The sequence below is a fragment of the Stieleria maiorica genome (assembly GCF_008035925.1).
GTDB classification, from domain to species: Bacteria; Planctomycetota; Planctomycetia; order Pirellulales; family Pirellulaceae; genus Stieleria; species Stieleria maiorica.
This window is the reverse complement of record NZ_CP036264.1, coordinates 267,445-382,787: the sequence shown is the minus strand read 5'-3', so window position 1 is coordinate 382,787 and position 115,343 is coordinate 267,445. Positions and strand designations below refer to the sequence as shown.

Sequence of the window (115,343 nt, the reverse complement as noted above, 5' to 3'; positions counted from 1 at the left end):
ATCTGGCACAGCTGCGTCCGTAAAGACCAGCGGCGGACCGACGGTTGGATCGGACGCACCCTGGAACGCTTTACCAGCGCCGAAGGCGGTGATGTGCCCGCACTGCATCTCGGCGGACAGCAACAACCCTTTGCGCTTGCCTCGCAGTCGATCCGCGTGCCGACGGTCAAGGAACTGGACGAGTTCCAAATTCGTGGTTCGGATCCCGCGGCGCTTCGCCGGCTACTCGGCGGATCGCCATCGGTCGCAGCCGTTGAAGCATCCGATGACGATTTGCTGGGGTTCCTGCAATCGAGCACCCAGAACGCGATTTCGGCCAGCCGACGGGTGACCGAAGCGGCCCAAGGGTATCAAACCGAAATCGATTACCCCGAATCGCAACTCGGCCGACAAATGCGATTGGTCGCCCAGTTGATCAACGCGGGAATGAAGACGCGGGTCTACTATTTGCAGCTGGACGGCTTTGACACGCACGCTCAGCAAGACGCCACGCACGCGATCCTGCTGCGTCAGTGGAGTGATGCGGTGTCCGCATTGATCAACGACCTGACGGCCCAGGGGCATGGCGATCGCGTCTGTGTGATGACGTTCAGCGAGTTCGGTCGGCGGGTGGCCGAGAACGCCAGTGCGGGAACCGATCATGGCGCGGCCGGACCGATGTTCCTGTGCGGCGGCGGCTTGCACGCCGGCTTGATCGGCACCACCCCGCGGTTGGATGATCTGCAACAAGGCGACCTCAAACACACCGTCGATTTCCGCAGCGTCTATGCATCGGTCCTGAAGGACTGGCTGGGAACTGACCCCGATCCTGTTCTTGCCGGACACTACGACACGTTGCCGCTGTTTGCAGGTGCGTAGTACGCCGCCGCAGCGCATTTTTCGGGTAGTGGGCGAGGCGACGAGCCCATTCGTAATGCGAACTGCGAGGACTCCTCGCGTCGTCCACTACTGCTGACCCGAACAAAATAGCCAGAAGGTGGATCCCCGGCATTTTCCACGCTCGCATCGAGCAAGCTACGTCCCCCTCCCCACTGCCGTGCGCTACTGTGGCACAATATCCACCTGGCGGCTCAGGACAGTCCTACAGGGCGGTATGAAACAGGCGTGGAGGAATCGATGACGTCAACGGTCCAACAGCAGGACGCGTGGGTGGATGCCGAGCGGGATTACAAGCTGGGGCTCCGCGCCGGAAAACTCGTTTGCCAGAATCCCAAAGGCAAATCGCTCGCGTCGGTCCCCAAATGGCTCAAGGAAACCGAAACGGCCGAGTCGTTGTTGGCGCTGGCCGATTGGTTGGCCGAGCATGAATTGGACTGTTTGCACACGGTCGAACGATGGATGCTGCGTTCCTTGTCGATCCCACGCGCGGTGCTGACAGAGATTTGGGAGGATCCCGCATGGCGCGGCGGCATCGAAAACATGGTGATCGTGCCGGTGGCCGCGGGCGGAAAGTTTGACCTGGAGCGTGCCGGGTTGCTTCGCGAGGTCGACCCGAAACGCGGGCTGGGGGTGATCGACCTGGATGGCGAAACCCAGTGGTTCAAGAGCGATGCCTTTGCCGTGCCCCACCCGATCCTGATCGGCGATCTGGAAGAACTGCGTGAACTGGCCGGGGATCTGGGCATCCGACAATCGATCGACCAACTGTATCGCCCGATCTATCAGCCGACCGACGACCAGTTGGAACTGAATTCCATCAACGACTTTTCCGGCGGCCACTTCGAACAATTGAACTTTGCCACGTCCCACTGTCGTCGTTTGGGCTATCCCGTTCGCGGCGGCTACGCGACCTGCCGGGTTTGGGAGAACCACGCCCTGATCGAAGCCCGGTATTTCATCGGGGATGAGTACCCGGAATCGCCGACGTGGACCGGCGGATTGGTGTTCGTCGACGACAGCCAGAAACCTCAGCGAATCAGCTCGATCGGTCCGGTCACGTACAGCGAGGGCGTGCGGATGGCCTCGGAGATCTACGCCAAACGCAAAGTCGACTCGTCGGAGGAAGACGCATGAGCAAGACGACGAAAAAACGTCCCGCCAAATCGAAACGAGACACCGAGGCGCAATTGGTCGCCGGCGGCATGTTGCCGATCAAGGCCAAGGTCGACACCAAGACCAGCGAAAAGGTCGTCGCGCGAACCTACACCGGCACCGTCTTGGGTGACCGCAAAATCGTCCGCCTGGGTGCCGAACGTTTGGGGCCGGCCGAAGATCTGGCGATGGAGTTCTTGGGACTCGAACCCGCCGGTGAAAGCAAGCCGCTGGCGATTCAGGCTCGACGGGCACTCGGGTTCGCCAGTTGGGCGCTGATCACGCACCCGGAGAACGCGAAAGACGCTTTGGTGCTGGTCAAACGGATCAAGGCGGCGGCACGCAAAGCGAAATCGAAACCCGGTCATGCCTGGGATGCGTTTACGGAGATGGCGGAGGAGCTGAACCGATCGGTTCGTCATTTTTTGCCGCCGTTTTGGGAAGAAGCCGCGCGGATCTTTAAAGAGCTGGGCAATCAAACCTACGCCGGACGCGGACTCGGCAAAGCACTCGAAGCCGAACGGGTCCATGCCCTCGACGTGGACCGAGAACGTCGCCGCGACGCGGTGCTGGAGTTCGCTCTCAGCGGCTGTCTGTCCGGCAAAGCACTCGGCGAATACACCAAGGACCTGGAACAACAATTCGAACCCGACGAGGCCTTCGAAACGTTTCGCGATCTGCTGGTGCGGCGAACGCTCGGCGGCATGCCACCGATGGCCAATGCGGCAAAGGATCTGATCCGGTTGGCGAAACTGGCCGGAAAAGATCCCGATGCGGAAACCGATCGGTTGCTGGAAGAGATCATCTCTGCCCCGTCAATGTCGCGCGCCCCCCAACAGTTTTGGAAATCGGTCAGCAAGCGGATCGCCCACCTGGTCAAAGGGTCCGATTCGTTCGGGGTGTGGTTGCTGGTCCACACCAACTGCGAATCGAATTACTACTCGGAGTCCACGGCATGGAAGTGGATCGAGCAGTTGGAACAATGGAAGGTGTTGCCGCTGTTGTCGTTGCCGGCGGCCAAGTTCCCCGACGACGTCGACCTGCCCGGCGGACGTGCCGGTTGGTTCAGCCGCCTTGCGATGGCCAGCACGCCTCCGCCGAAACGTTTCTTCGAACTGCTCGAATCCGCCGCCGACGCGCTTCGTGAGGAAGGCGTTCCGCTGCGTTTGGGGAAATCACAGGGCTGGGCGTCGGTGCCGGCCGACGTGGATGTGATCGAAGCCTGTCTGGATTTAAAGATTCCACTCGCCGACATCGACCGGGGCGCCGGGATCGGGTTCGCCGGTTGGATGCAAGCCGACGTCGATCACCCGCGGCGCAATTCGTCGCTCGTGCACGTCTTGGACGATGAGCGGTTTTCGTCGCGTGTCCGCACGCTGATTCCGAAACTGATCTGCCGTGATCAGTCGTCACGGCGTCATGGGGATCAATACGGACATGGCGGCCGTCGATTTGATCAAGCCGCCGCGGGACACGACGCGTTGAAAGACATCTGGTGGCAATTCCTGGATTACAAATTGTCGATTTTGGAAACCGGCGGGCTGGCCGATTTTGAACTCACGTTGAACCAGATCCGCTCGGCCATCGGACGCAGCACGATCGAACAGTTCCCCGAGGTTCTGAAACGGTTAAAAAAACTCGACCTGGTCGGCACGCTCGAGCGGACCATCGTCGGCGGCATCTTGGACGAATACGGTTGGAAGCCGCTGGATGACGCGGACGATGAAAGCGAGTTGCCGATGATCCGCAGTCGTCGTCGCGACAAGTATTTCATCGAATCGTTCCCCACGCTGATCTTCGCCCGAGACGGAAAGATCGAAGAATTCGGCCCCGCCGGATACAAGGTGCGTGCCGAATACGCCTTCACCAAATCCACCGAACCCTACGCGATTCTGCCGGTCGGAGACGACACCGTCGTCGTCTATCAGGACACCTCCAACTACGAAGCGAAGATCTGTTGGCTGAGCGATCCCAAAGACGTCAAGAAGCTCGAAGGGAGCTACTGGTATTCGATCCCCGAGTATTGGATGCCGCTGCAGGACGGTGTCTTCTTTGGCAGCCGATTGCTGAAACCGGGTGACACAAAGCTGCCGACACGCAGCGACTGGCTGAGCGACGGCCAGCGTTGCTGGACCTTGAAGGTGGACCCGATGCAGTATCACGTCGACGGTGATTCGGGCGACGTGACCCACACGACGACGCTGCAAGAAATCGACCCGGTCACGGGAAAGAAAATACGCGAGAGTGTTCCCGACTGGTTTGAATCAGACCTCGCCGCAAGCACCACCGTTCGCTGGCCGCTGTGTTTTCTGATGCCGGCACCGCAGGGGCTGGAAGCATCGCCACTGGGCTGTGCCGACGGATTGCTCGGATGGAGCGTTCGAACGATGCGCGACGGCAGCACGATCGGCCGTGGCACCGACGGACGCACGTGCACGATGCAGCCGGATCCGCACGGTTTCGAAAACGCTTCGGTCCCGATCGCGATGATGGATAAACCGGAATCGGACAGCCACTGGATCATCACCGCCGAAGGAACCGTCATCGATGCCGCAACGGGAATCGGAATCGCGCTGTTGCAGGAAAAAGCCAATCGCTATCGGATCGGCCAGCCGATGAATCTGTCGCATCGGTTCTTTCACCACTACACCGTCCGCTCCAAACAGGCATCGGCCAAGCTGCGAAAGATTTCGACCAAGCAAGCCAAGGCGTTGCTCCAGGCCGGTCAGGCACAGCACCAAGCCAACCGCAAGAAGAAGGAGGAAGCCGAAGCGGATCCCAACCGAGATGCCGTCGCCCAAGCCGTCACCCAATGGTTGCCCGACGCGCCGCCGCGGCTGCGAAAAGGGCTGGGGAAAATCGTCAGCATCATGGCCGCCGAGCAGGCGTCGTTGGGAGCCTTTCTGGAACGGATCACCGCACCGCCGAAAGACAAAGCAACGCCGGCGGAATCAAAAGAAAAGCAGGACTCGGGCCCGACGGCGGACGGCGTGTCGGACCTGACCATCCGCTGGCCCGGCTCCAACCGCGAGGGGATCTACCGTTACGGCAACACCGCTGCCTCCAAAGCACACATCGAGGTCGTCACCAATTTTTTCGAAACCGGAAATCAACAAAAAATCCCCGCCGGCAATCCGGAGTGGATATCCGCGATCGACGATCCCTGCGCGGCGGCTTGGAAGTGGTTTTGGACACAATCGACCATCGGGGCCGATCACGAAACCACCCAACAAGCACCTGCAAAGACGCGTTTTTTGGGCAGCCTGGGACTCCGGGGACTCGCGTACCTGGCCCAGCGTGGCATCTTGGACTGGAAAGGCAAATTTGTTTATTACATCGCCAAGGGCTTCTCCGAAGCCGACGCCAAACGAGCGGAGAACAAACCCTACGCGCCCGACCGCGGCAAGTCGATTGCGTTCACTGACGGCAATCATCGTTACGTCGCCTACGCGTTCGGAGGCTACCATGCGGAAGAAATCCACGTGCTCGAATACATCGAATCCGGCAGCCCCAAGCCGCCCAAACCGTATTCGATTCTGGAGGCGATCCCGCTGCGGCGCACCTGGGGATCCAAGCAGGTCCAAGCATTCGTCGATGCGGTCGCCGGGCTCGAAACGCTGCCGTTGATCGAACCCGAATTGCTCTCCGCCGCCGCGGAACAACTGGGTGCTTCGCCCGTTCAAGTCGCCTTGGCGTGGATGGCCGATTTGCGGACCAGTCGTTACGGCCAAGAAAAACTGACGAAAGAGCTGCGATCGCACTACGGTTGGAAACTGAACGAGATCAAACAGGCGATCGCCGGACTGGACGGCGAGGGATTGCCGATGTCGTTGATGTCCGCGGGTTTGCTGGACGATCCGGCGGGCTCCATCGGCAGCGGCAAAAACGAAGCGTTTGAACGGATGGTCCAAGCCTGGAAAAAGCGACGCGAATCAACGGTGACGCTGCCACCGCAAGCCGCCGCGCCGCTGGAGCATGTCGGGTTCGGCTATCCGCGACTGGATCGCAAAGCGTTTTTGGGTTTGCTCTCGGACCCTCAGGGATCGGGCATCCTGGCGAAACGAAAAACCAGCTTTCAATACTCGACGCATTCGCAACGGCATCAGCAACACATCCTCGATGCGGACTACACACCCGAACCCCCGTTGGATTTGACGAAGGTCTTGCCCCAGCTTTTGGACGCGGTGGGATGGGTCAACTACGCGACGCCATTCGGCGACCCGGCGCGACGCAAGATCCCGGCGTTGATCCAAGCCACACGCGACTGGTTGGACGCCCCGGAGACGACATTGCCATTTGGTGCGACCTACACCACACGCGATTGGTACGGCGACAAAAAGATCGACGTCGAAGCGACGGTGGATCAGTTTTCAAAGGTGATCGCGCCCTGTGAGCGAAAGAAGCAAGGGCACTACGAATTTGACAGCGGTCTGATCGTCGGGGCGATCTACCCGCCCATCTGTCGGTTGCACTTCCGCACCTCCAAACTGCTCGGCAGCGATGACCTGGCGATGCTGGCCGCGGCTGGGAGAATAAGCTTTCACTACGAAGGCGATGGATCGGAGATCCTGGAGTTTGCCAGGTTCGTGCTTGAGATGCGTTCCGACATCGCCGATGAATTAATCGCTTGGAACCAAGGCGACGCACTTCCCGATGGGTCCTGGGAGCAGGCCCCGCTGGTCTCGGTGCCCGACTTGGTGGCACACGTTGCCAAGGAACAAGGGATCAGCGATGGCGCGGCGTGTTTGTACCTGCAGATCCTCGCCTTGCCCGATCCGACCTCCAAGAACGTTCAAGCGTGGAACGGCTGGAAGCCGGCGGCGTACAAGAAGTTTGCCGCGGAATTGGTCGAGAAAGAATTGGTGGTCAGCGCCAAACGCAGCCGCGCCGGCCGAGACATCTTTTTGCCCGGTGGGTGGGAAGCATTGAAGCTGCCCAATCTGCCGGTCGAAACGTGGAAGCTGTCCATGTACGGTCACGACGGCACGGATCGCTTGCGGGGCGGCAACGCGGCATTGTTGGTTTGCACGCGTCCGATCGCGTCACAGTTCCGGTTCGCCTACGCCCGCGTCACCTCCGGCGACGCGCCACGTTATGAAGAAACATTGCAAACGACATAGCGATTTGCCAAGGCCGGAGCGTAGCGAAACGCGTCAACGGCTCGTCAATTGATTCGGCGCACCGAAATCGACGTAATAATGCCAGCCCGACGCGTGAGCGAGGGGCGCCAACTGGCCCCTCGCTCACGCGTCGAGCTGGCAAACGAACCCCGATTCCGGAGCATCGACTGGCCATTGACGACTTCTGCGACTGCGACGTCTCCAAACGATAACTGTTCAGTGGCGCCACATTGAGACCGTTCCAAGCAGCACCATGGGCACTCCAACAACACATCACCCCATGCCAAAAAAGAAAGCCTCTTCCTCCGTCCCACCTCCGACGCGAAAAATCCAAGCCCCGCCGGCGGAAATCCGCTACGCGGCGGAATTAGCGGTGATGCGCGAAGCGGATACCAATCCCCGGCCGGACGGCTGGCTGCTCTCGCCGGCTTCGGTCGTCGATTTCATCTGTGGCACCGACGGTGAAAAAGTCGGCACCAAGAAATCGACGGCACTGGCGATCAGCGAAAAGTTTGTCGGCCCCCGAGACATCATCCAACGCTGTGTCGTGACGCTGGCCGGTGAACGCGGGCTGATGTTGGTCGGTGAACCCGGAACCGCCAAATCGATGCTGGGTGAATTGCTGGCCGTCGCGATCAGCGGCAGCGGCGCGTTGGCCGTCCAAGGCACCGCGGGGACGACCGAAGACCAGATCCGATACGGATGGAACTATGCGATGCTGCTCGACCGCGGCCCCCGGCCCGAAGCCCTCGTCCCCTCGCCGGTCATGCAGGCGATGCGGCAGGGCAAGATCGTCCGCTTTGAAGAAGTCACACGTTGTTTGCCCGAAGTCCAGGACGCGTTGATTTCGATCTTGAGCGAACGACGGATGATGGTGCCCGAACTGGGCGATGAAGATTCCAGCGTGTTCGCCGCGCCGGGGTTCTCGCTGATCGCGACGGCCAACCTCAGAGACCGCGGGGTGTCCGAAATGTCGGCGGCGTTGAAACGTCGGTTCAATTTCGAAACCATCGCGCCGATTTCTGATGCGGCCCGCGAATGTCAATTGGTCTCAACCCGCGCCGCAGCGCTGCTGCATGAATCGGGCAGCGACAAACCGATCGACCAGTCGTTGATCGAGTTACTGGTCACCGTCTTTCGTGACCTTCGCAGCGGTCGCACCGACGAAGGCTGGCAAGTCAATCGGCCCAGCACCGTGATGAGCACCGCCGAAGCGGTTGCGGTGGCGACCGCCATCATGCGCGAAAGCGCCTTTTTCCCCTCCGGATTCGATCCCGTCTCGCGGATGCCGGGACACCTGTTGGGCGTGGTGATGAAAGACGACGAAAAGGACCGCGAGCGACTGCTGGGATACTGGGACGGCCCCGTCCGGCGGCGCGCCAAGAACGGGGCACCGTTGTGGGAAAAGCTGAGCGTGATGCGCGGCGTTCTCGATGACACGTTGTAATCCACCGCTGTCATGAATTCTGCTACCGCCCCAACCGCTGATTCGACCACAGACCCAACCGCAGCGTGCAGCGAACTGCACGACTGCGCCGATCCCTTGCTGATCGGTGTCCGGCATCACAGCGCGATGCTCGCCCGCGCGATGCCGACACTGTTGGACCGGTTCGCGCCGGATGTGATCTTGATCGAGCTGCCTTCGGACCTTGCCGACTGGATGCCGTATATCGCGGACCCGCAAACACAAGCTCCGGTCGCAATTTCCGCGGTCGACCCCGACGGGGGCATGATGTTTTATCCGCTGGCCGATTTTTCTCCCGAGTTCACGGCGATCCGCTGGGCACATGCCAACGGTGTTCCCGTGCGTGCGTGTGACCTGTCGGTTTCTGCGAAAGCCAAGACGGCCGAGCAAGAACCGGTTCGGCCGATTCAACGGGCGGATCATCCGGTCGAGCAATCAACGAGCGTCTTGTCGCGATTGCAACGCCGGGTCGGCGCGGTGGATGTCGGCGACCTGTGGCAACGTTTGGTGGAATCGCCCGGTTGCGATGCAGATCCGGAGATCATCCGCCGCGCGGCGCTGACGTTCGGTTGGGCGGTTCGCGCGGATGATCATGAACCTTCGCCGCGCGATCTGCTTCGCGAAGCGGCCATGCGTCAAGCGATCCGGCAAAGCGATGGGAAAACGGTGGCGATCGTCGGCGCCTTCCATGGGCCGGCCTTGTTGCCGCGTGTGGTCGACGCGTTTGAAGATCGCGATCAAGCAGCGTTGGCGACGATTCAATCCGACGCGTCGTCGGTCGGTGTTTCGCTGATCCCTTATTCTTTCGAACAACTGGATGAACGCAGCGGCTATCCGGCCGGAATCTTGGATCCCGTCTGGCATCAACAGATGGTGCAATCGAGTTCCAATGCGCAGATGGAAGACGCCGCCGTTCAGCTTGCCACCGGCGTGTGCCGACGGCTGCGTGAATTTGGACACGTCGCCGGAACGCCCGATGCCGCCGAAGCGTTACGGATGATGCGTGATTTGGCGCGACTGCGCGGATTGGCCGTCGCCGGACGCGGCGAGTTTGTTGAATCGTTGCAAACCTGTTTGGTCCAAGGCGACGTGATGGGGCGTGGCCGCGCCGTCTCCGCGGCCGCCGGTGACGTGTTGATCGGAGACCGACGGGGCGTCGTCACGCCGGCGGCACCGCGTTGTGGTCTGGCCGTTTCGATCGATCAACTGCTGCGTCAGCTCGGATTGCCGGGACGCGATTCGGCGATCAAGACGAAGCCCCGTGTCGCGCGGGGGCGTTCTCAGCCGCCGCGATCGGAAAACGAAAAGGAGCTTCGGCTGGACGTGCTCCGCAGCCCCAAAGATCGCACCCGTGCGGTCGTGCTGCGGCGGATGGTTGCCGCGGGAATTCCTTATGCCGAGCGAGTCGACACGGTGGCACAGGGAAACCGCGAGAACTTGACCGAACGTTGGCGGGTCGAGTGGCAACAGACGACCGCTGCGACGATCGAAAGTGTCGCGCGATTCGGCGTCACGCTCGATCAGGTGACCGAAGAAGTCATTCGCCGGGCCGGCCGCCGTGCGGGCCCCGATGGAAACGCCAGCCCCGATGCTGACGACGAGGCCTCGCCGCAGCGGATCTTGCAGCAATTGCAGATGGCCAGCGAGTGTGGGCTGCAAACCCTGACCACCCAGGCCCTGCGCAAGCTGGACCAGACATTCTGTCAGACCGCCGGGATTTCGGAACTGATCGACGCCGTCACGTTGATGGTGCGGATCGCGGCAGCGCACTTACCGGGGCTGCCGCTGGATCCGGACGACGCCGCGCCGCCGATCGTTCCGGTGTATCCCTGGCCCGACCTGATGACGTCACCGGATCAATTGTTGCGGGCCTGCTTGGATCGACTGGAAGGTTTGCGTGGCAGTTCGGCGATCGCTGACGTCGCCTCCCTGGCGGATTTGATTCATTGGTTCAGGGGAGATCTGCACGCATTGGTTCGAAAGGATGTCTCGCGGCAGGGCGATGCGGAAGATCACGCAACAACCTTGGTGACGTGGTGCAAGCGAACGTTGCGGCGGGGCAGCGATCGGATGCGAGGTGCCGCCGCCGGTGCGTTGTGTGTGCTTGACCGAATGGACGCGGCAACGCTGGGGCAATTGTTGATCGGCTGGCTGGACGGCGCGGTTGATCGCGACGGAAGGAGTCGATTGCGAGACGGGCTGTCGGGCGCCGTTCAACTGTTGCTCTCGCCGATGCAGAACGATCCGCTGTGGCTGGATGGTTTTCAATCCGGATTGGTCAGCCTGTCGGACGCGGAGTTTTTGTCGCGTTTGCCAGCCTTACGCGGCGCCTTTGAACCGTTCTCGCCGGCCGACCGTCAGCGTCTGCTGGACCTGCGGTTGCAGGGACTCGATCAACGTGGATCGTCCATCGATCAAGCTTCCTGGGATGTCGGCGGCGAGGGTGACGCGATGACCCTGCACGTCGCCCGGCTGCGACAGGCCGATCTGGCCGCGGCTGCTGCCATCGCGGGTGCGTTTCCCGGCGTCGATCGCTTCCTGCATCACACCGACCAGCAGGTGAAGGGACAACCGGGTGCCGAGGTGGATCCTTCCGACGATCCGGCCGGCGCCAACGTGCCAAACGACTCGGCGGCGAACGACATCAACACGTCCGATCGTTGGCGAATGATTTTCGGACTACCGCCGGAAAGCCGAGCACGAAGTGCGACGGTCGCTGCCAAGTCGTTGGACCAGTTGTTCGGCACGGGGCGCGGCGAAGGTTCTCGCGGCGACCTGCAATCGCGACGTGGCAGCGGCGGCCAGGAGGCTCCACAGCCGACGACCGCTCAGTGGGCCGAGGATTTGGAGGCACTGTTCGGCGGTGACGTCTGTCAGGAAGTGCTCGGGCAGGCCGCCGCAGCGGGCGATGCCAACGTCGTCGGACACTTGGACGTCGAATCGGTCACGCCGTCGGTGGATCTGTTGCAGCAAGTCCTGTCGCTTGCCGGTGCGATGCCGGAATCGCGGATGACCCAACTTCGTCGGCTGGCTAAAAAGATCACCGACGACTTGGCGCGGGAGTTGGCCGTGAGGTTGCAAACGGCACTCAGCGGTCTGTCGACGCCGCGACCGACGCGACGGCGGTCGCGGCGATTGAACCTTTCGCGGACCATTCGAGCCAACTTGGCCAACGGCCGTCGCCGCCCCGATGGGCGCCGGACGATCGTTGCCAATCAATTGATCTTCAACGCCCCCGCGCGACGAGAATTGGATTGGCACGTGACGTTTGTCGTCGACGTTTCGGGGTCGATGTCCGCCTCGGTCGTCTACAGTGCCCTGGTCGCCGCGATCTTTGAGGCGTTGCCCGCCTTGTCGGTGCGGTTTCTCGCCTTCAGCACCGAGTTGATCGATTTGAGCGACCAGGTGGATGACCCGCTGGCGCTGTTGTTGGAAGTCGATGTCGGCGGCGGGACCGATATCGGGCTCGGGTTGCGTGCCGCCCGCGCGGGCATCAAGGTGCCGTCGCGTTCGATCGTCGTCTTGGTCACCGACTTTGAAGAAGGCGTTTCGATCCCCGGCATGTTGGCCGAAGTGCGGGCGCTGGTCGATTCGGGGGTACGTTGCATCGGATTGGCGTCGCTGGATGATTTCGGCCAGGCGCGGTTCCACCACGGACTGGCAACTCTGATGGCGTCGGCGGGAATGTCGGTCGCCGCGGTCAGTCCCGAAAAACTGGCGCAGTGGGTGGGGGATCAGATTCGTGGCAACGCCGCCGGAGGGTCGCTGGATGGATAACCCCGACCGACCGGAGGTTTGCCGGCAGGTACGGATTCGCGCCGAGTTGCTCGCGCAGTTGATCGACCAGGCGCCGGCGCGCATCCGCAAACGTTTGGACAGGGATCCGGCGCTCGCGCACGCGTGGACTTGGTCCGCCGAATCGACCGGGATCGCGATCCAGGCCGGTGATGAAACCGTGCGGCTGGACTTCGACACTGAAACGAAAACCGTTTCCCATATCGAACAACTTGGGTGTTCCTGTCTGCTGTCACCGAAGTGTTTTCATTTGCTGGCGTGTGCCAGTTGTCTGACGATCCAGACGGATGCGGCCGAAGCGGAAACCGCAACCGCCGATGCGGACGAACCGGATGCGGATGTGGCCGATGAAACACCCTTGATCGAGGTCACCGATGCGATGCGTGATGCGGCCGACCGCAGCATCAGTGCGATCGGGGGGATGCTCGACAGCGGCGCGCGACGCTGTGGCGTGGTGTTGCAGTCATCGCTGTTGCGCGCCGCCCATCAATGCCGCGCCGCCGGATTGATCCAATTGTCCGCCGCCTTGTTAAGTGTCGTCGAGGGCGTGGTTCGATTGAGGGCACAATCCGGCAACGCAGATGCCCCGCAGTTACAAAGCGATCTGGCACGCGCGATCGTCATTGCACAACGCATTTGCCGGCGACCTTCGGTTGAGATCGAAACAATCGGGCACGTGCGGCGACCGTTCGAACCGATCGGTCTTTCGCGGCTGGTGAGTCTGTTGGCCGAACCGATCGTGACGCGGTCGGGTTACGCAGGGGTTTGTGTCTCGCTGTTGGCCGACGACGACCGGATCTATCAGGTCAGTGACGTGCGCCCGGGTGAACCCGACTTGGCGTTGCAAGCCTATCGCGGCGGTCTGGAATTGGGCGGCACAACGGTTTCCGCGTTCGAGCTTTGCCGGTCCGGCGTCGACGTTCAAAACATGACCGCATCGCCGGATCGGCGACTTGGTCGCGGATCGAAAACGCGTTGGGCGCTGAGAAAGCAGACCGGGGATTTGCTGCAGGATTCGCCGCTCTGGAGGTCACGTTTCGGACAGCCAATCGCCGAACAGGTTGACCGGGCTTTCGCGGTGCAGGAGTCATCCGGGATGATCGCCGCGGCGGAGAGTGACTTGGTCGTGTTTCACTGCCAAGTACTTGGACGACAGGGTGACGCGGTGATGGTTCGGGCAGATGACACTGAGCGACCGTTGATGCTGCGGATCGCGTTGGACACCGATCAGGTGCCGTTTCGAGAGAATTTGTCGTTGATTGCCCGAAGTCCCGGGTTGGAACTGGTGGTCACCGGACGCGTCCGTCGGCATCAAGCCGGTTCGATCGACGCGTTGGCGATTCGGGCCGCGGGGTCTGGTGACGGTTCGAACGAAGGCCCGCGTCTTGCGTTGCCGGAAAGCTGGCAGAACGTTTGCCAACTGGGGCTGGATCGATTGGAACGTCACTTTTTTTCTGACACCGATCCGGATGACGAGACGTGCGAGCGACTTGTCGGGGACCGTCCCGGCGACCCTACGGAATCACGCGTCAACGGCGTCCCGGGGCTTGCGCGACAGCAACTGGCGCTGGTCCTGGGCGGTCGCGGCAGCGTGGCGTCACCGACCTCCGGCGGACATCGCAGAATGATTCGTACGATGAAACAGCAACTGCTGCCGACCGCAGCAAAGCTGGCCGACGCCGTGGCGACTGCGGCGGTCGCCACGAAAGGGGCAGGGACCGATTCAGTGCGGACGGACGCTTCGCCCGGTCTGTGCGAGTTGTTAGCCGCGACCGATCGATATCAGACGATTTTTCGTGGGGAGTACCATCGACAGGCGTGGCAAGATTGGTTGTCGTAAGGAGATGAGCAAAAAATGCCAGCGGGAAGCGTGACGGCCTGTGCAGATCTTAGGCGTGGAAGGAAGAAGGCAGAATGATGGGGGGCAGAATAATGGGGGCAAAACGATCGAGATGGGCATGTTGAGACTTGAACAATACAGCCAATCGGCCGAGGGGATCACGTACTCCTATTCCAACGCGCCATTCAGCGCGTTGTTGATCGTCGCAGGGCTGGTGTTGATGATCGTGATCGCGGTCCACCGGACGCGGCGGGGAACGTGGTCGAGAGCGGAGCGGGAAAAGATCGCCATCGAGTTTGGCGTGCCCTTCGTCTGTATCGCCGTGGTAGTGTCGCTGTCCTACGAACGCCAGGACCTTGTCGGGCGGTACGATTCACCAGATCTGATCCGCAGCGATCGCTGGGTGTTCCGGTTGTGGAACCCGAAAGTCTCCCACATCGCGGTCGAGGACGTTCGGGCGGTCCGAATCGATAGCGTGGACTGGCGAAACACGCGAAACGGCAGCCCCGACGGTCCGGTACGAACGACCTACTTCATCCGCCTGGATGTCGCCGGAGAGCGTGTGCGGTTGCTGGTCGGCCGTTCAAGGGATCGCAAACGCACCGAAGCGGTCGCCGAGCAGCTTGACCAATTCCTTCAGTCGCATCCCGATCAGAAGCACAAAAGGGACGGGGGTGAATGGCACGGGCTTAGTGAGCCGACGGCGCTAGCCGCGGGCCTTGGATTGCCCTTCGAGACGCGTAAGGCCCGAGGCTCTTGTAAGGCCCGAGGCTCTTGTAAGGCCCGAGGCTAGCGCCTACGGCTGAGTTTGTGATCGAAGATGTCGGGTGACCTGTCGGCCGTGGCCGAGGGTGCCGACGAAGCGGCCCTCGCGGACCGAGACTTGGCCGCGACAGGTGACCACTTCGGGGCGGCCGACGATTTCAAAGCCTTCGAATCCGTCGTAGTCGGTGTCCATCGTATGAGTCGCCGCCGAGATCGTGCCGCGATACTCGGGATCCCAAATCACCAAGTCGGCGTCGCACCCCGGTTGGATACTGCCTTTGCGCGGGAACATCCCGAACTGCTTTGCCGCGGCGGTGGACAGAAGTTCGACAAAGCGGTGCAGGTCGATGCGGCCGGACGCGACGCCATGGGTGTACAACAGCGTGGGACGATGTTCGACCGACGGGATACCGTTGGGGATCTTGGTGAAGTCGGATTCGGGCGGCTTGCCCATCTCTTTTTGGCCGGCAAAGTCGAACGGCGCGTGGTCGGTTGCCACCGTCGAAATCAATCCGGCCCGCAGCGCGTTCCACAGATAGGCCTGGTGATCGCGATCGCGAATCGGTGGGCTCATCACATACTTGGCGCCTTCAAAGTCCGGTCGTTCGGCGTAGGTTTTGTCCAGCACCAGGTAGGGAATCACCGTTTCGATGGCGACGTCGACGCCCTGTGTTTGAAACTTTAACGCGGCTTCGACGGCGTCCCGGCAGGAGGTGTGGACGATGTACCCGGACGCACCGGTCATTTTCAAGAACGTACAAAAGTGATGCACGCCCTCGGCTTCGACCGAGACCGGCCGCGACGGTTCGTGGAATTCCGGACCGACCTTGCCGGCGGCGACCAGGGCAGACTGAAGCTGGGCGACCAAGTCGGCGTTTTCGCAATGGGCCGTGACCACGACGCCCAGTTCCCTTGCCAAGCGACACGTTTGATAGAGTTCTTCGTCGTTGACACCGAAGGCGCCCTTGTAGGCCAAGAACACCTTGAACGACGTGATGCCATCGTCAACGATCCGGCGCAACAGCGGCGCCGTGCTTTCGTCGAACCGAGTGACGCCCATGTGGAACGAATAATCACACGCCGAAATCCCTTCGGCCTTGCTCTTCCACAACTGATACGCCTCCCAAGGGTCGTCCTCACGTGCCGGACAACACATTTCGATCAGCGTCGTCGTGCCGCCGACCAGGGCGGCGCGGCTGCCGGAATCATAGGTGTCCTTGGCATAGGTTCCCATGAACGGCAAATAGATGTGCACGTGGGGATCAATGAATCCCGGAAACACGTACTTGCCGTTGGCGTCAATCAGTTCGACATCCCCGGCCTCGGCCGGATCGATCCGCGGGGCGATGCGGTCAATCGTTTCCCCCGTGACCAAGATGTCAGCGACAAAGCGCTGATCGGGCGTGATGATCGTGCCGTTTTGGATCAGAAGCGACATGGTGCGAAAGGCTGTTGCATGGAGGGAAGACCTGACGACGACGAATCCTTCGATTCGCTTCGATCAGTGTACCCGCCCGAGCGACGCGCGAAAGCGTCGGTGAGGCGTTCGCGGATTGTTGTACGACGTCCTTTCTAGGTCGTCGTGCGGAGCCCCACGTGCGACGGCCCGGAAGGGCCATCGTACGTTTAGAAAAGATGCGTGCGACGGCCCGGAAGGGCTGTCGTCCTTGGGAGGCACTAATTTGCGACGTCTTCGTCGGCCAGATCGTCCTCGTCCTCTTCGGCCGCTTGCTCTTCGGCCAGCGCCATCCGGCGTCGGGCATCGCGAAGCAACACGTAGCCCTCTTGTCCGAACACGCCGGCGAGGACCAGGAACGCGCCCACCAAACCGAATTTGATAGTCGCCGACCAGGTGACGAAGATGAACGCGGCGATCCCCATGGTGGCAAAGCCGAGGGCCAGTCCCAATTTGAAAGCGGCTTTCATTTGGGTGTCACGGGCCTGGAGACGGATGCTGCGTGCGACCGCGTTGCGCGCCGATTGGTTGGCCAGTTCACGCATCGCCGACAGATTTCGCGACAATTCGGGTGCTTGGGATCGCGGCACCAGCGGGACCGAGTCGGCGATCGTCGGTTCGGGCGGTGACGGTTCGTCCTGTTCCAAGTCGACACTGTCGCTGTCGACGGCGACCGAATCCTTCGGGTCGATTTCGCCGACCGGTACGCTTGGCGTCGCGGGGGCCGAGGCTTGTTTTGACGATCCGTCGCCCTGGACGCGCTGCAACAACCGGCTCATGTAAGCTTCGATCGAGTCGTCTTCGGGCGCGTCGTCGGCGGCGACCACGGTGTCGTTTCCGGCCACCAGAGCGGTTTGTGAAACGATGTCTTGTTCGGACGCATCGGCAGACACACCATCGTCATCAGCATGATCGCTGACGAAGTCGTCTTGCTCGTGGTCGGCCACGTCGGTTGCTGACGCTTCGTTGTGGTCCGGCGACGCGAAATTCCAGGCCTCGAATTCCTGGCCGGAATCGTCTCCGGAGAATTCGATTTCGCTGTCCATCACGAAGGTCGCCTGATGTCCATCTTCGCCCACGTCCTCGGCTGACGCAGCGGCCGAGTCGTCGCCCTGTTGGTCATGGGGCAGCTCCTCATCGAACTGTTCGACGAGCGATTGTTCGTCGCCGGCCTGGTCATCGGCCCGTTGGTTATCGGCCCATTGTTCAGCAGAAACCGGTTGGTCGAGTGGCTCCTGTGGGGCGTCGTCGTCGCCGGCGAGGTCGCGAATCAGCATGGCCGCCAGACTGCCCGCGGGCGGGTCAGACACTTCAGCTTCCGGGTCAGACACTTCAGCTTCCGGGTCAGACACTTCAGCTTCCGGGTCAGAGGCGTCAGCATCCGGTTCTGACGTGTCGGCCGTGAGGCCTTCGGAGACGGGGTGCTGATCTTCGTGCCATCTTTCTGCCGCGTCCTCTTCAAGATTCAGCGGTTCGTCGGTGTCCAACGGTTGATCGGCCGCTGGTTCGGACGGGCCGTTCCACTGAAGCGTCGACTCGTACTCTTCCGCCTCGCAGTGTTGATCGTCGCTGGCGGTTTCCCCCTCGGTCGCCCAGCCTTGCGGCTCGTGATCTTCCGATCGCGACGCAGCGAGATCTTGAGAATCCACGTCGTCGGTCGCGTCTTCCTGCGCCACTTCGCCGATCGTGCTGACTTCTTCGTCGGACCTGCCGACTTCGCCGCCGGGCATGTAGGCGGACCAATCCAGTGGCGATTCCGAATCGGGCTCGACTGCGACTTGCTGCACGTCTTCCGCCGCAGCCATCTCGTCGGCCGCTTGCTCTGGATCCAGATCGGTGCCCCGTTGGATGTTCGGATCCGTTCCCAGCTCCGCGTCGGCGGATGTGGCCGGGTCGGCTACCGGATCGTCTTCGGAGTCGGGCCACGGGGATTCCGATCGCGGTGAATCGTAATCGGAAATGGCTTGCTCGACATTGTGTTCGATATCGTCGATCGCGTCATCAATGGCCTGCTCCGGCGGCTCATCGTGCCAGGACACGCTCTGGTCGATTTGCGCGTCGTCTTCTTGCCCGCCGTCTTTGGACGATGCTGCCGACATCATGGAACCGGACTGCTCTGGATCGCCGTCGCTGTCGGGGTGCGAAAGGGTTTGCGACCAATCGCCGGGTTCAGATTCGGACTCGTCGGTGAACGCTTCGCCGTGCTCGGTGGCGTCGTACAGATGGCTGCTTTGTTCGACCGACTGCTCGGATTCCAAACGCCAACGGTTGTCGCCCGATTGGACGAATTGCTCCGTCGTCCCCTTGGGGCTGTCGGCCGTTTGGTAATCGCCGTCCTGAACGATTTCATCGATGCGGGCTTGGGCGGCTTGCTGTGCCGACGCGATTTCATCACGCAGCTGTTCGATTTCTTGACGCAGGACCGACTCGCTTTCCTGGCGTTCGGACTCCATTCGAGAAACGGTTTCGGCGTGCGTCTCGCGCAACCGTTCGATTTCCTGACGCGCCGACTCGAGTTCCTGTTCCAGGATTCGGAACTGCTCGGATTCAATCGCCGCCGGTTGGCCGGCATCCTGGTCGCCGTCAGAGGCTTGAGCCAATTCGTGCGAGAGTGCTTCGTTGGCCGATTGCAACTGGCCCAGTTCGACGTTGGCGGCGGCCAGCTGGATCGACAAATCCTCGATCGTCTGTCGCAGCTGATCGGATTCTTGCGACCAGGAATCTTGTTGGGCGTGTTGGTTGTTTTGCGTCTGATCGACCAACAATTCCAACTGCCGGATCGAAGCGTTGGCCCCTTCTTGGTCGATCCGCAGCTGCGACGCTTCTTGGGTGGCCTCGGTGACGCTCTCCTGCAGTTGCGTGATTTGACGGCGGAGGTCGTCGGCAACCGCTTCGGCATCGATGCGGGCGGCTTCGGCGGCTTGGCGAGCCGTTTCGGCCTGATCGCGGGCCTGCTCCGCTTCATCGCGGGCTCCATCGGCCGAAGCCTGCTTGCGGTGCAGCTCGGCAATTTCCTCGTCCGTCGCTCGTTCGCTGTCTTCGCGGTTCTCTTGGATCTTGGCCAGTCGTTCCTCCAGTTCCCCGATCCGTTTTTCCTGATAGGACTGGTCTTCCTCGGCGGCGCGACGCGACTGCTCGGCTTCTTCGCGCGTCGCTTGAAGCTGCTGGCCGGTCGTGCGGAGCTTTTCGCTGAGCTCTTGTTGACACTGCTGGCTCTCTTCTCGGACGCGGGCCAATTCTTCACGCGTCGATTGCAGGTCAGCCGAGACTCGCCCGAGTTCACTTTCGGTCGCTTCCCGCTTCGCCTCGCTCTCTGCGACGGCATCGATCGCCTGATCGCGAGCCGATTCCAATTCCCCACGCAGCCGCTCGTGTTCTTCCTGTTCGTGTTTTTCGCGAGCCTGCAGTTCGCTGTGCCGTTCGCGGAGTTCGGTCAGCTGCTCGCTGAGCGTGGAGAACTCTTCTCGCATCCGACCGACGGCGTCACTGGCCGATTGCGCCTGTTGCTGGGTTTGCTCCAGCTTTCGTTGTGCTTCGGCGGCGTGCTCGGCGTATTGCTCTTCACGCTGCTGCCATTCCGCCTGGCGGCGCTGGAGCTCCGCTTGGCGCTCGCGCAACAGTTCGCTTTTCTTTAGCAGCTCGGCCTCTTTTTCCTTGAGCGCCTCGCTGGCTTCGCTCTCCCGCACACGAAGCGATTTCAGTTCTTCCTGTGTCGCCGCATAGGTCGCTTGGATTTCACGGACCGCCGCTTCCTGGGCGAGCAGGTGGTTCTCGCGATGTTGCAGGGATTCGGCGCGACTCCACAATTCCGTCTCGCGGCCATGCAATTCCGATTCGCGTTGATCGCAACGGCTCTCGCGGACTTCGCACTCGGCGTGTCGCGCGTGCCATTGCTGGCTCAGGTCGGTCAACCGTTGGCGGAGGAACGACTCTCGCGCGTCGGTCACCGGGTGTCGTGATGAGGATGTCAAACGCGGTGAAGCCTGGGGAAACGATGCAGCCGTCTCCGGTACGGCCAGCAACTCGAACCGATAGTGCCCCATGCGAATGATATCGCCCAGGCGCAGTTCCGATTCGGTGACGCGATTTCCATTGCATTCCAGCGGCACCGAATAGGCACGCATCAGAATGCGGTGTGCGTCGCGCAGCAGCACCGCGTGCATCGGGCGGAGCGATTCATCATCCAATCGGATCGAACACCCTTCGCCGCTGCCGAACGTGTAGCGGTTGCCGGTCAGCCGCAGTCTGCGGACGGGGGCACCGGGGCGGATCACGCGGAATTCCAACGCTGCGGTCGCGGTCGACCGATCTCCGATTCGCCCACCGGTCGGGCTGTCCAACGATGGTTTGCCATGCGGCGGCAAACTCTCATTCAACGTCTGCGGAATGACCGCGATCCGGGAGGACTGGCCGTCACTCAGGTGTCCCGCCGACGCCACGGTTTTGACCTCGGGGTGCGGATGGGACAGTTCGTGAGGGCTCGATTGGCCGTCGTTGTGGTCGTTCGTCACAACACGTTCCTTGCGTCTTTGCTTGCAAAATTGCCTGGATGGGGTCGTTGCCGACAGACAAGACCGTTTTCTGAGTTTCGGACAGACCCGTCGCCCGGGTGAAGCAAAATGGCGCGATCTGCACGGTTTCGGCTACCAACGGTCTGTCCAGCGGTACTAAAGGGGGGATGGTGACCCCGATTCAAACTGTCTCGTCTCCGGATCGGTTTTGGAGCAGGGGAAATGGATCGAAACCCGCAAAAACGGAGGATCAAACGCCCTTGTTCGACCACAAGGGAAAATTCGGTAGCTTTCAAGGGTGACTTTATGAACTTTTTCCCTACTATTTCAGCGTTGCGGTGGCCGGCGTGGGTTCGTTTGGTAGGCGAATTGCAGAACTCAACTCTGGCGGGGCCCGTACGACTGACAGGCATACATAGGGAATAAGGTGATCTGATGGCAAGAAAAGACTCAATTGAGAAATTGCGAGCGACCCTTCTGAAACGACGCGACGCATTGATCCGGTCTGCCATCGGCGACCTGAATCTGTTGCAGGGCAAACCCTCCAAGACCGGCGACGTGCTCGACGCAGTTGCCGACACGGTCCAGGCCGAGCTGAACAGCCAGTTGTTGGAGGTCGAGAGTCGAGAACTGGCGGCGATCGACGCGGCGATCGAGCGGTTGGATGAAGGCACCTACGGAGATTGTGAGAGTTGCCAGAAACCGATCCCGCTGACGCGTTTGCGGGCGGTGCCGTACGCGCGAGAATGTATCGGTTGTCACCGCATTACCGAAAAACGCAAGTCACACCCGGCGGCGATGATGAATCGAGTGTTTGATTCCTACCAAGCCGACACGGCTTGACCGTAACGGTTGTGCCCATTGTCAGTCGCATCAGCGGCCGAGATGGTTCGACGGACGTCGAATCATTCGGCCGTTTTTTGATGCGCCGGCGATGACGATTCTGACTTCTCGCCGGACGAGGGATAGCGAACGCGGCAGACGAAAAGTTCCTTGCCGCAAAACGACGATGCGTACAATGCGACGCCTCCCCGTCGAACCTCCCTCTCCCTGTTGAAGCTTTTCCGATGGTCGACCTCTCCCAACCCAGCGGACGCACACGATGTCGTGTGCGCAACTCTCGACGACTTGCGATCTCACTGACCGGCGCCGCGCTGGCCTGGATGTGTTCGACGCAATCGATGATGCCGCGAGCCGCGGCCCAGCAGACTTATTCCGGACCGAGTCAGGCTTATTCCGGACCGAGTCAGGCTTATTCCGGACCGAGTCGTTACGCGTCGCCGCAAGGCGCTTCGGCGACCGCGTCGATCGATAGCACTGCGAAACCTGCGTTGACCGCGCCCGGCCAGATTCGTTCGTTGCGTCCCTCACTGGACCCTTCGACTTCCAGTGTTTCGTCGTCCAGCATTTCGTCGGCGAGCATCGGGACGCTTCCCACCGCTCAATCGATCCAAGCCCGACGTGAAGCGTTGTTTCGCGAACTGGCCGATGAATTCGACGCGTTCGATCGACTGGGCAATCTGGTTCGCAAGGTCTCTCAGCTTGTCAAACCGAGTGTCATCCATATCGAAGCCCACAAGTCGGAAACCAAGGGCGGGCAATATGAATCGTACGACGAAGCCGGCAGCGGTGTCGTGATCGACACCGCCGACGGATTGTGGGTGTTGACCAATCGACACGTGATTCTGGGATCGCAACCGGCGGAAATCTTGCTCCGCAGCGCCGACGGTCGTCAGTACCACCCCTCTCGGATTCTCTCCGACGAGAGCACCGATGTGGCCGTCATGAAGGTCCCCGACTTGCGACTTCCCCCGGCTCGAACCGGCGACAGCAACCAGGTCAATATCGGTGACTTCACGATCGCCATCGGCAGCCCGTTCGGTTTAAGCCATTCGGTCACCTTCGGCATCCTGAGCGCCAAGGGGCGACGCGACCTCTCGTTGGGGGATCAAAAGATCGACCTGCAGGATTTCTTTCAAACCGACGCGGCGATCAACCCCGGCAACAGCGGCGGGCCCCTGCTGAATCTGCGTGGGGAAGTGATCGGGCTGAACACCGCGATCGCCAGCAGCAGCGGCGGCAGCGAAGGCATCGGGTTTGCCATCCCGATCAACATGGCCGTCCAGGTCGCCGACGAACTGATCCGTCACGGACGACTGCGTCGTGGTTATCTGGGTGTGACGCTGGAACCGGATTTCACCGTCTCCGATCTCGGCCCCCTGCAAGCGGTCGCGACCGGCGGTGCGAAGGTGAAAGGGGTCCGCCGCGGTTCGCCGGCGGCACTGGCGAATCTGCAACGTGGTGACATCATCGTCGAATTCAACGGCAGCCACGTCGACAACGACGATCACTTGGTCGCCCAAGTCGGACTGACCCCGATCGGTTCGGTCGTCCCGATGATCATCTATCGCGACGGCAAACGCTATCGAACCGAAGTCAAACTGACCGACGTCAACTGAGCTGGACGGTTCCTTAGCGTTGATCCGAAACCCGGCTGATCACCACCCGCCAGGCATTGACTGTGCGTGTCCGCGCCGCAGCCGATGCGTTCAAGTCGAACGGTGGTCCGGGACCATAGAACGACCGCAGCAAGTAGTTCGCCGTCGCGCGGGCCGCCGGTTCGGGGGCCTGAAGCAGACGCAGCAACTGTTCGCGCTGGGTCGCATTGGGACGACGACCGGACCACAGGTTGACGAACAACGACCGCACCGTCGCGAACGTTCGCGCATTGTTTCCACCGACTTGCAACCGTCGCCAGATCTGGCGATGCCGCGGGTCGGTCGGCCCGACGGTCCGCAGGTGTTGCAGCGCCGCTTCACGGATCAGCGGATCGGGTGACCCGATCAGCCGCAACAAATGATCGCCGCTGGACGCGACCAGCCAGCCCCGCAAGGTCGCCGCGGCATCGCCTCGAACCGCCCCCGAGGCGAGTGTCTGCATCAGGGTCGCCGGCACGTTCGGGCTCTCACTCAGCTGGGCCAAAACGTTTCGCCCGACTTCGATGCGATCCACGCGTTCTCGCGTCCACCGCGGCAGTCGTTCGGGCGCATCATCGATTCGCTCCACGGCCAGCAAGGGGCCCTGAAGGTTCAGACGCGAATCGGTAAACGACTGCGAGTTGACGTTCACCGGCCCGCCCGTCACATCGACCTGCATACCGTTGAGTGTTTTCTGCACGACGATTTCCCCGCCGCGCGATTGCTGTTGCGGAGACGCATCGCGCTGCGTGCTCCCCTCCAACGCGACGCTGTTGGCAAGGCTGCGGCCGAGTCGAACGATGCGGTTCTGGTCGATCCCCAACAACGCGATCGAACCGTGCAGCAGATTGATCGTGCCGGCAGGTGTCAATTCGAGCTGGGTGTCGGCGGCGATCACCAACTCGCCGCCCCCTTCCAGCATGGCCGTTGCTCGGCACAGCGGAAGCGTCTGCAACGTCATCGCACGACCGGAACCGTCACCGGCCAATTCGAATTCGCTGCCGACGGCGACGCTCGCCGGGCCGGATTGACTGGCCGAAGCACGCTCGCCCGGCGGCGCAGAATCGCTGCGCAGCAACAAGCCATCGATCTGACTCCAGCGGGCGACCAGTTTTCCGGTGCGGCGGGTGTCGGTTTGCGGTGATCGGTCGCGGGGTGATTCCGACGGCCCCGCGGTGCCATCGGATGGTGATTCGATCGCGACCATCGGAGCGTCGCGATCTTCCTCGCGCGGTACAACGGCAACCTTCGATGGCGGCGCATCGATTTCAAGCGGCGCGGAGCTCGGTGGTGATGTGGGCGTTTCCGGGGATTCGGCCGAGTCAACATCGGGGATTTCTGCCAGCACGGGACCCTGCCGGTTCGGTTGATCGGTTGCGAGATCGTTGCTCTCGATCGGGCGATCCCGGTCCGGAATTACCGTTCCACGACGTTCTTGGGTGACCGGATCACCATCGGGGACCAGTTCCGATCGCGCCCACCAACCGACGGCAAACAAGGCGACGGCGGCTGTCGCGATCAAAGCAATCGGAATCCCCTTCCCCGGGGTTGTGGTGGGTGTCCGGGTCGGACTCGTTTGCACCAACGGCGGAGTCGCCGCGGGTTGGGGTTGCGGCCGTTGCCGGGGCAAACCTTGGGCGTGTTGCAATTCGATCAGACGGGAGCGCAAATCGGGGGAGAGTTCCTCGGGTTGGCTCGTCTCCTCGCGACGCAGCTCTTGCCGGCTCCGCAGCTCGCGCTGGCTCCGCAGTGCCGCGACGATTTCCATCATCAACCCCGGATCGGTCGTGGCGGCTTCGGTGATCGCGCGTTGTTTTTGCAGGTCGTTCAAGCTGCCATCGACGTACGCCGCGACTTCGTTCACGGGGACGGGGACCGCGTTCACGGTGTCGCTGTTCGCCGCGGGCGTCGGTTGCGAAAGATCGTGCATCAGTTGCCGGACGACGCGACCGGTGATGTCCTGGTGTTGTTGCGGGGAATTCTCGGCGACCCGTTCCAGTCGTTGCCGGACGAGCTGCAACAGCGATTCGCGGTCGAGGGGTTTATTCGGTTTCATCGTCGATCCATTGCCGGAGTTTCTCTTCGGCGCGTCGCAGCGTCGTCCCGATCGATCCGATCGGAATGTCGAACCGGTGACTGATTTCCGCGTACGTTTGTTCCTCCCGGTAAAACGCGACCACCAACTGTTTTTGCCGCGGTGACAAACGATCGACCAACGTCAGCAGCCGATCGCGTTCCTCTTTGCCGATCAGCATCGATTCCGGATCGGCGGCTGAGGGGCATGGATCGAGATCGTCCAAGGAATCACTTTGTCGGTGCGCATGACGCACCAGTTTCGCCACCATGCGTCTGGCGACGCGGGTGGCGATCACTGACAGGTAGGTCGCCAGGGTGCTCTGGTTGCGAAAGCAGCGGAGCGCGGCGGCATCGCGGGCCAACAGCGACGCAAACACTTCCGCGGTGACATCGTCGATCGTTGACCAATCGCTTTGCCGATCGAAGGCAGCGGCGACGTCGGCCACCCGGCTGCGCACGAGTGCCCCGTAGCGATCGATCAATTGCGTCCACGCATCCGGACAGCCGCCCAACAGGTCTTCGATCAACCTCGCATCCATGACCGAAAGCTCCGACGACATGCCGTCGCCGGAGCCGTCGCGGGTCCGTGTTGGGAGACGTTGTGGCTCGATCGTTTCGGGTGTCCAGTGCACGAGGCTGATGTGATCGTTGTCCGAGGGATAGGCTGGAAACCGATCCCACATGGAGCCCCCTTCATCGTGCGCAGTCCATTTTAGACGCTCGCGGTCGTCAGATCCCCTGATTCCGTGGAATCTCCGCGATCACGACGCACGATGCGGTCGATGTCGTCGACGAACAATTCGTCCAATCGATCGGCAAAGATGACGTCCACCTCACCGTCACGGGCACGGATCACGTCCGCGCCCAAGCCGCCACGCAGGTCATCGGATCCTGCACCACCGACCAATTCGTCCCGGCCGCGATCGCCGCGGATCCGATCGTTTCCTCCGCCGCCGTGCAGGAAGTCGTTTCCGACGCCGCCGCGGATGCGGTCATTTCCGTGGCCGGCGAACACCATGTCATTGCCACGGCCGCCATGAATGATGTCGTTGCCGCGATTGACGTCCGAGTTGGCGCGGGCGTATTCCAACGGGTCGGTTTCGCCCTCGGGAAGGGAATTGGTCGCGTCACCGAAGATCCAGTCGTCACCGCCACCGCCACGCAGGATGTCGTTCCCCGCTCCGCCGATGATGTAGTCGACCGAGGCACCACCGACGATTCGGTCGTTGCCGGCGCCGCCGAACAACACATTCACTCCCGCGCCGCCACGGATCCGGTCTCGCCCGTCGCCGCCTTCGATCAAGGTCGGTCCGCTGCCCGCAGCCAAGCGGTCGTTCCCATCGCCGCCGAATATCTGGGTCGGGATCTCGACGCGGCGCGAGACGCGTACGGCGTCATTGCCCGCCCCGGCAAAGATCTTCATCAGACTGATATTGGCGGCGGGGAAATCGGCGGTGCGGCCGTCGATCGAAACTCGCAAGCGTTCACCGCTGCGGCTTTGCGACACCCAGATGCGGTTGTTTTCCGCCGTGCCTTCGATGACCAACAACCCGTCCGCAGACAGATCGACCGCGGCGGCCATCACGCGACGGGTTTCCAGGGTCTCGGCCCGCAGCCGACGCGGGGTGTTAGAACGACGAGGGGTAGTTTTTCGAGTTGTCACAGCAGCGTCCCATTCGAACCGGAAGCGAAAGATGAAAGCCGACACGCTCGGCATGAGTGTTTCGTTAGTGACATCACGAAGGCCGGCGCTTACACCGAAATCGGAAAACAGAATCGCGGAACCGGCGGTTGTACGACGTCCTTTCCGTATCGTCGCGACGAGTCCCACGGACGATGGCACTGAGGGGCCGTCGGACGCGGGGAAACGATCGCCCCCCCTCAATAGGCTTGCGTCGCTGCCAGGCGATTTCCTAAAAGGACGACGCAATTCATTGAATCCTCCGAAAAGAGACGCGGATCCCCAATGCACCATCGGCAAGGTCTCGGCAGAATCAACCTCGCCGTCTTGGCGACCGTCCTGGTCTCCTGTGCCGGATGCCGCGTCCTGTCGCCGACCCCGATCAAAGTCGACAAGCAATACGTCGCTCCCGCGTTGTTAAGCGACAACGGTCCCCAAGTCGAAATCGGCCGTCCGAACAAACTTCTTGACGGCGTCGGGAACGTCATCGGAATCCCCAGCAAACTGCTGCTCTGGGACCGCCGGGTGGATCGTCACAAGATCTCCGAAGACACGTTGATCACGCTGACCCAATACCTGGAATACAACAACTTGGCCCACGTCAAAGTCCGCGCCAATCAATACGATCCACTGGATGAATGGCGACGTTTGCGAAAGAATACGTCGGTCGCGGCGCCGATTCGTTACACGCTGGGGACGCTGGCGGTCGCCGGGGATGCGCTGCTGCCGGGGCGTCTGTTTGGCGGCGACCATTTCAATCCCTACACCCAAACGATCCATCTTTACAGTGATGTCCCCGCGATCGCATTGCACGAAGCGGGGCACGCCAAGGATTTCACCCGTCGTGAGTACCAGGGGCTGTACTCGATCGCCTACGCCTTTGTCCCGATCTGGCACGAAACCTTGGCCACCGAAGATGCGTTTTCGTACTTGCAAACCATCGGCGACCCAGGGCAGATCGCCGAGGCCAATCGGATCTTGTACCCCGCCTATGGCACCTACGTCGGCGATACGATCGGCAATTTTGCCCCCGGCGCCGCCTTGCCGATCTATCTGGGCAGTGTGGCCCTGGGGCACGTCAACGGACGAATGCTCAACCGACTGAACGACCAACAGCTCGCGGCAAAACCCGAAGACTCCGATCCGGCGGTGACCGTCGCGCTCGTTTCGTCCGAATGAGCCCACAGATAGCAGCGCGAACCCACAGATCCCAGGCCGCATCACATCCGTGGGTTCGCGCTGCCATCCGTGGGCAATCGACCTCCCCGTGGTTCAGGGCGGCGCGTGGTGTTGCCGGTCTCGCTTGACATCCGTCGCCAGCGCATCGGCTCAGTTTGATGCCACGTGTTGTCGAAATGACGTCACGGTCATGTCTCAGGAAATCGCGCCGGGCAGAAGTCCTCCGCGGGTTTCGCAGCGTGTTTCACGGTGGTTGCTGCAAATCGTGGCCGCCATACAGCGTCTTGGTACGTCGAATGCATCTGTTTTGAAGTCAGACCCGAACGGCAACGACATGTTCCGTTCGAAAATCGACCCTTTTTCACTCCTTCATGGAGATGCAGCGGATGTCACGTTTCATGAGATGGGCAAGCGTTCCCGTGCTTGCGATTGGCTTAATGTTGATGCCAGGCGGAAATGAAGCCGAGGCTGGTGGGTTCAGTATCCAAATCGGCGGCTATGGCTATGGGTACGGCAATTACGGAGCGTACCGAAGTTTCTATCCTTCGTACGGGCCGTCGATTTACTACGGTCGATCCTTCCGTCCCTCGTACAACTATTACCGTTCGTACCGGGGATACCATCCATCGCGGCCGCATTACGACTATCACCCGCCGTCCCTGGTCCCGCACGGAAACCACTTTGATTACGTCCCGGGGCACTACGATTTCCACTATCCCGGCCACGGGCGACACGGGCATCACGGAAAACACGGACACCACAAGCACCACTAAGCCAAGGTTTCGAAGCGGAATCCCTTAGCGCAGCGTCCGCAGAAACGCGACCAAATCGCGGACTTCTGCGGGGCTGAGGACGGCGGTCATGTCGGGCATCAGCGAGACCTTTGTCTTAGCGATGTCGTCGATCTCATCGGTCGGGATCTCGACCTCTTTGCCTTCGGAATTGATCAACACGGTCGTGGTATCGTCCTCACTTTTGATCACGCCTTGAATCACATTTCCGTCTGCCAACAGCAAGGTTTGGGCGTTGTATTTTGGTTCGATATCGGCACTGGGATAGACGATCGCGCGCAGCAGATGGTCCGCATCGCGCTGCTTCGCGATTCGTGTCAGTTCCGGCCCGATGTCGCTGCCGCGCTTCCCGATGCGGTGACAACGGCTGCACTGAACGCGAAGATCCGTTCGGAAGATGACCTCGCCACGCGCGGGATCGCCTCCTTCGCGGCACATCGCAAACTCGCGAAACTTCGCCGCGGTGATTTCCACGAATCGCGGTGTCGATTCGATCCGGCTCAACGAGTCACGGATTGCTGTGGAATGATCGCTGCGCGACTGCAGTGCTTGATAAACGTCCAAATGAACGGACTCGTGTAATGAACCGTCGGCGAACTGGTTGCCCAGACGAACCAGCATCGCATCGGTTTCCGTCGTGCCGAGTTTGGCAAGCGATTTGACGCAAGCTTGGCGAACCGCCACGGCGTCGTTGCTCAATTGTTGCCGGATGACCTTGATCGCTTTGTCGGCATTCCAAGCGGCGAGCGACCGGATGGCACTTGCGGCAATCGGAGGCGTGGCTGCAGCGGAAAACTCGACGAACAACTGGTCACGGGCGTCACGAGTGATGTCACCCTCGGCCGATGCCAGCGTGTCGAGCGCTTCGATGCGTAGGCGTTCGGGAGAGCGTGTATCGCGGACCAGCGCGATCAGGGCGTCCGATGAAAGCGAGATCTTCAATTGACGTGACGCTTTGACAGCTGCGACCCGCAGCGGCGTTTCACTTTGCCGGACCAGTCGCGTCAACAATTCGCTCGCGCCGGATCGATCCAGCCCCCGGTCTTTGGAAAGGTCTCGGCGACGGCCATCGACACGATCCAACAGCGGCGGATCCGTCCACTGGCCGAGGGCCTCACAGGCGGCCAGACGCATCGGGAGTGGCTTTGAGGGATCGGCGATGAACCGCAACAGTCGCTGTGAACTCGCTTCGGTACCCAGGCGAAAGTTCGCGTTGATCGCACGCAGCGTCATCGCGGGTGGGCGCGATCGATCTTGGTCCAGGACCGCCGCCAGGTCGTCCATCGCATCGGGCAGGGAAAGGTCGTCGTGGATCGCGCGGGCCGCTTCGGTCGCGACCCAATCGGAGTTGTCGTCCAGGAACGCCACGACCGACCGATCGGCTTGCCGGCGGAGTGCCAGCACGGCACAGATCCGAGCCTGATCCGATGGCGAATCGACATGCCCGGTCAACTGCTGCGGTGTAGCGCATGCGGCCAGAGCGGTGACGACGGCGTGACGGAGGTAATACTGATCGCGCGGCAACGTCTCGGCGAGTTTTAACAGGGGCTCGGTTGCTGTATTTGTCGGACGTCGCCCGAGTGCTAGACCTGCATGGATGCGGACATGAAGATCTAGATCGGCCAACAGCGGAACGAACGTGCCCGCATCGGCGCCGTCGATCTCGCCCAACGTCTTGGCCGTCACCGAACGAATGATCGGATCGTCGTCCTTCAAAAAAGGGACCAGTACATCCGCAGCGACCGCACCGCTGCGAGCGATTTGCCCCAGTCCCCAGACCCCGTGCACGCGGGCCAGTTGATCGGATTGATCATTCGACAACACCGCCAGCAGCGTGTCGGTACGCTGATTGCTGGCCAACGCAAATTGGGCGCGCAGCCGGACGCGTTGATCGACATGCGACAGCAATTCGGAGAGCACGTCGTCACTTTGTTCGCTCCAACGCTGCGACAACCAGTGCACCACGGACCTTCGGTTTTCCCGATCTTGTGGACTCAATGTTTCCTCGGGCACGTCGATTCGAATCACGCTGCCGGTTTGTGTCAGCGGGTAGCCGCCGCCCCAGTCGGCGCCGTAAAGTCCGCCGTCGGGTCCGAATGCAAGTCCGACGATTGGATCACCGCTGCCGATGGAGTGTGCGTCGACCATTCGGAATGAGTCGCCGGAACGTTCGGTGCGAAAGGCGTATTGGAATCCATTGGGCGCGCTGGTCAGGAAGAAGAAGTCTTTGTAGGCCGACGACAGTGCGGCGCCGGGATTGAATTTAAAACCGGCCGGACCGTCGACGTAGTTTGAAATCGGCGGAATCAAGTACGCCGCATGGTCCTTGCCGGCGACCTGCCACAGGTTCTCGTCGGTCCAGGGATTGTACTGATCGCCCCGGTACTGGTAGTTGCATCGCCAGCCGGCATCCATCTGATCGACGATCCACACGAAGCGTTCTCTTTCGCCGGGCATGTCGGCGTCGTTGTCGACGCCGAACAGATTGCCGTATCGGTCAAAGGCGAATTCTTGGACGTTTCGCAATCCATGGGCGAACACTTCGAAATCGCTGCCGTCAAGATTGCATCGCATCACGCCGCCCTGGTTGGGATAGTGAAACCGCCTGCCGTCATCGGTCGTCACGGCGATCCCCTTGTCGCCGATCGACCAGTACACCTTGCCGTCCGGTCCGATCGTCAACCCGTGCATGTCGTGACCGGCATACGCGATGTGCAATCCGAATCCCGTGGCCGCGATTTCGCGGCGGTCGGCGTGCCCGTCACCGGTGGTGTCGGTCAGTTTCCAGACGTCCGGCGCGATCGTCGCCCAGACCGAATCGTCCCAGTGCATCACGCCGGCCGCGATGCCCGTCACTTCGGTTTTGAAATCGTCGGCAAACAAATTGATTTTGTCCGCCGTCCCATCACCGTCGCTGTCGACCAGACGATGAATTTTTTCGCTGATCACGGTCAGGTCGCGCCAATCAAGTTGCCCGTCGGCGTTGTGGTCTTCGACGTGCTTGGCCGCTTCGACTTGGTCGCCGCCGATGGCCAACACGCGGTGATAGAACGCACGCTTTTCATCCACGTTGGTGAAACCGACGTCGTCAGGGATCCATTGGCTGTTGGCGCGGATGTCCAGGTCTTGGATTTTTCGCCGCTGCGTTTGCGTGACGTAGACGTCGCCGTTGTCCGCCACGCTGATCGCGACCGGATCGGGCACATTGAGCGCTCCGCTCCAGCGTCGATATTGCAACTTCGGACGTCCGTTCGGTGACTCCGGTTCGATCGCCTCTGCGACGGGCGACCCTATGAGCGCGGTTGACAGGCCCACGAGCGTGATCGACAGGCAAATGACTTGACGCGTGGCACGGTGAAACAGCATGACGGGGCGGGCGGTAAAGGGGGGGAGTTGCGGGGCGAGTGGGAGGGACGCTGCGGTGCAATCGGCGACGTTCCACAACCCCATCATACCCGCGGCCACGCGGAAATCGACCGTCTCGATAGCCCCCTGCTCCCCCAGCCTACACGCCCCATCAGTCTGCCCCGAATCATTCTGGTATCCCTGTTCGCTGAATCCCACCGACCTGAACCGGCCGGATAGAAATGCGACTGGCGGAACAGCTAGAATGTGCCGATGGTCCCGTCGCTCCCGCAGCTTTTGCCAATCCGCTCTGCCCCCCGCCGACATCCCCTTTCCACTCTCCAGCCCAACACCATGACTCACCTCCTTCGTTCGCTCACGCGCCTCGTTGCCATCCTGCTCGGTCTACTGGTCTCCGTTTTCGCGTCGCACAACCGCTGCGTCGCCGAAGACGGATTCGCCCCGATGTTCACCGACGCGGACTTGAGCGGTTGGGTGCGGACCAACACGCCGCCGGAAACGTGGCGATTTGAAGAGGGCGTGTTGTACTGCACGGGCAAGCCGATCGGCGAGATTCGCACCGAGAAGATGTACCAAAATTTCGTGATGGAACTGGAGTGGCGTCATTTGGTGCCGCGGGGCAACGCCGGCATCTTCGTCTGGGCCGACGACATCACCGCTCGCGGAGTGCCGTTTCATCGCGGGATCGAGGTCCAGGTGCTGGAAAATGCGTACGGCAACACGCGAAGTCACACCACCCACGGGGACATCTTTCCGATCCACGGCGCGACGATGACACCGATCAATGGACGTGGCGGAAGCCGTGCGTTCCCCACGCAAAACCTGTCCAACCCCAGCCCCCAGTGGAATCATTATCGGATCGAGTGCCGCGACGGCGAGATCTCGTTGGCCGTCAACGGCACCGTCGTCACACGCGGAAAGGATTGTGTTCCCAGAATGGGTTACATTTGTTTGGAATCCGAGGGCGGAGTCGTCGAGTATCGCAATGTCCGAATCAAAGAGTTGCCCGGCGGAGAGGTGCCGGCCGACCAGGTTGCCATCGCCAATCGTGGCTACCAATCGCTGTACACCGGATTGAACCTGGACGGATGGGACGCCAGCGATACGTCACAATGGAACGTCCAGGATTGGGTGCTCGCGTTTGATGCCGGCGATGACGGCGAAGGCACACTTTCGACGACACGTTCGTTTACCGACGCCAACTTCGTTGTCGATGTGCGATTGAAGGAAGCCAACAGCAACGTCGTGATCGATGCCGGCGATGGCTCGCGAATCGATCTGTCCGAACCGGCGATCGCGGCCCAGCTGGAAAAGCCGGGACGTTGGAACCGCATCGAAGTGGTCACCCAAGACGGCGGACGCACCGTGAACATCAATGGGCAGCCGGTCACATTGCCGAAGCTCGGTTCTGGAAACGGAAAACTGGTGTTAACGGCATCCGGACCGGTCGACTTTGCCAATCTGTACGCCGCCGAATAACAGCAAACGAAGGGACAGGCTTCCAGCCCGTCGTCACTCGAACGACAACCGTTGGTGTCAAGCCTTTAGGCGATTCCCGGTCGCAGCGATCAAGCCAAGATCTCGTTCACAACATTGGCTTCCTCCGGCCCCGTCAACCGATGTGTTCGTCCGCCGTGGACGTAGGTCAGTCGATCGTGCTCAAGTCCCATCAGGTGCAGGATGGTGGCATGCAGGTCGCGAAAATGAACCTTGCCTTCGACCGCTCGGTCGCCCGTTTCGCTGGTGCGACCATGAATGTGTCCTTGTTTGACACCGCCGCCGGCCAGCCAGAACGTGAATCCTTTGTGGTTGTGGCCGGTTTCATCTTTTCCATCCTCGGGAACCAACCCCGGGCGACCGAATTCGCCCCCCCAAACCAACAAGGTGTCCTCGAGTAATCCGCGTGCGGCCAGGTCTTCCAGCAAGGCGGCGATCGGTGCATCGACGGTTTCACAATTGGCCTTCAAATCCCGGCGGTGATTCTTATGTTGATCCCAGCCGCCGTGGTTGACTTCGATAAATCGCACGCCCGCTTCGGCCAAACGGCGGGCCAACAGGCACTGGCGGCCAAAGTCGGTCGGCCGGCAGGTGCCGACCGAAAGCTTTTTACCGACACGGTAGCGTCGCAGGGTCGCATCGGTTTCGTTACTCAAGTCCAACAAGTGCGGCGCCGTGATTTGCATGCGGAAGGCGAGCTCCATCGATTCGATCACACCTTCAAGCGTCGCGTCACCGTCGCGATTCGACAGGTGTGCTCGGTTCATCGATTGCACGAAATCCAATTGACGGCGTTTGGCTTGCGGCGGCAGATGGCTGCCCGAGATGTCTCGAATCGTCGCCTGGGACATGTCCTCGCCGTTGGTGCCGATCGGCGTGCCCGCGAATCGAGTGGGAAGAAACTCACTGGAGTAGACCGACGGCTTGGCGGCGTTCAAGCTGACGAAGCTGGGCAGGTCCGCATTCTCGCTGCCCAGGCCGTACGAGATCCAGGAGCCCATGCAGGGACGTTTGCGAAGTTTTTCGCCGGTGTGGAGTTGAAGAAACGATTGGGCGTGGTTACCCGTGTCACAGTACATCCCGTTGATGACGCACAGCCGATCGGCATGCTTGGCGGTTTCGGGCATCAGCTCGGAAACCCACAACCCGCTTTCCCCGCGCTGCTTGAATTCGAACACCGACCCGGGATGTCTTTTGTTCCCGGTTTGTGGTTTGTAGTCGAACGTGTCCATTTGAGCCGGACCGCCGCTCATGCACAGAAAGATGATCCGTTTGGCGCGGGTCTGGATCGGCGTCGCGGCTGCCGGCGACGCGGCGGCGGATTGTTGCAGCAACGCTTTCAACGACAGAAAGCCAAAACCACAGGACGCCGTTTGCAGCATGGTTCGACGTGAAATCATGAAAACTCTCGATCAATCCACGTAACGGAATTCGTTGGTCGTCATCAACGCTTGAGCCAAGCTGGCCCAGGCGTGCAGTCGGCGCTGTTGTTGATCTTCGACGCCGGCGGCGAGTGTTGTTTCAGTCGCACGAACGTAGGCGAGTGATTGCTCCCGTTCGTTCGGACCGGGGTCCCGCCCCAGCACCGCAGCGAAGATTGCATTCACGCGATCACCGTCGCGGTGCAAATCCTTGTCGAGGACACACCGGGCCAGTTCACGCGACTGCTGCACCACAAACTGGCTGTTGATCAGAAATAACGATTGGGTCGGCAACGTGGTGACGTCACGCCGACCACGGACACTGACCCCGTCGGGCAGATCAAACGCAGCGAGTTCTTTGGGAGGGGCGTGTCGCAACATGCACAGGTAGACGCTGCGATGACGCGACGGGCGATGCAAATCCGTGGACGCGCCCGGCGGCCAATTGATCAACATGTCCACGCCAACGATCGCCGATCCTTTCGCCGGGGCGTAATCGATTTGGCCGCTGGCTTGCAACATCGCGTCGCGGAGCGATTCCGCATCCAGCCGTTTGCGAACGTGACGCGACAACCAGATGTTTCCCGGATCCTTTTCCAGCATCTCGGCATGGGCGTGGCTGCTGATCTGATAGGTCCGCGACAACACGATGGCACGAATCATTCGCTTGATGGACCATCCCTCTTGGACGAATCGATTCGCCAGATGGTCCAACAATTCGGGGTGCGACGGACGGGCACCGTAGACGCCAAAATCGTCCGGCGTGGTGACGATGCCGCGGCCGAATAAATACATCCAAATCCGGTTGACCATCACCCGCGCGGTCTGGGGATGGTCGGGGTGGGTGAGCCATTGGGCCAGTTGCAATCGGCCGCTCTGCGCGGGATCCATCTCAATCGATGCGAAGTCCGATGCCGAATTCGAAACGTCGTCTGGGACGAATTCGCGGTAGGCCGACAACGCGCCGCGGGCGACCACCGGGCCGAGCTTGGAACCGGTGCCGTTGATGTGGATTTTGCAGTCTGCCGGTTTATCCTTGTCGCGAACCCCCATCGCGAATCCCAGCGGAACCGCCGGCCGCACGCCGACGGGCTGACCCGAGGATTCGTGCAGGCGTGCAGCCTGGTCGTCGGTTAACGCCCGGTCGAGCACAACGACGTCGCCCAGATTTCCGGACAGGGGAGCAAAGTTGTCGCTGCGGGCCGCCAGCGAGAAGTCGAGCGACTTGCCGAAGGTGGATTCGAGTTCGCCGGTGATTTCCAACCGACCGTTCAAAAACACTTTCACATGGTTGTTATCGCGCACCAACGAAACATGATTCCAACTGTCCGGCGGGATCACGGTTGTTCCTGCGATCGAGGTCTTTTTCGCGTTGCCATTGAACACGAATAGCTTTCCGGTGCGCGACTTGTCATGGCTTCCGCCGATGCCCAAATGGTCGCCGGGCAGCGTCTTGTCGTCCAAGGCGGCCCGGGAAAGCAGGTAGGCCGTGATCAGCCGAGCGTCGTTTTTTACGTTGTTTCGAAACCAAAACGCAACCGTGTAGGAATCGGCCGGTTCGTTGAATCGCCCCGTCAAGCGCGCGTCCTGGACACCGGCAAACGAATTGGCCGAGTAATCAAGCTGGCCCTCGGGCGCTAACTGCCGGGGTTGGGAATCCAGTCGTTCGTGCAACTTCGGTTGCAAGGCATCGACAGTGTCGAAGTAAGCGGCAGGAAGCTTGGGCGGTGCGGTTCGGTCGGGGCGTTCGCGGACCGGCGTCAATTCGGCCCGCAATGCATGCAGCGGCGTCGGCGGCGCGGTGAGTTTTTCGTTGCCCGCGGCGCCGTAAAGAGTTTCGGTGCTGCGAAAGATACCGGCCATGGCGTAGTAGTCGCGGGTCGGGATCGGATCGTGTTTGTGATCGTGACATCGGGCACAGGCGACGCTCAGTCCCAGCACGGCGGTGCAGACGACATTGATTTGGTCGTCCACGATGTCCATCGCAAAGTCCTTGTTCATCGCGGAAGCCGGTTTGGAACCGATCGCCAGGAACCCGGTCGCGACCAGTTGCCGATTTCGCTGCTGGGCGGTGTCGGCCGGCAACAAGTCGCCGGCGACCTGTTCGGTCACAAACCGATCGTAGGGGACGTCGCGGTTGAATGCGTCGATGACATAGTCGCGATACCGCCACGCGTTGGGAAAGGTCGCGTTGCGTCCCAGGCCGTCGTCGCCGTTGGATTCTCCGTACCGCGCCACGTCCAACCAATGACGGCCCCAGCGGACACCGAATTGCGGACTGTCAAGCAATCGGTCCACCAGACGTGTGGTCGCGTCACTGCCATGGCGTTCGAAATCGGCGACGAACGCTTCGATTTGATGCGGTGTCGGCCGCAGCCCGATCAAGTCGTGGTGCAGCCGCCGGACCAGCACACGCGGATCGGCGTCCTGGGTCGGCTGAAGCCCCGCCTGCTCCATCGACGACAAGACAAACCGGTCGATCGGACTGGCCGGCCAATCGGGATCGCCGACCGGTGGTATCGCCGGATTCGTTCGCGGAACGAACGACCACAACGCTCCATCATCGGCCACAGGGTCGCGGCGTGATGCTGGGGAATCCCCTGCCGCCGGTTCTCGGGGATCGATCGCACCGAGTGAGACCCAGGTTTCAAAGTCCTTGATGATGTGCTCCGGCAAGGGCGCTTCGGGCGGCATCTCCAGCCCGTCGTAGCGCAACGCTTGGATGATCAGGCTTTCATCGGGGCTGCCCGCCACCAGAACCGGACCGGATTCGCCCCCGACCAACATCGATGGGCGATCATCGACGCGGAGTTTGCCGCCCAGATCATCCGAGTCCGCCGAGTGGCATTCATAGCAGTGCTCGACCAGCACGGGCCGGATCTTCGTTTCAAAAAAATCGACTCGATTTTCCGCAACGGACCGATCACAGATCACCAGCGCAAACAACGTCCAAGCGGCAGCGGAAAGAAGTCTGTGCGGTGTCACAGCGGCGCAAGCGGGGATCGAGGCGGGGGAAAGGGAGGGACCGCCATTGTGGGTGATCTGCCACCGAGATGCAACTAAATGGACGACGCCACGTCAGGGCACCTCCGCTCGCGACGGGACGGACAACCCGAGACTCAATCGAGGTACATCATCGCGCTGGCGTTGAAGACGACTCGGCACAGAGTTTCCCGCCCGTGTTCGGCGAGCAAATTGGTCAACGGTTCGCGTTCGGCGGCGTTCGCGTCCCGCCCCCAGGCCAGTCGGCATGCCAACCGAATCGCTTGGGCATCCGTCGTCGTTTCTGCGGCTACCCGGGCGGCAAAACGCTGTGACATGGCTTCGACCAGTCGGTTGTTCCATTGGGCAAGGGCCTGAAGTGAGGTCGTCGATTCGTCGCGACGGGCGGTGCTGATCGACGGGTCCGCACAATCGAGCGTCGTCAACATCGGTTGGGGTTGTGAGCGCACGACAAACCGATAGATCGTACGGCGGTGCGATGCCGGATCGTTTGGATCATGGAGGTCGTATTCATAGTGCGGCGAATGTTGCGGACGCTCGATCACAAAGTCTTTGAAACTCGGTCCGCCGCGGTCGTCTGTCCGCAACGTGCCGCTGACCGCAAGCACCGTATCACGGAACTCCTCGGCCGTCAGACGCCGACGATTGAATCGCCACAGCCAATCGTTGCTCGCATCGATCGTCTGGTTCTGCTGCGTGACGTCACTTCGATCGGCCGCAAACGAGGCACGACGGTAGGCAGCAGTGGCGACCAGTTCGCGCACGATGGACTTGATCGACTGGCCGGGATCGTCACGCAAACGCGCCGCCAGCAGATCCAACAACTCGGGATGCGTGGGTCGCATTCCCATCCGTCCAAAGTCATTGGGGGTGCCGACCAGGGGCTTTCCGAATGTCCATTGCCAGATTCGATTGGCGATCGAACGCCAGATCAACGGGTTGTCTTGTCGAGTGACAGTGCGAGCCAGCGCAGCCCGTGCTTCCGCTTCGTCGAAATCCGGCTCTGACGCAAATCGTGACGGCGCGCCGGGCCATAACTCCGGAGCCCCCGGCAGCATCCTCGCCCCCGGTGCTTTCAAATCGCCGCGATGCAAAAAGTGGATCGGGCGGGCCGTGCCCTTGGTCGGCAGGAACTTTCCCCGTTTTGAAAAGTCCGTCGCGGCGGCGTAAACCAGTTGCCCGGCGGGGATTCTTTTGAGCTGCTGATCGATGGCGGCCAGTCGTTCGGTCCGCTGTTTCATCTGCCGCTCGTGTTCCGGCGTGGATGCCGCCGCAACAATCGCGCTGCGTCGCTCACGCAGCTCCTTCCATCGCTGGGTTTCCGAGTCATCAAGACCACTGCGATGGTACGTGTCGTCGACCAAGAAACGTGGCGACCAGCGTGCGTTGGGCGGAATGTGGTCCGACGCGTTGACGTTGCCGCCGATGGCAACATTGACTCCGTCGTCTGCGTGAATCGCACGCAATTCACCGAGGGCCAAGATGTAATCGTTGCGACGCTCGGCGAGTTTGGTTGCGGTGACGCGGATGATTCGGATGGCTTGGCGGTCGAACTGAATCCCCAGTGGCGACGATTCGGGGTTTGCAAAGTCTTCAGAGGTGGCGTCGAAGACCGTGGTGGCGTTCCGGTCGGTCAGCTCCGCTTCGCCAGTCACGTCGACTTTGAAACGGACGGGAAATCCGAAGCCGGCGCCGATGTTGTTGTAGTCGTCGTAACAGGCGATCAATTCGACCCGGTCGATTGGCTTGGGCATTCCCAAATCAACTTCGACCCATTTGACTTCGTCGCAGCGCGATGCGATTTGGCTGTGGAAACCGTGTTGCGGGGGCGGCGGAAACCGGTTCGCTTTCTCGTCGAGTGCCTTCAGCTCCGGATCGATCGCGGCGGCTCGTTCGGCCACGGTTTGCTCGAAAGCCTGTTTGGCTTGATCGCGTCGGCGAGTGATCATGTCGCGTTCTTGTTGCAGGTCCAGCTGTTGACGCTGTTGATCGGCGGAGAGTCCGGCATAGACCCGGTCGGCGCGATCAATACCGGCAAACACCGCATGGACGCGGTAATAGTCCGTGCTTTCGATCGGATCAAATTTGTGGTTGTGACATTGGGCACACTGAATCGTCGTGCTTTGGAACACGTTGAACACGGCCGTCGCCATTTCGTCACGATCCAGGTGCTTGGCGATTCGCCCATCCAGCTTTTCCTCGCCGACTTCGACATGGGCGATCAAGTCCCAAGGCCCCGCCGCCAAAAAACCGGTGGCCACGATCCCTTCGGATTTGTCGTCGGCCAGGACGTCCCCGGCGATCTGCTCCCGGGCGAATTGCCCGAACGGTTTGTCGACGTTCAGGCTTTGAATGACGTAGTCGCGATAGGGCCAGGCGTTGTCTCGCGGTTGGTCTTTGTCGTAGCCGTGGGTTTCGGCGTAACGCGCGATGTCCAACCAGTGCTGGCCCCATTTTTCGCCGAACTCGGGGGCGGCCAACAAACGATCGACGAGTTGCCGCCAAGCGATGTCGGGATCGATCTCGTGCTGTCGGACGAACGCATCGATCTGTTCGGGGGTCGGCGGCAGACCGCTCAGGTCATAGCTGACGCGGCGGATCAGGCTGATCGGATCAGCTGCCGGCAACGGTGTCAGGGCGTGTTCGGCTAGCTTCGCGTCGATCAAGCGATCGACGATGGAGTGAAGGTCGCCTTGGGGAGCCGACGCGATCGGACGCAGCGACCACCAATCGCGATCGGCAACCGACGCGGGCTCGATGCGGAAGCCCGTCGGGATGTTGGCCCCGGATTCAATCCACTGAGCAATCGCCGCGATCTGATCGGGGCGGAGCGGGTCGGAGTCCTTGGGCATTTCCGCCCGACCGTCGTCTGGCGAGATTAATTCAACCAGATGACTGGATGGTGCGTCCGAGACCTCGACGTATCCCTGTTCGATCAAGCGGCGCGGATCGACCAGTGACAACCCGCCGCCGGATTTTTCATCGTTGTGGCAACTGAGACAACGGCCAGCCAAGACGGGAGCGACCGAATCGGTAAACAGTTCGTCTGCGCGAGAAGCCGGCCCCGCAGCGAGAGCGCACAGACAGGTCACCAGGATCAATTTCAAACGCATGGCAGGGATCATCGGCGGGCGGCAGGACCGACGACGCGAGGCATCCGCACGCGCCGGGCCCCATCAGTATACCCATGCCAGCGGGACGCGTGAGGAAGCGGCAAATGCCAGCGGGACGCGTAAGCGACCGACAAATGCCAGCGGGACGCGTGAGCGAGCGGCCTATGACGCGCGCCCTCGTTCCAAGGCTCCGCCTTGGAACGCAGTGTCGGTGTGGCTCCGCCACACGCAGCTTCCAACCCGAGAGGCGGAGCCTCTAACTCATCGTGTCCCCAGGCAGAGCCTGGCAACAAGAGGGCGCGCAGATAGCCTATCCCACTGCTGCACTAGCTCTCCGGCTGCGAGAGGATCTGTTGCCGGTACTGTTGTGGTGCCGAATCGACCTGTTGTCCGGACAGGTGGGCGACGATCTTGTCGACGTGGTCGTGGCAGTTTTCCAAGAACGTTTTGTACTTGCTGCTTTGCGTCCCTGCCGTTGCGGTCCCGGCGATATAGATGCCTGGGACGTTGGTTTCCATCGTGGTTTCGTCGTAGGTCGGTCGCTGCATCGATTCGGTCAATTCCACGCCGGCCATTCGCATCAAGGTCTTGTCCTGTTCGTACCCGATCAAGCTGAGCACGTCGTCCGCTTTGACCTCCACCCGCGTTCGGTCCTCGATCGATTGCAATTGCACGTTTTGTGGAGTGATCTGGACCGGCGTGGTGCCGACAAAATCACCGATGCGGCCGGCCGCCAACAGTCCCTTGATTTCGGGAAGCAACCAATACTTGATGTGATCTTCGGGCAGTTGGCCGCCGCGATAGCTGAGCGAGACGTTGGCGCCGGCGTGGTGAAGACGCAGCGCCGCTTCGATCGCGCTGTTGCGTCCGCCGATGATCAGCACGTCGCGGCCGAAGTAGCGATGGGTTTCGCGGAGGTAGCCATCGACGTGGGGCAAGTCTTCGCCCGGGATACCGAGTTTCTTGGGGAAATCCGTCCCGCCGATGGCCAGGACCACCGCATCGGCCGACCAGACGTCGGGGCGGCCGCCCGGCTTGGTCGTGACGGCAAATCGACCACCGCTTGGGCGTGCGATGTTCACGACCGGACAGTGGGTGTGGACCTGGATTTCAAACTGGGTCGCGACGCCGCGCAGGTACGTCAAGTAGTGCTCCCGCGTCGCCTTGGACTGGTCAGCCGTCAACAGCGGCACACCGGCGATCGCGATCCGTTCGTTGCTGCTGAACCAGCGTGTTTGCGGTGCCCACCAGGAGATGGTGTTTCCGATCGAGCCGGCGTCGAAGACCTCGAAGTCGATGTCGTGCCGGCGTAGCGCGACGGCGAGCTCCAATCCGATCGGTCCGGCACCGACGATCGCCACTCGGGTGGATCGGGCAGGGGGTTGCGATTCGGCTGGTGGTGATTTCGACATGGTCCAGGTCCGGTCTGTGGCGATGGGAACCGCCAAGGATGATCACTCCAAATGCAGCGCCCCGGCGGCGGCGTTGTCCAAGACGACCGTCACGTGATCGTGACGTCGGAGCAACGATGCGGGATGGTCTTCGCCGATCGGCCCCTGCAGCATGCGTGCGACCGCCTCGGCTTTTCCCTTGCCGGTCGCCAGCATCACGATCCGTCGCGCCGCCAAGATCGTGGCAATCCCCATTGTGATCGCGTGGCAAGGCACCTCGTCGATCGAGTCAAAAAATCGGGCGTTTTGCTGGATCGTCTGCGGTGTCAAATCGACCTGACGGGTGCGGCTGTCACGCGGCGACCCGGGCTCGTTGAACGCGATGTGTCCGTTGTGCCCGAGCCCCAGCAATTGCAGATCGATTCCGCCGGCGGCGTCGATCATCGACTCGTATTTCGCGCAGTGCGCCGCCACATCGTCGGCACATCCGTCGGGGACAAAGGTCCGCGCTCGGTCGATGTTGACGTGATCAAACAAGTGTTCGTTCATGAACGCGCGAAAGCTTTGCGGATGGGCGCCGTCCAGGCCGATGTATTCGTCCAGGTTGAACGAAGTCACGGCACTGAAATCCACTTCGCCGCGTCGGTTCATTTCGATCAGCTGACGATACGCCTGGACCGGTGTGCCTCCGGTGGCCAGCCCGAGCACACTGTCACCCTTGCGACCGATTTGGTCGGCGATCAACTGGGCGACGGTGCGTGACGCTTGTTCCGCGTCGGCCTGGACGATGGTTTCGATTCCCTCGATTTGGACGTTCTGAATCATACCCCTTCACTTTCGGTTTGGTTGACGCACTGAATCAATAACTCGGACCAGTGGTCCGACGTCGGATAGGTGGTTCGCAACGGGTCGCGCAGATCGGGTCGGACGAACACGCGAACGCGTTTGACGACGTTGTCAAATTGTTGGCGGGCGAGGACGGCGGCGACCGGTGAGACTTCACCCAAGGTCGACGTGCGGCCGTCGGCAAACAACACCGCCGTGTTGATGTCGACTTCCAATTTGACCGGCGGAGCATCGATCAGCACATCGGCCGGTGCGACCGCCACACCGCTTTGGCGGCTCAGTTGTTCCGCCACACGCTGGCACAACGCGACCAGCCAGCCGTGGGGGCGACGCGCCAATCGTTGATGGATCTCGGCTCCCGAGAGCACGCTGAATTCGGCGACGCGTTTAAAGAGCTGACGACGGGCACCGAAAAGGCCTTCAACCATCGGTTCGGCCAAACTGCCTTGGCCGGTCCGTCGCAGCAGCGAAATCCACTCGGCATCGGCCAGCTTGAAGGTGGCGTTCAGATCCAGCCGGTTGTGCAGCAGAAACACACTCCGCTGCAACATCGCGGTCGCCGAACGGACGGCGTGATGCCAGTACACCTCGCTGAACATGATGTACCGCGCAAAGACCATCATTTCGGCTGCGGTGCGTCCTTTTTCGCCGACCGCCAATCGCCGGGTCGCCGGATCGACGACCAGCGAGGAGATCAGCCGCCCGGCATCGAAGTTGCGGCCGTAGTCCACGCCACAATGCAAACTGTCGCGTTGCAGGTAATCGAGTTTGTCGATATCAATCGGACCGCTCAAGCAACTGGCCAGGAAACGGAATCCGTCGTCGAAGTCGCGATCCGATGCTTCATCACCCTGCGGCGGAATCAGCAACCGATCGACGTCGGCGGCATCGCAGTTCCAGTCGTCGTCGATACAACGGGCCAACTCGCCCGTGCGGATTATTTGTCCGACACGGTGTTCGTGCCGAGCGACCGATTCCAATTGCATGTCTTCGATCGGATGGCAAAACGGCCAGTGCCCCAGATCGTGGACCAGCGCTGCCAGAATCAACGCGTCGCAGTGCCGCTGGTCCAGCCAACCCGAGGCGACCGGATCCCCAAGAAATCGGGCCAGGAAACGCAACGCGTTCTGGTAGACGCCCAAGGTGTGTTCCAACCGCGTGTGCATCGCGCCGGGGTAGACCAGCGAGACCATGCCCAGCTGGCTGATGCCTGCCAATCGACGCAGTGCGGCGGTGTCCAAAACTCTTCGCACGCGTGGAGACAACGGGACGCTGTCCGAAGGCGGGATTCGGACCAGTGATCCGGAGTCGGCACCGGCGCGATACAGCAGATCAAGTTCGGGTGGAGCGTTCACGACGTGCACGGCGGTGTCAAGCATGAAGGGGTGACGTCGGCAATGGTCACCGAATGCATCTGCGGCGTGGACCGCAACGCAAGCGGGTCCAACAATCGATCGTTTTGACTGGGTTTGCCGGCCAAGGCCACGCCGCTGGTCAGCGCCAACAAGACGATCACGATGAAGTACAACCCCGCGTGAATCACCCCGTTGAAAAACTCCAATTCGAACGTCCCCGCCGACGCGAGCGCACCGAGGACGATCATCACGCAAAGCGTGATCCCGAACACCGTCCACGACATCTCCGATGGTTTGTCGAGTTCAAAGACGTAGGCCGGCACGAACGCATACACCACCCAGATCACGGCAAACAGCGCCGAACAGATCAGCACACGGTTGCGAAGTTCCGGGCCGACGTAGGGTTCACGTTCCTGGTCATACAAGAACGTGTACCCCGACCAGACCAACGGGGGCGCCAACAGAATCAATCCGACCAACTGGGCCCAAAACGGTGCCGCGCCGTCCTGGCCGGTGAAACGGAACACGAGCGCGAAACCGAACACCGCGACGATCGATCCGATCGAAATCAACAGACCGCTTTTGGTCACGTCGGTTTCTTTGCGCTTGATCGGCTTCAGGACGCTGACGCCCTTGCTGTCCTTGGGGGCACCGTCGGTCGGTGCGTGGATGACGACCTGCTCGTCCGCCTTGGGGATTTCGATCGGCTTCTTGCAATTGGGACAGGGCCCGGTTTTGCCGGCGAATTTGTCGCTCACCTGGAAGCGTTTGAGACAGTGGCGACAGGTGACTTGGATCGGCATGAATGCGGTTCTCTGCCAGCGTTGACACTGGGCCGGACGGATCGAACGGAGCTCGGGAGAAAAAGACACAGCCCCCCACTGAAAAAAGCGGGCGATTTGTCATGATGTACGGACAGTTTGTCACGCCACCAAGCCCCTTTGCAACCCTTCCGCCGCCGGCAGGCACCAAAAGCCACACCCCCTGGCCGGTACGCGAGGAGCAACGTTGACGGCGGATGAATTCAGCAGCCCCTGTTGCATGCTGCCCTCCCCGCGCTGCGCCCGACCCTCTCGCACACGGGAGGGTTCCAAGAATGACATTCGACCAATCATAAACGCTGGAGTCAGGAAACCCGATGCCTGAGCCGTCGATGCCCGATCCCGACCGCCGGCGCAAGCCGGACGGTCCCGTCGCACACGTGGTGCTGTATCAACCGGAGATCCCTCAAAACACCGGCAACATCGGTCGGACCTGTGTCGCGGTAGGTGCCAAGCTGTGGATCGTGCGGCCGGCCAGTTTCGACTTTAGCGACAAACGGGTCCGCCGCGCGGGGCTGGACTACTGGAAGCACCTCGAGTTGCAAGCCGTCGACCGATGGGAAGAGGTCACCGATGAATTGCCGCCACCGCGGATGTTTTTCTTTTCCCGGTTCGCGACGCGATCGATTTGGGATGTGACGTTTCGCCACGGGGACAGTTTCGTCTTCGGACGCGAATCGACCGGCTTGCCCCGCGAGATCGTCGGCCCGGACGACCCCCACGCGCTGCGGATCCCGACGACCGGCAATGTTCGCAGCTTGAACTTGGCCACCACGGTCGGGATCGTGCTGTTCGAACAGCAGCGACAATTGGCGCACGGGCCTCAGCAAACTTGATGTTTATCGGAACGTCGAAATTCGTCGCAGCCAGCCACGCAACCAGCCCGGTTTTCGTGCGGCCGTTTTGACAGGACGCGTCGTCGGTCGGCGGCCTTCCAACTCGGCCAGCGTCTTCGGCCGTGACAACCGCCCCGCTTGGACCGCTTTGATCTTTTCCATCACATATTGATTCGTCGAATCATCCGGATGGATCGCCAAGGCGTGCTCGAGCGTCTTGCCGGCGATTTCAACGCGACCATCCAACAAGTACGCGATCCCAAGATTCCCCAGTAACTCGACATCATCGGGGGCCAACGCGACCGCCTTTTCCCCCATCTCGCACGCCCGCTCGGTCGCCCCGTCGACCAACAACACGCCGGCCAGCTCTTTGTAGATGATCGACTGCGGTTGATCGGCTACTTCCAACGCCCGCTCGAGCGCGCCGATCGCTCGGGGAATGCGGTCCACGGCGTGCCAGGCCTTGCCGAGCAGAAACCAGACCCGCCAGGCATCCTCCTGCTGAGTGACCAGTTGTTGAAGCTGACCGATCGCCCCACGAATCGCTTGCTGCACATCGCTCGGCGGCGGCGGCTGTCCCGGATGGCGCATGTTGCCCAGCACAATATCGGCGGACTTCTTGAACAGCTCCTGAGGCGTCTCGTGCAGGCGGGCGCTGTAAAGCAGTTGCCCTGTCTGTCGGTCGCGATAAACGTCCACCCGCTCTTCGCGGCGAACAAACTCCAGCCGATCGCGCACCTCTTCGGCCGACATGTGCTGAAGCGTCGGTCCGGCATCGGGATCCCAGGATTCCGGCGCCACCACGACATCCGAGTCGTTGGTGACATGGCTGGCGATCAAGTTTCCCTTGTACTCGATCAACCGCAACCAATCGCATGTCGGGTGCATCGTTTGATTGTGGGCGTCGACCAACACCAGATCCGGCGAATCTTCGTCATCGCGAAGTCCCATCAATACCAACTTGTCGCGAAACAACTCGGCATCGCGATGCGACATAAAACTCGCTTGCGTCACCTCGCCGTCGCCAAAGGACATCGCGTTGGGGGCGATCGTGTGAAATTCCGACGCGCCGCCTTCCAAGCAGCGATCCAACGCCTCGTTGAGAATCACCACTGCCGTGCCTTCAAGTAACACCGGCATGGATTCCCTCATGTTCAAAAAAACTGATGAATCGTCTATTTCATGGCCAAACGTTCATGATAGCGATTCAAATTCGCCGGAACAAATCAATCTTTCGTGTCGACGTTATTGTCGTCACAACCGACACGGCTGCTTCCACGCACACACGCGGTGAGACGTCGCCCTGAAACAGTCACTTTGGGATGAATCAACGAAGACGGGGTCATCGGCAGGAAAACAAACGCCCGATGAGAGAGAAAGACAAATCGTTTGTTTGAGAGACGCATTCCAGTGAAACGAACAACGGTACACCACCGCTTGGTGGAGGGCCGCACCTACCGATGTTGCCCCAGTCGGTAGTCTCTTCGATCGGTGAAGACGACTCGATGAAACCGCAAATTCTATCACGATGCCGAAATTCGACGCACGCATCCCTCTCCGATTTCGCTTGGCGCTGCTGGTGACCGGTCTGCTGGCGGGAACGGTGTTGCTTGCTGACTGGATCGGCCTGGCACCGGACGCCCGTCGGCAACTGATGCGGGGGCGCGTTGCGCTGTGCGAATCGTTGGCCGCCTGCGGCACCGCGATGGTTGCCGGCGGCGATGCGGCGGGCTTTGAATCGGCGGTGGCCGCGCTTGTCGACCGCAACCCCAGCCTGCGATCGGTTCGATTGACCGACGCGGACGGCAACACCACCTTCCAAACCAACGGACACGAGCGGCATTGGTCGGCACGTCCGGAAGATCATGACTGGAGCATCACCGTTCCGATCTTTCGGTTCGGCCAGCCTTGGGGAAGCCTGCAGTTGGCGTTCACCGAAACGGAAACCGAATTGGGGATGGCGAGTTACGGCGTCTGGGGACTGCTCGCGTTTCTGATCCCGATCTGTCTGATCCAATACGCTTTGTTGATCGAGCTGATTCTGCCGCCTCCGAAGTCCCCGGCGGAGAACCAACCGGTGTCCTCGGACCACGACGACACGGTTCGAATGCAACCACAAGACACGACCGTCGTGGTCAGCGCCGCGGAATCTGCGTCGATCGCCGCCACGGCTCTCTGCGACGGCGATTCCGCGACGACGCCGCCCGGCCATGCGGATGGTTTGCCCCCGATCCACACGACATTGCCGATCGATGACGAAGAAATGCGGGGCATCGTCGTGAACTTCGTCGATCGATTGGACGGCCGGCTGGATGGCATGCAAGACGCACTTCGCCAAGCCGACTTTCGAACCCTACGTAGCGAAGCCCATTGGCTGAAGGGTTCCGGGGGAACGGTCGGGTTCAGCGATTTCACCGATCCGGCTCGGGAACTTGAAAACGCAGCCAAAGACGAAGACAGCCGATTGGCGCTCGACATCCTGCAACAGATCCGCTCCATCCGATCACGAATCGTCTCGCCGGTCGCTACCGATGATGCGGCGGTCGACCAGACGCCGATCGAGTGCACGCTTCCCTTGGACGACGAAGACTATCTGGAGATCGTCGTCGATTTCATCCAGCAGTTGGATGTGCGTTTGATGGGCATGTTGTCCATGGTGCAAACCAAGGCCTTTGAAGAATTGGAAAACGAAGCCCATTGGCTCAAAGGCTCCGGGGGCACGGTCGGATTCCCGGCCCTGACCGACGCGGCGCTCAAGTTGATGAACGCGGCACGAAGTCAGGATGTCCACCAGTGCCAGGAATCACTTCGCGTGGTTCTGGAAATTCGTCAGCGTCTGGTCGTCCCCCAACCGATCGGAGGCACCGCGTCGCCTGATGACGGCTGAGAAGACCGCGAAACCGGATTCAGATCAGCCCACGGATGGCAAAGCGTCCCCACGGATGTTGATCGGTCAGGGATCCGTGGGTACGCCCTGCTATCCGTGGGGATGTATCATTACCGTGGTCCAAGGCGCATCGTAGTCGATTCACTTTCCGCCTGACGCATCGACGTCGTTGATCCCGTAGTGACGCAGCTTCTCTCGGAGCGTGCCGCGATGGATCCCCAATCGCTCTGCGGCCGCCGCACGACTGCCCGCGGTCGCCCGGAGCGTCAACCGCAGCAGCGTCGGTTCGACCGCCGCGACCAGATCCGCATGTAAGGTCATTGTGGGGTTTTCGGCTGCGTCGGCGTCCAGCCGCGGTTTGCACCAGGCTGCCACCGCATCGGGCAACGAAGCTTCGGGCGACTGCACGGCGCCAGAGTCGCGACCGAGTTGTGCCGGCGGAAAGTCGTCGATCGTCAGTGACCGGCCCCGGGCGACAACCGCCGCATGTTCCACAGCGTTGCTCAGTTCGCGGACGTTGCCATGCCACGGTCGCTCGGAAAGCGCGTCGATCAATTCCTCGGAAAGCGATTCCGCCGCGGATTCGTTGCCCAGACGCAGCAAGAAATGCCGACACAGCACCGCGAGGTCTTCCAAGCGTTCACGCAAGGGCGGCAGGTGGATGTGCAGGCCGCTCAGGCGATAGTAAAGGTCCTCGCGAAACTGTCCCTGTCGCATCGCTTCGTGAAGGTCACGGTTGGTCGCGGCCAGCACACGCACGTTGCACCGTCGTGGCCGCACGTCGCCGACCCGCAGGTACTCCCCTTGATCCAAAACACGCAGCAGTTTGACTTGCACGCTCATCGGCAGATCGCCGATTTCATCCAAGAACACCGTGCCGCCTTCGGCTCGATCGAACAGTCCCGACCGATCGGCATCGGCACCTGTGAAGGCGCCTTTGACATGACCGAACAACTCGCTTTCGACCAGGTCTTCGTTCAGAGCGACCGGCGCGATCGGCAGGTAAACTTGTTTGGACCGATGGCTGTGACGATGGATGGCGGCCCCGACCAACTCCTTCCCCGTCCCGGTCTCGCCGGTGATCAACACCGACAAATCGCTCGCGGCCACCAACGCGATCTGACGAAACGCTTGTTGCATCGCCGGCGAGCTGCCGACCAATCGGTTGTCTCCCTGGTCCTTACGCACCACCGCGACGGGGGCGGACGATTGCCGAGACGTCGAAAGGGCGACCTGGCAGACGCGTCGGGCATCATCCAAGTGAAAGGGTTTGACCAGGTACTCACTTGCACCACGGTGGACCGCCGCAACGGCGGTTTCCAAATCCCCGAACGCCGTCATCACGATGACCGGACTGCCCCCGCTGGTTTCGATGAACTTCGGCAGCGCTGAAATCCCATCCTCCTTGGGCAATCGCACGTCCAGCAGAACAAGGTCCGGGCGTCGTGCCGCGGCCAACTGCAGGCCTTCTTCGGCCGAGGACGCCGTGATCACCGTGTGCCCTTGCTCGGTGAGCATCCGCTCAAACGCCCAACAGATCGATGGTTCATCATCGACGACCAAGACGGTCGCTCGGCGGGTCGTTTGCCCCCGGGAATCGGGCTGGTCCGGTGCACCACTGTCAGTCATGCTGCGGGTTCTCCTGTGATACGTTCACGGTCAATTCAAACGTCGTCCTGTCCGAATCGCGATGCCAGCGAACCGAACCGCCTAACATTTCGGCAGTCCGTTTGACCAGCGGCAACCCCAGCCCCAAGCCTTCGGGTTTGGAAGTGACAAAGGGATCGAACAATGATCCGCTGACCGAATCGTCGATACCCGGCCCATTGTCGACGACCGACACGACGGCTTGATCCGAATGCATGGTCCGCGCGGTGACATCAACCTGGGAGCCGGCCTGCATCGATCCGGCTTGCATCGCGTTAAGCACCAGATTGGAAACTGCGGCGGAAAACGACGCCCCGTCCTTGATCCATCGTGATTGCAACACAGGATCGATCGACCAAGTTAATTCAACACGCAGATGATTGGCAATCGGTTGGTGCGTCGAACGCACGTCCTCCAAACACTCGCCGACGCGTTGCGGTCGCTCGGTCGATGCTTGGCCGCGACCGAGGGCGAGCAACCGGCTGACGTATTCCTCGGCGATTTCCAATTGCCGCAGCGCCACGCGCACCTCTTCGGGTGGCTCGGGGTCCAGACTTCCCTGATGCAATTCCATCGCCATTTTTGCCCCGGTCAGCGTGTTGCGCAATTGGTGGGCCATGCCACCGGAGATTTGGTGCAACAGTTTGGCGCTCTGCTGGCGATTGACACGGTCCCACAGTTCACTGAGTTGGCCTGCCATCGTGCTGATCGCGCCGGCCAAGCGTCCCACTTCATCGTGACCGACGTCGGAGAGTTCAGATTCGAACTCACCGCCGGCGATGCGGTCGACCTGTGTTTCAAGGCGTTTGAGTCGGCCGATCAAGCGCGACGTCAGGAAAAACATCAGGGCGGTGACGACGGCGATGGTCGACAATCCGGTCAACAGCGGCAGCGCGGCGGCCCGTCGGGCGACCGCATCGACGTTTCGCTTGGCAAACAACACCACCACCGACGACGTTCTGCCGTCTCCGGCCCCCGCGATCGGCCGATCGAACGCAAAGGCAAAGAACTCGGTCGAATCGAGCACGACATCCATCGGCGCCGGATCCGCATCACCGGAGGACCGCGTGATGCCGGACCGGCCGGTCAATGCTCCGGGCAACTCGGCGGTCGGGGCCAGCGGGAGCGTCGACGACACGATCGCCCCGCTCGGATCGACCGTGATCCACTGCGTTCCGGTCAACTGTGAAAGCGACTGCAAGACGGCGGGGGTCAGCGGAAATGTGGACGGCGTGATCGCGGCTTCGATCCAGTGATAACGATCGGACATTTCCTCGAGCGCCCAGCGGCGGCCGAGTGTCCACGACGTCCACGCCACCACCATCGCGGCAAGCGCCGCTGAAATCACCAGCGGCGTCAGAATTCGGGTGGTCAGTGAATGGTTCGTGGGCACGTTGGATGTTAGTCGCGTTGAATGTGGGGGGCGTGGATGGCCGGCCTGCCGCGATGCTTTTTTCGCCACCCGACGGTGGCGAATCCGCCGCCGGGCCGGACCGCGTCACTTGAAATCTCGCTGTTTTCGCGGCACGGATCGCAAAAACGGTCTTCGGTACAGGACCTGCTTGGCAACCGCAGTGCCTCTTCCGGCAGTGTGATCCATCCTCCCGCCATAAAACTTGCGAGATTTGCTTTGAAACGTTTCCGCGCCTCAGGATTTACCCTGGTCGAGTTACTTGTCGTGATCGCAATCATAGGCATCTTGGTCCAAGCGGCGCTGCTGGACCGCAGCGTCCGCAGCGTGACCGATTCGATCGATTTGAAACTTTGGCACGCCGCCGGAACGCGCTCCGGCCGTGAAGTGCTCGGCGAGTGGTAAGCTCACGGCCGACGTTGAACATGACGTTAACGGCGGCGGCTTGGTCCCCATCGCTCACGGATTTCCTGGGCTTTGGCCCGCGCCGTTTCGGCATCTTCCGCTTCATTCATCGACATCGATGCGGCGGCGACTTGATCATGCAGTCTGGCGAGCATCCCCCAGGCGATTCGATTGCCGGGGCGGAGCCGAACATAGACCTCCAGTTCCTCGACCCCTTGCAGGGCACTCAGCTGAGACTCGGCAAACTGTTCGATCCGAAATCGGGATTGCGAGTGTTCGCGGAGTGCCATCGCGCACAAGAAGTGATAGGCGGGGACATCGGGAAAATTGCCTGTCAGCGAACGAAAAATCTCGATCGCCTCATTCAGGTACGTCGCCGCGGCGATCGGATCGGAGCGATCGACCAAGTCTCCCATCGCCTTCAGGGCGTCGGCCAGCGTCACTTTGTAGCGTGGAATAGCGGGGTAAGCCTGACTCAACTGGCGGGCGATTTTGATGCCGCGTTCCAGTTGGGCGATCTGGTCCCGGTTGTTCCCCGTCCAGCGAAAACGCTGGACCGTCGCGGTCAACATCTCTGCCAGTTCACACTGATAATCCGGGACATGCGGATGCTCGATCACCAGTTCGTCCAAGATCGCGATCCCGGCCGACTTGACCGATTCCCGCTCGTTGCTGTTCCGATTCGACGCAAACGGATAATAGGCCCGATAGGCGCGCGCCAGGGCCAGTTGATAGCCCGGATTTTCGGGTTCCCACTCGACCAGACTTTCCAGAATGGAAACGGCTCTGCGATGGCTCCGTCGCGCGTCTTCGTGGTGGAACATCAACCACTGAGATTGCCCGAGATTACTGAACGTCCGCGCCAATTCGGCTTGGCAGGCCGGTTCGCCCCGATGCGTCTGCTGGGCCAAGACATCGCGTGCTTTCAGAAAGACCCGTTCCGCTTCAGGGAAACGGCTGGTGGCATACTTGACCAACCCCAATTGGTTCAGCACTTTCGCCTTGGTCAACACCAGCGAGGTGTCATCCGTGGCGTCTTGTTGATTCAAAATCGCCAGACAACGCACGTAGGCATGCTCGGCCTTGGCGTACTTACCGAGCCGTTGATAGATATCCCCGGCGCGCTGATGGACACGTGCGGTATCGCGCATCAGCCTGGGGCTGGGGGCGTTGTCGACGGCGAATCGATCGTAGAACCGAATCGCATCTTCCATCAGCGACGCGCTGTGGTCGGAAACCAGCATCTGAAGCTCACCGGGCGCGAGGTCTGCCGGCACAGAGTCTCCGGGCGCAGCGTCTTCGGGGCCGATTTCCAGATCGGTCGGGCGAGCCATCCAGCTGGACGTGAACCGACCCAGAATCTGGTCCATCGATTCAAGTGCTACGATCAAATTGCTTTCGGCGCGTTGCCGTTCTTCGACCGCCTCACGCCACTTTGAACTGACCAGGACGAAGGACGTGCCGATCACGACCGCCAAGGTACCGACCAGGGAGGCGGCCAAGGGGTCGCGCCGCGCCCATCGGACCATGCGGCCGATACTTCCGATCCGCCGGGCTCGAACCGGACGCCCGTTGATGAACCGGGTCAAATCGTCGGCCAGTTCGCGTCCGTTTTGATACCGCTGTTCGGGTGACAAGGCCATCGCCTTGAGCACGATCGCTTCCAGATCCCGCGGAATGCGTGGCCGTACCGATCGTGGTTTCTCGAATTCCCCATGTAGAATCCGATCCACCACCCCGGCCTTGCTGCCGGCGACGAACGCCGGTTGCAGGGTGATCAGTTCGTACAGCGTGACGCCCAAGCTGTAGAGATCGCTGCGGGTGTCGTGTTTGCCGCCCAGCTGTTCGGGGGCCATGAATCGCAGTGTGCCCGCGATGTCGTTGCGGTCGACCGGCTGGTCTTGTTGCAAGGCGGTCGCGAGCCCGAAGTCGGTCACCCACACGGTCCCACCGGAGTCGATCATCAAGTTGCTCGGTTTGACATCCCGGTGTAGAACTCCTTGGCTGTGTGCATAATGAATCGCGTCAGCCACTTGGACTCCGATGCCGGCCGCACGAACAAAGCTGGACGCCATCTCCGACGCCAGGTCTTGGTCCGAACCCACACCCTCGCCGGTCGGTGCGATCGTCGGCGGATCGTCCTCATGGCGACCAAACAACCGGGCCAGGCGAAGGGAGCGGTTGCTGCCGGAATCGGCGGTGCTGCCCGCCCCGAAACGCCATCGCAGTGTGTCGTCGGAGGATCGAGAGGGCCGCGATCCGGATTTGGCCCGTTCGATGATTTCATCCAGCCCGACGCCTTTGATCCGTTGCATCACGAAGTAGTGCAATCCGGAATGATGTCCGACGCCGAACACCGGCACGATGTTGTTGTGGTGCAACCGCGCGGCCATTTTGGATTCGCGGGCAAATCGTTCCAGCTTGCGAGCCTCTTGCAGGGTCTGGCGGGGGAACACTTTGACGGCGACGCGTCGCTGCAGGCTCTGCTGTTCGGCTTCATAGACCACCCCCATCGCGCCGCGGCCGATTTCACGAACGATGTGATAATCACCCAGTTCCGGTGGCACCTCGATCTCGATATCATAGGGATCGGCGGTCGAGGACAGCGTGTTCTCTTTGAATTTTTCCAGCGCGATCATGACCGGGAACTGCATCCGGATGCGGTCGGCCAACTCGGGATAGGCCCGCGCGTATTGATCGGTCGTCACCTGGTCTCCCCGGCGACGGCGTTCGATCAGCTCCTCGCCCAGTACTTCGACCGGGTCGCGCACCTCCGCTTCCTCCTCGCGCAGCTCGGTGGGGTCATGATTCATCGAGGAACCCCGGGATTTCTTGCAACACTTCTCTCAGCCGGGTCAGTGCCCTCATGTAACGGTTGCTGGCGGCGGCGTCTTTTAAACCCAACACTTCGGCGACCTCGCTGTTTCGAAGCTCTTCGAAGTGCCGCAGCGCGATCACCTCGCGGTCGATCTCGTCCATCCCTTCGAGCGCTTTTTCGATCTGCAAAACCAACTCGGCGTGCATCGCGATTTGGCTGGGCGAGGCCAACACGGACGCCAGTTGTAGCGCCATCGACGCGGAGGTGGCCGCCAACATTTGGCGGTTGATCCCGACCTCTTGTTTGATATCCCGCATCTCCGCCTTGAGGTGACGTCGGTGAACATCGATCAACCGCTGGGTCGTCAGCTGGCGAAGCCACACGTAGAACGACAACTGGGGGCGTCGGAGGTAGTGACGCATACGTTGATGAGCGTCGATGTAGACCTCTTGAAGAATGTCGGACGCGTCCTCTCGGCCTCGCAATCGACGGTCCATTCTGAACTCAAGCATCCGTTTTAAACGCTGGCGGTGAATCGAAAATAGCTCCACGAAGGCGTGCTCTTCGCCGGACTGGAGACGTTCGACGAGTTCCTCGTTGAAGCCGCTGCCCGACATCTTGGTCCTCTTGAAACGGAGAGAAAGCTGGATTTACACACGCCCGCCGCCGTCGCCATGTCGACTTGCGAACCGGTTTCGGACACCCGGCCGAATCGCCGCCCCGTGGTTTCCAGGAAATCCGAGAAAAATTTTGGCTTGTTGTGGTGTACCGGTAGGCGATCGTTGCGTTTCAATTCGAACCGAAAATTTCGATGGGGGTGCGTTTGCCACACTGGGGCTGTCCCGCAGCGGACGCCTTCGCCCGATCCATCATTCTAGTCTCTCCAACCCATTCCAATCATGGAACGCTGATCATGACACGAATCGCGCGTCTCGCGCTCTGGACGCTCCTGCTGGTTTCCGTCGTGCCCGCTGCGGTCGGGTGCTCCCGACACACCGGACTGAGCGGGAACAGTGGCGACATCGCCGACTATCTCTCCAGAAACCCGGGCTCAGATCTCGGCACCCAGGTCGAAGGCGGAGATCGCTGATCCGCACCAGTCTACCAGCCCGGTGATGACCGCGGGCCTGTGTGACCGTTGGTGTCTAGCGGAACCGCACCACTTTGCCGGCCAATGGCCGTGCAATCGTCGCTACCTTCGCCAGAAGGTGGTCCCTCCTTGAGACTTCCACGCTCGCATCGAGCGCAGCCACGTCAACGTGGCGCCGTCTCAGTGAGCCTTTCAAAAACCTCTGATCTCCTTTCCACCTCTTCCAGGAACCTTTGAATGAAACACACCCCCAGACGTGGCTTCACGCTCGTCGAACTGCTCGTCGTGATCGCCATCATCGGCATTCTCGTCGGCTTGCTCCTGCCCGCCGTCCAAGCAGCCCGTGAAGCGGCGCGGCGGATGAGTTGCAGCAACAACTTCAAACAAATCGGCTTGGCCGTGCACAACTATCACTCGGCCTACAAGCAACTTCCCACGCACGGGACCGGGACGTATCACCGTCGCGACGCCGGCAACAACGATCCGGTCGTCGGCAACAACGGGATGAACCTCAGCTTCCTCGTCGGAATCACTCCCTTCATCGAACAACAAGCCGCCTGGGACCAGATCTCCAATCCCTTCCTGCCGACCCAAGGCACGGCGATCAACGGCACCGATGCCTTCCCGCCGATGGGCCCCAACCCCCACAAAGGCCTGTCCAGCCACCTGCTGCACCAATACGACCCGTGGCTGATGGAGATCCCCGGATTCCGCTGCCCCAGTGACCCCGGCGTCGGGTTGCCCGCGCACGGACGAACCAACTACGCGGCCAGCCTGGGCGACGCGATCCACCACACCTGGGTCGGTGACCGCTACTGGGCGGCGACCGTCAACGGCAGTCCCGGATGGTGGAACATCACCGCACCCAATACCGGTCTGGCCCAACGCAAACAGGAATCCAGTCGCGGCTTCTTTGTCGCCCGCAACCAGTCCCGTTTCCGCGACGTGCTCGATGGGCTGTCCAATACCATCATGGCCGGCGAAATCCCGACCGACTTGGGCGACTCGGATGTCCGCACCCGCGCCTACATCAATGCCGGACGCAACGGCGGCGTGTACGACGATCCCGCCATCGCCATCACCAACGGCTGGAAAGACGATGACCGCCCCACCACCTGGGACCTGACGTTGACCAGTTTGCAGGGCAACGGCGAAGGCATGCGGGGATTCCGCTGGGCCGCCCACGCCGGTGTCTACACCTCGATCTGCACGATCCTGCCGCCGAACCGCGAACTGGTGATGAGCAACGGCATCACGTCCGGCGGAACCCTGGCCCCGGGAAGCCGACACCAAGGCGGCGCCCACGTGCTGCTGGGCGACGGTTCGGTGACCTTCATCACCGATTCGATCGAAGCCGGTGACAGCCACACGCCCACCGTCTACACCAACGTCGGCGGCACCAGCAGTGCCGCGATCAATCCCAAGATCGTCCCCGGTTGCCAAAGCCCCTACGGGTTGTGGGGCGCGCTGGGAACGCGCGGTGCTCGCGAAACCATCGAAGCCCAACTCAACCAGTGATCCTGAAATCCGATGGCTGTTTCGGTCGCCGGCGATTCATTCGCCACGACCGAGACAGCTGTCGTGACCGGACCACGATTTCGCCCTCCGCCCCTCGCCGGAACTCCCCCCACCTTGCGGAACGCAAGGATTTGCGAGACTCTAGGCGGCTGCGAGTTTTGTGAAGAACTCGTGAAAATCAGTTTCGAGCGGTGCCAAGTCGACACCGACCCTGACGAACACTGAATGTTCAATCCACCAAACATCAAACAAGGTGTTGAGATGCTACGCAAGTTCACCAGCGTCGCGCTGGCGTGTGCTTTTTCGGTTGCACTGATCGGTTGCGATTCCGCACAAGAGTCCGCCGACACAGAAGAGGCCGTTGAGGTCGTCGTCGAAGAAACCGAAGAGGCGACCGAAGAAGCCGCCGAGTCGGCCGAAGAAACCGCCGAAGCTGCGGAAGAAGCCGCCGAAGAAGCTGCGGAAACCGTCGAAGAAGAAACCGCCGAATAAGAAACCGCCGAATAAGAAACCGCCGAGTGATCGCCTCGCGCGGATCGGCCGGAATCGAGATCGAACACCGAGGGCACGCCATCCTGGCGTGCCCTCGGTGTGTTTAGTCGCACGTCGATGTCGAGCCTTTAGGCGATTCCCCCTCGCTGCTCCGCAGCGACACCGGGCGGCGAAAGCCTGGACACCAGCGCCGCTACCGAAATGGTTCCTCCCGCGGTGGCCAGGCGTCGTAATGCTCCGCCGTGTCGCCCGACCAATACGGTGACGATCCCCACAGCGGCACGGTCGGAAGCGACGCCTCCCATTTTCCTAGCAGTCGAAACAGCTGATCGGTCCGCGCCGTTTCGCGACGCGACAAATCATTCATTTCCCCCACGTCACTGGCAACGCGAAACAATTCTGCCGGGCGATGCGAGGGTCGGACCAGTTTGTCCGCACCGTCGAGCACCGCCGCCTGACCCTGCAATCGCCAATACAAACGCCGCGATGGCCGTTGGTCCTCATCGGTCAACTGAGGCAAGACGTTGATCCCATCATGGGTTCCCGCCAGGGCGATCATGCGTTTGCGGTTCCGCGCATCCTCATGGGGCATCGGTTCGCCCAGTGGCAACGCCTTCGAAGCGGTCGCCGCCATGAACGTGGGCAACAAATCCAACGCGCTGACGACGGTATCACAGCGCGATCCTGCGGGGATCTTAGCGGGCCACGTCCAGATCATCGGCACGCGGATGCCGCCTTCACGCAAACAGCCCTTCACCCCACGCAGGGGACCGTTCCAGCTGGCGTTATTGGTCGCACCACCGTTGTCCGAAAAAAACACCAGCAACGTGTTGTCCCACTGGCCGGTTTGTTCCAACTGGTCACGGATCCGGCCGACACCGCGATCGAGTGCGAACATCATTGCGGCATAGATTTGCCGCTTCCTGTCGGGTAGATGCGCAAATCGCTGCAGATCCTCCCGCTTCGCCTGCAACGGCGTGTGCGGCGCGTTGTACGAGAAAAACACGAACCACGGCTTCTCCGGCGCCGAGCGTTGTTGTTTATCAATGAACCGCAGCCCCTCGTCGGTGAAAAAGTCCGTCAGGTAGTCGCTTGAGAACGATTCGACACGCTTGCCATTGCGTTCGATGGCGTGCTTCATTGTCGCGGGAAAGTAGTGGTGGCTGCCGGTCAGCATGCCACAAAAGTGATCGAAACCACGATCGTTGGGATGGAACCCGTCGCCGGTGCCCAGGTGCCACTTGCCGATCAGCGCGGTGGCATAGCCGGCGGCACGCAGATGGTCTCCGAGCGTTTTTTCACGCGGCGGTAATCCCAGCAACTCCGGCCGCGTCGCATAGTTCGACGCGGCGGCATTCAAATTGTCTTCGTACCCGAAGCGTCGCGGATCGCGACCGGTCATCAACCCGGCCCGCGACGGCGAGCAAACCGGACTCGCCACATACGCTTGCGTGCACAATGCCCCGGCGTCGGCCAACCGATCCAGATTCGGAGTCCGAAGCGTTTGGCTACCCATGCAACCCATGTCCCCGTACCCCATGTCATCGGCCAGGATCACGACGATGTTGGGACGCTCAGCGGCATCAGCGATTGCGGCACACCTCCCCAGGATTGGTCCCCCGAAGCCGGCTGCCACCAGGAAAGCGAATGTCACTGTTCTGTGAAACGAGTGCCGTGGGGAAACCCCGTCGCAAGCACCACGCATCAGGGCAAGGGGGTAGGCCATGTTAAATCCCATTCAATTGAATCTGGACGTTGGGTGATCGCATCGCTCGTGCGCTCGACCAGCGGTTGCGAATCGCGCCTTTTCGGACGCCTCTGGTTGGAGCGAGCTGGTGTGGGTCTCTGCTATGCTACAGCAAATCGTCGGAATCACCGAGCGTCGGCATCGTTTTAACCTCTGCTCTTGAAGAATCGAGAACCAATCAATGAGAAGTCTCCTGGTCTTGTTTTCGCTGTGTTTCTTGCACGTGGTTCAGGCAACCGCACAAGACGACTCTGATTCTCAGCGGCCCCGCCGTGATCGACCTCGTGGCGGCTTCGGCGGAAGGATTGAACTCGGTCCCGAGGACAAGCAAATCTATCCGGACCCACCGGACAGCATTGTCGAAAAACGCGATGACATTCCGCGCGGCAAACTCGAAATGATCGACTATCAGTCAAAGACGGTCGGCACGACGCGGAAGATGAATGTCTACACACCGCCGGGGTATTCAGACGAACAGAAGTACCCGGTCCTTTATCTGTTGCACGGGATCGGAGGTGACGAAACCGAATGGCAGCGATTCGCGAATCCCGACACGCTGCTGGACAACCTGATCGCCGATGAAAAAGCGGTCCCCATGATCGTGGTCATGCCAAACGGACGCGCCCAGAAAAACGATCGAGCAGAAGGCAACGTGTTCCAGTCCGCGCCCGCATTTGCTGTGTTCGAAAAAGACCTGTTCGATGACGTGATCCCCACCATCGAATCTCGCTACTCCGTTGCAACGGACCGACAACATCGGGCGCTCGCGGGGCTGTCGATGGGGGGCGGGCAATCGCTGAACTTTGGACTGACGCATCTGGACAAATTTGCCTGGGTCGGAGGATTCTCGTCGGCGCCGAATACGAAAGCCCCCGAGGAATTGATTCCGGATCCCGAGACAACAAAAAGGCAGCTTGACTTGCTCTACCTATCCTGCGGTAACAAAGACGGATTGATCCGGATCAGCCAACGGTTGCAACGGTACTTGAAAGAGAACGGCGTCCCACATGTTTGGAACGTCGATTCCCATGGCCACGATCCGCCCCACTGGCGAAACAACTTGTACCACTTCGTTCAAATGGTCTTCCAAGAGGATTCAGGGAAACCGGCAGCGGCAAAAGAAACAGCGAGTGAATCGCAGGAATAATCGCTCTCGGCGCTCGTCGAGCGGTCAGGACAGGTCCCCAAGCGCGTCGCTGTTCCACTGCCGTTGTGTCGAATGAAATCAAATCGATCCGTTCTTTCCCAGATTCTTGTTAACGACTTCCGGCAGCGTTCGGCATACGGACAACCGGCAGTTGTTTCACATCAGGCGTGCGGATGGACGACAATCAGCACCGACGAAATTTGCCGATCCGGAACCCAAGCTCAACGCGCGACGTGACCTCGTTGTCGACGGAGAGGCCTTCCGCTGGCAGAAAGGCAAAGGCAACTACGTTCCCCATCCAAAGTATTTGCCTTACACCGACCCCGCAATGAAGCAGAAACAGCCCCAGAAGCAACGCTAAACCTCGCTCGATCTTCCAATGAACAACCGATTGTTTTTATTGGCATCAGCAGTGTTGCTTGCGCTAACGGCCATCGTCGCGGAGGCTCCGTCAGCGGATCCGCCGCCGCCCAACATCGTCTTCCTCTTTGCAGACGACCTTGGCTACGGCGATCTTGGGTGCTACGGGCATCCTTATGCTCGCACGCCGGCGATCGACCAGCTGGCCAAAGAAGGGACGCGTTTCACTCAGTTCTATGTGACCGGAGTGACGTGCAATCCCAGCCGCACGGGACTGATGACCGGGTTGTTCCCGGCTCGATTTCCGAAGTACGCAGCCGACTTTGGATTCGGGGACCGCGTGACCATCACCGAATTGCTGAAGAATCGAGACTACCGAACCGGTCACTTCGGCAAGTGGCACATCGGCCCGGATGACAGTGACGGCACCTATGGAATCGATACGGTCAAGACGATCGGCAAGAGTCGCGACAGATCAGCCGGGCGAGACGACGACCTGTACTCTGCCGCGATCGACTTCATCAAAGCAAACAAGGAGGGGCCGTTTTACGTCAACGTCTGGGGGCATGCCACGCACTTTCCCGTGGACACCCCCGACGAACTGGCCGACCGGTTCGACGACGTGACAGTCAACCGGGAAGACTTCTCGCCGACCATGCAGCACAAATTCGATGAGTGCTTGAAGATCGGCGGCGATCTTGATCAGTCGATGCGTCAGTACCTCGGCGACGTCTACCAGATTGACCTGAACGTCGGCCGAGTCTTGAAGGTCCTCGACGAATTGGGGCTCCGAGACAACACCATCGTGGTGTTCTCCAGCGACCACGGACCGGCTCCGGTAATTCTCGGAAAGAAGGGAGCGAGGAAATTCTCGAACAACATGCTCGGCTACGCGGAAAAGTTTCGCGGAGGCAAGCATGATCAGTACGAGGGTGGCACGCGAGTCCCGTTCATCATCCGCTGGCCCGACAAGGTGAAAGCCGGGCGAGTCGACACGATAAACGTCTGCTCCTTCGTCGACTGGCTGCCCACGCTCTGCTCGATCGCCGGGATCGAGGAACTGCCGAAACAACTTGACGGGGAGGACGTTTCCGACATCTGGCATGGTGCCGATCGCCAGCGCACGAAGCCGTTGTTCTGGAAATCCAGCGCTTCTGGCAGCACGCCTGCGATGCGGGTCGGGGATTGGAAGCTGCACCTGCCTCGCAAACAGCGTGGCGATCCGGAACTCTATGACCTTTCAATCGATCCGAGTGAGAGCAACAACCTCGCGGCGACTCATCCGGAAGTCGCCGCCCGCCTCGGGAAGTCACTAAGAGCGTGGGTTGCCGAACTGCCAGAGCATTATGAAAAGGCAAACGAACAATGAGCCAATTCAATCAGGCGGTACGATGGACGATCCGACTGCCCGTTCTCCACCCCAAGGTAACAAACAAAACTGTAGCTACCGTCGCCAGACGGTGGACTGCCCGTCGAAGCCACCGCGTGGCGACGGTAGTTACATACATATCAATAGGCTGCTGCCTTTTTCTGACATCTGCGTTCAATGCAACGCTGGCAAACGATCGAAAGCCCAACGTCATTGTCATCATGGCCGACGATATCGGCGCTGAGGGGCTCGCCTGTTACGGCAGCGCGATCTACACGACTCCGCACCTGGACCGGATGGCTGCCGAAGGGGTTCGCTTTAACAACGCGTATGCAACGCCGCTTTGCACTCCTACACGTGTGATGATCATGAGCGGCCTGTATCCCAACCGGACCGGCTATCGAGCCCTGATCGGAAAAGGCAAAGGAGTCCGACTGGTGCCCGAAGTTCGCACCTTCGCGCATGATTTCCGCGAGGCCGGCTACGCCACAGCTATCGCGGGAAAGTGGCAGCTCGGGAAGTTTGACGAATACCCGGATCAGCCCGTCGAACACGGGTTTGACGAGTACTGCATGTGGACTTGGTTTTACAAGGGTAAGAAATCGAGTCGCTACTACGGACCACAGATCTATCGAGACGGCAAGGTCACCAACGGCGACGCCGATGATTTCGGGCCGGATGACTACCGTGACTTTGTGCTCGATTTCATCGATCGCAAGCAGGACCAGCCATTTCTCGTCTATTTCCCAATGGCTCTGGTGCACTCGCCGTTTATCAACCCGCCGGGTTTACGGAAACGAGCCGAAAGCAGATTCACTAACAATCTCGACAAGCAAACCCGCGCTTTCGGCCACATGATCACCTACATGGATCAGGTCGTCGGCGACATCATGGCCAAGCTCAAAGAGCACGGTCTGGAAAAGAATACGCTGGTGCTGTTTACAGGAGACAACGGGACTCATAAGAGCATCACCAGCAAGCTGCCCGGCATGGAACTCAAAGGCGGCAAGGGCTCGATGACCGAAGCCGGCAGCCGAGTCCCCTTGCTGGCGTGGTGGCCCGGTCACGTAAAGACGGCCGTTCGTGACGAATTCTTCTGCCTTGTCGATGTCCTTCCCACGATCCAGTCCATTGCCGGCATCGAGCTGAACCGCAAGGTCGACGGCATTGATCTTTCTCATCTCCTCATAGGCGGCGAAGGAACGAAACGCGATCACGTACTGATCAACTACGGCCGCGGCTTCTTCGTCCGGAAGAAACGCTTCCGTCTGAATCAGGACGGCAAACTGTACGACATCCCGATCACTTCAGACGCATCTCGATACAGTGAGGCCGTCACCACCGACCCGGCTCACGCCGCCGATCGGGATCGCCTTCAAAGGATTCTCGATGACTTCATGGCCATCAATCCCGAATACGGCAAGGACTCCTCGAATGACACCATGAAGAACAAACGTGACAGAAAGCAACGATAGCCCAGGCCTCAGTAAGAACCCGCGTGACTCCGGTTGTCAGCAAGATCAAGGCGGATTCCTGCGGCAAACCTTCCTTCGTTGCAGCCCCTATTCCGCCAGATCCATTCCAACGTTGCTGCTCTTAATGTCTCGACGACTTCCGCTACGGTCCGTCAATCACTTTGGTCTTGAACCCTCTGGGTCATCTTCCGTGTGACTCGTTCATTTGCAGCCTTCATCTGAATGACGTTCTCTGTGTCCGGCATCTCCATTTCGTCGAGCAACCCATATCTCCTCGCTTTGTTTCGCTGATAGGCGCCGCACAGATGGAAGCCGATGCAACCCGGATTCTGATGCATTGCCGCCAGGGTCTCTGCGTACCACTGGCCGTTGTTGCGAGTGAACTCACCAGGCTCCGTCTGCCACTTCATTTTGGCGGCATCGGCAAGCAGCACGGGCATGCCGGTTTTTCTGTGCCACTCGTCGAGATGATCAACCGGATTATCGATATGGTTGAGTCCAATTGAGAAGAACGGCTTTCGATCCGGTGTCAGCAACCACCAGTGATTGTTCCGTTTGCCGAGAGTAAAGAAGCCTTCCGGATCGGTCTGCGTCGAATTCGTCTCAGAGTTCTGGGCGAAGAGCGGCGTTCGACTCGCGGCAAGGCCCGCCCCCAGAGCGAGACCGGTCTTGAGCAAACGCCGTCGTGTTGGTGTACTCATCGGGAACACTTTTCGAGCTGTTTTTCGGCTAACACTACGTCGGGGGCGGCTGCGGGTCAATCGCTTGCGGTGGCGGGGTGACGATGCTGGCGGATGAATTGCAGGATCGCGTGGGCGACGGCGTCGTCGGATTCGCCCATGCGGCTTGCGATGGTGCCGTGATCGCGGCCGGCGACTTCGATGAACTGGATGTTTTTGTGTCCGGCCGCTTTCATTGCGGCAGCAAAGTAACGGTTCTCTTCGCTCCGCGCCGGCAGATCGTTGTCGCCGGCGAAACACAGGAACGGCGACGTCTCGGCGGTCGCATGGTAGGCGGGGGCGGCTTCGTCGATCACCGGCCGGGTCCGCGGAATGTTGCGTTCACCTCGAACCGTCGAATGCGTCACCATCTGTCCGGCAACCGGAATGTAGCCCGCGATGTCCGTTCGCTTCAGCCCGTGTTCGGCCAACAATTCCGCGCGCATGCCGACCATCGACGTCAAGTAACCTCCGGCCGAATGCCCCGACACGAAGACCGCATCGGGTGATCCCCCGTGCTGCGCGACCGTGTTGCGAACGAATGCGACCGCCGCGGCCGCGTCTTCAGTGTAGCCGGGATACTTGACCTTCGGTGACAAACGATAGTTGACCGATGCAACGGCGATGCCTTCAGCGGCAAACCGCTCGCAAACCGCGACGGCGATGTCGTCGCCCTTGTGCCCATTCTGCAAGCCGCCTCCATGAAACCAAACCAGCGTCGGGAAACCCGCTCCATCACTCGGCAGGTACCAGTCCAGCTTGCAGCGTTCTCGTTCGTAGTCGCTCAGGTTTTCGCCGCTCTTGTACGGCTGGTCGCGGATGATTCGAATTGCGTCACTTGGTTCATCATCCGAATCCGTCACTCCGTTCAAGCGACGGTCGAGCATCAACACGATGTCGCGGTGAAAGTTCGCCGACATCTCTCCAAGGTTGTGACCGGTCGCGGGATGAATCGTCAGCGAGTGATCGATTTGCAGCTCCGTCAGCCGTTTCGAAAACGACTCGTTGCCGGCCTTCAGCCGATCCTCCTCTCCGACCGCCATCCAGATTCCCGTCCGGCCACGCAACTTGCTCGCGTTCTTTTCGGCATGGGCGGTCGCGGAATCCTCGGGATCGCCGCCGCGCATATTGAGGGCCGCACTGAGCGTCGCGGCCGCGCTGAACATGTCAGGGTATTTCGTCAAAAACCGTAACGAGCCGCCACCGCCCATCGACCATCCACAAAGTGCCCGCTTGTCGCGCGTCGCGAGCGTTCGATAGGTGGCGTCGATGTGCGGAATCAACTCGCGGATGATCCAGGTTTCGGCTTTCACGCTGTCGTCTTCCCAGTCGCGATAGCCGCTGTAGTGACCGCCGTTGGGGAAAACGTAAATCGCCTCGCCGATCACGCCATCGGCAATGCCTTTGCGGACGGCCCAGGCGAATTCGCGTGACGACGATTCGCTGCCGCTTGCCCCGTGCAGGTAATACACGACGGGGTACCGCGCGTCGGGTGAACTGTTATAGCTCGGTGGCAGGTAGATGCTGTACCCGATCTCACGCTGCATCGATTCGCTGAACAATGTCGCATGCTGACAGCCTTCGGCGATGTTTTTGTCGACCCACTTCCACTGGCTCGGCGATGGACGTTGGGCGTGTGATTGGAATGCCGCCGTCGTCATGACGAGGCAGCAGCCCAGGAACAAAACATAGCGGTGGACGGATGACGGTTTAATGATTTCGGTGCTTCGCATCGTTGTGCCTTTTATCGTAACGCTTGTAGAAAGTGACGCTGTGCAGTCCGCGGTTTGTCAATCCGTTCATGTGGATTGCAGATTCGCCGCGGCTACATTCGCTGAAGGCTGAAATTTGCACGGGGATCCACCTTCTGGCGAAGGCAGCTACGGTCGCCCTGTGATTCGTGCAAGGTGACGTTGCTGAACTAATCGATCAGTTCCTCGAATGTGGCATTCCCGATTCGATACCTTTTCCAGTCCTTGTAATCGAAGTGCCACCATTCGTACCGGTAAACCGAGAACCCTTGGGATTCCATCGTGCGACGCAGCAAGTCGCGGTACCAACGCTGACGGGAAGTCCCACCCGGATACAGCGGAAACGCCCGCGGCGAAAACTCATCGTAGCCGGCAACCATCTGAATCGGCTGTCCGGAGACAAGATCATACAGCGTCAGGTCCACGGCACAGCCACGATTGTGACGCGAACCGCTGGCGGGATTGGCGACGAAGTCTTTCAAATCGCCGGGAGTCGCATCCCAGAACATTTTCGTCACGTGCCAGGGGCGATAGGCGTCGTGAATCAGCAGACCCAGGCCGAGTGGTTTCAGTGTTTGGTTCGCACGGGCCACCGCTTCGGCCGCCGGTTTCTGCATGAAGGCTTTGGGCTGCTTGTAGAACACCGCTCCGGTGAAATTGTTTTTCGTCGCGTATCGAATATCCAACGCGATTGATGGGTCGAGATTGACCAGTTCGACGAGATCCGGTTCACGGTAGCTGCCCGGTTCCGCAGGCGGCGACGCCGCCAAGGCGCCGGCGCGGAGTTCATCGATCGGTTTGACGGGCGTGATCTTAAACGTCTCGCCGTCCTTGGTGCCAACCTCCCGCCGATTGAACACCACCTCTGCGGCGTTGACTTCCGTTGCCACACCGCTTTCGTCACGAGTGAACCGCAACCCTTCACCATGATACAGTCCGTGATCCGGGAACTCGAAAACATCGTCGCTGATTTCGGTTAACGGATAGTAGTAAAACCATTCGATCAACGCGTAAAGCCGGCCGTTTCGTTCGAGGATGTACAGCGTGTTGTGGTCCCAGCCGTACTCGCCGATCAGCCCTCGCCAGCGGTCGGGAATCTCGGCCGGTGGGTCGTCCGGCAGTCGCTGGAACGTCGTGTCGCCGATAACGAGTTGCCCATCGCTGTTGAGGTTGACTTCGGTGCCGAAGCCGGCTTCGTCGTCGGTGATAATCGAACCGTCATCGGCCACGCGGAGCTCACTCCGAAAGGTTCCACGGTGCATGAGGACATCACCATTGAGCTCGGAGATTTCAGCGAATCGATCGCCCTCGACCTCCTTGTAGCGTCCCCGCAGAACCCTCGCACGCTCGGCCGGCACGGGGACCGTGGTGCGATACTCCGGCAATTCCTTCCCGTCCTGGGTCGCGATCATCAGCCGCAACGCATAATCGGCCAAGCGGCGGACGACCGCATTGGTGCCATCCAATGAGGCGGCCGCCGCGACGCCGAGTTTCCGTTCGGGCAGTGCTTCCAGTTGGGTTGAAAACCCATAAACCGCGCCGCCATGCCCGATCTTGGTGAATCCGTCTAACTCCTTGATGTGAAATCCCAGGCCGAACCCCTGCGGTTTGCCATCCGCATCCTTGATCGGTGTTGTCATCCGCCGCAGTGTTTCAGGCTTCAGAATCATCCCGTCGTTCGTTTTGCCCGCGTTGAACAGGCAGGAGACAAACTTGGACAAATCGAGCACGTTGGAATACAGGTTGCCCGCCGGGCCGGTGCCCAACAGGAACGTCGGAGCGGAAAACCGCCTCCCGTCGTAGGTTCGCATCCAACCGGTCGCAAGTTTTGATTCGATCGCGGGCGACACGACGAAGCTGCTTTGATTCATGCCCAGCGGATCGAGAATCGTTCGCCGGACACGTTCCGGGTGCGAGACGTCCAGTTGTTTTTCCAGGACGGCGCCGACGACCGCGATGGCCGCATTGGAATACTTCGTTTTCGTCTCCGGCTTGTAAACCAGCGAGGTGTCGTTCAGGCTTGCCACGGTCGCATCCAGTGTCGGTTCGGAGGGGTCAAAGTAGTTGCCCACCGGTGATTCCCGCACAAGCCCCGATCGATGCGACATCATCTGCCGCAGCGTCAGCGGGACATCGAACGGATTGTTCGGTTTAAACTCGGGAAAGTAGGTTTGCACCGGCGCATCCAATTCGAGTTTGCCTTCGTCGACCAACTGCATCACGGCGATGTCGGTGAATAATTTGGAGACCGATCCCACTCGATAGACCGTTTCCGCCGTCGCGGGGATTGTCCGGTCGGCATCCTGAAACCCGAAACCGTCGGCCCAAACCACCTGATCGCGGTCGACCAGGGAAATGGAAAACGCTGGCAGTTGCTTCTGCTGCACTTCGTGACGCGCCGCGGCTTTCAGCTTGTCGATGGCCGGACCGTATTCGTGCGTCGTCGGCGTCTGCTCTTGCCCCCAAAGCGTGGGCAAGTTGAACGCCTGCAACGCCATCAACATGACCACTGCGATGGTCAAGCATCGATTGCCGCAGGTGACGTGGAGGACACGTTTAACGTGCGAGCGACCTGTATTGGATGACATGCGATGCAATGCCAAACGCTTTTGTGGCATTGGGGGGTGAAAATAAATCATCATTCGACCTTGAGAGACGGCGACGCAAAAAGCCCGGCTGCATCGTTCAGTCACTATAATACGCAATCCAAGACCCGCCGATCGATCGGATTAAAGCGTAATCACGATCGGAATAGAACTGGAATGACTATGAAATATGCCTTCTGTGTCCTGTTGTTGCTGATTAACTTCAATGAAAATTCTAGCGGCAATGCCGCGGAAAGCGGGGCGGATGAGCGCGCAGGCGGACTGCAGATCAACAGATCGGTCATCGTCGCAGGCGATTCTAATTGGGACTGGACTCAGGCCCGAACGGCGAAGGTGCCGTATTCGGATCATCCCTTCTTTTTGACGACGATGTCACGCACCGCAAAAGTCGGGGCACATGGATATCACGACGTCTTTGCAATCTTTGCGGATCAGCGGACGGACTTGTGGAGCGAACCCCGATCCATCGAGTCGCTGCGCCGGGAGCGGCGACAGGACGGCTACGAAGTGGTTGCCGGTGACCTCTGTCCGATCTGGCACGCGAAAACCGAAAAAGTGCTGATCACCGGAAAGACCTTCAACTTCGCCGGCGGTTCCAAAGAGGACATTCTTCGTGAGCAGGTGTCGTACTGCGTGTTTGATCCGGCGACGCGAACGTTCGGTCCGTTGAATATTCTGGAGATGCCGGCGAAGGACCACGGCGGGCATCTGATCATTGCCCCCAACGCCGGTTGTCACCAACAGGTCGTTCTCGATGATGGAACGGCCTTGTTGCCCGTCCGTTACCAGCGAAGCAGCGAGAAGCGGAATTACACGTCGATTGTGGCGAAATGCAGCTTTGACGGCACAACGCTTCGCTACATCGAACACGGTACAGAACATTCCCTGCCGAATCGACGCGGCTTGTACGAACCCTCCGTGACACAACACGATGGTGCGTTCTTCTTGACGCTGCGTGCCGACGACGGCGCCTGGGTGGCGCGCAGTTCTGACGGCGTGCATTTTTCCAGCCAGATCCCCTGGAAATTCGACGACGGAAACGAACTGGGCAGCTACAACACCCAGCAGCACTGGGTCACGTTGGGCGGACGGCTGTATCTGGTTTACACCCGCCGGGGAGCCGATAACGACCACATCATGAGACACCGGGCGCCGTTGTTCGTCGCCGAAGTCGATCCCAAACGATTGGTCGTTCTGAAAGACACCGAACAGATTGTCGTTCCGGAAAACCATGCGACGTTGGGCAATTCCGGCGTCTGCCGAATCAACGACAGCGAGTCATGGATCACGGTGGCTGAGGGGCGAGTCAGTCACGGAAAACGCAAGGGCGAGAACAATCAAGTGATCCTCGTCAAACTGACCGAAGACGGAAACCGTATCAAGTAGCTTGACGGACTGTTGCGAGTTGCGTTGTGAATCATGCTTCATCCCCAAGGGACCGCAAATGAGATGTCAATTGTTGCTGGTAGCGCTATCCGTTGTGACGATGCAGACGCTGGCCAATGCGCAGCAGGTAACGTACCCGCCTCCGTCTCAACGGGGCGATCCGGCGACCGTCGGACGCGGGATTCAGCGGACGATGACGTTGCTTGCGACAAGCACACCGGAACGCCGCAACACCGTTCACATCTTGCTGTACGGTCAATCGATCACCGCGGGGCAATGGGGCGTTCGCTTGGAAGAACATCTGCGCAGCACCTATCCGCATGCCAATCTGATCTACCAGCGGAAACCACTTTCAGGGTTCTCCACCGAACGGCTGGTGAAGACAGCCCAGGCGGATCTGTATCCGACCTACGCCGACCTGGTGATTTTCCATGATTACGGGAACAACGAAGATTACGAAACCATGATTCGCAAGCTGCGCGAACAGACGACATCCGAAATCCTGATTCAGGCGGACCACTTCCGGCGGTCAGAACAGTTGCTGGACGAATCACAACCGTCGGAAATCGAGGAACGTCGACAGCGCTGGGCTGCGGAACGCAACACGACGTTCCTGCCCGGACTCGCCCGTCAATACGGGTGTGGATTTGATGGTCGACGCGAACTCTGGAAAGCCTACCTTCAAGAACACAGCCTCGCCCCGGGGGACCTGGTCAAAGACGACGTGCACCCCAATGAGCACGGCACCTATTTGATGACGGAATTGATCAAAGCGTACCTGGTTCCCCGCAGCGACACACGTCTGGACCCGATGAATTGCGAATACGTTTCGACGTACGACATCGATGACATTCCCGGCGTCACCGATGACAAACTCGTTTTCAGTTTTCACGGCAACCGCATTGACGTCGTTTTTCGCGATGACGCGACGGGCAGCTGTGATGTGTTGATCGACGGAGAAAAGCCGCTGCAGAATCCGACGATGTTTTACCACGGCCGGAATCGCGTCAAGTGGCGTGACACTCCGATTCCACCCGGTCCCTGGCCGCCGGTATTGAAGATGACTTCCATCGAACCGATTGTCGAAGAAACCTGGACGCTTCGCGCCGAACAGGACTCCAAGAAACCGGACACCTATGAATTTGAACTGGTCGGATCGGTCACAGGGTCGGATGGATCCGGACGCACCGACAAACGATTCGTCTCGAACTCAGGGCGAGTCGTGATTGCCCCCGAAGACTGGGACGTTCAGTTTTCGATCGTCGCGCTGCGGCGACTGGAGGAATTGCCGATGCAGTTCCAACTCGACTGGACGGTCGAAACGCAGGCCCGCAACATCGTCACTCCGCCCGAACACGAGCCAGGGATCGAAAGAACCATAACGGCGGTTCAGCGGATTTCAGACGGCGATCACACGATCGAACTGACCGGTTCGGTACGCGGCATCAAGGCTTTGCGAGTCTATTCCCCCAAGAAATTCCCGAGGTGAGCGGCGGAAACAAAGGGGTCAGGCCCAATACTGTTCGGCACAAGATTTGCGCACGAAGTTTTAGCATGTTTTGGCACGCGGTTTGCGCCATGGACACGCTCACAGAGGACGGCTGCCATAGTGTCATTGTCGCTGACGATTCGTCATGCCCGCCAAGCAAACCAAGCCCAAAATAGTTCCAAAACGTGGGAAACCAGTTGTCACTCCTGGTACTCCAGATGATCTGTCGGTCGATCAGGCACAGCAAGAGGCGACCACCGATGCCTCAGATCGAAAATTCAAGAGCAAAGACATTCAAGGTCTGAAGTATCTCGATATGATCGCTCCTCTGCTGGAGCGACTTCATGACGACCAATGCGAACGCGACAAAGCTGGCAATCGAGACCTGCACTACGACCAACTCTGCATGCTGGTACTGCTATATCTATTTAATCCGGCGATTACCGCGTTGCGGTCAATTCCTCAAGCCACGGAACTTGCGAAAGTCAAGAAACGACTCGGTTGCGGACGAACATCCCTTGGCTCACTGAGCGAAGCTTCGCGCGTGTTCGACGCCGACCGTCTCAAAGAAGTCATTGCCGAGCTCGGCCAGCACGCACAGTCGGTACATGGCCAAAAGAGCCTGCACGGCATCAACCAGACGATCACCCTTGTCGATGGCTCATTGGTCTCTTGCCTGCCTCGCTTGATCGATGCATCGATCTTCAAAGGGCAAAGCAACAGTCACTTGGTCAAGTGGCGATTGCATACGCACTTCGAGGTGGATCGGTACGTCCCGACGCGAATCGACGTGACGCCCGACGCAGGTGGCCAGCACGACGAACGATCGGTGCTCGAGCAGACGATCCAGCGAGATCGTTTGTATGTCATGGATCGCGGTTATGCAAAGTTCTCGCTGTTCAACAAGATCGTCCAAGCCAAAAGCAGCTATGTGTGCCGCGTTCGCGACAACAGTGTTTACGATGTCCTGGAGCAGCGAGTGCTTTCCGAAAAAGCCGTCGCCGCAGGAGTCTTAAGCGATGAGATTGTAGATCTTGGCAGACACCAGGGCGGAAACCGAGAACGGCCAGGGCATCCTGTTCGGTTGATCTGCGTTCGTTGTAGCGCCCATACCAGCCGTGGAAAGTACCACGGGACTTCGACGGGACCGAGCAGCGATGGCATCTTACGAATCGTGACGAACATGCTGGATGTTCCCGCCGAAATCATCGCATTGATCTATTCTCAACGCTGGATCATCGAGATCTTTTTTCGATTCTTCAAGCAGTTGATGGGCTGTAGCCACTTGATATTCCACAGCCAGAATGGAATTGAGATTCAGTGCTATTGTGCATTGATCGCCTGCCTGCTGATCAACATCTGGACGGGGCGCAAGCCAACCAAGCGTACGTTTGAGATGATCAGCTACTACTTCATGGGTCTGGCGAGCGAAGAGGAATTGATCGCTCATTTAGAGAAACTCAAGCGGCACTACGACGCGACTGCAACCAACCAATAAAACTCGATTCGGGAGCATCGCAATTGATGTTGCCTGCGATTGATGCTGCGCGGTCACCAAAACGATAATCGCTCCGCTTGCCAGCCACTGCTTGCGACTGCAACCCGAACCGTCATCGATTACTCAAACTCTGTCCGCTCAAGGTGCGGAGCAAGCAGAGTGCCGAACAATATTGGGCCTGACCCCTTTGATCTGCCCCCTTTGATTAGATCGGGTTGGCGAAAACGGGTCGGAAGATTTTGGAGGGAAGACGATGCTGTGCCAAAAACCTTCGCCAGAAAATCGATCCCCGGCATGTTCCACGCTCTGGCGAGCGTGGCTACGTCGGGGTGGGGTTGTCCAGGAAGGACCGATGCGATTAAGAAGACCAATCCATGAAGAAGGTGGTAGGGGCAACACGATGGGGAATAAACAACAGCCAACAGGAAGTGCTAATTCCAGGTGGCGTCGTCTTTTCCGGCCAGGTGGTGTTGCAGGAAACTGGCGCGGCGGGCGTGGCGTTCGGCGGTGCCCAGGACGCGGCCTTGAAGCTTTTGCAGGTGCGCCGATTGGGTCTGCAGGAACAGCTGGTTGATGACCTTCACGTCCGGTTGTTCGATCAGCCCCATGCTGATTCCCAACCGGATCTTGGATAGGTGGTGCATCGTTTCTTCGCTGCTGATCTTCCTGGCCGTGCTCAAAATGCCCATCGCCCGGCTGACTTCGTCGTGTAAGTCATCGCGGTTGTTTTTCAGCAGCGCCTGACGCGCCTTGCGTTCGTATTCGATGATCCGCGGAGCGACCTCGTCACCGACCAATGCCAGCAAATCGGCTTCGGTGTGACCGAGCGTGACTTGGTTGCTGACTTGATAGAAATCCCCGGTGTACTGTGACCCTTCGCCATAGAGCCCGCGGACGGTCACATTGATCCGTTGCATGGAGCGGAAGACGCGGTCCATTTGTTCGGTGATCACCAAGGCCGGCAAGTGCAGCATCACGCTGACCCGCAATCCGGTTCCGACGTTGGTCGGGCACGCGGTCAGGTATCCGTAGCGTGGGTGGAACGCGTACAAGATGACTTCTTCCAGCATGTCATCGATGCGATTGACCTGTTCCCAGGTATTTTTGATGTCCAAGCCGCTTTTCATGACTTGGATCCGCAGATGGTCTTCTTCGTTGACCATCACGCTGTAACCTTCGGCGGCGTCAAAGGCGACGGCACGGGACCCGTCGGACTCGGCGATCTCGCGGCTGATCAGTTGGCGTTCGACCAGCAGTTGTCGATCGATTTCCGAGAGCGGTTCCAGGTCGACGTAGTGGGCGGATTTCCAGCGCTGGTCGGTCAAGCTTTCCATCCGGGCGCGGACGGTTCGCTCGATGCTCAACCGATCTTCGTCGCTGCAACGGCGGATGAAGGGGAAATCGGCCAGGTTGCGAGCCAGTCGAATCCGCGTGCTGATCACGATGTCCGATTCCGGCCCTTCGCCGCGCATCCATTCGCCTCGGTATCGGGCCAGTTCATCAAAGTCCGCGTCACGTTTCACGATTGGGTATCCGAGGAGGTGGATGGTGGGGCGATCGGGTCTTCCATCGCCTTGATTTCGTCGCGGATTTCCGAAGCCCGCTCATAGTCTTCGCGTTCGATGGCTTCCTCCATCTCACGCCTCAGGCCGATCATTTTGGCCAACGAGTCGGCCGTTCCCGCCGAGCGGGTGGGTTTCTTGCCCACATGTTCGGTCTTGTCGTGAACGTTGATCAACAGCGGGCGGAGATCGGATTCGAAGTGGGTGTAATCGTAGGGGCACCCGAGGCGACCGCTGTTACGAAATTCGAAAAAGCTGATGCCACAAACCGGACACTCCTTCTGGTCCAGTTCCTCCAACGCGTCGCCGGATTGGCCGCCGAGCTGCTTGGCCAGGGCCGAGGCGATCGCGGTCATCGGCGGACTGGCTTCTTTATTCAAAAACCCCTTGGCGTGCTCTTCACACAAGTGCATCACCTGCGGACCGACCGGCTCGGTCAGTTCAGTGATGTGAAATGTGGCCGGTTTTTCACAGAATTGGCACTTCATGATCAATCCGAGTTGTGGCGGGGGGACCGCTCGATTCTATCGCTGACCAGAGGCAAAACCAACCCGGTCCCCTACACGACGGGCGTTTCGGTGACGACACTAACGGGACCCCGATCACGCCCCTTCTTGAATTTCGCCCCGTCAATGCACCACCCGACCCCCGACGAATTTGCCGCCTTGGCCACCGAGCACGATTTCGTCCCCGTGTATCGTCGATTGTTGAGCGACGCCTTAACCCCGGTGACAGCATTTCGCCGACTGGACCGATCCGCCGAGGGCAGCGGCGGGGCGGCCGGCGGAGCGTGTTTGTTTGAAAGTGTCATCGGCGGCGAGAAGGTCGGCCGTTACAGTTTTTTGGCCGCCGCACCCTCGCTGCGTTTTTCGGCCACGCGAAACGAGGTCACCGTGACCGATTTGACCGGTGGGGGGGAGCCGGAAACGTTCACCGATCCCGACCCGCTGAACGCGTTCCGCGCCTACTTCCGCAACTCCGTCGCCGAGATCGATGAACTGCCGCCCTTTGTCGGCGGGGCGATCGGCTATGCCGGCTACGATGTCGTCCGCTATGTTGAACACCTGCCCGACGCGCCGACGGACGATCGCGGGCTGCCCGATTTGGACTTCGCGTTCTACCACACGTTGTGCGTTTTTGATCACGTCGACAAGACCGTCACGGTTGTCTCGCTGGCCGATTGTCGCGACGTCGACAACCACGACGACGCCGCGCGGGCCTTGGCCGCGGCGGCGGCCGATGTCGACCAAACCATCGAAAAACTTTCACAATCCAACGGCGCCCAAGAGATCCGCACCGGGGCCTGGGACGAAGCCGTCTGGCGAGAAGCGGCGAAGAAGACCCCCCTGGAAATCACGTCCAACTTCACCCGTGAATCGTTCTGCAAGGCGGTCCGCGAGTGTGTCGAGTACATCCGCGCCGGCGACATCTTTCAGGTCGTCCCCAGCCAGCGGATGGCCGTGAAAACCGACGTCGACCCCTTGGAGATCTATCGTTCGCTGCGGGTGGTCAATCCCAGCCCGTTCATGTTTTACCTGCGAACCCCCGAGACCGTTCTGGTGGGGTGTTCGCCGGAGATCATGTGCCGCGTCGAAGACTCCGTCGTCACCGTCCGCCCCTTGGCCGGAACCCGCAAACGCGGACGCACCGAAAAAGAAGACAAGGCGCTCGAGCAGGAATTGTTGGCCGATCCCAAAGAACGCGCCGAACACGTCATGTTGGTCGACCTGGGACGCAACGACGTCGGCCGTGTCGCCCAGTTCGGCAGCATCGAATTGACCGAAGTGATGGTCGTCGAACGCTACAGCCACGTGATGCACATCAGCAGCGAAGTCCAGGGAAAACTGCGTGAGGGCTTGGATGCCTTCGATGCACTCAAAGCGGCATTGCCGGCCGGAACGGTTTCGGGCGCCCCGAAGGTTCGCGCGATGGAGGTCATCGATTCGATCGAACCGCATCGCCGAGGCCCCTACGCCGGCGCCGTCGGCTGGATCGACTATCGCGGCAACATGGACACCTGCATCGCGCTACGGACGATGGTCGTCAAAGACGAAACGGTTTATGTGCAAGCCGGTTGTGGCGTCGTCGCCGACAGTGATCCCGACGCCGAATACGACGAAACCATCAATAAAGCCCGGGCACTGATCACCGCCATCGAACTGACCGTGCAGCGACTCTCCGAGCGCCAGTGACTTTCCAAAGGGGGAGTGAACCGACCTTCGCGACGCGATGAGCTATGATGGTGGGGCGTTGATCCTGTCGTGCCCGTTCCCATTTTCGCCGCCCGTCTTTGATGCAGATCGAATGCCCACACTGCTGTGCGAAGCTGCAACTGGGGAAGCCCAAACCGGGCCGCTACAAGCCGAAGTGCAAACGGTGCGGGGAAGAGTTTCTGATCCAGGTCGGCAGCGAAGCCCCGCCGCGGGTGCGGGTCGGCAAACTCAAACCGGCGGCCAGTTCACGGTCGAGGCGCGACGCGCCAACGGTCGCTGAACCACGGACCGCAGACGCGGCGCAAGCAGTGGGGCAAACCGTGGCGGCCGAGCAAACGGTTGACCAGACCGTTGATCAGGATCACTCGTCCGTATCGTCGCCTGCGGTAAAGATTTCTGCCGGCACCGCCGCCCAACTCAAAGACGCGCCCTCCGGCGGTCCTGCCCCCAGTGGCGATGAATCCGACGACAAAGACGCCGCAACCGGGCCGCCATCGCGACTGGGCGGCTATCGCATCATCCGCATGCTCGGCCGCGGCGCGATGGGGGCGGTCTATCAAGCCAAACAGGTGTCGCTGGACCGTGACGTCGCGCTCAAAACCATTCGCACGCGGCTGACCGAAAATCCCGCCTCGCTGGCACGATTCACCCGTGAAGCCTATGCGGCGGCCCAGCTTGCGCATCACAACGTGGTCCAGATCTACGACTTCGGCGAAGACGACGGCCAACTGTACTTTTCGATGGAGTGGATCCGTGGCGGGTCACTCGGCGATCTGGTCCGCGACAAGGGCAGCCTGGATCCCAAACTGGCGGCGACCTACATCTTGCAGGCCGCGCGTGGATTGCAATTCGCCCACCGAAGCGGGATGGTTCATCGCGATGTCAAACCGGCCAACTTGCTGCTTAGCGAAGACGGCGTCGTTAAGGTCGCGGATCTAGGGCTGGTGAAGGTCCCCGACCAGATCGATCCCGAATCCTCCGGCGAAGAACTCTCCTACAGCGGGCTTCAAAGCGGCACCCAAGTAACGATGCAAGGCACGGCGATCGGGACGCCGGCTTACATGGCCCCCGAACAAAGCGCCGACGCCACCGCGGTCGACCACCGCGCCGACATCTACTCCCTCGGCTGCAGCCTGTTCTATCTGCTGGCCGGTCGTTCGCCTTACGCGGCAACCGAAATCTCCGAGGTGATCCAGCAACACGCCCACGCGGCGCTGCCGGATCTGGCCGAAATCCAACCGCGCGTCCCCCAGCCCCTGTGCCAGATCGTCGCCCGGGCCATGGCCAAGCGTCCCAGTGACCGCTACGGATCGTTGGCCGAAATGATCGATGACTTGCAGTCGTTCCTGGGCGTCGAATCGCTGATGGGGTTCTCTCCCTCGCGCGAGCAGGCCGATCGTTGGGAAATCCTTGCCGAGCGTTATGCAAAAACACAACTTGTCAAACGATTCTCCGGCAAGTTGTTCGTCGCGTTGGCCGCCGCCGCGGTGTTGATCACATTAGCATCGCCACTGATTTCGTTACAGGTGTTCTTGCTGGGCCCCGTCATGCTGGTGACGGCCTGCATCGTCGCGGTTGTGTTGGCGACGACGACCGAGCAGAGCGCGATCGCCGATCACGTTCGCCGCTGGTTGGGTACGTTGTCTTGGATCGAAATCGGCATTGCGTCGCTGGCGTCGTTGATATTGTGTTTGGCATTGGTGGTGCTGGCCGCCGGGTTGTGGATCGGAGCGGTGCTGGGATTGATCCTGGGAGCGGGCATCGGAGCCGGCTATCACTTTGCCGTGACGGTGACGGCTGCCAAGGCGGGCAAGCCGACGTTGGAGGAAGCACGCCGGTTCGTACGTGATTTACGAATCGAAGGCGCCGAGGAAGAAGGGTTGCGTGACTTTCTGGCACGCTATGCCGGTGCGGGCTGGCAATCGATCTATGAGGCACTGTTCGGTTACGACGCCCTGGCTGAAAAACGCCGTCGGTTGTCCATCGATGTGTCCTTTGACGGACCGACCGAGAGCCGCTCGCTGCGAGACCGGCTGTGTAAGGCGTTGGATCGAAGGGCCAACCAGAAACGCCAGGCGGCCGACCGCAAAAAATTGGCTCAGCTGGAACAACGGTCGTTGATCAGCCAGGGCGTCAGCGCCGCCCAGGCCCGAGAGCAGAGCTGGCAAATGGCGTCGGCGATCATGGAAACCGCGCACCAGACCGTGGAGCAATCCGGCAAAGACGAACGGGTGATCGCCGACGTCAAGCGGAAACGGATCAAAGCGATGTTGGCCGACGCGAGAAGCGGTCGCTACAAACGCCCTCGCGATCGCTACGCCGCCTTGAAATTCGCCTTTTCCGGTGTCTCACGTCTGCTGGCCGGGTGTCTGTTGCTGGCCGTGTTTGCGTTTGCCGCACAAAGTGTGGACCTGTTCGGCGAAGAAGTGATTCGAAGCGTGCGAAGCGGCGACTTCGACTTGCAGACCGTTGCCGGTGCTGTCACGACCGATGCGCTCGGCCAATCCACCAGTTTATGGTCGGTCGGGATCGCGGGGGCGTTGCTGTGTTTGTCGGCGTTTGTGTCCGGGTGGAGGATGACGCCGTTTGCCGTGGTGGCGACGATTGTGATTCTGTTTGGTGCCAATCTGGGTTTGCCCGGCGTCGGTCCGGCACCGGCCTGGATAGTCGCCGCCGCGGTCGGTTTGGTGATCTATCTGCCCGGTGTGGTGTACGGCGAAAGGGACATGCGATAACCGTTGGTGTCTAGCCTTTTGGCGATTCCCGTTCGCTGCGAAGCAGCGAGTGTGGGCGGCTAAAGCCTGGACACCAACACGGATTCCCGTGCTACCCGTTCCAGGGTTGCTTCTCCTTGGTCTCTTTCAGCGCCTTGGACGGATCATAATGCGGATTCAGCATCGGCACCTCCGCACCCATGTCGCGAATCCACTGCAGCAGTTCGTCCCGCAGTCGCGATGTCCGCTGCGGATGCGTCCGGGCCAAATTCTGCGATTCGCCCAGATCATTGGCCAAGTTGTACAGCTCGCTTCGCGCCCCGATGTGGTAGGCCTGTTCCGCATCGTACCAATCACCGAAGTAGTGGATCAGCTTCCAATCGCCGCGGCGGATCACGGCCGACGGGGTCGACGCCCAACGCAGATCATACAGCGGCAGGTACCAGAACAGCGAACGCTCGGGGACAGACTGTTTTTTGAAGACCGGCAGCAGATCGATCCCGTCGGTGGGCTCGTCAAGATCGATTCCGGCGGCACGGCAAAGTGTCGGGTACCAATCGACGATGTGAATCGGCGTGCTGCTGACCGTCCCAGGCCGAATGGCCCTGGGCCAACGGACGATACAAGGAACACGAATGCCGCCTTCGTAAACCGAGCCCTTTCCTTCACGCAGCGGTGCGTTGTCGAATTGTTGTTCTTTGATCGTCAGCGGCACGCTGCCGCTGAGCGGTGCCCCATCCCACTCCGGCAAGTTGTACTGGTTCTTGATGCCCCCGTTGTCGCTGAGGAAAACGAACAGGGTGTTGTCGGCCAATTCCAACTCGTCGAGCTGTTCCATCAGCCGACCGATCGAATTGTCCAGATGCTCGATCGCAGCCAGATAGGTCGCGTTTTGCAAGCCGACCTCGGGGGCACCTTGGCTGCGATGCTTTTGGACCAACTCCGGGGGAGCGGAGACTTTATTGTGCAGCGTGTGATGGGCCAGATAGTAGAACCAGGGACGGTCGCGATTGGCCCGGATGAATTCGCAGGCTGCGTCGGTCAGGTGGTCGACCCACTTGTCGCCTTCGTTTTGTGAACCCTCGCCCGGTGGTGCAACGTCATCGAAGCCGAACGTGTCCCCGGAAGGTTGTCTTAGGTAGGTGTAGAATCCGTGCTGGTTGTTGGTCAGGTGCCATTTTCCGGCCATCCCGGTTCGATAGCCCGCCTGACGCAGACGCTGGGGAAGCCGACATTGCGACGGATCGAGGTGTTCACGAAACATCGGTTCAGTGACGCGTGCCCAGGGAGTCCCGTACCAGCCGATGACGTGCCACATCTGATTGCGTGCGGTGTGTTCGCCCGTCAACAACCCGGCACGGGTGGGAGTGCACTGGGGCATCACGTAGGCATCGGTCAATCGCATCCCCTGTTCGGCCAGTCGATCCAGGTTGGGCGTGGCGACATGCCGGTTGCCGTAGCAGCCCAGCGATGTCCAGCCCTGGTCGTCGGTCAGCACGAACAGAATGTTTGGCGGTTTTGACGTGTCATCCGCGGCGACCAACGGAGTGAAGAAAAGGGCCGAAATGGTCAGCAGTAGGGGTTTCGTTAAAAGCGGCAGAGAGAATCGCAAGGGACGGTGCTCCGAGATTGGCGATAGATTTGTGCCGCACCGGCTGATGTCCATCGAATAATCAGCCGTTCGGCGCCAGCTTTCGGGCAGACAGAATAACACACGCCCTCTCGGACGCCGGAACGAACCAGCTGATGTTCGTCCAAGATTTCGTTACTCTGTTGTTGAAATCCTGCCCTTGCTGCCAGTCATCGATGTGTACACAACTTACGATGGCTCCCTTCTACCCCGGCTTTGCGGGGGAGAAGGGCTGGGGATGAGGGGGCCGACGGCCGGATAATCCACGGTGTGCGACACACACGCAAACCCACCACAATCCCATTTACCCTACAGAGAATTTCAGATGGCTGAATTTGAATATCATGACGTCGCCAAGATGATCGACCATTCGTTGCTCAATCCCACGCTGACCACCGACGACTTGGAAGCGGGCATCCAGCTGGCGCTGGCCTATGACGTCGCCAGCGTCTGCATCATGCCGTACTACATGAAGACCTGTGCCGAACGACTGGCCGGCAGCACCGTCAAAGCATCGACAACGATCGGGTTTCCGCACGGCGGGCACACCACGGCGATCAAGTGTGCCGAAGCCGAACGGGCGATCGCCGACGGCTGCGAAGAACTGGACATGGTCGTCAATATCTCCAAAGTCCTCAGCGGCGACTGGGACTACGTGCGCGAGGAGGTCAAACAGATCGTTGACATCGCGCATGCGGCCGGTCAAAAGGTAAAGGTGATCTTCGAAAACTCCTACCTGAACGACGACCAAAAAATCCGTCTGTGTCAGATTTGCAGCGAAGTGAATGCCGACTGGGTCAAGACGTCGACCGGTTATGGCAGCGGCGGTGCGACGCAAGAGGATTTGAAACTGATGCGCGAACATTCCGCCGACCACGTGCAAGTCAAAGCGGCCGGCGGCGTTCGAGACCTGGATGCGCTGTTGGCCGTCCGCGCGATCGGGGTGACCCGGTGTGGCGCCAGCCGAACCGCCGAAATCCTTGGGGAGGCCCGCAAGCGATTAGGGATGCCGGAAATCGCGGCAACCGCATCGGACAACTCCGGCTATTGAACGGTCAGGTCCGGCGCCAAAACGTCGGAAAGATCAACACCAACACGCTGAAGACTTCGACGCGTCCGAGCAGCATCAGCCAGACGAACAGGAACTTCGCGCCCTGGCTGAATCCGGCGTAGTTCTGTGTCGCCCCGACGACACCCAGTCCGGGGCCGATGTTGTTGAGCGTGGCGGCGACGGCGCTGGCACAGTCCAACAGTTTTTCGTCCAGCGTGTTGTCTTCCGCGGCGACGGACACGTCGCCGTTGTATCCCCACGTGGAACTCGGTTCGAACGTGACCAACAACATCCAAGACGCGATGAAGATCCCGAGGATCAAACAGAAGTAGACCATGATCCCGCGGAGCATGGCGGGGTCGTCGGCGGTCGTGCCGCCGATGCGAACCAGTCGGACGACGCGGGGGCGATACGACAGCTCGATTTCGCGGAGCAGGATTTTGTAGAACAACACGTGGCGGATCACCTTCATGCCGCCACCGGTGCTGCCGGCACATCCGCCGATGAACATCAGCACGAGCAGGCTGCCGCGGGCAAAGTTGTTCCAACGATCAAAGTCCGCCGTTCCGTAGCCGGTCGTCGTCATCACCGAGACGACTTGAAACAGGCCGTTACGAAATCCCTGTCCCAGCGATTCAAATCCGACGTCCCCGGCACGCATCCCGAAGAACAGGATGCAACCGCTCAGCCCGGCGATGATCCCGACAAAGGTCTGAAATTCGACGTCTTCGATCAACCGACGTGGGCCTCCGACCAGGGCCAAATACAGCAGCGTGAAATTGGTCCCCGCCAGGATCATGAATACGATCGTGGTGTATTCGATCAGCGGACTGTCGAATCCTCCCAGCGATCGGTTGTACGTGCTGAAGCCGCCGGTCGCCATGGTTCCGAAGGCGTGGCACAGTCCGTCGAACAGCGTCATGCCTTCCGCCATGTAGATGACCGTCAGGATTGCGTTCAAACCGCAGTAGATGCCGGCGAACACCAGTGCGGTGTGCTGCATCCGGGGCATGCTGCCTTCTTTGCTCGGCCCCGGCATTTCGGCGCGGACCATCGCTTTGCCCGCCGATCCTTGACCGAGAATCGCAACGAACAAGACGACGATCCCCAATCCGCCCAAGAAGTGCGTCCAACTGCGCCAGAACAAGATGCAGTGAGGAACGGCGGTCGGGTTCTCAAGGTCCGTCAACACCGTCGCTCCGGTCGTGCTGAACCCCGACTGTGATTCGAACATCGCCTCGATAAACGTGATCGGTTGATCGGCGGCGATTTCGGTGCCGCTCAAATAGTAGGGCAAGGCACCCAAGACGGTCGCCATCACCCAACTGAGCCCGACGACGGCCATGGCTTCTTTGCGAAACAGCGGTTTGCCGCGGTTGCCACGCCCGCTGACCAACAACACGGCCCCGATCAACATGCTGATCGCCATGCTCAACACCAAACCGCGAATGCCATCACGCTCCATCGCTTCGGCCGCCGGCAAGTGCGTTCGGTTGGCCAAAACGGGAAACGCAAACGGCAAACTGAAGCTCATCGATCCGCCGATCAGCAGACAAATGATGCCGAGCACACGGCTGAGAAGTCGAAAATTCAAGGGCTACGGGGTCCTGTCTGGGGAATCAGCGATTAGCCAATTCTACGGTCCGAATTGGCGCGATGCCGCTCGAGCATTCCAATGGTTTTCCGCCAGGATTGTAGTGCCTCGACGTGAAATGTCTCAGGTGGCGTTTGGCATTGCGTTTGCTTTTGCTTTCCACCGGCCCCGAACAACCCTTCCCCAGGGGATGAACGACGGCCAGGCGGTCGGCGCTGGAGGCGGCGTCGGCCGCCAGTTTTCCTGGATTTTCCGGCATGACAGGGCCGCGATCGGCGTTCACTCGGGTCGATCCGCCGCTCCAGGCGGGCCGTAAACGTTGCCGCACGCGCTGCATTTTGCAACACGCAAATTGCTACACTGACGCTGCACGTACCTCAGCCTTTCCATGCGGTCGTCGCAGCAAAACGGTACGACGGCCCTTCCGGGCGGTCGTCGTCAACGGCTCGCCACGACGTCCTGAACAGGACGTCGTTCAACGTTGCGCGACGCCCTGGAAAGAACGTCGCACGTTGCCGTTCGTGTCTTCCTCCATCAAGGTCCCTGATCGTGTGTGGTCGTATCAACCTTCGCACTCCCGCCGCCGCCTGGACGCAGACTTTCCTGCCGCTGTGGAGCGAGGACGAGGTTGCCGCCAAAGCGGCTGAATACGAAACCGGCCCGCGGTACAACATCGCACCGACACAAAACGTGTCCTGCATCCGTGCCGGCGAGGACCCACGGCGCCAGTGGGTGATGCTGCGTTGGGGGCTGGTTCCGCCCTGGGCCGATGATTTGGCGATCGGCAATCGGATGATCAACGCGCGCAGCGAAACCGCGCATGAGAAACCGTCCTTTAAAAAAGCCTTCGCAAGCCGCCGCTGTTTAATCCCGGCTGACGGCTATTACGAATGGATGAAGACGCCCGACGGCAAGCAACCTTATTTGATCGAGCGGTCCGATGGCGGAGTGTTGGCGTTGGCCGGATTGTGGGAGCGCAATCGCAAGATCAGTGGCGACGACCGGGCCATCGAAACGTTTACGATCCTGACCACCGCGGCCAACGACACGACGCGCTCCATTCATGATCGCATGCCCGTGATTCTGGATGTCGAAGGCCAAGCGGCATGGCTCGATGCCGACCTCGACGATCCGAGTTCGCTCGGCGACCTGATGCGACCGGCGCCCGATGATCTGCTGACCGCGTTTCCTGTGTCCAAGATCGTCAACAGCCCCCGGAACGACGTCCCCGAGTGTGTCGAACGAATCGAACCGCCGGAGGATCCACCCAAGCAGGGCGATTTGTTTTAGGCAGGGCGGTGAATCGGTTCCGAATCCCATCCCTCGTTCCCGGGCTCCGCCTGGGGACGGGATTCCTCAGAGGCTCCGCCTCAGGTTCCCCGCGTTGTCTGTGGCAGGAGCCACACCGGAAGTGCATTCCAAGGCGGAGCCTTGGAACGAGGCGCGTGCCTCGTTCCCGGAAGCTACTCCTCACGAAGTTGCTGATACAACTTGGCACGGGCCAATCGCCAATCGCGTTCGACGGTCCCTTCGCTGACGCCCAGGACTTCGGCGGTCTCGGGGATCGACAATCCGGAGAAGAACCGCAGCTCGACGACCTCGCGTTGCCGTGGCGAGTCTTTTTCCAGCACCTCCAGCGACGCCTCCAGGTCCTCAAACCGACATCCGTTGCTGGTTTCGAAATTCTCCAGCACGACATCCAATGATCCGCGTTGATAATCACCGCCGCGTTTGGTCGTGTTGCGCCGCCGGGCGTGGTCGATCAGGATTTGTCGCATCGCTCGGTTGGCGGCGGCGAAGAAATAACGCCGGTCGGTGGCGTTGCCGATCGCATCGGAATCGAGCAACCGAATGCAGGCTTCGTTGACCAGCGCGGTGGCTTGCAAGGTATGGTCCCCCCGCTCACGTCGCATCAACGCGGACGCCATTTGCCGCAACTCGCTTTGAAGTTGTTCGAACAGTTGTTCTTTGACCGAGTCGTTGCCGCGTCCGAGTTCGCGCAGCATCACGGAGACGTCGTTTTGGGGCTGATTCATTGCTGCCGACCTTGCAAGTTGCGATAAAAGCCAGCCGGCAGTGTACCCTTTTAGACCAAAAACTCCAAAATGGCGTCCGCGAGCCGATTCTCACAGGCGTCGTCAAAGGCCACGAACATCGGGAACGAGTTAATTTCCAGGAACACGGGGTCGTCAAAGCCCTTGCGACAGCGAAAGTCGAGCGCGCAATAATTGAATCCGATCTGCCCGACCAGCCGATGAATCGATGCGACGATTCCTTGGGGAACCTCGATCGCGCGGACGACCACGTCGTCATCGGTTCGGTAATCAACTTGGGTCGTTTGCAAATGAAACGCATGCAGTTTGCCGCCGATCGAAAAGACACGCAGGTTCTCGCCTTCGAGCCGTTCTTGGACGAATTGCGGCGCAAGCCCGGCAAGCCGCGCGGGATCCTCGATGACGCCTGCGGCGATGTAAGCGTGGTCGCCACCGGACAGCGGTTTGATAATCTTGGCGTCGGGATCAGGAACGTTGTGAAGCGGCGACAGTTCACCCAGGACGGTGGTTTGCGGGATCACCATCCCACAACCGCGGGCACGGACCAGATTGCGTGACTTGTTGTTACCGTCACCGGTCGTGCTGCGGTTGAGCAATCGAATTTGGGGCCAGGCCAGCGCGAACGATTCGGCAACGTCGTACGCCGCATGATTTCGGACTTCGTCGGAATCGAAGACGTTGAACCGCAAGAACATCCCCGCCGGCCGCAACGCCACGTCGCCGAAATCGATCTCCGGCGATTCAAAGTCCCAGGCGATCTGCCGTGCGGCGGGCCGATCGGTGTCCCAGAAAAAATAGTCGACGCCGCGCAAGTGAGCCTGGTCGACGATGCGTTGCGTGTTGGGGTCGGATTCACCGCCGACGATCACCAGGTCGATGTTCCGTGCGTTCATCGGTTTACTCACCAGCGACGAAAGTTCTTCCACGGTCGGGGGATGGATTTGAACGGACCCGAGGGCGCGTTGAACTGGGGCCGCTTGATCGATCCCTCTTCGCCCCAGGCTCGCGTGCTGGGTTTCGGAGTTCCGCCGGATTCCTCGCCCACCGCCATGGTTGTCATCTTGGACTCTTCGCCGCTGCGGCTGGTCGTGGGGTTGGGCTTCGGTTGCGTCGCCGGCTTGCCTTCTTCGCCCACGGCCAACGTCGTCGCGCGCCGCCCGTCTTCCCCCAGTCCGTAGGACAACGTTGTCGGGGGTTTTGTCGATTCTTCACCGACGGCGTAGGTGGTGATCTGGTTCTTCGGCGGCCGCGTCGATTCTTCGCCGACCGCATGGGTCGTGATCTGCTGGGACGGCGGCGTGGTGGATTCCTCGCCGACGGCATAGGTCGTGATTTGGTTGGCCGGCGGCCGCTGTGATTCCTCACCGACGGCTTTCGTCGTCATCGGAGGGTTCGGCGAAGGTTTTTGCGCAGGCGGATGGGGCGCGGTGCCTTCTTCGCCAATGGCAAAGGTGGTGATCCGCCCCGATCCGCCGGATTGTGCCGAGGCCGTGGTTTCATCGAGCACGCGGTAGGCCGCCGCCGATGACAGTCCGGCGACGACCAGCCGACGCAGAAAATCGCGACGAGGGACGTCACCCTGAAGGGCTTGCCGGACGATTTCGTCCACGGCCGGATCGGTGTTGGGATTGGATTTCGACATAGCAGATCCGGGGGTAAGCAGTAGTGGACGACGCGAGGAGTCCAGGCAGTTCGCCATTCGGATGGACTCGTCGCCTCGTCCACTACCCGAAAACCGAGCTGCGCTGGAATACTAGTTTAGGTTCGCATAGGAAAAGTGTCAGATCAAACAAACCTCGCACCGAAGTCGGTGCGAGGGGTCAGGGATTGGGATCGGCTCCGCCGCTCACCAACCGCGTCGCACGCTGCGGCTGCGGAAGATCGTTTTTCGCGGCGTCGAGGACTGGTAGACCGTTGCCGAGGTTCCGCCGCCGTAGTTGCCGCTGGTGTAGCCCGGCGTGTTGGTCGGATATACGGGATAGCCGGTTTGGCGGTTGTCGATCGCTTCGGAGGACGAACTTCCGTAGGTGCCCCAGGTTCGCGTCACAGCGTTCGAGCGGGCGTCGGCCCAGTTGCCGTTGGCCACCGCATTGCTGTTGCTGCGGGCGAATCCGCCGACGGTGCGAGCGTAACTGTTGGAGTGCGATCGGGCGCCCCAGCCGTTGGCCGAGGAGTTTCCGTTGCTGATCGCCACGCCGCCGTGCGAAACCGCTCGGCTGTTGCCGCTGGCGAAACCGCCGTTGACTCCGCGGCCGGTCATCGTCGATCGGGCGTAGCCGCCGCCGCTGGCGTAGGCGGACGAGTTCAATCGCGTGTTGCCGCGACCGTAGGCACTCGAAATCGCGGTGCCGCCGGTCGAATAGCTGGACGCGGACACTTGGGCGTTGGCGTCCGTGCCGGTCAATGCGGCGAAGGTGGTCAGAGCGACGATGACGAAGGTGGTTGCGAAGCGTTTCATGGGTCTGTTCCAGGTAGCGGGGGTTAGCGAGCTTGATTGATGTCGGTGGCCGATGTTGTCGGCCTTCACCAGACACCTGCGTCGCGTCCCGCCATACCCCTGAACGATTTTCGAAAAGTTTTCTTAGGCCCGTCCGGCGCTCCGCACGTGGCGATCCACCGCGAAATGCCATGAAACGCGTCGTTCCCAGGCTCACGTCGAGCGGAAAAGGGGTCAGGTACGAAGCCCGTGCCATTCGGGTCAGGTACCCCGCAGGCGACCATGGACGCCGGCTAACGGTGACGTACGGTTGATGACGCTGCATGCACGCCCCCTGAATGGAGAACGGCTTCGATGGTTCGCTTGATCAAATCGGTTTTGACGATTGTCGTTGGCACGATTCTGCTGATCCCGATCGCCTTGGCGGCACTCAAGGCGACGGGGAACCTGCCGCGACCGCTCGTCGACCGCGCGATCAATCAGCTGCCGATCGATTTGACGTCGGCTGTCGGTTTGCGGTCGGCCGATCCGGTGGTCCTCGGCGATTGGCCTCCGGTGCGCGGCAACGAATTCCCCGATCTGGTTTTGACCGACCAGACCGGCCAAACCGTCCAACTGTCAGACTTCGCGGGCAAGGTCATCTTGGTCGAATACGCGGCGATTCCCTGTGAGGGATGCCAGGCGTTTTCGGGTGGCAAACAACATGGCGCGTTCGGCAGCTTTCGGGTCCAGCCGGGTCTGGAATCGATCGAACACTACGCGCAAGAATACGCCGGGGTCACGCTCGGCAGCGAGGACGTCGTGTTCGTGCAAGTCCTGCTGTACGGAAAATCTGTCTCGGCACCGACCCAGGCGGAAGTCGCCGACTGGGCCGAACACTTTCAACTGGACCGCGATGCCAACCAAATCGTGCTCCGAGGCGATCCATCGATGCTCAGCCAAAAGACGTATGAAATGATCCCCGGGTTTCATTTGATCGATCGAGACTTTGTGCTGCGATCGGATTCCTGCGGTCACCATCCCCAAGATGATCTGTACAAAGATCTCTTACCGATGCTGCGGACGCTGGCCAGGTAAGATCGGCAAACGTCAATCGAAAGCGACAATCCCAACGAAGCACTCTAGACATTGCATCTGTTTTTTGGCGCAATCGCGGATGGAGACACCGAAATCGCTTGCGGAGCGCACCCTGGGGGCAGCATACTAGTGCTTCGTCAATCCTAGGAATCGGGATTCAGCAACCGCTGGTGTCTAGCCTTTAGGCAATTCCCGGTCGCTGCTTTGCAGCGACAGTGGGCGGTTAAAGTCTGCACACCAACACTTACGCTCGTGCGATTGGTTGCTGACCCGAATGGCATGGGCTTAAGCCAATACGCTGAGCCGTAGGTGCTAGCCTCGGGCCTGACCGCCGTGTTAAAGGCGTATCAAGGCCCGCGGCTAGCGCCGTCGGCTCACGAAGCTCGTGCCATTGGTTGCTGACCCTTTTTCGTAGCGGGCTGCAATCTCAAGTGTTGACGAAGCACTCGTTCCGACTCGTCTGCTGCTCACATTCACGGGGATCTCTGTGACACGTCCACTGTCCATCACCGCGCGATCCTATCGTCGCCTCCGCCCCCTCGGACTGTTCGTGCTGGCCGCCGTTTTGACTACGACGCCGCCCTCCACCCAACAGTTATTCGCCCAAGATTCTGACCAGATCGGTGATCGCGAGCGGACCAACGCGGAACGCTACCTGCAAGTCCTGCTGCGCAGGCCACGCCCCGGCGTCGCGCTCGATCGGGTTTATGGGTACCACGTTCAAAACGATTCCTTGGACGAACTGGAGCGACAGTTGTCCGATCCCCAGGCGGACGATGCAGGTCAGCGGCAAATGGTTTGGGGACTGGTTCAATTGCAGCGCGGTCACTCTGCGGAAGCGGCACAGATTCTGGCATCCGCGGAATCAAAACTCCCCGACGATGCCGCATGCAGTTTTTATCTCGGGCGCGCCCTTCTGGCGGTCGGTCAAACCGAGCAAGCTGCCGCTGCGATGGAGCGGGCGATCGATCGCGGGCCGTCACGTACCGAAGCGCTGCCGATGTTCACCGAGCTGGGGCGGATCTACAGCCGCGCCGGAGAGCGTGAGAAATCCCTCGCCGTTTGGACTCGCCTGGAACAACTGTTTCCCGGCGATACCCGCGTCGGCGGCCAGATCGCGAGGACGCTTGCCGAAGAAGGCAATCATGAAGAAGCCCTGCGACGCTATGAACAACTCGCAAAGGCATCGCGAAAACCCGACGAACAGATCGCCATGGCGGTCCAGGCCGCTGAAATGCGACGGCACCTCGGTAAGCCGGACGAGGCGACGGCGCTATTGGAAAAAATCCTGTCGCGGTTGAACCCCGGCAGTTGGCTGCACACCGATGTTCGCAACCGGATCGAAGCCGGCTTTTTGAAATCAGGTGACTACGACGCGCTGGCAAACTACTACAAGAAACAATTCGCCGATCGGCCCGATGATTTGGCCCTGCAAACCAGACTGGCACGGATCCTGATCACCGCAGGCCGTCTGTCCGAAGCGAAAACGTTGTTGGTCGCCGCGATCGAGCGGGCACCCGATGACACCGAGGCTCGGACGACTCTGATCGACGTCTTGATCAATCAAAATGATGTTGCCGAAGCGGCAGAGCAGTTCGCCGAGCTTGCCAAACGCGACGCGGACAACCCCGACCATCTGGTCCGTTGGGGACAGGTGTTGTTGGAGGACACCGAGACGCCACTCGAACAGCGGCGCGACGCGGCCGCAGTCGTCTGGTCGCGTTTGGCCGCCGCCCGCAGCGACGACGCCGTGACGCTGTCGCAAGTAGCCGACCTGATGCGCGGCATCGACCGCAGCGAAGACGCGATCGATCTGTATCGCCAATCGATCCAGTTGGATCCCGCGTCTCCACAGTACCGAGAGTACTTGGGCGAATACCTCCATTCGCTGGACCGGGAAGATGAAGCGATCGAGGTCTGGAATTCGATCGCGAGTGATGATCGCCGCGGACGCGAGTCGTTGGTTCGATTGGCCGAAGTGCTGGGGACATTCAAGCTGCCGGATCTGGCGTTGGACGCTTGGGACCAGGCCGCACAGTTCGACCTGACCTTTGCCCAAGAATTGCGCTACGCCGCAAAGCTGACCGATGCCAAGCAATACGAGAAAGCTCTGAAGAGACTGGATGCGGCCGAAACGATCGCGGAAACACCGGACGAGCAAGAGCAGTTGCTGAAAGACCGGATCGCCGTGTATCAGTCCTCGGGAACGTTGGAACAACAAATCCAAGCACTGACCGATCAACCCGTATCGGTCGATTCGTTGCGGACGCTAGCGTTGATGCACGGCGCAGCCGGTAATCTGGTCAACGCGGAACGTTCGATTCAACAAGCCCTCAACATGGAACCGGACAACACCGACGTGTTACTGGTCGCGGCGGACCTTGCCGAACGACAGAATCGGCTCGGTGATGCCGCAGACCTGTTCGAACAGCTGGCCACCGCGGACAGCCGGTTTCGCACCAATTACTTGCAACGCGTCGCCGGATTACAAGTCCGCTTGGGTCAAACCGATCAAGCGATCCAAACGTGCGAAGCCGTCATCGATGCCAATCCGGCCAGCCCCGAATCGTATCAGTTCTATGCCCGAACCGCGTTCGGCATCAATCGCGATGAAGAAGCGATCACGGCGCTCCGCCGCGCGATGACGGTTGCGCCGCGAGACAACGCGCCGCGACGGATGTTGGCCGGTCATTTCGCAGATCAGTATCGGACCGACGAGGCGATCGAATTGTATTGGCAGGCATTCAACTATGAGCCCAAGATCGATGACAAGATCAACGTGGTCCGAGCCCTCGCGCCGCTGTACGACCGCAAAACCGACCTCCAGACGTTGATCGGGCGAATCGAAGAAATCAATCGCAAGGACGGAAACGCCCGAACGACCAGTCGGATGATCGCCGCGGCGCATGAATCGGTGCAGGACTTCGGTGCGGCGATCAGCGCGATCGATCAATTGCTCGCCGTCCAGCCGCGTGACGTGGCGTTGTTGGAAACCATGGTCCGTCTGGCTGATGCGGCCGATGAAGTGGAACAGGCGGCCGAATACCAACGACGGATCACCGAACTCGCCGGCACGCCGGAGAATCGATTCAAGCTTGTCGAGTATCAATTGGAAGCCGGCATGATCGATGTGGGCCAGGCGCTTTCCCAACGGCTGTCGTTCTTGTCCGATCCGTCGCGACTGGGCGGGATGGTGCGTTCGGCGGCGCGACGCGGCGATACGAAAACCGCACGGGCGATCTGTGAAGAGGCGTTACGAGCCGACGACAGTTTGTGGGACATTAAACTTGTCCTCGCACAGTTGTTATTGATGGATGGCAACGACAACAAGGCCGATGCGAATCGTGAGCGAGCGGTGCAGTTGGCCCAACAAATCCGTGCATCCGACTTTCCCATGGACGCCACGGCTCCGACACAACGAAAGCAACCTACCCGACCTTCGACGACGAATCGACGACCGCCGGGTTATCAATCCAACCCGATGTATTGGAGCCAATCGTCTTACCAGTTGGCCCGGGCGCTGCGGATCGGCCGATACGCCAACGCGTCTTACTCCTATTCCACCACGACGACAACGATCGAGCCGACGTCGTTCGGGCATGCCCGGGTGATCGCGGCGTCGTTGATCTTGATGAACGAAGCGATCGGCAAACTCGGGGAAGACGCCACCGAGGCCGTGCAGGCGAAGCTGGATACCGAGTTTTCGATCAACGATTGGGATAGTGTCACCGACCCACTGGAGATCTGGGAGCGGTTCGCGCTGATCAATGTGATGTCGCTGGTCACGAATCAGCCATCGGCGAGTCCGTTCGGTCCCCCACCGTCCAATCTGTCGGCGGCGGCCAAAGCCAAGGCCGACGCCCAGCGAAAAAACCAGCTGAACATGATGTGGCGGCTGGCAGAACTCGATCCCACCTACGGGGTAACGCCGGTGTTGCAGTTCCTTTCCCAACGGATGATGTCCGAAGCGCTGCCGGATCAACAGAAACCCGACATGACGCCGTTGACCGAGAAAGAACTCGAGATTCTGGCGTCGATCAACCAGCGCGTGCAAGCTTCGGGATTGTCTTCGGGCGTATTGATGGGCACTCCATCCGGCGCCGCGGAAATGATGTTCCAGGCGATCCTGGGTCACGAGTTCCGCTTGGCCGGCCAGGAAGAGAAGGCGGCACAATTCGCACCCGAACCGCCCGGTGAGGACGCCAGCTACGACGAGGTTGTCGCCGCGATTCAGTTCTATCTTCGTCTGGGAAAACCGGATCAAGCCGACGGATTGGTCAAGCAACTGTTGCCGGCCGCACGGCGAGAAAAACCCAAGGCACCGGTTCAGGGATTCAGTCCCATCACTCAGATCATGATGGGCAGCGGCGAAGATGCCAAAGCGTTTGCCGAGCGACACGAAATGGCGATGGTCGACGCCCTGATCGCACGCTGGTCCAAGTCGACACTCAACGCGGCCGCTCGTTCGACGTCACTCGGCGATGGCTATGTCAACGCCTACACACAAATCGGTGGTGTGGTTCGCTCGGTCCGCGTTCGCGGCCCGTTGTCGCCTCGGTTGCTGGATTCCAATTTGGCGCAACAGATCTTTTCCTTTTCCGCCCAGGAAGCCACATCGCCAACACTCAGTGCCCAACCCGCATCGCCGACGCTGTCCCCGGACCTGATCCGACATCTCCGAAGCCCACTGAGCGATGCACCGGCGGATGAACAGAAGACGCGCCGAGTCGTCGCCGCGTATGCCCATTGGTGGGCCGATCGTCCGGAAACGTGTTACGAGGTATTGGTCGAACTTTGCAACGACTATCCCAGTGACGTCGACTTGCAGATCGAGCGTGCCCGACTGGCCAGCGAGCTGAAACAACCTCGATTGGCGCTCGAGACGCTGGATTCGTTCAGCCCGTTGGACAGCCGCATGTTGGTCCGCAAGGAAATGGCGGCGATGAATTTGGCGGCCGAAATCGGGGACACCGAGCGGGCCAAGGTCGCCGCCGAGCGTCTGTTCGGCATGCGGCTGGACGTGCAGATGCAGCTCGCCCTGGCCGACCAACTCAAACGATTGGGCCTGGACGCCCAAGCCACCGCGATGCTGGCCCGAACACGAAGCGGCCGCGTCCGCGACGAGAACACCGAATTACAGATTGCACGTGCGTTTCTTTCGGCCGGTGACAAAGAGGCCGCGGCCGAGGTCGCTTACTCGCTGATGCGACGTCTCGCTTCGGGTCGCTCTCAAAACAGCAACCAGTCGTACTATCAACAACAAGCGGTTTCGGTGTTGCAGTCCGCGGGCCGACTGGAACCGCTGATCGAGCGTGCGAAGCGGCGCGTCGAATCCTCCCCCAAGGCGATTCGCCCCAAACAGGAATTGGCCGAATTGTATACCGCCGCGGGGCGGACCGACGAAGCGAACCGGGTCTGGGAAAACCTGTCCGAGGATGTGCCGGTCAGCGCACCTCAGATGATCGCCCGCGCCGACGCCTTGGTCACAGCGAAAAAGAACAAGGAAGCCGTCGAACTGTACTTGGACGCGTTCGAGAAAGACCCCAGTCGGTTCAACAACGATTATTACAAGATGACCAATGCGGTGCGTTCGGCGGGGGACGAGGTCGTCGACATGATGTACCGACGATTGATGAAGTTTCCGGTGCAGAGCATTCCGACATACCGCATGGATGAATTGGCGAGGCTGGGATCCCGCGACGAGCTGAGTGATGCCAAGCGGGACTTCATCGCGCACCTGTTGAAATCTCCCGCCGCCCAGACCCAGGTCTACAACATCGTCCGCAATTTGCCGGAGGACCAGCGCAAGCAAATTCCGGAATATCGTGAGGCAATTTTGAATGCCGTTTGCAGCAATGACGCGTTTTCTGCCAACTCGCAACTGTGGGCCGTCAACAGTCGCAGCAGTGGCGGATTTGCGATCGGACCGCTCGCGGACACGTTGGCGACGCTTCAGAGCGACGCCGACGCCAACCAAAAATTTCGCCATGCGGCTACCGAGGCGATCGAGAACGAATCGCTTAAGAAAGGCGCGACGTTCCTGCTGGCATTGATCGACACCGGCAAACCGGAACTTGTACCAGAGAGTCTGGCGACGATGCGTGAATGCATCCATCGTGAGCCCGACGACGAATCCAAGACGCCGACCGTCTGTTCCGGTTTGCTATGGCAAGCCGGACAGGTCTTGGAAAACGTCGACGGAGTGCCGGCCGATTTACTGGTCGATCTCTATCAAGAGGCAAAGCGATCGACCAACTCCTCGGGCAGCAGCCCGCAGTACACGCTGGACCATCGATTGATCGAAACCTACAAGAAAGCAGAGCGATTCGATCAGGCCCGCACGTTACTGCTGGACCTCTACCGCGTCACCGATTTCTCCAGTCAAAATCAATACAATCCCGGATACGGAGACTATCAACAGCTGGAGTGGTACCAGTGGGTTGCCGAGCAATTGACCGCGTGCCAAGCGCCGATCGATGCCTTGATCGTCTATCATGCCGGATTGTCCAAACCGGAGCGTTTTGAAAATGCGAGGCGTTGGGGCGGCAGTCGGAACACGAAGGAAGCGTTCGAGAACGGCGCGGGTGTGGCGGCCGAAAAGATCACTCCCGAAGTCGCGGCGAACCATCTGACCCGCCAGATCGACGCGTGGGAAAAGGACCTGGAATCGAACCCCGTCGAATTGATGGAGGCCTCGACCGACGCCATCATGGCCTCGGAGACGCCATCGAGTTTGGGACTCGCGATTCGCGTCGCGGTTTCGAGCGATGATTCGCAAGACGCCATCCGTTCGTTTGCCGAGCGAGTGGGAAAGCTGGCAGAACGTCACAGTGATTCATGGCAACTGACGGCGTTGCAATTGATGACGGCGTGTTACCTGGGCGATGAATCCAGTGCGGAATTCGCCAAAACATTATTCGAACGCTTGCCGGCCGAATCCGAACTCGTTAACGAGGACAATCAGGCGATCGACCGCGTCAAGGCCACCGCACTGTTCGATCTGTACCCGGTCGCTCGGGCGGCCAGTCGATCGCAGCGGGATTCGGATCGAGAGATCGGCGAACGATTGGTCCGCTACATCGGCAAGGTGGCTGAATCGGCCAACGACTCGTCGATCACTCTGGCGTTGGCGGAGATCAGTGGGGACGCGTCAGAATCGCTTTCCAGGATCTTGGATTTGATCGCCGCCCAATCCGACGCGAACGCGCCGCTTTCTCAATCGTTGGCTGAGCGATGTTTGCAGGTCGCCAAGGACGCCGCCAAAGCGGGCGAGATCGACACCTCGGTGCGCGCGTTGCGATTGGCGCTGCAAAGCGGTCCGCCGCTGAGACAACTTTCCGGCGGCGGCGATGCGTTCGCGATCACGTCGTCACAAAACCAACCGGTCTACTCCGGTCGCGAGCAGCAGACCGAAATGGATCTGTTGGCCCAGCGCGTCTCCGCGGTGACCGACGCATTGTCACAGGCCACGGGCGTTGCATTGGAGTTCAAAAAAGGCGCTTACCAAAATAACCGCAAGGCAAAGATCGATCGACAGGCGATGGGCAAAATCACTGACGCCTACTTGGCGATCCTCGTCCCGACCAAGCGCCAGGACACCACGTTCGATTATTCCAAACGGATCGCGTCGACGTCCTACGATCCGTTCCGATCCGACGGCGACATCGTCGTCAGCTCGGCGTCGATGGCGCTGGCGACCGCGGCGGCGCTGGCCGGTCGGGCCGACGACGTCGCCGCGACACTGGAACAACGGCTGGGATCGGACCAGAAAAACGTCGAACTGTCGATCGCGTTGGTCCAACTCGCATTTGCCGCCGAGCAACCGAAACGGCTTGCCGCGTCGCTGGACCGTTTGATCGAAACACTCGACGAACCCTTGCCGCCACTGGGGCAACGCTCTGCAAACGCCGGACCGGTGACCACGATCACCAGCCAGATGGCAACCGCGTCACGGGAAAAATCCGATGTGGTCGATCGGGTGATGCAAGCCGTCTGGCCGATCATGGCATCGGATTTCATCCAACCGGACGCACGAACCGACGACGCCGATTTTGCCGGGGTTGTGGCGAATCTCGGTGAGTTGATCAGCCGCACCGATTCGTTGATCAATTCGGACAGCTACACCGCCAACCGCCATCGCTACATCCGCCGACAGCTTGCCCTGGGACATGTCGCGATCGCCAAGGCCAGCGGCGACGGGAAAATCATCGACGACTTCATCCGATCCGAGTTGGAGACGATCGAGACACAGAACTACCCGAGTGGCGCCGACATCCAGGACTACAAACGACGCAGCCTGGAACGATTGACCACCCAGTTGATCGATGACGGATTGATCGAACATCTTGCCCCCGTTTTCCGGCAGGCCATCACGGACTACCTGGTCACCCAGCGGAACTATTCCAATCGATTTGAATCCCACGTCTGTTTGGCCATTTCGCAACTGCCCGCCGACAAACGAATCCAGCTCCTCGAGAAGCTGACGTTCGGTGGCGACGGGGACGATTCCGTCGAGTATTTCGACGCCTTGGTCAGTTATGAGATTCCGCCGCCGATCGTCCGCCGACAACATCCGCAGCTCGATGCGGTGATGAACCTGCAAACGAGCACCGATCGTTATCCGGTCGTCAATTCGTTGGTGATGTTGATCGATGCCGCCGTGCAGACGAAAAATGCCACGTCGCTGCTCGAACAATTCCAGCGAAATCGAAAAGCCGCCGGGGATGAAGCGGATCTGGCGGCGGCACTGCTGAAATTGGCGATCGCCAAAGCAAACCACGGTGACTCGGCGGCGCTGTTGGACGAGATCGCACCAACGTTGCAAGCGGTCGGCGATCGCTTGGCCAAAAACCTTCCCAAACAAAACGATAAAACGCTTCGGTTTCCGGCCCTGGAAACGCACTTGATCGTCCGTGCATTCGAAGCGGGATTGCCCGTTGCGATCGCCGAACCGATGCTCCGCCACGTCAAGACCTACTCGATCCGCGGACAACGCAATTTCGTCACCTCCGCGGTCGCTTCGGCGAGAGCGGCGATGGGTGTCGGACGAGCTGCCCATGCCACGACGGATTCACCGCTGGAACATTTCATTGTCGTTCCGATCTCCGCTCGCTATCGCGGCGACAACGTGATGTTGCCACCGATGTACACGGTCAAACCTGACGGCTGGATCAGCGGAACCTGCGGATACGAGCAATCGCACCTGATGTTCAAGTACCCGCTCAGTGGTTCGTTCACCTTCTCCGCGGAAATCCAAGACGGCGGCTGGGGCGAAGCCGACCTGGCCTATGGTGGTGTGATTTACCAAGCCAATGGGTGGCAACAAACCGCGAAGGTCTATGGGATGGGCAACCGCGGTCAAGTTGAATTCAAGGTCGGGTCGATTCGCCAAGGCAAGCTGAACATCGAATCCGTTTCGGTTTCCCCCGACGGCGTCGAAGGGCTGTGCAACGGCGAGTCCTACGTCAACGATACCGTGACGACGTCGTATCCGTTCGTTTCGGTCCACCACCACAAGTACCGCACGACGCACTTCCGCGACGTTCGATTCTCCGGTTCGCCCACGATCCCCGACGAGGTCAACTTGATCGATCCGACCATGCGGGGTTGGGGCGTTCTGACGTACGGAAAATCGATCCCCAAGATGTTGCTGCCGATCGGACCGAAACAAGAACGCGACGGCATCTTAAAATTCCGCGAGAAGATGGAAGCGGATCTGGCCAAGGGTCCGTTGGTCGGCGGCTGGAGTGTCCGCGAAGGGAAGTTGCATTATCGCGGCGAACCTGCGAACAGTCGCAACTATGACCCCGTCAGTCACATCGAGTACTTGCGTCCGATCCAGGACCGTGAATCGATCGAGGTCGAGTTCTTTTGGAAATCAGGGCGAACCGAGTTTTGGCCGACGATCGGCCGCACGGTGTTGCAGCTGTCGCCGGAAGGAACGACACCCGACTGGATCGTCGCCAACGGTGATTTGGCATCGGTCGGGTTTGTCAGCGCGACAGCCTTGGATCCGCCCTACGCACCGATCGCCGCTGAAAACGTGCCCGCGGAGGATGCGTGGAACACGTTGCGGATGTCGCGTGAGGGCGATCAAGTGGCCCTGACCCTGAACGGCAAACCGTTGACATCGATTCCGGTTCAAGGGCACGAACGACCGGGCATTTATCGGCCCGCAAGCCGTGACCTGGACGTCCGCAAGATTCGATTAACCGGCGACTGGCCCGATGAAGTCCCGAAGGAGTTGATGGCGCGTCCCGAATGACGCAACTTCGTTTTCGGGTTCCCTGGAGAGTCGCCGTCCTCTCCGAGGTCGGCGCGGGGCAAAGCTTCGCTTTTTGGATTGCCGAGTTCGGAGAACACGGCGACCCTCGGAACACATCGTCAAGCACGAACGCTTAACTTCGGTTGACTACGAGTACCATCCCATGCACCGTCATTGCGGGCTGGTAGAATGTGCGCTGGCTGACCGCGACCCCGTTCGACCAACCCCGGCTATCCCATGACTCGCTTCCTGGCATTGATTTTGTTCGCGTCCACGGCGGCTGCCGTCGAACCGCCGCGTTTGTTGGATTCCGACCTGCAAATCGAATTGATCGCCTCGGAACCGGAACTCGTGACGCCGACCGGCTGCTGTTTCGATGACGACGGCAACCTGTTGGTGATCGAGTGCCACACGCACTTTCCGCCGGAGGACTACGCGGGCCCGAAAACCGATCGGATCTATCGGTTCGACGATAGCGACGGTGACGGGGTGCTGGATCGGCAATCGTTGTTCTACGAAGGCGGCACCGCGTCGATGAACATCGTCAATCTCGGCGACGGGTCGTTTGCCGTCGCCACACGCAGCGATGTCGTCCGTTTGCGTGACAGCGACGGCGATCGGGTTGCCGACCAACGCGACGTGCTGTTGTCGCACAACACCGCGGCGAATTATCCCCACAACGGACTTTCCGGACTTGCACTCGCCGCGGACGGGTGGCTGTATGTCGGACAGGGCGAAAACTTTGGCGAACCCTACGAACTGGTCGGCACCGACGGCTCCAAACAGAGCGGCGGCGGGGAAGGCGGAAACGTGTTTCGATGCCGGACCGACGGCAGCGACGTTCAACGCGTTGCGACCGGATTCTGGAACCCCTTCGGATTGTGCTTTGATTCATCGGGCCGGCTGTGGGGCGTCGGCAATGATCCCGATGCGATGCCGCCGAATCGTTTGATGCACATCGTGCCCGGCGGTGATTACGGGTTTCAGTTTCGCTTCGGCCGGGCCGGCGTTCATCCGCTGCAAGCCTGGGACGGCGAATTTCCGGGGACGTTGCCGATGACGGCGGGCACCGGGGAAGCGGGCTGCGCGGTTGTCCCCCATGGAGCCGACCTTTGGGTGACCAGCTGGGGCGACAACCGGATCGAACGCCACCGGCCGGTCGAGCGTGGGGCGACGTGGGGGACGACCGCCGACGTCGTGGTCCAGGGAGACGCCAACTTTCGTCCCGTCGCCATGGCGGTTGCCGGTGATGGTTCGATCTACGTGACCGATTGGGTCGATCGAAGCTATCCGGTGCACGGCAAAGGACGCTTGTGGCGGGTGTCTCGCAAATCCGACGCCGCAAACACCGACGACGACGATCTACCGAAATTGACGGACCTGGAAGAGCAGGCCGGCGGGCTCCGTGACGCTGCCACCCTTGCGGTCGATGCCAGAATCCAGACGCTCGACAGCCCCGATTCGTTTCTCAGCCAAGCCGCGATGTTCGGACTGGTGCATACGAATCAGTTGCCGTCCATCGAACGCGCACACGCCACGACGGCAGAGCAGCGTGTGGGATTGTTGACCGCCTGGCGGTGGAAGGAATTGGTCGACCCGGAAAGTCTTTCTGCTGACGAGCGTGGCGAGTGGATCCGATGGGGATTGCAAGATGATTCCCAGCGCGTGCGGTTGGCTGCGATCCGCTGGGCGACCGAACGCGATTGCAAGGACCAACTTTCGGCGATACGAAGCCAGCTGCAACGCGCCGACATGTCGACGCGTTTGTTTTCTGCCGTGATCGCTTCGATCGCCTACCTTGAAACCGGTTCGGCGTCGGGGCGAAGCCGCGATCCGGCGATCGAAAACCTGTTGGTCCAGTTCGCCGGGAATTCCGATCACGCCCCGGCCCTGCGCGCGATGGCCATCCGACGGATTCCCGCCGATGCCCAGGTGCCCACCGACCAGCAGCTTCGCCAGTGGGTCGACGAGCAGCGCGAGCGTAAGTTTGCGATGGAAGTCGTTCGATTGTTGGCCGCTCGTGGCGGCGAAACCTCCCTGGATCAACTCGCCTGGATCGCCGGCGACGAACGATTCGATTTGGAAACCCGCGCCGATGCGTTGGCGGCGCTCTCGCGCAACGCCGATTCCTATGCCGCGTTGATCAACCAGTCTTCATTGCCGAAACAGCCGGCGACGTTGCGCACCGAATCAAGACGCATGTTGAAACGAAATTGGGCGACCGACCCGAGTCGTCCGAACAAGGACGATCTCGACGCCTGGATACGATTGGTCGCCGACGGTGGCAACGTCGATGCGGGACGGCGGGTGTTCTTTCGCACGACTTGCGTGAACTGTCACCGACACAGCGGGCGCGGCGCCCAGACCGGCCCCGACTTGAGCACGCTGTCGGGCAACATGACCCGGCAACGCGTGCTCGATTCGATCCTGCATCCCAGCAAGGAGGTCGGGCCGCTGTATGTGCCCTGGCAAGTCCTGACGACCGATGGAAACGTGTTGACGGGATTGAAATTGGATCGCGCCGGTGCGGGCAACAGCATGCGGTTTCAAGGTGCCGACGGCGAGATCTTTGAGGTCCCCTTGGCCGACGTCGAACAACAGGAACCGGTCGATCAATCGATCATGCCGACCGGTTTGGAAAGTACGATGGGCATCGATGAGCTCCGCGACCTGATCGCGTTCTTGACGCAGGAGTGAGGGTGTTTTCCAAAGTACGATGGCCCTTCCGGGCCGTCGTCCGCTGGACTCCCCGCGACGACCCAAAAAGGGACGTCGTACTTGGATCCGAGGGGACACCAACCTAAGGCGCGGCGACGTCGTGCAGGGTGGCGCCTTTGTCGTCGCTGAGCACCAGGATGGCGTAGCGCTGGGCGCCTTTGGCGTCGGCGGCGCTGATGCTGGTGTAATCGAACCGCCCGCGACCGTCGGTGTATCCGTCTTTATAGAAGCGGACGCTGCCGTCGCCGTAACGGGCGTAGACCTTTACATAGGCTCCGGCGACGGGACGATGGGAGCTCGCGTCGGTGGTTTGTAGCTGTCCGAACGCGTCGCTGACATAAGTCGTCAGCTCGCCGCCGTAATACAGCGTCGTGTTACGTGAGGCCCCGACGTTGGCTTCGACCAACAACGTCTTGCTACGCAATTCGGCCGGAATCGGGTAACGTGTCGTGCCGGTTTTGGATTGCATCGTTAGCGTGTCGGCCCGGGTCGGTCGAACCATCGCGATGCGTTGCAAATCGTTGCGAGCGAAGGGGGCGTTGCTGAACAGCAGCTCCAGATCGACGCCGTACAAGTTGATGTCGACCTGATCGGCATTGCGGTGATCGATCCGGATCGTGTCATCTTCCACGCGAACGATGACTTCGGGGACCGCCGCGGACGCTTGGCTGTTGGCGCGGTCCCGATCGGCGATCGCCAAGTCAGCAGCCTTGGGAGAGACTCCCGAATCATCGATCGTCTTGGCGGGGCCGGCGGAGACGAGTTGCCCGGAATCCATCAGCTCGTACCGCTGTAGAACGTGCAGTGCCATTTGGGCGAACCGATCGTTCCAACGCGGGACCGGATGCGATTCATGGCGACCGGCGATTTCGAGGGCTCGCTCATAGTCGCCCTGGTGCAGCGCCAGATATCCCGCCAAATAATCGTACTGCAGCTGGCTGGCGATTCGCTCGCGATCGAGTGTGCCGAAGGCCTTCGTCGCCTCTTCGATCCGGTTCTGCAACAACAGGTAATAGGTCAGCGGCATCTCTTCGACGTCGGCGATTTCAGCTTGGAAACCCAACCGCCGCACGAATTGTTGGTAGTGATTCAAGAATTTGGGGTTCAGAATCTCATCGACTTCACCCAGTCGATGGATTCGTGCTCGAACCAGCGGTGCGTATTCCAAGTGTTCATAGGCCCCCTGCTGGATCGAATCGACCGACAACAGCGTCGACTCCAGCGACGGGCCGACACGTGAGATCAAATCCCGTTGCAATGACAGGAATCGCCGCATGGCGTCCCGGTCGTCGTGTTGGAAGCCATAGGCCCAGACGGCGGCCTCGGGCAAGCGAGCGTCCTTCATTACACCGACAACCGTTTCATAGACATCGCGGTCCCGCATTCGGTGCAACACGTGCGTCCAATCCAATTCGTGCAGGTTGGCTTCATCGAGAAACAATTTGATTTCGGCGGCCGAACCGTCGCGGGCGAGCGATTGCCAGGTCACGGTGTCGTCATTCCATTCTTCGGCGACGCGGAATGTTTTTTCGTTTCCGCGGGCCAGCAACGTCTCGCCTTGCGAAATGGTGGCGGGGTAGTGGAGGAACTCGCCGGGGGCAGGAAAGTAGAACTTGTAGTCGATCGACGAGACGGCGAACGGCGCCAGTTTGACCGTCTTGCTGTCGGTCACTTGGCTGCCGGCCAGCGGAATGCTGCCGGCGGGGATCTGCCAGAACAGTTCCACGGTTTTTTCGGTCGCCGTCGGATTGGAGACGACCACCTGACCCTGATAGGCCTCGCCGCTGACAAACTGATCCGGTTCGTGGAACGGTTCGTCGGGGCGGCGGTCTTGATCGATTCGTTGGAACAATTGACCGATCAAGACACCCGCGCCGTCTTCCTGTGGTTTCAAACTTCGCAATCGTTTGGTGACCAACGCCACCGCGTGTTCCGGTCGATAAACCGTCTCGGGCTTGGAGGGCAACGAGATCTCACCGGACTCTAGTGGCAAGCCACACATCGCCAAGGCGATCAACGCGGAATGTCGATTGTTCGTGCACTCGAGCAAATGTTTAGAAACGTTGGGGACGGATGATTCATCCTCCCACTCGCTGTGGGCCAGTTCGTTCCAAAACGCGTTGATCGGGATCAGATTGATCGGTAACGGGCCGTCGACGACGCGGACTCGGTCGAAATGGCTTTCGGCCCACTGCTTGGTGCTGTCGAGTTCCTGGTAGAGCGCGAAATCGCCACCGAGCGAGAGTGCTCGTCCACGAAACATACTGGAACGCTGTGGCACAGCTTTCTGCATCCGTCCGAGCTGTCGCGCCACATTGGCACGATCACCCATTTCGAGCTTCTTACCCGCTGCGCCTCCGTATCCGCCCATGCCGCCGGCCGTGTCCATGTACAGACCATCGTCGGCTGCTCCGAAGGGCTCGGCCAACGCTTCCATCTCGACCGCCCCTTCGGCAAACTCCGCCGCACCGGCCACCGACATTCGGCTCGATCGCAGGGCACTTTCGATCAGTCGGCGGCTCGCCCCGTAGTCTTCCTCCAACAACGCAACCGATTCAAACAAATCGCGGCGGATGGATGACCGCAGCGCCGGGACTCGGAGTGCCAACAACGCTCGTTCGGCGGCGCTCAGACGTTGGTACCTCCAAAGCGTCGCGTAATCGGACAGATCGTCGCCGAGCAGCCAGTGATCGATGAACTGTTTCTCTTTCTTGTTGATCAAGTAGGGCTTGATCACGGCATCGAAGAACTCGCGATCATGCATCCGCAAGAACAGGTGCAGTTCGTGGCAGGCCAGTTCGCTGTAGTGTTTTAGTTTTTCTTCGGTGCTGAGCGTGTGCCAGCGACCGAGCACTTGGAATTCGTCCAGACGCGCGTCGCCGACCAGGGTTCGATAAAGCGTCAACAGGGATTCGACATTGCCGTAAACCTGAACTTGGGCCGATCCGAGTTGGGCCAAGTCCAGCGGGTCGTCGGCTGAGACGATCGAAACGGTACGCTGGAACGAAAGAGATTGGTCCAGCGGCAAGGAATCGGCCAACCGAAGGTCTTCGGTTTCCGCGTCCGGCAACGGCGCGGTGAGGGTTCGACGCAAGACGGTCGCCGGATCGGCAACGATGACTTGCACGATCGGCATGCCGTCGATCAGCTCGGCGGGGACGGTGACGCGGCCATCGGCGTCGGGGATCAAGTTTGCGGCGACGACACCGCTGTCGGACAGAAAGTCGTAATCGGGAGCGGCATCGGCGCCCGTTTGACGACTCATCTCACTTTCAGCCGCACGCATCATGCTGTCCGCTGCCAGCGGGGCGGACGCCGTCGGGGCCTGGCCCCCGCGGGCACTTTGGCTTTCGTTGACCGTCGTTTCGGTTTCCCAAGGATTCAGCAACACACTGGGCTGGGGCAGCATCACGCCCGGGTATTTTGCGGCGTATTGACGGCGCAACACGTACTCGTATTCGTCACCCAATCGTAGATCGCTGACGTATCCACAGCGACCGAGCGACAATTGTCGACCCCGCAGCGATGGCATCCCCAGATGCAAGTCATCCAGCGGAGAATGACGATCGAAGTAGCGTGATGCCACGACGTGCACGCGCGCCAGGTTGGTGTTCCCGGCCAAGGAGACGGTCACGCTGCCGTCGTCGTTGCGATTGACGTCGCCGATGGAGATCGGTACGGCAACACTTTGTTGGCGATGACGAATTTGACCGACCAGAACGTGATCGATGGTTTGCCCGTCGACAACGGCGAGCTGTGTTTCGTTGCCGCTGCGACGGTCGATCAGCCGCAAATCTCCCGCCGGCAGTTTCGACGCGACCAGAAAACCGTTTTCGACTCGCAATTGGTCGGAATGGTCGGCGTGATTCTGGCCGTCGCGCGTGCCCAGCAACCGGAATTGATCGACCGCGGCGCCATCGACCAAGGGCAATCGCAGGTCGTCTTCGGTGGACAGGTGCAGCGCGGCCGGCCAAATCTGTTGATCGAGCGACAGATCGAATCGATGTTGGGTTTGGCCTGCGATCCCGTACTGCAATTGCCGCACACCGGCCAAGCGGCCCAATTGAATCTGGCCACGATCGTCGCTTTGCAGGTAGCGGCTGGGGCGGACGTCGCCGATGTCGACGGCGAATTCCAGCTGCACCGTGGCACCGGCGACCGCTTCTCCGCTGCGGCCACGCGTTTCAATCACGTAGTTGTCGCCGTTGCGGGTCAGGAAGGCATCAACCGTATGGGTCGTCCGGCGGATGCCCGCGATTTGGACCGAATGGCTGGTGCGGAGCTCTCGGTGCCGTCGGTCGGACAGCCCGACGACATGCCCGGACAGTTCGAAGTCGATCTGCGCGACGCGTGACGGGACACGGAAACTCAGCTGCAACTCCTTCGCCTGATCTAATTCCAGCCCATTGAATTGTTTGCTCGTTTCGATGCCGTCCAGATCGGTGGCCACGATCCGTAGCGTTGCTTCTTTCAAGATCGCCGGATCGACCGGTGTCGAGCCGAGTTGCAATCGGGGTCGGACCAGCAGCGTCGCGGTGCGACCGGATTGAAGCAGCGTCTGGTCGACAAAGAAGCCGGCCGCCAGGGAATAGTTTTCTTCCTGTTGTTGGAACTTGACCGCTTTGGCGATTTTGCCGTCGCTGACGATCGCCTTGCGCGCCGCCGCTTGATTGACCATCGGCAAAGACACCCGTCCGGACTGGTCGGCGGCAAACTCTTGGTTGCCCAGAAAGACCTTTGCCGCGGGGATCGGGTTGCGGTTTTCATCCAGCACCGTGATCTGCATCCCGTCGGCGTCCTCGGCGCGAACCGTTTGCAGATCGCCGCGGCGAATCAGCGTTCGGGCGCGAAGCCCTTTGCCGACCAGATCGACGATCCAAACACCACGGTCACTGGCCTCGGGGATGGGAATCGTTTCGCGATGCCGCTCGATCGCCGGTCGGTCGTACTGGATCGTTTTTTCATGCGTCGCGATCAGTCCATCCAGTTCGACGTCGGTGTCCAATCGGCCTTCGTTGGTGCGGTGGAACGCCAACGAGTTCATTTCGTAGACGCGGACGACCAGTTTGTCGATGTTTTTGACATCGACGATCAACTCGGTCGGCTGTCGCGAGTCGTAATGGATTGGATTGGTCGGTGCGAAGCTGAGCTGGATCTTGTCTCGCAGTTCCCGACGTTCGCCGGCCGAAAGCATGTCATAAAAAGGCTGAGGGTTGGCCACGCCGGCCATCAGTTTCGTGCGGGCAAACACACGCCGCAGAAAATCGGGTTGCAGGTAGCGTTCGTACGCCCGAGTGTCTTTCGCGTCACGCAGAAAATGTTCCAGGTAGGTTTCGACCAACAGTTGCTCGCTGCCGATCGGCGGCAGGATCGCGATCTGGGAAAAGTCCTCGTTCAGGTTGGCACGTGACCCGGCCCGGGCGAGCAAGGGGCTGATCAACGGACTTTGACGCGGCAGTTGCAGGTAACGCTGAAACAGTTCGGCGTCCCAAACGCCGGCCGACAGATTGGATTCCAGAAGTCGATAGGCGGCCGATGCCTTGAGCGAGTTGTAGGAAGCGGGAAGCGTTTGCACGTAGGATTCCAACCGGACCAGGTAATCGCGCCGTTGGTCGGGTTGCTGGCTGATATCGACGTCGGCATCCGGTCGCAACATCCGTAGCTTGGCATGGACGAAGGCGTTGTCGTCGGCGACCGAGGGGACGGATCGCCCGACGTTGTCCAGTTCACCTTGGGTGAGGAATCGGTGGGCCGAGAGATCGCCGAAGCGTTGATCACGTTCTGAGCGAGACTTCAACTCCGCGATCACCAGCTGGTCCAGCCCCTTCAGGTACGATCCGTCGACACGTTTCAAGAAATCATGCAGCGACACCTGGGTCTGGTTTGCGTTGCCGGCCAGATACCAGTCCGCGGCGATCTGCATGCCGATTGGAGACAGCGGGACGTTATCGCGAAGTGAATCTTTGACCAACTGCGGTGAATCGATAAAGTTGTCGGCCAACTCGCTGGGGTAGCGGCGGCTGCCCTTTTTCGCCGGCGGGGCGTGATAGAGTTGGATGCCCAGACGTTTGACGAAGTAATCGATGGTTTGCTGGGGCGTTTGATCGTACGTCAACAACCGTTGACGGTCGGTCATCGAATGCATCAACGCCGTCATCGCGCCCTTGCGACTGGCCAACCACTGGTTCAACATCACCTCGGCACGATCCAGCTGGGAGGTGTTTTGGTAGTGCAAACAGTGATAGAAGAAGTAGTCGTCGCTGCCAGGAATCAACTCGGCCAGAATCGCCTCGCGGTCCTCGGCCAGGGCGAAACGTTCCATCAATCCGATCGGTGCGGCCATGACAGTTGTGGGGATTAGCCCGGCCAGAACCACGCAGGTGGCCACCCACAGGGTGAGGGAGCGTATGCCGGCGGGGCGAGGCGGAAAATTGATTTGATCGTTCAGCATCATGACAGATCACCGGTGGGTGACGTAGAGGGACCGAATTCTCGATTCGTAGCACAAAAAAGCAGACGAGCGACAACGTGGGCGCCTGATGGTTTAACGTAGCCGCTGAGAAGGACGAAGGGCGTGCGGATTTCTTAGGAGAATCGGAGAATTTTCGGTCAAATAGAGCGTTTTGACCGGTCCGGCGACGCCTGGCTAGCGGCACCTAATTGACGAGCCGCCCGCGGAAATCTGGTAAGAAGATTTCGGGGGTAAGAAAATGATGGCATGCAGAGCATGCCGTACCAGTCAGGGATCCACCTTCGAGCCGAAGGCAGATCCCTCTCAACGGCGTCGATTATTCTGCCGCAGCTTAATGTTCGGGTAGTGGACGAGGCGACGAGTCCCTTCGGATGGCGCACCGCGAGGACTCCTCGCGTCGTCCACTACCGATGACCCGAATCTTAAGGCGAGACGGGAATACTAGGCCGTTTTGCTGTCGACGCTGGCGGCGACGCTGGTGTCGCTGTTTCGCAGCAATTTGGTGAACTCGTCGACACCCTCTTGTTCTTCTTCCAAGATGTTTTCCAGGAAGATCACCAGCGGGCGATTGCCCTCGGCCATTTCCAGCGCCTTGGTGTACATCTCCACGGCCTTCGATTCGAAGTCCAAGCTGTTCTGCAGGATCTCCTGCAAGTCACGCGTCTGCTTGATCTCATTGCGCGTTGCGGCGGGCACACCGCCGAGTGCGACGATCTTGTCGCCGACCAGTTTGGCGTGGCCGAACGATTCTTCGGCGTTGTCCATGAACGTCTTGGCATACACTTCGCGCCACACACCTTCCACGATGAAACTCGCTTGGGAGTACTGGGCGACACCCGTCCATTCGTGTTTGAGACATTCATTCAGTTGGGCGATGACGGCTTCGTTGTCCATTTGTATTTCTCCAGTTGGGGATTGTTGTCCATTGAATCATTCACCATAGCGCTCCAGTCGGCTCGCAGGCAACCGATATTTGAGGCAAGGTGAACCGATTTTTCGAAACTCGTTCCCGACCGACGCCTTGTTGAGAACCGTTCGAGACAGCTTGCCGGCAAGGCGGCAATTTGTTGAAATCCTTTCTCAAAAAGCCGCCCCAGAATCCCAGCGGCAAGCGTCAACGACCGCCCCGTCTTCCGGCCTTGTCCCCGGGCTCCGCCTGGGGACACACTGATTCGGAGGCTCCGCCTCGCGTGCACACACCCTGCGCGTGGCGGAGCCACGCAAACATTGCGTTGCACGGCGGAGCCATGCAACGAGGACCGCACTGTCAACGACCGCCCCGTCTTCCGGCCTTGTCCCTGGGCTCCGCCTGGGGACACACTGATTCGGAGGCTCCGCCTCGCGTGCACATACCCTGCGCGTGGCGGAGCCATGCAACGAGGACCGCACTGTCAGCGACCGGCCCATGACCTCCCCAACCCTCCATCCGCGAGTGACCAAGCAATGACCCAACCGACCGATGTTCTGGTGTGTTTGACCACGGTTGCCGATCAGCAACAGGCCCGCGCGATCGCCCAGGCATTGCTGGAGCGTCGCGTCGCCGCCTGCGTGCAGATCGATGCCCCAATCGAAAGTCATTACTGCTGGGAAGGACGCGTGTGTTGCGAACCGGAATACCGTCTGGTCATCAAGACCGCGGCCGGGCAACAGGGGCGACTCAAACAGACACTGCGCGAGCTGCATCCCTACGACGTCCCACAAATCGTGATCCTTCAAAGCGTCGACATCGATCCAGACTACGCATCGTGGGTCAACGACCAGACCTCGTAACTCGGCCGGGGCTGCAACAAACAATCAGTAAGCGTTGGTGTCTAGCGTTGAGGGACTGTCCAGCGTAGGGCGATGCTTTTCGTGGGGTACGATGGCCCTTCCGGGCCGTCGCCCGTGGGGCTCAGCGCGACGACCTAGAAAGGACGTCGTACACCCATCCACCGACCACCTCTTACCCAATTGGCCAGATCATTTGGATTCGTCGCGTTTCGCCTCCGCCCTAAGCTGGACGGTTCCTTTCAGCGATTCCCTGTCGCTGCGACGCAGCGACCCTGGGCGGCCAAAGCCTGCACACCAACACCGATCCCGCTCTTCTTACTCCAACCCTTCGATCCCCGGCGGTGGGATCAGACCGCCGCCGATGTTGCCCAGGTTGCGGGCGAAGAAGCGGGGTTCGATCAGGAATCCGACGCCCACGTTGTCTCGTCCGGTGTCGACGTTGATGTTGACCCGCAACAACATCGATTCGCCGATGCGTGTCAACCCGTACGACTGTCCGACCGAACCGGTGTTGCCGAAGTCATAGGTCATGCCGCCGGAGAAGATCCACTTTTCATTCATGCGGTAATCGTACGTGGTCCGCAGCACCGTGCTGCTGATCGGGCCTTCGAGTGACAGCAGCCCGATGTAGGTGTCACTGACACCCGGCCGGCTGGTCCGCAATCCCGCGCTGATCGATCGTAATCCGCCGTCGAAGAAGTCGATGTAGCCGTCACTCAAGATCGAATAACGGTCGCCGAGGTGATAGCGAAAATCGTACGTCGTCGGACCGACCGCTTCACCAAAGTTGTCTCGATCGGACTTGGGGAACAAGATGGTGTCGAAGTCCAGCTGCATCACATCGACGATTCGTTCGCGACCCGGCAATCCGCGTTTGGTTTGGAAACGTTGGTGCAGCCCCAACCGCAGTTGTTGCAGGTCGTCGGCGATCACGTCGCTGGGGCTGGCCACGCCGCGCTGGATCCCCTGGCGAAAGGCATACGTTCTGGGATCAAACTGACTGGGCAAACTGCCGCCGAAGGTCGTGCCGATGAAGCGTCGGCGAAACTGTTCCTGGGCGTTATCGTCCAGGCGATCGTAAAGCGGCAATTCGTCCAGATCGGTATCGCTGTCGGCGTACCAGTATTCGGCCGTCCAATCCACCTTGTGGGCCAGCCCGCGCATGTTCAGCAAACTGCTTTGGATGGTCGGATCGATGCGGACCATCGGAAAATTGAATTGAAGTCCCGCTTGGCCGAGCAATCGCGTCAGCGACTCGCCGTCGGCCGCTTCCCCGTAGTGGGCGGCTTCGACAGAGGCGACGGGACGGAAGTGGAACGGCCCCAGCGGCACGCCCATCGATAGCTCTTGCCGCGTCGATGCGACCAACCCGTCACCGGCGACTTCACCCGGCAACGGAAAGTAGTTGGCCGCTTCGGCCGGATCGATCGGTGCGTCGGCAACATTCAACTTTGAATACGACGCGTGGTTGTGCATCTGCCACGTCAATCGCTCCTGTAAAAATGTCCCGCCGAACAGATAGTGATTCAGCGCCGGCAGCCGTTCGGTTTCCTGGAAGAAATCATTGACCTGGGCATTGGCGGCCAAATCGAACAGCTGATTGTGGTGGTACTTGCGAAGCCGCAACCCGGTGACATGGTCGGGATCATTGTCCCACTCGTTCTCCAGGTACTGTTCCAGAAAATTTCGATCACTCAACCAACCCGATTGCGCGATGAATTCGTAGTCGTTGGCCAATTGTTGACGATGACGCAGCAACGCCCGACCTCGGTTTTTCGTTTCCGGCTGCAACGACAAACGGTCTCGCCCCAGCCGGTCTCGCCCGCTGTCATGGATGCCCCATACGTCCAACATGCCGCGGGTGCGGCCGGGAATGCTGAACAACCCTGGAAGATCGTATTCCAGATGCGTGCCAAACGCAGGTCCACGATCACTCAAGTAGTCCGTGGAGATTTCCCAGTCGACGCCCTTGGGCACGTTGTCGATCCCGAACAGCTGGAACACGTCCCAGTCCAGCATGACTTGGGTTCCGAAGTTGCTGTCGTTATTGATCTTGATGTCGGTGACGTAAAACACCGGGCGTTCCAGACTGGTCGAGAATTGCGGCCAGTAAAAAATGGGAATGCCTCCCAGGAACACGAAACTGTTGTTACTGCGGACAAACGGGTCTTTGTCGGCGACCAACAATCCGGTTCGCGGGTCGATCAGCGTGCGGGTCCGTTCAAAGAACTCCAACTGTTCACTCTGCAACCAGTACCGCGGCACGCCCATCCGGCTGCTGGTCACGGCGGCATCGAAGGCGCGGTAGTTTCCGCGTGCGACCTGCTGCAAGACTTCGGCTTTCAAACGCACCACGCCCTGGTATTCCGGCACCGTGGTGATCGCTTCGGCATCCAACACCATCCCGGTTTCACGGGTGACGTTATAAAACATCGAATCGGCGTAAATCACATTGTCTCCCTGCCGGAACACAATGTCGCCTTCGAGGTACAATTCGCCTTCGGCGGCCGACAGGTCGGCGGTTCCATCGAAAACGTGTGACAGGTTCGGCAACCATCCCACGACGCGGTCGGCGGAAATGGTCACCGTGCCAAAATTCATGAACCGGCCGTCGTCAAATTGGGCCGACACATCGCGGACGCGGATCGTCACACCGCCGCGCGCCAGGATGACTTGTTCGTTCGTTTCAGGACGCAGGACACTATCGATGATCGGCGGATGTGAAGCACCACGGGCGTCGATTTCGACACTCTTGCTGCCGCCACCAAAGAAGAACTGAGTTCCGCCGCTGGTCGCACCGTCTTCGAAAACCATCGGCGGCGGCGAGTCGGTCGCCAACGGTAATCCGCCCGAAGGAGCCATGGGCTGAAGGGGGGCCAAGCTGTTGGTCGGCGGAGCAAGGGTGGGCACGAGCGTCGGCGAGGGGATCGTCGACGGGTTGTCCGTGACGCCGGGATCGGGGACCGGTTGTGTGAACTGAACCTGGTTCAGCACATCGTCGTGTTGCGATGCGCCCGTCGGTGGCGTCGCACCCACGGCCTGGATCGCACCGGACGGCAGAAACTCGAAAAGAAACGGACGTTGATCCGGTTTGCCGCGGTAGTTGGGAGCCTGGAGCGAGGGGGCGTCGGTGGTC

The 115,343-nt window shown here is 60.3% G+C and carries 66 protein-coding genes and 1 pseudogene (2 of these 67 only partly in view); 33 read left to right on the top strand and 34 right to left on the bottom strand.

All coding sequences use genetic code 11. The features are described 5' to 3' along the window. From Mal15_RS01230 to Mal15_RS01200, 7 genes are all read left to right on the top strand, one after another. Positions 1-858: the 3' portion of a DUF1501 domain-containing protein gene (locus Mal15_RS01230; protein ID WP_167546565.1), read on the top strand. It extends 387 nt beyond the left edge of the window; the window shows 858 of its 1,245 coding nt (coding positions 388-1,245); the start codon falls outside the window, past its left edge; the stop codon is at positions 856-858. Positions 859-1,116: 258 nt separating this feature from the next. Next, entirely contained in the window at positions 1,117-2,013 is an 897-nt protein-coding gene (locus Mal15_RS01225) for a DUF4132 domain-containing protein (RefSeq protein WP_147866073.1), read from the top strand. Then, the gene (locus Mal15_RS01220; protein ID WP_147866072.1) at positions 2,010-7,151 is read left to right on the top strand and encodes a DNA-binding protein; all 5,142 of its coding nucleotides are present in this window, start codon (positions 2,010-2,012) and stop codon (positions 7,149-7,151) included. Before Mal15_RS01225 ends, Mal15_RS01220 begins: the two co-directional genes overlap by 4 nt. A 280-nt stretch (positions 7,152-7,431) precedes the next feature. Further along, positions 7,432-8,598 carry an ATP-binding protein gene (locus Mal15_RS01215; RefSeq protein WP_199773794.1) on the top strand — a complete coding sequence of 389 codons (1,167 nt, stop codon included), beginning with the start codon at positions 7,432-7,434 and terminating at the stop codon, positions 8,596-8,598. A 12-nt stretch (positions 8,599-8,610) separates the two neighbouring features. Next, a complete protein-coding gene (locus tag Mal15_RS01210; RefSeq protein ID WP_147866070.1) occupies positions 8,611-12,393 on the top strand; it encodes a DUF5682 family protein in 3,783 nt (1,260 codons plus the stop codon). Continuing rightward, complete coding sequence (locus tag Mal15_RS01205; protein ID WP_147866069.1) at positions 12,386-14,251, top strand: hypothetical protein; 1,866 nt, start codon at positions 12,386-12,388, stop codon at positions 14,249-14,251. The genes Mal15_RS01210 and Mal15_RS01205 overlap by 8 nt, the downstream gene beginning before the upstream one ends. Positions 14,252-14,369: 118 nt before the next feature. After that, positions 14,370-15,044, top strand: a complete 675-nt coding sequence (locus Mal15_RS01200; protein WP_147866068.1) for a hypothetical protein — start codon at positions 14,370-14,372, stop codon at positions 15,042-15,044. 3 nt (positions 15,045-15,047) lie between these two features. Here Mal15_RS01200 and hydA read toward each other — a convergent pair whose 3' ends face one another. Both hydA and Mal15_RS01190 read right to left on the bottom strand, forming a co-directional pair. Continuing rightward, positions 15,048-16,454, bottom strand: coding sequence for a dihydropyrimidinase (hydA, locus tag Mal15_RS01195; RefSeq protein ID WP_147866067.1), 1,407 nt, complete (start codon positions 16,452-16,454; stop codon positions 15,048-15,050). Positions 16,455-16,693: 239 nt separating this feature from the next. After that, on the bottom strand, positions 16,694-20,983 hold the full coding sequence (locus tag Mal15_RS01190) for an FHA domain-containing protein (RefSeq protein WP_167546564.1): 4,290 nt from the start codon (positions 20,981-20,983) through the stop codon (positions 16,694-16,696). Between the two features lie 435 nt (positions 20,984-21,418). Between Mal15_RS01190 and Mal15_RS01185 the strand changes: the two genes are divergently transcribed. After that, on the top strand, positions 21,419-21,826 hold the full coding sequence (locus tag Mal15_RS01185) for a TraR/DksA family transcriptional regulator (RefSeq protein ID WP_147866065.1): 408 nt from the start codon (positions 21,419-21,421) through the stop codon (positions 21,824-21,826). 224 nt (positions 21,827-22,050) lie between these two features. After that, complete coding sequence (locus tag Mal15_RS01180) at positions 22,051-23,442, top strand: S1C family serine protease (RefSeq protein ID WP_315854282.1); 1,392 nt, start codon at positions 22,051-22,053, stop codon at positions 23,440-23,442. A 13-nt stretch (positions 23,443-23,455) separates the two neighbouring features. On the opposite strand, the gene Mal15_RS01175 is transcribed toward Mal15_RS01180, so the two are convergent. Genes Mal15_RS01175 through Mal15_RS01165 form a run of 3 tightly spaced genes read right to left on the bottom strand, consistent with a single transcriptional unit; the run spans position 23,456 to position 27,199 of the window. Then, positions 23,456-25,516 carry a hypothetical protein gene (locus tag Mal15_RS01175; protein ID WP_147866064.1) on the bottom strand — a complete coding sequence of 687 codons (2,061 nt, stop codon included), beginning with the start codon at positions 25,514-25,516 and terminating at the stop codon, positions 23,456-23,458. Then, positions 25,503-26,219: an RNA polymerase sigma factor gene (locus Mal15_RS01170; protein WP_147866063.1), complete on the bottom strand. Its 717-nt coding sequence runs from the start codon at positions 26,217-26,219 to the stop codon at positions 25,503-25,505. Before Mal15_RS01170 ends, Mal15_RS01175 begins: the two co-directional genes overlap by 14 nt. Before the next feature lie 29 nt (positions 26,220-26,248). Beyond that, a complete protein-coding gene (locus Mal15_RS01165) occupies positions 26,249-27,199 on the bottom strand; it encodes a calcium-binding protein (protein WP_167546563.1) in 951 nt (316 codons plus the stop codon). A gap of 303 nt (positions 27,200-27,502) precedes the next feature. Here Mal15_RS01165 and Mal15_RS01160 point away from each other — a divergent pair, with 303 nt between their 5' ends. Together Mal15_RS01160 and Mal15_RS01155 are read left to right on the top strand one after the other, a co-directional pair. Then, a complete protein-coding gene (locus Mal15_RS01160; RefSeq protein ID WP_199773793.1) occupies positions 27,503-28,396 on the top strand; it encodes a hypothetical protein in 894 nt (297 codons plus the stop codon). 437 nt (positions 28,397-28,833) lie between these two features. After that, positions 28,834-29,169, top strand: coding sequence for a hypothetical protein (locus Mal15_RS01155; RefSeq protein ID WP_233903222.1), 336 nt, complete (start codon positions 28,834-28,836; stop codon positions 29,167-29,169). A gap of 24 nt (positions 29,170-29,193) precedes the next feature. Here Mal15_RS01155 and Mal15_RS01150 read toward each other — a convergent pair whose 3' ends face one another. Then, complete coding sequence (locus tag Mal15_RS01150; protein ID WP_167546562.1) at positions 29,194-32,553, bottom strand: HEAT repeat domain-containing protein; 3,360 nt, start codon at positions 32,551-32,553, stop codon at positions 29,194-29,196. 333 nt (positions 32,554-32,886) lie between these two features. On the opposite strand from Mal15_RS01150, the gene Mal15_RS01145 reads away from it, so the two are divergent. Next, positions 32,887-34,032: a family 16 glycoside hydrolase gene (locus tag Mal15_RS01145; RefSeq protein ID WP_167546561.1), complete on the top strand. Its 1,146-nt coding sequence runs from the start codon at positions 32,887-32,889 to the stop codon at positions 34,030-34,032. An 89-nt stretch (positions 34,033-34,121) separates the two neighbouring features. On the opposite strand, the gene Mal15_RS01140 is transcribed toward Mal15_RS01145, so the two are convergent. From Mal15_RS01140 to Mal15_RS01110, 7 genes are all read right to left on the bottom strand, one after another. After that, complete coding sequence (locus Mal15_RS01140) at positions 34,122-35,450, bottom strand: DUF1501 domain-containing protein (protein WP_147866058.1); 1,329 nt, start codon at positions 35,448-35,450, stop codon at positions 34,122-34,124. Between the two features lie 12 nt (positions 35,451-35,462). Next, on the bottom strand, positions 35,463-38,456 hold the full coding sequence (locus Mal15_RS01135) for a DUF1553 domain-containing protein (RefSeq protein ID WP_147866057.1): 2,994 nt from the start codon (positions 38,454-38,456) through the stop codon (positions 35,463-35,465). 134 nt (positions 38,457-38,590) lie between these two features. Next, positions 38,591-41,587, bottom strand: a complete 2,997-nt coding sequence (locus Mal15_RS01130) for a DUF1549 domain-containing protein (protein WP_167546560.1) — start codon at positions 41,585-41,587, stop codon at positions 38,591-38,593. 326 nt (positions 41,588-41,913) lie between these two features. Then, on the bottom strand, positions 41,914-42,999 hold the full coding sequence (locus Mal15_RS01125) for an NAD(P)-binding domain-containing protein (RefSeq protein WP_147866055.1): 1,086 nt from the start codon (positions 42,997-42,999) through the stop codon (positions 41,914-41,916). A 42-nt stretch (positions 43,000-43,041) separates the two neighbouring features. Further along, the gene (gene nagB / locus Mal15_RS01120) at positions 43,042-43,803 is read right to left on the bottom strand and encodes a glucosamine-6-phosphate deaminase (protein WP_199773792.1); all 762 of its coding nucleotides are present in this window, start codon (positions 43,801-43,803) and stop codon (positions 43,042-43,044) included. Then, a complete protein-coding gene (locus Mal15_RS01115; RefSeq protein WP_147866054.1) occupies positions 43,800-45,203 on the bottom strand; it encodes an HD domain-containing protein in 1,404 nt (467 codons plus the stop codon). Before Mal15_RS01115 ends, nagB begins: the two co-directional genes overlap by 4 nt. Further along, a complete protein-coding gene (locus tag Mal15_RS01110; RefSeq protein WP_199773791.1) occupies positions 45,176-45,982 on the bottom strand; it encodes a hypothetical protein in 807 nt (268 codons plus the stop codon). Before Mal15_RS01110 ends, Mal15_RS01115 begins: the two co-directional genes overlap by 28 nt. A 335-nt stretch (positions 45,983-46,317) precedes the next feature. On the opposite strand from Mal15_RS01110, the gene Mal15_RS01105 reads away from it, so the two are divergent. After that, a complete protein-coding gene (locus Mal15_RS01105; protein ID WP_147866053.1) occupies positions 46,318-46,836 on the top strand; it encodes a tRNA (cytidine(34)-2'-O)-methyltransferase in 519 nt (172 codons plus the stop codon). Positions 46,837-46,839: 3 nt separating this feature from the next. Here the strand turns inward: Mal15_RS01105 and Mal15_RS01100 are convergent, their stop codons facing one another. Beyond that, positions 46,840-47,976: a tetratricopeptide repeat protein gene (locus tag Mal15_RS01100; protein WP_167546559.1), complete on the bottom strand. Its 1,137-nt coding sequence runs from the start codon at positions 47,974-47,976 to the stop codon at positions 46,840-46,842. Between the two features lie 388 nt (positions 47,977-48,364). Between Mal15_RS01100 and Mal15_RS01095 the strand changes: the two genes are divergently transcribed. Next, complete coding sequence (locus Mal15_RS01095) at positions 48,365-49,723, top strand: Hpt domain-containing protein (RefSeq protein WP_147866051.1); 1,359 nt, start codon at positions 48,365-48,367, stop codon at positions 49,721-49,723. 141 nt (positions 49,724-49,864) lie between these two features. Here the strand turns inward: Mal15_RS01095 and Mal15_RS01090 are convergent, their stop codons facing one another. Together Mal15_RS01090 and Mal15_RS01085 are read right to left on the bottom strand one after the other, a co-directional pair. Continuing rightward, complete coding sequence (locus Mal15_RS01090) at positions 49,865-51,352, bottom strand: sigma-54-dependent transcriptional regulator (protein ID WP_147866050.1); 1,488 nt, start codon at positions 51,350-51,352, stop codon at positions 49,865-49,867. Then, entirely contained in the window at positions 51,345-52,763 is a 1,419-nt protein-coding gene (locus Mal15_RS01085) for a sensor histidine kinase (RefSeq protein WP_147866049.1), read from the bottom strand. The genes Mal15_RS01090 and Mal15_RS01085 overlap by 8 nt, the downstream gene beginning before the upstream one ends. A gap of 216 nt (positions 52,764-52,979) precedes the next feature. Between Mal15_RS01085 and Mal15_RS35040 the strand changes: the two are divergent. Continuing rightward, a pseudogene (locus Mal15_RS35040) lies at positions 52,980-53,075 on the top strand (type IV pilin protein); the annotation flags it as partial. 137 nt (positions 53,076-53,212) lie between these two features. On the opposite strand, the gene Mal15_RS01075 reads toward Mal15_RS35040, so the two are convergent. Then, positions 53,213-55,999: a serine/threonine-protein kinase gene (locus Mal15_RS01075; RefSeq protein ID WP_147866047.1), complete on the bottom strand. Its 2,787-nt coding sequence runs from the start codon at positions 55,997-55,999 to the stop codon at positions 53,213-53,215. Beyond that, positions 55,989-56,621 (bottom strand): sigma-70 family RNA polymerase sigma factor, encoded by a 633-nt coding sequence (locus Mal15_RS01070; protein WP_147866046.1) that lies wholly within the window; start codon positions 56,619-56,621, stop codon positions 55,989-55,991. Before Mal15_RS01070 ends, Mal15_RS01075 begins: the two co-directional genes overlap by 11 nt. Before the next feature lie 296 nt (positions 56,622-56,917). Here Mal15_RS01070 and Mal15_RS33865 point away from each other — a divergent pair, with 296 nt between their 5' ends. The 3 genes from Mal15_RS33865 (at position 56,918) to Mal15_RS01060 (ending at position 59,104) form a co-directional block, all read left to right on the top strand. Next, positions 56,918-57,094, top strand: coding sequence for a hypothetical protein (locus Mal15_RS33865; protein WP_167546558.1), 177 nt, complete (start codon positions 56,918-56,920; stop codon positions 57,092-57,094). Positions 57,095-57,331: 237 nt separating this feature from the next. After that, entirely contained in the window at positions 57,332-58,612 is a 1,281-nt protein-coding gene (locus tag Mal15_RS01065) for a DUF1559 domain-containing protein (protein ID WP_147866045.1), read from the top strand. Positions 58,613-58,837: 225 nt separating this feature from the next. After that, the gene (locus Mal15_RS01060) at positions 58,838-59,104 is read left to right on the top strand and encodes a hypothetical protein (protein WP_199773789.1); all 267 of its coding nucleotides are present in this window, start codon (positions 58,838-58,840) and stop codon (positions 59,102-59,104) included. A gap of 193 nt (positions 59,105-59,297) precedes the next feature. On the opposite strand, the gene Mal15_RS01055 is transcribed toward Mal15_RS01060, so the two are convergent. Continuing rightward, the gene (locus Mal15_RS01055; RefSeq protein WP_233903221.1) at positions 59,298-60,758 is read right to left on the bottom strand and encodes a sulfatase-like hydrolase/transferase; all 1,461 of its coding nucleotides are present in this window, start codon (positions 60,756-60,758) and stop codon (positions 59,298-59,300) included. 274 nt (positions 60,759-61,032) lie between these two features. Between Mal15_RS01055 and Mal15_RS01050 the strand changes: the two genes are divergently transcribed. From Mal15_RS01050 to Mal15_RS01035, 4 genes are all read left to right on the top strand, one after another. Further along, positions 61,033-61,998 (top strand): alpha/beta hydrolase, encoded by a 966-nt coding sequence (locus Mal15_RS01050; RefSeq protein WP_147866044.1) that lies wholly within the window; start codon positions 61,033-61,035, stop codon positions 61,996-61,998. A 106-nt stretch (positions 61,999-62,104) separates the two neighbouring features. Beyond that, positions 62,105-62,359, top strand: a complete 255-nt coding sequence (locus Mal15_RS01045) for a hypothetical protein (RefSeq protein WP_233903220.1) — start codon at positions 62,105-62,107, stop codon at positions 62,357-62,359. A gap of 18 nt (positions 62,360-62,377) precedes the next feature. Beyond that, the gene (locus tag Mal15_RS01040) at positions 62,378-63,727 is read left to right on the top strand and encodes a sulfatase family protein (RefSeq protein ID WP_147866043.1); all 1,350 of its coding nucleotides are present in this window, start codon (positions 62,378-62,380) and stop codon (positions 63,725-63,727) included. Beyond that, positions 63,724-65,202 (top strand): sulfatase-like hydrolase/transferase, encoded by a 1,479-nt coding sequence (locus Mal15_RS01035; protein ID WP_147866042.1) that lies wholly within the window; start codon positions 63,724-63,726, stop codon positions 65,200-65,202. Before Mal15_RS01040 ends, Mal15_RS01035 begins: the two co-directional genes overlap by 4 nt. 152 nt (positions 65,203-65,354) lie before the next feature. On the opposite strand, the gene Mal15_RS01030 is transcribed toward Mal15_RS01035, so the two are convergent. The 3 genes from Mal15_RS01030 to Mal15_RS01020 form a co-directional block, all read right to left on the bottom strand. Then, a complete protein-coding gene (locus tag Mal15_RS01030) occupies positions 65,355-65,903 on the bottom strand; it encodes a hypothetical protein (protein ID WP_147866041.1) in 549 nt (182 codons plus the stop codon). A gap of 56 nt (positions 65,904-65,959) precedes the next feature. After that, on the bottom strand, positions 65,960-67,654 hold the full coding sequence (locus tag Mal15_RS01025) for an alpha/beta hydrolase (protein WP_147866040.1): 1,695 nt from the start codon (positions 67,652-67,654) through the stop codon (positions 65,960-65,962). 188 nt (positions 67,655-67,842) lie between these two features. Beyond that, positions 67,843-70,290, bottom strand: coding sequence for a serine hydrolase (locus Mal15_RS01020; protein ID WP_233903219.1), 2,448 nt, complete (start codon positions 70,288-70,290; stop codon positions 67,843-67,845). A gap of 144 nt (positions 70,291-70,434) precedes the next feature. Between Mal15_RS01020 and Mal15_RS01015 the strand changes: the two genes are divergently transcribed. The 3 genes from Mal15_RS01015 (at position 70,435) to Mal15_RS01005 (ending at position 74,651) form a co-directional block, all read left to right on the top strand. Continuing rightward, positions 70,435-71,664 (top strand): glycoside hydrolase family protein, encoded by a 1,230-nt coding sequence (locus Mal15_RS01015; protein ID WP_233903218.1) that lies wholly within the window; start codon positions 70,435-70,437, stop codon positions 71,662-71,664. Positions 71,665-71,722: 58 nt separating this feature from the next. After that, on the top strand, positions 71,723-73,153 hold the full coding sequence (locus tag Mal15_RS01010; RefSeq protein WP_147866039.1) for an SGNH/GDSL hydrolase family protein: 1,431 nt from the start codon (positions 71,723-71,725) through the stop codon (positions 73,151-73,153). 145 nt (positions 73,154-73,298) lie between these two features. After that, a complete protein-coding gene (locus Mal15_RS01005) occupies positions 73,299-74,651 on the top strand; it encodes an IS4 family transposase (RefSeq protein ID WP_147866038.1) in 1,353 nt (450 codons plus the stop codon). A 431-nt stretch (positions 74,652-75,082) separates the two neighbouring features. Here Mal15_RS01005 and Mal15_RS01000 read toward each other — a convergent pair whose 3' ends face one another. Next, positions 75,083-76,174 carry a protein arginine kinase gene (locus Mal15_RS01000; protein WP_233903217.1) on the bottom strand — a complete coding sequence of 364 codons (1,092 nt, stop codon included), beginning with the start codon at positions 76,172-76,174 and terminating at the stop codon, positions 75,083-75,085. After that, complete coding sequence (locus Mal15_RS00995) at positions 76,171-76,701, bottom strand: UvrB/UvrC motif-containing protein (RefSeq protein ID WP_147866037.1); 531 nt, start codon at positions 76,699-76,701, stop codon at positions 76,171-76,173. The genes Mal15_RS01000 and Mal15_RS00995 overlap by 4 nt, the downstream gene beginning before the upstream one ends. Positions 76,702-76,845: 144 nt before the next feature. On the opposite strand from Mal15_RS00995, the gene trpE reads away from it, so the two are divergent. Next, on the top strand, positions 76,846-78,405 hold the full coding sequence (trpE, locus tag Mal15_RS00990) for an anthranilate synthase component I (protein WP_147866036.1): 1,560 nt from the start codon (positions 76,846-76,848) through the stop codon (positions 78,403-78,405). Positions 78,406-78,506: 101 nt separating this feature from the next. Continuing rightward, positions 78,507-81,161, top strand: a complete 2,655-nt coding sequence (locus Mal15_RS00985; RefSeq protein ID WP_147866035.1) for a serine/threonine-protein kinase — start codon at positions 78,507-78,509, stop codon at positions 81,159-81,161. Positions 81,162-81,252: 91 nt separating this feature from the next. Here the strand turns inward: Mal15_RS00985 and Mal15_RS00980 are convergent, their stop codons facing one another. Next, a complete protein-coding gene (locus tag Mal15_RS00980; RefSeq protein ID WP_167546556.1) occupies positions 81,253-82,752 on the bottom strand; it encodes a sulfatase in 1,500 nt (499 codons plus the stop codon). Between the two features lie 343 nt (positions 82,753-83,095). On the opposite strand from Mal15_RS00980, the gene deoC reads away from it, so the two are divergent. Then, positions 83,096-83,821 carry a deoxyribose-phosphate aldolase gene (gene deoC / locus Mal15_RS00975; protein WP_147866033.1) on the top strand — a complete coding sequence of 242 codons (726 nt, stop codon included), beginning with the start codon at positions 83,096-83,098 and terminating at the stop codon, positions 83,819-83,821. Positions 83,822-83,825: 4 nt separating this feature from the next. On the opposite strand, the gene Mal15_RS00970 is transcribed toward deoC, so the two are convergent. Together Mal15_RS00970 and Mal15_RS00965 are read right to left on the bottom strand one after the other, a co-directional pair. Then, complete coding sequence (locus Mal15_RS00970) at positions 83,826-85,355, bottom strand: TrkH family potassium uptake protein (protein ID WP_147871787.1); 1,530 nt, start codon at positions 85,353-85,355, stop codon at positions 83,826-83,828. Between the two features lie 85 nt (positions 85,356-85,440). Then, positions 85,441-85,698 (bottom strand): hypothetical protein, encoded by a 258-nt coding sequence (locus tag Mal15_RS00965; protein WP_147866032.1) that lies wholly within the window; start codon positions 85,696-85,698, stop codon positions 85,441-85,443. A gap of 266 nt (positions 85,699-85,964) precedes the next feature. Between Mal15_RS00965 and Mal15_RS00960 the strand changes: the two genes are divergently transcribed. Beyond that, positions 85,965-86,705 carry an SOS response-associated peptidase gene (locus tag Mal15_RS00960; protein WP_167546555.1) on the top strand — a complete coding sequence of 247 codons (741 nt, stop codon included), beginning with the start codon at positions 85,965-85,967 and terminating at the stop codon, positions 86,703-86,705. 173 nt (positions 86,706-86,878) lie between these two features. Here Mal15_RS00960 and Mal15_RS00955 read toward each other — a convergent pair whose 3' ends face one another. From Mal15_RS00955 to Mal15_RS00940, 4 genes are all read right to left on the bottom strand, one after another. Further along, positions 86,879-87,451: an ECF-type sigma factor gene (locus Mal15_RS00955; protein WP_147866030.1), complete on the bottom strand. Its 573-nt coding sequence runs from the start codon at positions 87,449-87,451 to the stop codon at positions 86,879-86,881. Between the two features lie 50 nt (positions 87,452-87,501). Further along, positions 87,502-88,362: an ATP-grasp domain-containing protein gene (locus tag Mal15_RS00950; RefSeq protein WP_147866029.1), complete on the bottom strand. Its 861-nt coding sequence runs from the start codon at positions 88,360-88,362 to the stop codon at positions 87,502-87,504. A gap of 8 nt (positions 88,363-88,370) precedes the next feature. After that, positions 88,371-89,111, bottom strand: coding sequence for a hypothetical protein (locus tag Mal15_RS00945; protein ID WP_147866028.1), 741 nt, complete (start codon positions 89,109-89,111; stop codon positions 88,371-88,373). A 204-nt stretch (positions 89,112-89,315) separates the two neighbouring features. Then, positions 89,316-89,927, bottom strand: coding sequence for a hypothetical protein (locus tag Mal15_RS00940; protein WP_233903215.1), 612 nt, complete (start codon positions 89,925-89,927; stop codon positions 89,316-89,318). Between the two features lie 333 nt (positions 89,928-90,260). Here Mal15_RS00940 and Mal15_RS00935 point away from each other — a divergent pair, with 333 nt between their 5' ends. The 3 genes from Mal15_RS00935 to Mal15_RS00925 all read left to right on the top strand — a co-directional run bounded on the left by Mal15_RS00935 (position 90,261) and on the right by Mal15_RS00925 (position 103,944). Continuing rightward, on the top strand, positions 90,261-90,983 hold the full coding sequence (locus tag Mal15_RS00935; RefSeq protein WP_147866027.1) for a peroxiredoxin family protein: 723 nt from the start codon (positions 90,261-90,263) through the stop codon (positions 90,981-90,983). A gap of 487 nt (positions 90,984-91,470) precedes the next feature. Continuing rightward, complete coding sequence (locus Mal15_RS00930; RefSeq protein ID WP_147866026.1) at positions 91,471-101,247, top strand: tetratricopeptide repeat protein; 9,777 nt, start codon at positions 91,471-91,473, stop codon at positions 101,245-101,247. Between the two features lie 237 nt (positions 101,248-101,484). Next, positions 101,485-103,944 (top strand): PVC-type heme-binding CxxCH protein, encoded by a 2,460-nt coding sequence (locus Mal15_RS00925; protein ID WP_147866025.1) that lies wholly within the window; start codon positions 101,485-101,487, stop codon positions 103,942-103,944. 103 nt (positions 103,945-104,047) lie between these two features. Here Mal15_RS00925 and Mal15_RS00920 read toward each other — a convergent pair whose 3' ends face one another. Beyond that, positions 104,048-110,419, bottom strand: a complete 6,372-nt coding sequence (locus Mal15_RS00920) for a hypothetical protein (RefSeq protein ID WP_147866024.1) — start codon at positions 110,417-110,419, stop codon at positions 104,048-104,050. A gap of 459 nt (positions 110,420-110,878) precedes the next feature. Continuing rightward, positions 110,879-111,331 carry a ferritin-like domain-containing protein gene (locus Mal15_RS00915; RefSeq protein WP_147866023.1) on the bottom strand — a complete coding sequence of 151 codons (453 nt, stop codon included), beginning with the start codon at positions 111,329-111,331 and terminating at the stop codon, positions 110,879-110,881. A gap of 549 nt (positions 111,332-111,880) precedes the next feature. Here Mal15_RS00915 and cutA point away from each other — a divergent pair. Then, the gene (cutA, locus tag Mal15_RS00910) at positions 111,881-112,207 is read left to right on the top strand and encodes a divalent-cation tolerance protein CutA (protein WP_147866022.1); all 327 of its coding nucleotides are present in this window, start codon (positions 111,881-111,883) and stop codon (positions 112,205-112,207) included. Positions 112,208-112,522: 315 nt separating this feature from the next. Here cutA and Mal15_RS00905 read toward each other — a convergent pair whose 3' ends face one another. After that, positions 112,523-115,343: the 3' portion of an LPS-assembly protein LptD gene (locus Mal15_RS00905; protein ID WP_147866021.1), read on the bottom strand. 305 nt of this gene lie beyond the right edge of the window; only the last 2,821 of its 3,126 coding nucleotides appear in the window; its start codon lies off the right edge, out of view; the stop codon is at positions 112,523-112,525.

What these genes read in the sequence shown, in the direction of transcription:
- trpE (WP_147866036.1), top strand. Translation starts at nt 76,846, where the DNA reads ATGCACCACCCGACCCCCGACGAATTTGCCGCCTTGGCCACCGAGCAC.
- Mal15_RS01220 (WP_147866072.1), top strand. Translation starts at nt 2,010, where the DNA reads ATGAGCAAGACGACGAAAAAACGTCCCGCCAAATCGAAACGAGACACC.
- Mal15_RS00985 (WP_147866035.1), top strand. Translation starts at nt 78,507, where the DNA reads ATGCAGATCGAATGCCCACACTGCTGTGCGAAGCTGCAACTGGGGAAG.
- Mal15_RS01090 (WP_147866050.1), bottom strand. Translation starts at nt 51,352, where the DNA reads ATGACTGACAGTGGTGCACCGGACCAGCCCGATTCCCGGGGGCAAACG.
- Mal15_RS01105 (WP_147866053.1), top strand. Translation starts at nt 46,318, where the DNA reads ATGCCTGAGCCGTCGATGCCCGATCCCGACCGCCGGCGCAAGCCGGAC.
- hydA (WP_147866067.1), bottom strand. Translation starts at nt 16,454, where the DNA reads ATGTCGCTTCTGATCCAAAACGGCACGATCATCACGCCCGATCAGCGC.
- Mal15_RS00940 (WP_233903215.1), bottom strand. Translation starts at nt 89,927, where the DNA reads ATGAAACGCTTCGCAACCACCTTCGTCATCGTCGCTCTGACCACCTTC.
- Mal15_RS01150 (WP_167546562.1), bottom strand. Translation starts at nt 32,553, where the DNA reads ATGCTGTTTCACCGTGCCACGCGTCAAGTCATTTGCCTGTCGATCACG.
- Mal15_RS01050 (WP_147866044.1), top strand. Translation starts at nt 61,033, where the DNA reads ATGAGAAGTCTCCTGGTCTTGTTTTCGCTGTGTTTCTTGCACGTGGTT.
- Mal15_RS00935 (WP_147866027.1), top strand. Translation starts at nt 90,261, where the DNA reads ATGGTTCGCTTGATCAAATCGGTTTTGACGATTGTCGTTGGCACGATT.
- Mal15_RS01070 (WP_147866046.1), bottom strand. Translation starts at nt 56,621, where the DNA reads ATGTCGGGCAGCGGCTTCAACGAGGAACTCGTCGAACGTCTCCAGTCC.
- Mal15_RS01025 (WP_147866040.1), bottom strand. Translation starts at nt 67,654, where the DNA reads ATGCGAAGCACCGAAATCATTAAACCGTCATCCGTCCACCGCTATGTT.
- Mal15_RS00955 (WP_147866030.1), bottom strand. Translation starts at nt 87,451, where the DNA reads ATGAATCAGCCCCAAAACGACGTCTCCGTGATGCTGCGCGAACTCGGA.
- Mal15_RS01125 (WP_147866055.1), bottom strand. Translation starts at nt 42,999, where the DNA reads ATGTCGAAATCACCACCAGCCGAATCGCAACCCCCTGCCCGATCCACC.
- Mal15_RS01175 (WP_147866064.1), bottom strand. Translation starts at nt 25,516, where the DNA reads ATGAAACCGAATAAACCCCTCGACCGCGAATCGCTGTTGCAGCTCGTC.
- Mal15_RS01130 (WP_167546560.1), bottom strand. Translation starts at nt 41,587, where the DNA reads ATGCGTTTGAAATTGATCCTGGTGACCTGTCTGTGCGCTCTCGCTGCG.
- Mal15_RS01010 (WP_147866039.1), top strand. Translation starts at nt 71,723, where the DNA reads ATGAGATGTCAATTGTTGCTGGTAGCGCTATCCGTTGTGACGATGCAG.
- Mal15_RS01095 (WP_147866051.1), top strand. Translation starts at nt 48,365, where the DNA reads ATGCCGAAATTCGACGCACGCATCCCTCTCCGATTTCGCTTGGCGCTG.
- Mal15_RS01100 (WP_167546559.1), bottom strand. Translation starts at nt 47,976, where the DNA reads ATGCCGGTGTTACTTGAAGGCACGGCAGTGGTGATTCTCAACGAGGCG.
- Mal15_RS01110 (WP_199773791.1), bottom strand. Translation starts at nt 45,982, where the DNA reads ATGCCGATCCAAGTCACCTGTCGCCACTGTCTCAAACGCTTCCAGGTG.
- Mal15_RS01060 (WP_199773789.1), top strand. Translation starts at nt 58,838, where the DNA reads ATGTTCAATCCACCAAACATCAAACAAGGTGTTGAGATGCTACGCAAG.
- Mal15_RS00950 (WP_147866029.1), bottom strand. Translation starts at nt 88,362, where the DNA reads ATGAACGCACGGAACATCGACCTGGTGATCGTCGGCGGTGAATCCGAC.
- Mal15_RS01075 (WP_147866047.1), bottom strand. Translation starts at nt 55,999, where the DNA reads ATGAATCATGACCCCACCGAGCTGCGCGAGGAGGAAGCGGAGGTGCGC.
- Mal15_RS01160 (WP_199773793.1), top strand. Translation starts at nt 27,503, where the DNA reads ATGCACCATCGGCAAGGTCTCGGCAGAATCAACCTCGCCGTCTTGGCG.
- Mal15_RS01030 (WP_147866041.1), bottom strand. Translation starts at nt 65,903, where the DNA reads ATGAGTACACCAACACGACGGCGTTTGCTCAAGACCGGTCTCGCTCTG.
- Mal15_RS01215 (WP_199773794.1), top strand. Translation starts at nt 7,432, where the DNA reads ATGCCAAAAAAGAAAGCCTCTTCCTCCGTCCCACCTCCGACGCGAAAA.
- Mal15_RS01210 (WP_147866070.1), top strand. Translation starts at nt 8,611, where the DNA reads ATGAATTCTGCTACCGCCCCAACCGCTGATTCGACCACAGACCCAACC.
- Mal15_RS01170 (WP_147866063.1), bottom strand. Translation starts at nt 26,219, where the DNA reads ATGTGGGATCGGTTTCCAGCCTATCCCTCGGACAACGATCACATCAGC.
- Mal15_RS01200 (WP_147866068.1), top strand. Translation starts at nt 14,370, where the DNA reads ATGTTGAGACTTGAACAATACAGCCAATCGGCCGAGGGGATCACGTAC.
- deoC (WP_147866033.1), top strand. Translation starts at nt 83,096, where the DNA reads ATGGCTGAATTTGAATATCATGACGTCGCCAAGATGATCGACCATTCG.
- Mal15_RS01185 (WP_147866065.1), top strand. Translation starts at nt 21,419, where the DNA reads ATGGCAAGAAAAGACTCAATTGAGAAATTGCGAGCGACCCTTCTGAAA.
- cutA (WP_147866022.1), top strand. Translation starts at nt 111,881, where the DNA reads ATGACCCAACCGACCGATGTTCTGGTGTGTTTGACCACGGTTGCCGAT.
- Mal15_RS01035 (WP_147866042.1), top strand. Translation starts at nt 63,724, where the DNA reads ATGAGCCAATTCAATCAGGCGGTACGATGGACGATCCGACTGCCCGTT.
- Mal15_RS01205 (WP_147866069.1), top strand. Translation starts at nt 12,386, where the DNA reads ATGGATAACCCCGACCGACCGGAGGTTTGCCGGCAGGTACGGATTCGC.
- Mal15_RS00920 (WP_147866024.1), bottom strand. Translation starts at nt 110,419, where the DNA reads ATGATGCTGAACGATCAAATCAATTTTCCGCCTCGCCCCGCCGGCATA.
- Mal15_RS01015 (WP_233903218.1), top strand. Translation starts at nt 70,435, where the DNA reads ATGACTATGAAATATGCCTTCTGTGTCCTGTTGTTGCTGATTAACTTC.
- Mal15_RS00995 (WP_147866037.1), bottom strand. Translation starts at nt 76,701, where the DNA reads ATGAAGTGCCAATTCTGTGAAAAACCGGCCACATTTCACATCACTGAA.
- Mal15_RS00915 (WP_147866023.1), bottom strand. Translation starts at nt 111,331, where the DNA reads ATGGACAACGAAGCCGTCATCGCCCAACTGAATGAATGTCTCAAACAC.
- Mal15_RS01145 (WP_167546561.1), top strand. Translation starts at nt 32,887, where the DNA reads ATGACTCACCTCCTTCGTTCGCTCACGCGCCTCGTTGCCATCCTGCTC.
- Mal15_RS01005 (WP_147866038.1), top strand. Translation starts at nt 73,299, where the DNA reads ATGCCCGCCAAGCAAACCAAGCCCAAAATAGTTCCAAAACGTGGGAAA.
- Mal15_RS00925 (WP_147866025.1), top strand. Translation starts at nt 101,485, where the DNA reads ATGACTCGCTTCCTGGCATTGATTTTGTTCGCGTCCACGGCGGCTGCC.
- Mal15_RS01040 (WP_147866043.1), top strand. Translation starts at nt 62,378, where the DNA reads ATGAACAACCGATTGTTTTTATTGGCATCAGCAGTGTTGCTTGCGCTA.
- Mal15_RS01180 (WP_315854282.1), top strand. Translation starts at nt 22,051, where the DNA reads ATGGTCGACCTCTCCCAACCCAGCGGACGCACACGATGTCGTGTGCGC.
- Mal15_RS00970 (WP_147871787.1), bottom strand. Translation starts at nt 85,355, where the DNA reads ATGAGCTTCAGTTTGCCGTTTGCGTTTCCCGTTTTGGCCAACCGAACG.
- Mal15_RS01140 (WP_147866058.1), bottom strand. Translation starts at nt 35,450, where the DNA reads ATGATTTCACGTCGAACCATGCTGCAAACGGCGTCCTGTGGTTTTGGC.
- Mal15_RS33865 (WP_167546558.1), top strand. Translation starts at nt 56,918, where the DNA reads ATGACACGAATCGCGCGTCTCGCGCTCTGGACGCTCCTGCTGGTTTCC.
- Mal15_RS01115 (WP_147866054.1), bottom strand. Translation starts at nt 45,203, where the DNA reads ATGCTTGACACCGCCGTGCACGTCGTGAACGCTCCACCCGAACTTGAT.
- nagB (WP_199773792.1), bottom strand. Translation starts at nt 43,803, where the DNA reads ATGATTCAGAACGTCCAAATCGAGGGAATCGAAACCATCGTCCAGGCC.
- Mal15_RS01065 (WP_147866045.1), top strand. Translation starts at nt 57,332, where the DNA reads ATGAAACACACCCCCAGACGTGGCTTCACGCTCGTCGAACTGCTCGTC.
- Mal15_RS01155 (WP_233903222.1), top strand. Translation starts at nt 28,834, where the DNA reads ATGTTGATGCCAGGCGGAAATGAAGCCGAGGCTGGTGGGTTCAGTATC.
- Mal15_RS01225 (WP_147866073.1), top strand. Translation starts at nt 1,117, where the DNA reads ATGACGTCAACGGTCCAACAGCAGGACGCGTGGGTGGATGCCGAGCGG.
- Mal15_RS00945 (WP_147866028.1), bottom strand. Translation starts at nt 89,111, where the DNA reads ATGTCGAAATCCAATCCCAACACCGATCCGGCCGTGGACGAAATCGTC.
- Mal15_RS01020 (WP_233903219.1), bottom strand. Translation starts at nt 70,290, where the DNA reads ATGCCACAAAAGCGTTTGGCATTGCATCGCATGTCATCCAATACAGGT.